This is a genomic window from Brachybacterium sp. AOP3-A1-3 (assembly GCF_052378285.1).
GTDB lineage: Bacteria > Actinomycetota > Actinomycetes > Actinomycetales > Dermabacteraceae > Brachybacterium.
Genome location: NZ_JBQSXM010000001.1, coordinates 398624 through 513966 on the forward strand (window position 1 = coordinate 398624; position 115343 = coordinate 513966).

Here is a 115343-nt window from a genome sequence, read left to right on the forward strand (position 1 = left end):
GGGCCATGTCGATCGCGCGAAGACCCTCGGCGATCTCCAGGTGATCCTTGACCGGGTGGTCGAAACGGGGGTTCTCGCCAACGGTCTCGCGCAGCTCGAAGTCCTCCTCGAGGCCCTCGGGGGCACCTTCGGCGAGGTTCGGGATGGCGCGCAGGGCGCTGTCGCGGGCGGCGATGGCCTCTCCGGCCTCGCCCTCGAGGCGCTTGACGTCGGCCGCGAGCTGCTTGACCTCGGCCAGCAGAGCCTGCTTCTCCTCGCCCGTGGCCTGGGCGACCTTCTTGCCGAAGGCCTTCTGCTCTGCCCGTGCGGATTCGAAGGACCCGGTCGCCTCGCGCCAGCGCGAATCGGCCGCCAGCACGGTGTCGACGGTGGCGGGGTCTCGTCGGCGCGCCCTCTGGGCATCGCGGACGGCATCGGGATTCTCTCGCAGGAGCCGCAGATCGATCATTGCACCAGGGTACCCGCGCAGGAGGCGGCGCCAGTCGGCACTCGCCGTCAGTACTCTGTGACCATGGATCAGACCCTGCTCTACCTCAGCATCGCCTCGATCGTGGTCACGGTCGTCACCGTCGTGCTGCTCGTCGTGGTGCTGCGGCACCTGGGACGCCACCGCCGTGAGATCGCGGCGCTGCGGGCGGCGACCGAGGGCTCCGGCGCACGTGCGGGAGCCGGCGCTGCCGGGGACGGCACGCCTGCAGGCGCGGCCCGCGCCGACGGGGTCGCGGAGGCCGACGCGGACCCGCACGACGCCTCGCCCGCGGACAGCATCCACCGGGTCGCGGTGGTCCTGAACCCCTCGAAGTTCCACGACGCCGAGATGTTCCGCACCCGCGTGCGCGAGGTCGTCGAGAAGCTCGGCGACGCCGAGGTCGAGTTCTACGAGACGACGGTGGAGGATCCGGGCCGCGGCCAGACCCGTCGGGCGCTCCAGGAGGGTGCCGATCTTGTGGTCGCCGCCGGTGGCGACGGCACCGTGCGCCTGGTGTCCTCCGTGCTCGCCGGTACCGAGACCCGGATGGCGATCATCCCCGCCGGCACCGGCAACCTGCTGGCCCGCAACCTCGACATCCCGCTCGAGGATCCCACCGCGGCGATCACCGCGGCGCTGAGCGGCAAGGACCGACGGATCGACGTGGGCTGGCTGCGCAGTGGCGGCTCCGTCTCCGAGGCGGCCGCCTCCGCCGAACAGATCTTCCTGGTCATCGCCGGCTTCGGAGCGGATGCCGAGATGATCGGCCACACGGACGACACCCTGAAGAAGCGTCTGGGATGGATCGCGTACGTGGTCGGCGGCGTGCGCACGATCCTGGGCCGCTCGGTCGACGTCATGCTGGACTTCCCCGACGGCACCCGCCACGCCCACAAGGCGCGCACCGTGCTGCTGGGCAACGTGGGCAGGCTGCCCGGCGGCTTCGTGCTGATGCCGGATGCCACGGCGGACAACGGCCGCCTCGAGATCGTGGTCGCCGGCTGGAAGGGCGCCGCCGGGTTCAGCCAGGTGCTCACCGAGGTCGTGACCCCGAAGCTGGTCCCGAAGGGCAGGTTCGCCGAGCGCACCCGGCTGTCCACCATGAACCGCTACCAGGCCACCGAGGTGCGCGTCGCGACCACGAAGGCCCAGCCCGTGCAGCTCGACGGCGACACCGATGCCGAGGCGACCCATCTGATCGCCCGGATCGACCCGGGCGTGCTGCGCCTGCGCGTTCCCGCGGGAACGGAGCGGGATCAGCCCTGAGGATGCTGTCGGTCGGTGCTCGATGACCCCGGCGCGGGCGGGGTGACCATGCCGGTCAGTGATTCGATCCAGGCGTGGGCCTCGTCGTAGGTGTCGTCGGCGAACTCCTCGCGCGTCTCGGGGCTGATCCCGTCGATGCGCGGGTAGGAGCCGAGGTAGTGCACGACGGGGCAGATCCGGTGCAGCGCCCGCAGGGAGGCGGCGACGCGACGGTCCTCGATGTGCCCCTCGACGTCGAGGGAGAAGGAGTACCGGCCCAGGAAGTCGCCGATGGGTCGGGACTCGATGCGGGAGAGGTTCACCCCGTTGGCGCTGAACATCTCGAGGGTCTCGAGCAGAGCGCCGGAGCGGTTGTGGGGCAGCTGCACCACGAGGGTGGTCTTGTCGGCGCCGGTGCGGGCGGGGATCCGGCCCTCGCGGGTGACGAGCACGAACCGGGTCTGGGCGCCGGCGTTGTCCTCGATCTGCTCGGCGAGCACCGTGAGGCCGAAGTGCTCGGCGGCCAGGGGCGAGCAGACGGCGGCGCGGCCGCGGGCCTCCTCGGGGCTCATCGCGGCGAGGTCGCGGGCGGCCGCGGCGGTCGACGACGCGGTGGCGACGTTCGCCGAGGGGACGTTCCCGCGCAGCCAGCCCTGGACCTGGGCCTGGGCGTGCGGGTGGGAGGAGACGACGTGGAGGTCCTCGAACGGCGTCTCCTCGCGAGCGGCGAGCACGAAGGTCACCTGCACGATCTGCTCGGCGACGATGGTGATGGAGTCCGTCGCGGCGAGCACGTCCAGCGTGCCGGAGACACCGCCCTCGACGGAGTTCTCTATCGGCGCGATCAGCGCGTCGATGTCCCCGGCGAGCAGGTCGGTGGTAGCGGTCGCGACCGCTGTGAAGGGCACCTGCTCCACCGTGTCCGTGAACTCACGGGGCATGACCGCCAGAGCCTGCAGGAGCGCCTGGTGGGTGAAGGTGGTCTCGGGGCCGAGGTATCCGTACCGCATGGGAGCAAACACTACTGCTCAGGGGCGTGGTGCCGTGGTGCGGCCCAGAACGGGCGGCCCGTCGACCGGCCCGGGCGCGTCCTACGGGCGCGGCGGCATCGCCCCGTCACCTATCCAGTAGCGCCGCTTCCCCTGGAGAGTGTTCTCGTACTGGCCACCGGCCTTCTCGATCGTGCGGCGGGAGGCGACGTTGCCCTCGTCGCAGGTGATCAGGACGGGGTCGATGCCGAGGTCGCGCGCCTCGATCAGACCGAGCTCGAGCGCGGCAGAGGCGATCCCCTGCCTGCGGGCCGACGGCCGCACCGAGTACCCGATGTGCCCGCCCTGATCGAACAGGTAGGTGGTCAGGCGATGGCGGATCGCGAGGAAGCCGAGGATCTCGGCTCCGGCCCGGTGCTCGTCTGCGGAGCTTCCCTCGCCCTCCCCGTCGGCCGCGACGATCCAGCGGCTGGTGCAGTGCACCCAGGGCTCGTCGAGCTCGGTGCTCGGGTCCTCCTCGGCCAGACGCGCGGTCACGAAGTCGATGAACTCGCCGTCGCCCACTGGCGGGGCGGTCGGATCGGCGATGCTCGATCCGTCCATCGCCGTGCCCGCGTAGTCCGCGAGGCAGTCGACGAAGGCCGCATGACGGGAGACGGAGGGTGGGACGAGGCGGAGGGCTGGGCTCATCGGCCCAGGATGCCAGGCCGGCGGAGGACCGGACGCCGAAGTCCGGTCCGGTCCGGTGCAGTGCGGCGCGACCGGTGCGGGGATCCATCGGTCCCTGGGCCCGGAGTCGAGCTCAGCGCAGGTCGAGCACCCAGCGGTCGACAACCCGCTCCGGATCGGCGGGATGACGCTCGGGAGGCCCGGACGGTGACGCCCCGATCCCTCGCGCCACGGCCTGCGACGGGGCGTTGTGCGGCGCGATGAACAGCACGAGCTGCGAGATCCGCTGGTCGCCACGGGCGCAGTCGACGAGCGCTGAGGCGATCTTCTGCCCCAGGCCTCTCCCCCGATGAGCCGGGAGCACCCAGTAGGTCATCGCGGCGTGGCCCCGCTCGACTCCGGGCGCCAACCGATTCAGACCCCCGCCGCCGAGCAGGCGCCCGCCCCCGTCCCCGTCTTCGGCCCCGTCCTTGTCCCCGCCCGAGGCCGTCCCGTCGACTGCGGCGAATTCGCGGATCGGGCCGTCGCCGCTCCACCGCGAGCACCGGCTCAGGAACGCTTCGAGCGCCGCGCGATCCCAGGGGCCCCCACTGATCTCCCGCGCCAGCGCGTCGTCCTGGCCGGCCAGCAGGGCATCGGCATCCCGTGGGTCGAGTGCTCGGAGACGGATCATGCTCCGAACCGGGGCGGGATCGGGGCCCTTCCCGCTCGTCGGCTCCGCGTCGACCGGCGTCTGCGACTGACGTGCCATCACTCGTTGGTCGCGGAAGCCTGTCCCGCCAGCGCCGCCCTCACCGACGCCATGATCTCGACGTCGCCGTGGCCCTTGGCACGTGCGTCGGCGACGGGTCCCGTGAACAGCGCGACGAGGTCCGGATCGGCGACTCCCCCGGATTCCCGGCCGGTCGCCGCAGCGGACCTCTCGCTGGCAGCCACGGCTCCCGGCGCCACGGTGGTGCCCGCACCACGCCGAGTCACGATGATCTGCGCCTCCTCGAGGAGCTTGTAGGCGCGGGCCACGGTGCCGGGGGCGAGGCCGAGGTCGCCGGAGAGCACGCGGATGGCAGGAAGCTTGTCACCGGGGGTCAGCTCGCCGGAGCGGACCTGCTCGACGATCTCGCGGCGGACCTGCTCATAGGGCGGGGTCGGGGTGTTCATGAGGACCACGATAGGGGTCACCTGGGGACCCCGTGGAGTCAGCGGAACCCGAGGAATCGGTGGGAGAAGCGTGGAGGCCCTGCGCAGGCGCCCCCGCGCGCGAGGGAGCGCCCCGTAGCATCGTCCTGTGCTTCCCCACCTGCCCGTCTCCTCCCCCGCCCGTCGGCTCCGTGCCCTGCCGGGGGTGCTGCTCGCCCTGGTGCTGAGCGCGCTCGTGCTGGGCCTGGCCCCGACCGCGCAGGCCGACGGCCCGCAGGACGCCGACGCCCCGGTGCGCCTGGTCCTCACCACCGCCGGCCTGACCTGGGAGGACCTCTCCGCGGAGCAGACGCCGAACCTGCAGTGCCTCGCGGATCATTCCGGGGCGGGCGCCATGAACACCACCTCCACCTCCGTGGTCTCCACCGAACGCCAGGGCCTGGAGACCCTGCACACCGGCTATCGCGGTCTCGCCGCGAAGGCCCCCCGCTCGGCAGGGATCCCCGATCCCCCGGTCGATCAGTGGCAGCAGCTGCCCGTGGGCACCACCGAGATCGATGCCTCCGCGGAGGTGGACCCCGAGCGAGCCGGTTCCGGGCAGTCCGATCCGGAGCAGATCTCCGCGGAGACCGCCGACGCCCTCGCCGGCGAGGACATCGTGCAGGTCGATCTCGGCTCCGTGCCCGACCACGATGATCCCGCCCGCGACCATGCCCTCACCGAGCTCGACGACCGGGTCGGCGTCGTGCTGGACGCCGCCGGCGGCTGCGAGTCGGCCGATCTCCCGCGCACCCTTCTGGTCTCCGTCGCCGCGACCGATCCGTCGGACCCGGACGAGATGGAGCGCACCGGCGCGGTCGCCTCCCGCACCGTGGGTCTGCAGGTCGCGCTCGACTCCGCGTTCCCGGGTCAGGCCCTGACCAGCGGCGCCACGAAGCAGAACGGCGTCGTGATGATGACCGATGTGGTCGCGACGATCCTCGCCTCGTACGACGTCACCGCCGACGGGCTGATCCCCGGTCAGCCCTTCCGCGGCACGGACCACGACGACCCTCAGCTGCTCGCCCTGGACCGCTCGCAGGCCGCCGCGATCGTCGACTCCGCGACCGTACCGGCCCTGGGCTCCTGGCTCGCGCTCGGCGTGATCGGCCTCGTGATCTGCCTGGTCCCGGCCCTCGCGCGGCGCCGGCGGCTCGCTGCCGTGGGCCGCGCCCTCGCCACGATCGCCCCGCTCACCCTGCCCGTCGGTCTGTGCGCCTCCATCGTGCCGTGGTGGCGCGGAGAGCACGACGCCCTGGCGCTGACCGCCGTGGTCTGGGGCGGGTGCGCGGTGCTCTCCGCGATCGTGCTCGGCGGGCCCTGGCGACGCCACCGGTTCGGTCCGCTCGGAGTCTCTGCCGCCCTGGTCGCCGTCATGATCCTCGGGGAGTCCGCGCTCGGCTCGAGGTTCCAGCTGGGGTCCCCGCTTGGAGCGCAGCCGATCTCCGGCGGCCGCTTCTACGGCTTGTCCAACCACCTGTACGGGATGGTGTTCGCCGGCGCGATGATGGCGCTGCTGTGCCTGTTCACCGTGCTGCGCACGCCCCGCGCCCGGGTGGTGTGGACCCTTGTGGTGGGCGCCGCCGTGGCGATCGTGTGCGTGGCGCCGTCGATGGGCGCGGACTTCGGCTCGATGCTGGCCACCGTCCCCACGTTCGGACTGCTCGCCCTCCTGGTCTCGGGGATCCGGCCGAAGGTGTGGCACATCATCGCGCTCCTGGCGGGCGGTGCGGTCGCCGTGCTCGGGGTGTCCTTCCTGGACTGGCTGCGACCGCCCGAGGACCGCACCCACCTGGGGCGCTTCATCGACGAGCTCCTCAGCGGCGAGCTGGTCTCCGTGATCGTGCGGAAGCTGTCGCAGAACATCGCGATGACCACCGGCTACTGGGCGCTCGCGCTCATCATGGTGCTGGCCGTGCTCGCCTCGATCGCGATCCTCGCCCCGCGCCGGTTCCATCTCGCACGGCTCGCGGCGCTCGATGCCGAGCATCCTGCGGCCTACCGGGTGCGGGTCGCCCTCGTGGCCGGCACCTGGCTGGGCTACGCGGTCAACGACACCGGGCCGGTGCTGGTCGCCGCGGTCTTCGGGATCTGGCTCGCCTTCCTGCCCGTCGCGCTGCCTGCGCCCCGGCCGACGGGCTCTGCGGACACGGAGCAGACCCCCGCGGTGCAGCAGAGGCAGTAGACAGGGTCGCGAGCTGTCGTTCGCCGAAGGCCGGCGAGCCCGGGCTCAGGAGTCCGAGGCGTTCTCGGCGTCGACGGCGGCATGGACCACGAGCGAGGCGTACTCGTCACCGCTCAGCGGTGGACGGATCGAGCTGGGCAGCTCGGGCTCGGGCACGGTCAGGTGCGACGCGATGATCACGGCGTGCTCGGGGCTGAAGCGCTCCTGGACCGGGGCGGCCTCGAGCCGGGCCGCGAGGGCCTCGAGATCGATGCCCGCGAGATACACGACGTCATCCGGGGCGAAGTCCCCTGCGACAGGCAGCGCCCGCAGCCGACGCTCCAGCGCCTCGAGGTCGAGATCGCCGAGGGCTCGGGTCTCCTCATCGGAGAAAGTACCGCTGACCGGGAGCGCTGCAAGGCGCGCGCGACGGCGATCTGCCAGGTCGGCGGGCTCCCGATCCGTCGACGGTGTCGACGCCGGAGGTGCGGTCGGGACCGGTGCCGTATTCGACGCTGCGGTCGGGGCCGGGGCCGACGGTGAGACTGGGGCCGACGGTGAGATCGTGGCCGACGAGGACGGTGAGTTCGGGGCCGACGAGGAGGACACGAAGGGAGCCTGTTCGGCCTCCGGCTCCGGCTCGGCCTCCGAGGCCGGAGCGCTCGGCTCGTCGGGGGCGGCGCCCGGTACCGGACCGAGGTCCCAGGCGTTGACCTCTTCGGCAGATTCCGGTTCCGGTCCCCGCTTCGCCCCCGGCCAGACAGCCCGCACAGACGTCGGGCGCGGCTGGACGGTGCCGCTGTCCCGCTCGGTTGCGGCGCGCCGCTCCCAGGCGGGCTCCGCAGCGATGTCGGGCTCCGGGTCGGTGGTCGGATCGACGTCGTCGGCGCCTGCGGGATCGACCTCGGGCGTCTCACCCGTCGACGTCTCATCCAGCGGCGAATCGACCGCAGCCGGCTCGGCGGGATCGACGCTCGGCTCATCAGCGAGATCGACGGCAGGGTCGACGCTCGACTCAAGAGCGGTGTCGACGGCGGGGTCGGCAGCCGACTCATCGGCCGGATCGTCCGGCAGGACATGACGGCGGCGGGCCAGCGCCCGCACCACGTCGCGCAGCTGGGCGGCGCGGTGCAGCTGACCGCGCAGATCCTTGCCGGTGGCGCGGTGCGCCAGGGACGTCTCGATCTCCTTGACCCAGAACCCGCCGGTCAGCGCGTCGATCGTCAAGGACGTCTCCACGCCCCACCCCGGTGCGAGCGGCTGGCAGGCGTCCCAGGTCTCCCGGGTGATGCAGCGGGTCCCGGACAGCGGCTGTGTGGCCTCCCAGCCGGTGGCGCGCAGGATGCCGCGGCGGGCGGTGCCCACCACGATGCCCATGCCGCCGGCGCCGGCCTGGGGCGGCAGCAGAGCGATCGCCATGTCGACGCCCTCACCGAGGACCGCATCCACCAGGGGCTGCGCGGTGGTGACGGAGGATTCCATGTCAGCATCCAGGAACAGCAGGGCGCGCGGCGTCATGGCCTGGCCGTCGATCACAGGCAGCGGCCCGGTGTGCCCCGGCGAGCGCGGCTCGGCGTGAAGCTCCTCGGAGAAGCCCGCGCCTCCGTCGGCGCGTTCGGCATCCTCCCGGAGCGCGACCACCTGCGCACCGGTCGCCATCGCCGCCGCCTTGCCGCGGTTGGTCTTGTGGCGCACCACGAGGGCGTCGGCCCCCATGGCGACCGCGGAGGTGGCGTCGGTCGAGCCGTCGTCGACGACCACGACCAGGTCCACACCCTGGATCTCGTGAGCGGCCCGGATGGTCGCCTCGATCCGCTCCGCCTCGTTCTTGGCGGGGATCACCACGGCCACCCGCTCCGGGCGGTGGGCCGTCAGCGGCCCCGCCGCACTCATCGCAGGGTCACCTGTCGGGCCACGATCCCGCCCCGGGCGCGACGCTCGAGCGCGGTGAGCGGTTCTTCGGTGTGCAGCGCCTCCTCGAAGCGGGTGCGGAACGCCTCCGCCTCCGCCTCGACGCCTTCGGCGCCGAAGCCCTTGGGCAGATCCCACACGGGGATCGCGAGACCCTCGGCGCGGAAGGAGCCGACGTACTTGGTGCCCTCGCCGACCCCCGACTCACGGCGCGCGTGCAGGCGGGTCACCGCGTCGATGACCTTCTCCTCGTCGGCGTCGAGCACCCAGCGCAGGTGCTCCTTGGGGCCGGCATCGACCCAGTAGGCGTGCTCGAGGCCGGCGACGGCGCGGGTGGGCATGATCGACTGGTTCGCCTCCTGGATCGAGGACTCGATCTCGGGGGTGCGCTCGGCGCTCGGGTCCAGCCAGAACTCGAAGGTGTCGTGCACGGTGATCGTGAAATCACCGGTCAGGTCGAGGATCTCCTGCAGACGCGGGGCATCGTCGTCCAGGGTCACCGAGGTGATCGGGTTGCCGGGCTCGAGGGCGAGGGCCTGCTTGATGGCCTGCCCGATCCCACGGGAGAGGTCCCCGCCGGGGTAGGCGGCCTGGATGCCCACGGTGATGCTGCCGTCGGTGCGGCGCACAGCGGGCCACGCCATCGGCAGGATCGTCGCGATCTCGACATCGACCGCGCCGTGCTCGGCGGTGGTCTTCGCGGCCATGGTCGCCGCGGGGATCAGCTGGCGCATCGCCACCAGATCCTGTTCGTTCGGCAGCCCCTCAAAGGGGCGAAGGACCAGGGCGTCTCGAGAGGTGGAACTCATGACCACAAGTCTACCGATCCGCAGGCGTGCCTCGTCGGATGCTCACGCCACGATTCCTGTGCCGCGCCCCGCACGATCGGGATCGAGCACGGACGAGGAGGCGAGTGCGGCCTCGAGCACGCGCAGATCCGCGGGGTCCAGGTCCCGTCCGTGACCGGGGCGGGGGTGCTCGGGGCGACGGGTGAGGTGGACCGGCACCGTCGCCAGTCCCAGCCTCCGGGCCACGGCGATGCGGTGATTGCCGTCGATGGTCGCGAACTGCTCGTTGAAGGCCAGATCGATCGGGGTGCGCATGCCCTCGCGACCGATCAGCTCGGTCAGACGGTCCAGGTGGGCGGGGGTGTCCAGAGTAGGGGTGCCCACGCGCTCCCGGTCCACGGCCCGGTACCGGGCCACGAGCTCGGTGGGTAGCTCGACGCTCTGTTGGTCCATCGGGGCGGCGCGGCGCTCCATGAGCAGCTCGGTGTCGTCGTCCGGATTGCGGCCGATCACCCCGAAACCGCAGCTCTCATAGAGCCGACGGGCGGGCAGGTTGGTCTCGACGACCGCGAGGCGCAGCCGGGTCATCGGGTGGTGCGCGGCGAGGTGGTCGACGCAGGCGGCGATGAGGGCGCGGGAAGCCCCTGTCCGGCGGGCCTCCGGCGCCACCCATACCGAGATCAGCTCCGGCAGCGAGCTGGCCCGCTCAGGAAACATGAGCCGGGCCATTCCGACGGGCCCATCGTCGGTCTCGACGACGAACGAGACCATGGGCGCGGAGACCCCGGCGCGCCAATGCTCCTCCGTGTCACGGGTGAGAACCTCGGCCAGGGTGCTGCCAAAAGCCCAGGGGGAATCGGCGAGCGCACGCAGGCGCAGCTCCCGCCACACGGGCCAGTCATCGGGTGCCAGCACCTTCGCGGAGATCATGCCGCAAGGTTCGCATCCGACCGAGCAGGCCACAAGCGAGCACGTCGCGAGCAGGCCTCCAGCGGAGTTCAGCACCCCCGACACGGCTTCTGCGGCCGGCTCCGTCCTGCTTCTGCACAGACCTGCGTACCCCTGCCCACCCCAGCACGCCGCATCGATCCGCAACTGCGTCGAGTGGCGCCAGGTGTGCAGGCTGCCCGTATATGGGCGAGCCTGCATGCCTCGCGCCACTGGATACGTCAGCGGGAACAGGATGCCGGTTCACGGGGACGGGGCGAGGCAGGCCAGGCGAGGCGAGGCGAGGCGACGCGAGGCAGGCCTGGCCAGGCCAGGCCAGGCCAGGCCAGCTGGCCTAGCGGGCCACAACGGGGTTCAGCCCGGCAGCTCCCGGCCCCTCGCCTCTTTCCCCCACCTCACGGATGAGTGCCGACCTCCATCAGCTCCTGGGCGCACTCCTCGAGGTCACGCGGCACCACCCCGTCGAGCATGTGCAGGGCGAAGTCGGCGCTGAGCCGCTCGAAGAAGTAGGTGCCGCGCACGGAGTTGCCGTGCAGGTCGAGCTGCGGGGCGTAGCTGGCGATGCCGAAGCGGGAGGGCAGCGCGGCGATGATCCCGCCGCCCACGCCGGACTTCGCGGGCAGTCCCACGTCGCTGACCCAGTCGCCCGCGTTGTCGTACATCCCGCAGGTGAGCATCACGGAGAGCACCTGTCGGGCGGCGACACGGGAGAACACCTTCTCTCCGGTGAGCGGATTGGTGCCGCCCGAGGCGAGGGTCGCGGCCATCACGGCGAGATCGGTGACGGTGGTGAGCACTGCGCAACCCTCGATGTATCCGCCGACCACTTCGGTGGCGTCCTCGGTCATCGAACCGGCCGCTCGCAGCATGTACGCGAGGGCGAGGTTGCGGTCGGCGATCGTCAGTTCCTCGTCCCTGGTCTCGCGATGCAGCTCGAGGGGGCGCCCGGCGGCGGCATCGAGCACGTCGCGCAGGCGCTGGGTGCGCTCGGCCTGGGTGGGGCCCAGCATCGCGTGGGTGCGGATCGCCCCGATGTTGACCAGCGGGTTCTTGGGCTTCTTGGAGTGCCGGTCGATGCTGAGGGCGTTGAACTCCTCCCCCGTCGGCTCCTCGTCGACCACGGAGTCGACGTAGTCCATCCCGTGGAGATCGATCGCGGCTCCGTAGGCGAAGGCCTTGGAGATCGACTGCACCGGGAAGGCGTGGTCGGTGCCGGCGGAGGTGATCTCCCCGTCGATCGTGCAGACCGCGACGCCGAGGTGGTCCTCTCGGGCGCCGGAGAGGTAGGAGAGGTCCGGGATGTCGCCGACGGATTCGGCGCTGCCGGAGATCCCGCGATCGGGGAGGACCTCGTCGTCGGTGGTCTCGGGCGCTGTCGCGGTGGACAGCGCGATCGAGAGGCGGCTCAGGTAGGTGTTCAGTGCGCTCGTCACGGATCCGACCGTACAGGCCGCCTCCACCGGCGACCTCATGCGGCGAGAAGCCGCCTCGCGCCCCCGACCACCCGCGATACCGTGAGGCATGACCGTCGCACCCCTGTTGGACACCGATGTCGTGGCCCGTCACGCGCTCGCGCACGACGCCTCGCACTACCTGCTGCTGCCCGAGGCCGTGACCTCCCCCACCGACGAGGACTCCGTCGTGGCGCTGCTGCGGGAGGCGATGCGCGCGCGTCGGCCCCTGACCTTCCGCTCCGGCGGGACCAGCCTGTCCGGACAGGCGCAGTCCGAGGCGGTCCTGGCCGATGTGCGCACCCACTTCCGCACCGTCGAGGTGCTCGATCACGGCGAGCGCGTGCGCGTGGGCCCCGGGGCGACGCTGCGCCAGGTCAACGCGCATCTGCTGCGGCACATGCGGCGTCTGGGCCCGGATCCGGCCTCCGAGGTCGCCTGCACGATCGGCGGCGTCATCGCCAACAATTCCTCCGGCATGGCCGCCGGGACCGCCGAGAACTCGTACCGCACGCTCGAGTCGCTGCGCTTCGTGCTGTCCTCGGGCACGATCGTGGACACCGGGCTCGAGGGGGCCGACGCCCGCCTGCGGCGCGAGGAGCCGGAGCTGCATGAGGGCCTGGTGCGCCTCATGCGCCGTGTGCGGGACAGCGCCGAGTTCACCCGCGTGATCCGTGAGCGCTTCGCGCTGAAGAACACGATGGGCTACGGGATCAACGCCCTGCTGGACTTCGAGACCCCGGCCGACGTGCTCGCCCATCTCGTGGTCGGCTCCGAGGGCACCCTCGCCTTCGTCTCCTCCGCCGTGTTCCGCACCGTGCCGATCCAGAAGCACATCACCACCGGGCTGCTGGTGCTGCCGTCGCTCGAGGCCGCGACCGCCGCGCTGCCCGAGGTGGTCGGCGCCGGGTTCGCGACCGCGGAGCTGATGGACGCCCGCTCGCTGATCGTGGCGCAGGGCCTGGCCGGGGCGCCCCAGGAGATCCTCGGCCTGGACGTCGAGCGCCATGCCGCCCTGCTCGTCGAGCACCGCAGCGACGACCCCGCCGAGCTCGCGCAGCGCGCGGCCGATGCGGTGGGGATGTCCGAGGGTCTCGGGCTGTCGGTGCCGCTGGAGATGACCACCGACGCCGCCCGTCGGGCCGCGATGTGGACCACCCGCAAGGGCCTCTATGCCGCGATCGCCGGTGCCCGACCGGCGGGATCGACCGCCCTGCTCGAGGACGTGGTGGTGCCGGTGCCGGAGCTCGAGGCCACCTGCCGCGGCCTGCAGGATCTGTTCGACCGTCATGACTACGACGAGTCGGTGATCTTCGGGCACGCGAAGGACGGCAACATCCACTTCCTGCTCAACGAGCAGCTCGGTGAGGGGTCCACGCGCCTGGAGGCCTTCACGCAGGACATGGTCGAGCTGGTGCTGGACCACGGCGGGAACCTCAAGGCCGAGCACGGCACCGGTCGCGTCATGGCCCCGTTCGTGGAGCGCCAGTACGGGCCGGAGCTGTACGGCGTGATGCGGGAGCTCAAGGCGTTGGTGGACCCGGCCGGGATCCTCAACCCGGGCGTGGTGCTCACCGACGATGCCTCCGCCCATATGCAGAATCTGAAGCCGGTGATCGAGATCGAGGAGGAGGCCGACCGCTGCGTGGAGTGCGGCTACTGCGAGCCGGTGTGCCCCTCCAAGGACCTCACCCTCACACCGCGCCAGCGGATCGTGCTGCGCCGCGACGCGAACCTCGCCGAGCAGCGCGGGGACGTGGAGACCGCGGCGGCGATCCGCACGGCGTACGAGTACGAGGGGCTGGAGACCTGCGCGGTCGACGGGATGTGCGTGACCGCCTGCCCCGTCGGCATCAACACCGGTGACCTGGTGCGACGCCTGCGGGCGGAGGACGCGAGCACGGCGCCGAACGCGGCCTGGAAGGCGGCGGCGGGGAACTGGGACCTGCTGACCCGCGGGGCCTCGGCCGCGATGAGCGTGGCCGGGACCCTCCCCCAGGTGCTGCCGCGGGCGGCGACCGACGTGGGCCGCGCCGTGCTGGGCACGGACGTGGTGCCGCAGTACCGCAGCGAGCTGCCCCGCCGGGGCGGGGCGGTGCGCCGCGCGGGCGGCCGCGGCCGGGCGTCGGCCGACGTCGGCGCGGTGTACCTCCCCGCCTGCGTGCACACCATGTTCGGCGCCGCCGAGGAGTCGCGCAGCAGTGACGGTGGGTCGTCCGGTGGCTGTGGGGGCGACTGCGCGTGCGGGAGCGGAGGCGGGAAGGGTGGTGCGACGTCGTCGGGCTCCACGTCGTCGGGCTCGACGTCGTCCCCGACGACCGCCGCCGGGGTCCCCGCGGCGCTCGACCTCCTCGCCCAGCGCGCCGGCATGCGCCTGGCCGTCCCGGACGACGCCGCCTCCCTGTGCTGCGGCACCCCCTTCTCCTCCAAGGGCATGACCGGTGCCAAGGAGCGGATGCGCGACCAGGTGCGCACCGCCCTGCTCGCCGCGAGCCATGACGGCGAGCTGCCCGTGATCGTGGACGCCTCCAGCTGCACCGAGGGGATCCTCCAGGCGATGGAGGGCACCGGGGTCGAGGTGCTCGACGCGATCACCTATGTGCGTCGGCACCTGCTGTCGGAGCTGAGCGTGCGCGAGCCCGCCGGGTCGGTGACCGTGCACCCCACCTGCTCGACCACCCACTTGGGGGCGACCGACGACCTGATCGCGATCGCCGAGGCCGCCGCCCGCGATGTGGTGGTGCCGGTGGACTGGGGCTGCTGCGGCTACGCCGGAGACCGCGGCATGCTGCACCCCGAGCTCACGGCCTCCGCCACCCGGGCCGAGGCCGCCGAGGTCGCCCAGCGCGGGACGGATTGGTACGTCAGCTCCAACCGCACCTGCGAGCTCGGCATGCAGGCCGCAACCGGGAAGTCGTACCGGCACGTGCTCGAGCTGCTGGAGGCCGTGACGCGATGACGGGACGGCGCCGCCCGCTCGTCGGTCGTCGTCGCTGAACTGTCATGACCCGCCGGTAGTCTTCCCGGCGGCCCTCCTCCCCCGGTGACGTCCTGCGTCCCACCAGCGGTTCCGCCCGCACCCTTCCCCTGGTGAGGCCACGTCGACGATCTCCCGAGGAGGACGATGCCCATGATGGGCGGACACCACGCGATCAGCGGCACCGCCGCCTGGATGGCCCTGGCAGGCTCGGCCCCCGTGCTCGAGCACGTCGTCGGCCTGGATCTGTGGGACCTCGATCCCGCGCAGGTGACCGCCGGCGCCGTGGTCGCGACCGGCGCGGCCCTGCTGCCGGACATCGACCATCCCTCCGCCACGATCTCCCGCTCCGGCGGAGGCCTCACCAAGGCACTGACCCGCGCGGTCAGCACCGTGGCCGGTCATCGCGGCGCGACCCACACACTCCTGGCCGCGGCGCTCTTCACCGCGCTCGCGATCCTCGTGAACCGGCTCGACTGGCAGGTCGTCGTACCCGTGGTGGGCGAGGTCCAGGCCGGCGCCGCCCTGCTGGTCACCGCGATGTGCGCGCTGGGCACCCGGGCTCTGAAGATGGTCGAGGGTCGGCTGCTGCCCTGGATCGTGGGCGTGGCCTCCGGTCTGTTGGTCGCGGTCGTCGCGCCGGACACCTCGATCTGGCTCCCCGCCGCCGTGGCCGTGGGCGTGCTGGTCCATCTGATCGGGGACCTGCTCACCACCGACGGGATCCCCTTCCCCACCTGGCCGCTCGTGATCAAGCCCCCGAAGCGTCTCGCCTCCGGCATCTGGCAGCGCAGCGGCGACGTCGCCGTGCCGCTGCTGGGCGATGCGGGCAGCGCCCGGGAGTGGCTGGTGTGCACGGTGCTGACCGGATACGCCGTCGTCGCCACGGTCGCGACCGTGGCCGCGGCACCTTGGGTCCTCGCCATCTGAGGACGGAGACGAGGCACGACGCCACCCTTCGACATTCCTGCAACTTCTTGCAGATTCCGCCGAAGCGGTTGAGTCCGACGTTGGTGAACCGTAAGGTCGACGGGGACATCCGGGGCATAGACGCCCACGAGATGACTGCAAGTCTTGCAGAGCCGTCCTCCGCACGGCCTGCTGACGCACGAAGTCGCCGGTCCCCACCCGGCGCCTGCTCGAACAGAGGAGTCCCCGCATGCTCTCGCAGCGACACCACCCCGCACTCGCCGCTTCCCCCACAGCCGCCGCATCTCCCGCTCTCCGCCTGTTCGCCGTCGTTGTCGCCGCCCTGCTGGCGGGCGCGACGATGCTCGGCGCCGCGCCGGCGGTCCAAGCCGTGGGCCCGGCCGAGCCGGCCCCGTCGGTCGACGCTCCTCTGGTCACGCTGCCCGGTTCGCACAACCTGGCGATGGGCTGCGAGAGCGACTGGGCCCCCGACTGCACCGCGGCGGCGCTGACGCTGGACGAAGACTCCGGCATGTTCATCGGGACCTTCGATCTGCCCGTCGGCGACTACGAGTACAAGGTCGCGATCGGCGGCTCCTGGGACGAGAGCTACGGCGCTGGCGGCGTTCCCGGCGGGGAGAACATCGCCTACTCCACCGAGGGCGGCGAGGTCACCTTCTGGTACGACCCGAGAACGCACCTCGTGAGCTCGAGCGCCGAGGGCCCCATGATCACCCTCCCGGGATCCTTCAACGCGGCGCTCGGCTGCCCCGAGGACTGGATGCCGGACTGCCTGCGCACCTGGATGCAGGATGGGGATGGCGACGGGATCTACACCTTCACCACCTCCGCGCTGCCCACCGGTTCCTATGCGACGAAGGTCGCCCACGGCCTCTCCTGGGACGAGAACTACGGGGCCGGAGGAGCAGCAGGCGGCGACGACTACACGTTCTCGACTCAGGAAGGAAAGGTCGTGACCTTCTCCTACGACATCACCTCCCACGAGCTGAGCATCGAGGCCGAGGATCCGCTCACGGCGGGCAGCGGCAAGCAGCTCGCCCACTTCGTGGATGCTGACACGATCGCGTGGCCGTCCTCCCTGGCCCCGGACGATCCGGCCACGGCGAGCTTCGAGCTGTGGTCTGCGCCGGAGGGCGGGATCGCGGTGGCCGGCGGCGAGGTCACCGGCGGCGTCGCGCTCGGTGAGCTGACTCTGCGCGAGAGCGGCCTCACCGACGAGGAGCTCGCTGATCGCGGGCACCTGGCGGGCTTCCTCGCCCTCGATCTCACCGGCGTGGACCGGGCCGCTCTCGAAGAGGCCCTGACCGGCGAGCTGATGGTCGCCCAGCGCGGGGCCGACGGACTCGACGTGCTCACCGGGGTGCAGATCCCCGGCGTGCTCGATGCACTGTTCGCCGACGCAGCGGATGACGCGACCCTCGGCTCGGTGTTCGAAGGCGGCGCACCGACCCTGTCCCTCTGGGCTCCGACGGCCAAGAACGTGACTCTCGAGCTGGTCGAGGACACTGCGGCGTCGGACGATCTCTCGCAGGCACAGCCCACCGAAATCCCGATGGAGCGCACCGACGGCGGGGTGTGGACCGTGACCGGGGACGCCGACTGGGAGGACCTCGCCTATCGCTTCGCGGTCGAGGTGTTCGTCCCGTCGACAGGACAGGTGGAGACCAACGTCGTCACCGATCCGTACTCCACCGGCCTCACGCTGAACTCCACCCATTCGGTACTGCTGGACCTCTCGGACCCGCGCTGGGCACCGGAGGTGTGGTCGCAGATCGCCGCCCCGGTGGTCGAGCAGTTCGCGGACCAGACCATCTACGAGCTGCACCTGCGGGACTTCTCCGCCGCGGACGAGGCGCTCCCGGAGGAGCTGCGCGGCACCTACGCGGCCGTCGGCCACGAGGACTCCGCCGGCACGTCCCGTCTGCAGGAGCTCGCAGACGCCGGCATGACCACGGTGCACCTGCTGCCCACCTTCGACATCGCCACGATCGAGGAGGACCGGGCGAAGCAGGCCGTGCCCGAGATCCCCGCCGGTGCGGGGCCTGCCTCGACCGAGCAGCAGGCCGCTGTCTCCGCCGTCGCGGACCAGGACGCCTACAACTGGGGCTACGACCCGCTGCACTACATGGCTCCCGAGGGCTCGTACGCGACCGCGGGCCACCAGGTGGGCGGCGAGCGCACCGGCGAGTTCCGCTCCATGGTCGGGAACCTCCATGGCATGGGCCTCCAGGTCGTGCTGGACCAGGTGTACAACCACAGCGCCGCCTCCGGCCAGGACGACAAGTCCGTGCTCGACCAGGTGGTGCCCGGCTACTACCAGCGGTTGACCCTCGACGGCGGGGTGGAGAACTCCACCTGCTGCTCGAACGTCGCGACCGAGCACGTCATGGCGCAGAAGCTCATGGTCGACTCCACCGTGCTCTGGGCCCGCCAGTACCACGTGGACGGCTTCCGCTTCGACCTCATGGGTCACCACTCAGCCGAGAACATGCAGGCGGTGCGCGACGCCCTGGACGAGCTGACCCTCGACGAGGACGGCATCGACGGGGAGAGCATCTACCTCTATGGCGAAGGCTGGAACTTCGGGGAGGTCGAGGACAACGCCCGCTTCACCCAGGCCACGCAAGGGCAGCTCGGAGGCACCTCGATCGGCACCTTCAACGACCGGATGCGCGACGCGGTGCACGGCGGCAGCCCCTTCGACGCCGACAAGCGCACCTCGCAGGGCTTCGGCAACGGCCTGGTCACGATGCCCAACGGCTTCGCGGAGGTGAGCGAGGACGAGCAGCACGCGGATCTCCTGCGCCGCACCGACCTGATCCGCCTGGGGATGGCCGGGAACCTCGCGGACTACGAGCTGCTGGCCTCGACGGGCGAGACGGTGCGCGGCGACCAGCTGGACTACAACGGTGCCCCGGCGGGCTATGCGACCCGGCCCGAGGAGAGCGTCAACTACGTCGATGCGCACGACAACGAGGCGCTGTACGACATGAACGTCTGGAAGCTCCCGCAGGACGCCTCCCTGGACACCAGGGTGCGGATGAACACGCTCTCGCTGGCCACCGTGACGCTCGGGCAGTCGCCGTCGTTCTGGGCCGGCGGCACCGACCTGCTGCGCTCGAAGTCGCTGGACCGCGACAGCTACAACTCCGGCGACCATTACAACGCGATCGACTGGACCGGCGAGACGAACGGCTACGGCAACGGTCTCCCGGGCGAGGAGAAGAACGGCGAGGCCTGGGACCTCATGGTCCCGATGCTCGAGGATCCGTCCAAGACGCCGACGCCGACGGAGATCGCGCAGAGCAGCGACGTCACGCTCGATCTGCTGCGACTGCGCACGTCCTCGCCGCTGTTCACGCTCGGCGACGCGGACCTGATCCGCGAGAAGGTCACCTTCCCCAACGCCGGGGCCGACGCCACGGCGGGTCTGATGGTGATGCGCATCGACGACACCGTGGGCGCCGACGTGGATTCCTCGCTCGACGGGGTGGTCGTGGTCTTCAACGCCTCCGGCGAACCGATCACCGAGGCGATCGACGACATGGCCGGGCTCGGCTACGAACTCTCCTCCGTGCAGGCCGACGGCGCCGACGAGGTCGTCAAGCAGTCCACCTGGGATGCCACGACCGGCACCGTCATGGTGCCCGCGGCGACGGTGGCCGTGTTCGTCGCCCCGCAGGCCGGCGGAGAACCAGGCGACGGCAGCGACCCGGGCGACGGTGAAGAACCAGGCGACGGCGGAGAACCTGGCGACGGTGGAGAACCAGGCGACGGCAGCGACCCGGGCGACGGCGGTGAGCCGGCGGATCCTGCGGAGCCTTCCGTGCCGGTCGAACCGTCCGAGCCGACAGAGCCCTCCGCCGGCCCCGGCGACCAGGGCGATTCCGTCGAAGCACCCGACTCCTCACTGCCGACGGACTCCTCCGGCAACGCGGGGTCTGGTGACGGCCCCGAGAATGACGTCGCGAAGGAGACGGAGAACGGGGCCGACGAGGCTGCCGAGGCCGAGGACTCCGCACCACGCGGGCCGCTCGCTCGCACCGGCATCGAGCTGCTGCCTCTGGCCGCGGCGCTCGCAGTGACCATCGGCCTCGGAATCACGATGGTCGTCCGAGCCCGGCGCAGCTGAGACGCCGGGCCCGGCGACGCTCATACGCCGGGCTCGGCGCAGGCCGCACCCGACGCGCCGATCCATTCCCTCGATCCATACCGCCAACGGGACGTTTCAGTGGACTGGGTGGGCGTGCCGTGTGAGGTACGACGCGCGCAGCACCCCACCGCCCAACACGCCGAACCATTCCCTCGATCCATACCGCCAGCGGGACGTTTCAGTGGACTGGGTGGGCGTGTCGTGTGAGGTACGACGTGCGCAGATGGCGATGGCGGTTCGTTCTGGCCAGGACCCTGCTCGTCAGCGCAGCACCGAGCTGAGCAGCAAACTGGTCTCGCTGTTGACGACGCCGTCGATCGAGCGGATCCGGCGCAGCACGTCGTCGAAGGCGGGGAGGTCGGGGCAGGCGATCTCGGCGACCAGGTCCCACCCGCCGTTCGTGGTGTGCAGGTTCTGGATCTCGGGGAAGCCTCGCAGCAGCGTGATCACGCGGTTCGTGGAACGCCCCTCCACCTCGATGAAGGACGTGGCGCGCACGGTCGCGGTCTCGGCGTAGTCGCGCACCCGCACCGTGAAGCCCACGATCACGCCGCGTGCGGTGAGCTTCTCGATCCGGCTGGAGACGGTGGCGCGGGAGACCCCGAGCTGGGTGGCGAGGGTGGCGATCGGGGCGCGGCCGTCCTTCCGCAGCGCGGACAGCAGCCGTTCGTCGAGATCCGAGATGCGCTCCATGGACACAATGGTAGATCTGCTCGCGCAGTCTGCGCATCGACTAGGCAGATTTCGAGCGATCAGTCTCTACCGCCTGCCATCTGCGAAATCTACGCTGGAATCCACCACACCGGCGTGCGCCGAGTCTTCGGGAGCCCCGGAGCCCGGAACGTCGGCCCAGCTCACGACTCAATACACGACCTATCTCACGACCCAGCTCTCAGGAGGCGAGTGCGATGACCCAGCTGCTCGACGTCGCCGGCATGGCGCGATGGATCCGGCGCGATGGCGCCGAAGCGATCCTCGTGCGCATGACCGATTATCTCGAGGCGGACTACCGACGGTGGGAGCGCTTCGACAAGACCCCGCGAATCGCGAGCCACACCCCGCTGGGCGTGATCGAGCTGATGCCCACGTCCGACGGGGAGACCTACTCCTTCAAGTACGTCAACGGCCACCCGTCCAATCCGTCGCGCGGCTTCCAGACGGTCACCGCCTTCGGGGTCCTGGCCGACGTCGACACCGGCTATCCCACCTTCCTCGCGGAGATGACGCTGCTGACCGCGCTGCGCACCGCCGCGACGTCGGCCCTTGCGGCGAAGGCCCTCGCCCGGCCGGACTCGCGCACCCTCGCCCTGATCGGTGCCGGTTCGCAGTCCGAGTTCCAGGCCCTCGCCTGCCGCGGCGTGCTGGGCATCGAGGATCTGCGGGTGTTCGACATCGATGCGGCGGCGATCGAGAAGGTGCGACGCAACCTCGAGCCGCTCGGCTTCCGGGTGCATGCGGCGACCTCGGTCGATGAGGCGGTCCGCGGCGCCGACATCATCACCACCTGCACGGCGGACAAGGCCCGCAACACGATCCTGCGCGCGGACCAGGTGGCCCCGGGTGTGCACCTGAACGCCATCGGCGGGGACTGCCCCGGCAAGACGGAGCTCGACGCCGCGATCCTCGAAGGCGCCCGGGTGGTCGTGGAGTTCACCCCGCAGACCCGCATCGAGGGCGAGATCCAGCAGATGCTTGCGGACTTCCCGGTGACCGAGCTGTGGCAGGTTCTCACCGGCGCCGCAGTCGGCCGGTCGTCGGCCGAGGAGGTCACGGTGTTCGACTCCGTGGGCTTCGCGATCTCCGACTTCTCGGCGCTACGCTGCGCCCGCGACGCCACCGACGGCACCGACCTGCAGTCCGCGCTGGACCTGGTGGCCGATCCGGACGACCCCAAGGACCTCTTCTCCCTGGTGGACGTCCTCGCCCCGGTGAGCTGACGATGAGCGGGCAGGCACCCTCGCACGTCGTCCTCGTGCGCCCTCACCACTTCCATCCCAACGCGCAGACGGAGGCCGACAACGCCTTCCAGCGCCGCCTCGTCGCGCCCGACGCAGACACCGCCCGACGAGCGCGCGAGGAGGTCGAGGGCCTGGCCGCGGCTCTTGAGCGGGCCGGGGTGGCGGTGAGCGTCTTCGAGGACGAGGGCACCTCCACGCCCGACAGCGTGTTCCCCAACAACTGGCTGTCCACCCACGCCGACGGCACCCTCGGGCTGTACCCGATGTATGCCGCGAACCGTCGGGCGGAGCGCCGCGACGACATCGTGCAGCACCTGCGCACGCACTTCACGGTGCGCCGGGTGGCGGACTGGTCGGCCGCGGAGCGCGAGAACCGCTTCCTCGAGGGGACCGGAGCGATGGTGCTGGACCACCTCGCCCGCGTCGCCTATGCCTGCCGTTCCCGCCGGCTGGATGGCGGCCTGTTCGCGGAGGTCTGCGGCGACCTCGGGTACGACGCCGTCCTGTTCGACGCGACGGACTCTCGAGGGGTGCCGGTCTATCACACGAACGTGCTGATGAGCGTGGGGACCGAGGTGGCGCTGGTGGGCACCGGGATGATCCGGGACCGCTCCCAGCGGTCACAGGTCCGCGACCGGTTGCGGGCGTCGGGCCGCGAGGTCGTGGAGCTCTCCGAGTCCCAGGTGCAGGGCTTCCTCGGCAACTGCCTCGAGGTCACCGGATACGCCGGGACGGCCGATGAGGAACGGCTGCTGGTGCTGTCCACCCGTGCGGCCGGGCACCTCTCCCCCGCCCAGCGGAGCCGGATCGAACTCTCATGCCGGATCCTCGCCGTGCCGGTCCCGACGATCGAGGCCGCCGGCGGCTCGGTGCGGTGCATGATCGCGGGGATCCACCTGCCTCCACCTCAGGAAGTGTCCCCGATGAGGAAACCGGTCCTGCAGGCCGAGGCGGTCAGTGCTCCGCAGCCGTTGTGAGGTCCGCGAGCACGCGGGCGACCATGTCGTCCTCCGACAGATCCTCGCCGAGCACCTGCTCCCCGACGACACCGAGCACGTCGTGCTCCCGGGACCAGGAGGCGACCTCGCTGGCCGGGACCTCACCTCCGATCGTCTTGCCCGTGTGGCGGCGCAGGGTCTCCGCGAGGCTCACGTCGAGGTAGTAGACGAGGCACGGACCCTCATCGTCGGCGAGCATCTCCTCGAACATGTCTCCGTAGCGCTCGCTGCCGAAGATCCCCTCGACCACCGTGATTCGTCCGATCCCGAGGCAGTGCCGGGCCGTGGCCAGGATCAGCCCGGCGGTGTCACTGTTGGCGACATCGTGCTCCCACAGCAGCTCCCGGCGCAGATGGTCCTGGCCGATCACGGCGACCCTGCCACGCGGCAAGGACCGCTGCACACGACGCGCCACGGTGGACTTCCCCGAGGCGGAGTTGCCGCGCAATATCATGAGCGCCGGCACCGGGTGGGAGCCTGCGGGCGACTCGGCAGGCATCTCAGCAGGCACTGCGGCGGGCGGTGCGTCAGGCAGGGAAGCGGGCGCGGCGTCGGGCATGGGCACCATCCTCACACGGGCGCCCACCACAGCCGCTCACACGGGCACCTACCACGGCCTCTCACGCGCGCGAACGCCAGAGCAGCCACACGAAGTAGGGCGCGCCGATCAGCGAGACCAGCAGCCCGGCGGGCACCTGCGCGGGCGCGATGAGGGAGCGTCCCAGGGCGTCGGCCAGTCCCACGAGCACCCCGCCCAGCAGCATCGCGACCGGGATCGAGCGCAGGTGGCGGCCGCCCACGAGCGACCGTGCGAGGTGCGGGGCGACCAGGCCCACGAAGCCCACCACGCCGACGGCGACCACGCTGATCGCGGCGAGCACGGCGGCCAGGCCCAGCACCAGCACGCGGGTGCGCTGGAGCCGCACGCCGAGCAGCCGCGGCGAGTCCTCGTCGATCGCGAGCAGGTCCAGCTCGCGGTGCAGCGAGAGCATCACGGGCACCGCGATCGCGAGCACCACCAGCACAGGGGCCACGTCGCTCAGGGTGCGGCCGTAGGTGGTCCCCGACAGCCAGGTGAGGATCCGCGGGGTGTCCCAGGCGTTCGCCTGCAGCAGCAGGAAGGTGGTCAGCGAGCTCATCGCGTAGCCCACGCCGATGCCCACCAGCACGAAGCGCTCCGGGGCGAGGCCGCCGCGCCAGGCCAGCAGCGCGATGACGCCGAAGGTGGCGATACCGGCGGCCACCGCGACCCCGATCATCAGCGGGCGGCTGCCGCCGAGCGCGGTCACCACGATCACGGCGCCGAGGCCGGCCCCGGAGGTGATGCCCAGCAGGCCCGGCTCCGCGAGCGGGTTGCGCACGGTGGACTGGACCACGCAGCCGGCCAGGGCGAGGGCCGCGCCGGCGAGCACGGCCGCGCTCATCCGCGGCACCCGTTCGCCGAGAGCGCGCGCCACGAGCGTCGGCGCATCACCCTGGATCCACAGCGCGAGATCCCCGGTGCGCAGCCACAGGCTGCCGGCGAGCAGTCCCAGCAGTGCGATGCCGAGCAGCGCCGCGCCACTCGCCGCGAGCACGATCACGACCTGTCGGCGGGAACGCAGAGAGGTGCGCGCCTGCGGGGGCGGAACGCGCGAGCCGGAGTCCGGAAGCCGCCGGGCCAGCAGGATGATGATGATCGCGCCGAGCAGCGCGGTGGGGATCCCGGTCGGGACGGCGGTCGCACCCTGGGGGCCGAGGATCGCACGCACGACGGCGTCGGCCAGCAGCACCACGAGGGCGCCGATCAGGCCGCTGGCGGGGATCAGCAGGAGGTGCCGGTTCAGAGAGCGCACCACGCCGCCGAGCAGGCGGGCGAGCACGGGGGCGCCGAGGCCGACGAAGGCGATCGGGCCGGCGACCGTGACGGCGGTGCTGCTGAGCAGCACGGCGGCGAGCACGGCGATCACGCGGGTGGAGCGCACCGGCACGCCCAGGCCGGAGGCGGCGTCGTCCCCCAGCCCCAGCACGTCCAGGCGCCGGGAGAGCAGCAGTGCCAGGAGCAGCACCACCGCGATCACGGGCAGCGCCCGCAGCGAGGCGGTGAGGTTCAGCTGGGACAGCGAGCCGCTGCCCCAGGCATACAGGCCGGTGGTCTCGGCCTGGAAGAGGATCAGCAGCATCGAGGTGCCGGACTGCAGCGCCATCGCGACCGCGGAGCCGGCGAGGATCAGGCGCGTCGTGGAGGACGCCGCTCCCCCGGCGAGCGCCAGCACCACGGCGGCCGCGAGCAGCCCGCCGACGAAGGCGACCCCGCTCGAGGCCCACAGGGGAACGGCCAGTCCCAGCGCCGCCACCAGGGACAGGGCGAAGTAGGAGCCCGCGGTGACGGCGAGGGTGTCCGGCGAGGCCAGGGCGTTGCGGGAGACGGACTGCAGCAGGGCGCCGGCGCTGCCCAGGGCCACACCCACGGCCACCCCGGCGAGCAGGCGCGGCAGCCGTGAGGCGGTGAGCAGGTCGGCGATCGCGACCCCGCCCACGGTGTCCGCCCCGCCGGTGAGGTACGCCAGCAGGTCGCCGAGCCCGATCCCGGAGGTGCCCTGGGTCAGGTGCCAGGCACCGACCACGATCACGCCGAGCGCCAGCAGCACCAGAGTGGCGATCCCGCCGAGGATCCCGCCGGCCCCGACCCGCAGCGCCTCGCGGGGGCTGCGGGACGGGATCGATGCCGACGTCGGCGCCTGATCCGGGGCCGGCGGGTGCTCCGGCGCCGACGACGGGCTCGTCGCCGTCCGGCTCACGAGGCGGTCAGGATCTCGACGTAGGCATCGATGGCCTGCTCGGAGGAGCGAGGGCCGCCGAAGGTCCAGATCCCGGCGGGGAAGGCGAAGGCGCGGCCGTCCTGCACGGCGGGCAGGTTCGTCCACAGGTCGTTCTTCTCGAGCTCGTCGACGTAGTTCCCGGCGGGATCGTCGGTCGAGGTGTAGATGAGGTTGGCGTCCCCCACGGCGGTCAGGCCCTCGATGTCAGTCTGGCCCAGGCCGTAGGCGGGGTCGGTCTCGCCGGTCCACACGTTGGTCAGGCCCAGCTCCTCGCCCAGCGCTGTGAACAGGGCGCCCTCGCCGAAGGGACGGATCGTGACGTTGCCGCCGTCGACCCAGCCGTCGAAGTACACGAAATCGGTGTTGCTCAGGCCGGCGTCGGCCACCTCCTGCGTCGCCGCGGCGACGTGCTCGTCGAACTCGCTGAGCACCGCGTCGGCGCGCTCGGTGCGGCCGGTGGCCTCCGCGATCAGGGTGAACAGGCCCTTCATGGTGCCGATCGGATCGGAGGCGTCGGCCCCGACGGTCGCGAGAACGGGCACACCGAGGCTCTCGAGCTGGGCGACGACGGGGTCGTCCTTGCCGGTGGCCTCGACGATGATCAGGTCGGGATCGGCGGCGGCGAGGGCATCGAGGTTCGGCTCCCCGCGGGTGCCGACGTCCGCCGTGCCCTCGGGCAGCGTCTCGGCGGTGTCCCAGGTGCCGAAGCCTTCGGCGTCGGCGACGGCGACCGGGGCGACGCACAGGGTCAGTGCGTCCTCGACCTGCTGCCACTCCAGGACGGCGATCCGCTCGGCGGGCTTGTCGAGCTCCACGGGGCGGCCCAGGTCATCGGTGACGGAGACCGGCGCGGTCGAGGTCGTGGTGGAGTCCTCGGCGCAGGAGTCGCTGAGCGCGGCGGCATCCGAGGGTGCCCCGGCGTCCGCCTCGGGCACCTCGGTGGTGCCGCAGGCGGCCAGGGCCACGGCGGCTGCGCCGGCGGTGAGGGCGGCGAGGGCGCGGCGGACGGATCGGTTCATGGGGGCTCCTGGTGGATGGGCGGGCAGGCCGCAGGGGTCGCCCGACGACGGATGCGCGTCGGGCGCGGGACGGGCGGTGTGGCGGTGGGGCTGTGGGGCGGAAAGACGCAGAGAGAAGCGGAGGGGAGAGAAAGGCGCGGAGAGGAGGGAAAGGCGCGGTGGGGTGGAGGGCCCCTCAGACGGGGGTGGGGACCCTCGCACCGCGCCGACCCAGCGCGTCGATGCGCAGGCGACCGCTGCCGGGATCGGCGGTGACGTCGATGGGGATGTCGTAGACGTCGCTGAGGTGCTCGGAGGTGAGCACGTCCTCGGCCGCGCCGGTGGCGTGGATGCGGCCGGCGCTGAGCAGGATGACCTGGTCGGCGATGCGTGCGGCATGGTCGAGGTCGTGCAGCACGATGCCCACGGCAGTGCCGTGGATCTCGGCGAGATCGCGCACCAGGTCGAGAGTCTCGATCTGGTAGCGCAGATCGAGATGGTTCGTGGGCTCGTCCAGCAGCACGATGCCGGTGTCCTGGGCGAGGCAGGAAGCAAGCCAGACGCGCTGCATCTCTCCCCCGGAGAGCTCGCCGACCCCACGGGCGGAGAAGGCGGACACGCCGGTCAGCTCCATCGCGTGGTCGATCGCAGCACGGTCCGCATCGGTGAGGCCGGCGAAGCGCCGACGGTGCGGGTGCCTCCCGAAGGCGACCACGTCGCGCACCGACAGCCCCTGCGGGCTGGTGCGGGACTGGGAGAACAGGGTGAGCGCCTTCGCGAGCTCCTTCGCGCTGAGGAGGGACGTGCTGCGGGGCCCCTCGAGGCCGTCGAGCAGGATCTCGCCCTCGCCCAGGGGGTGCAGTCCCGCGAGCGAGCGCAGCACGGTCGACTTCCCGCTCCCGTTGGGGCCCAGCAGCGCGGTCACGGTGCCGGGGGTCAGCGCGATCGAGACGCCGTGGACCACGGGATGGCGGCCGTAGCGCAGATGCAGCTCCTGCCCGGTGAGGGCGGGGCGGAGAGCGGAGGGCGCGTGAGATGCGGCGGGCTCAGGAGCAGCGGAAGCTGGGACGGCGGAAGCAGGGGGCACGAAGGGAAGCGTAGCCTTACCTCAATACGCACGTCGACCCTTGTTCAATTCCGTGAACACTTCGTGACGTGCGGGCGCCTCGACCGTCAGGAGGTCAGTCCGTCGGGCGGTCAGCCGGCGCGTCTCCTCAGCCGTGCGGCGTCGGCTCCACGACCGCTGCCGGCTCGGTCTCCACCTCGGTGCCGGTGACCCGACCCAGCTGGTTCATGACGTGGAAGATGACCAGCGCGGCGATCGTGCCCAGCGCGATGCCGGTGAGCTGGATGCCCCCGAAGGTCCAGGTGACGTTGGCGATGCCGATCACGAGGGCGACGCCCGCGGTGAACTGGTTCTTCGGGCGGGAGAAGTCGACCTTGCCGTCGACCCACATGCGCACGCCCACGATGCCGATCAGGCCGTAGAGCACGAAGGTCACCCCGCCCAGCACGCCGGCGGGGATGGTGAAGATCGCGGCGCCCACCTTCGGCGAGAGCGAGAGCAGGATCGCGACGATCCCGGCCACCCAGTAGGCGGCGGTCGAGTACACGCGCGTGGCGCTCATGACGCCGATGTTCTCACCGTAGGTGGTGGTCGGCGAGCCGCCGAAGCCGGCCGAGAGCGCGGTGGCCAGGCCGTCGGAGGCGAGCGTGCGCCCCACCATGTGGTCGAGATTGCGGTTCGTCATCAGGCCCACGCTGGTCACATGGCCGACGTTCTCTGCCAGCAGCACCACGACCACGGGAAGGAACATCGGCAGCAGGCCGAGGTTGAACTCGGGATGGTGGAACTCGGGCAGGCCCAGCCAGGCGGCATCGGCCACCGGCGTGAAGTCGACCTCGCCGCGCAGCACGGCCACCACGTAGCCCACCAGCACGCCCAGCAGCACGGAGACCCGGCCCAGCATCCCCTTGAACAGCGCGGTGCACAGCACCACGGCGAGCAGGGTGACGGTCGCGGTGAGCGCGGACTGCTTGAAGTTGTCGTACGCCGTGGGGGCGAGGTTGAAGCCGATCAGCGCCACGATCGAGCCCATCACCACCGGCGGCATGAGCACCGTGATCCAGCGCGTGCCCACGCGGGCCACGATCAGGCCCAGCACCGCGAGCAGCAGCCCGGTGACCATCACACCTCCGAGCGCGGCGCCCATCGAGTCCGCCTGGGTGGAGGCGGTGATGGGGGCGATGAACGCGAAGGAGGAGCCGAGGTAGCTGGGCACCTTGTTGCGGGTGATGGCCAGGAACAGCAGGGTGCCGATGCCGGAGAACAGCAGCGTGGTGGAGGGCGGGAAGCCGGTCAGCAGCGGCACCAGGAACGTGGCGCCGAACATGGCGATGACGTGCTGTGCCCCGATCCCGATGGTCAACGGCCAGGCCAGCCGCTCCTCGGGCAGGACGATCGCGGTGGGGGCGATGGTGCGGCCATCTCCGTGCAGGCTCCAGCGGAACATGGGTCTCCCAGGGGTGTGGAGGAATGGACGGCCTGATGGCCTGGGTGCATGCGGCCGACGGTCAGCGGCCGGGGAAGACCTTCTTGCGCGCCGTCTCCTCGGTGACGTCCGGGACCTGGCTCAGCAGCGAGACGTTGCCCGCGTCGCGGGAGCGGAAGTCGGCGAACATCTGGGCGATGTCCGGGGCGCCGAACTCGTCGCGCACCGGGGCGGGCACGGTGAGCATGAGAGCGGCGGCGATACCGACCGCGAGGGCGGTGCCACCGGTGACCAGGCCCGCGCCGGCGCCCGTGGCGAGCGAGTTCACGATGACGTCGAGGAAGCCGACGACCACGAGGATGAGTCCCGAGACCACCCCATTGGCGCGCGCGGTCATCGCGGGACGCGACAGCAGCGAGGTGCGGGCGAACAGGGAGACTGCCACGAAGCACAGGCAGACGGCGGCGTCGATGAGGTGCAGGACGGTGCCGCCCGGGGCGAGCCCCGTGGTCGCGACGAGCGCGGCCAGCAGGTGCCAGAGGACCGCGGCCACGTGCAGGACGGCGCTGAACTCGAAGGCCCGCACGGTGAACACGAGCCAGTCGGTGCGGCGGAAGGAGATCGGCATCGTGCGCACGAAGGACCGGGAGATCATCAGTCCGAGCGCGGCGAACAGGAACGGCAGGTACACGAAGTCGGTCGCGAAGCTGAGCGGCGCGGCGAACTGCAGCTGCAGGGTGTTGTCCGCGAGGGCGGCCAGCGCCAGACCGCCCACGGCGGCCGTGGAGAACACGTACCAGGAGCGCTCGCGCAGCAGCGCCGAGGCGAGCACGATCCCCAGCAGGAGCACGGAGATCACCGTGTCGCCGATGGTCAGCAGAGAATAGGCCCACCCGGTGGTGAACATCCGGCCCACGATCATCACGAGCGCCAGGAGCAGGGCCACGCCGGCGCCGATCCCCACACAGACCAGCCCGATGCGGGCCACGCGCCGGGCACGGGCCTGGGGCAGGTATCCCTCATGGGCGCGGGGTTCGATCCCGATGATCGCGCCGAGCAGCAGCAGCGGGACGCCGATGCCCAGGCCCACGGGCGGCCCGTCCGGCAGGGAGGCGAAGAGCATCGGGAGCGAGAGGACCAGATCGGACACCACGGTGCCGACCGCCACCAGCAGCGCCGGCAGCAGACCGATCACGCGGACCGCTCGGATCGCGGTCAGCGGCGGGGCCTTGGGGATCCAGCGCAGCAGGTGCACGGCCAGGAGGGCGACCAGGCCCACGCCGATGGCGGCCTTGCCGACACCGTCGATGAGCAGGCTGTGGGCGACGGTGAACGTCGTGGTCAGCGCGGTGACCATGCAGATCAGGGCGAAGACGTCCCGCAGGGCGTCGAAGATGCCGAGTTCCTTGAAGCGTTCCGGGAGCACGAGGCCGTCGACCCCGCGACCGGGATCCTCGGAGTCCTCCGCGTTCGGCGTGGTGCCGGAGCGGGCGTAGGACGGGTCCCGCGGGGCCCGCAGCGGAGACGTCGCGCTCGGCACCTCGGAATCGTGCGTCGGCCCCAGGGACCCCGTCGATCGCCTCGAGCTGTCCCGACCGGTCGAATCCGTGCCGTCCCCGGAGGCCCCGGACGCCTCAGCACCCTCAGCACCGGCGGAGTCGTCCTCGTCGAGCTCGATCATCGGGATCGCGCCGGTGCGCGCCTCGGGCTCGGAGCCTGCCCGCAGCGCCTCGCCGTCGAGGTCGCTGAGATCGGTGGTCATCTGCTCATTGGGCGGCAGGACCGCCTCGGCGCGGCGACGTGCGAGCAGAGGGGCCGCATAGCGGTCGAACTCGGCGCGGTCCGGGAGCCGTTCGGTCGGGAGCGTCTGCGGATCGTCGGTCGCGAAGATCCAGTCCGCATCCTGGTTCTCATCGCGCCGGCGATCGCTGTCCATCAACCTTCTCTTCCGTGGTTCCGCGTGCGCCGGCCGACGGAGTCCTCCCCGTCCGGCTGCGCACTTGCGCTCCCGATCATAATTTGGCGAGCGCCCCCTCCCCCAGCGGCGCGCCGCACGGGGCAGGCGCAGGCCGCGCAGATGTCGGCGCGGGGCTCACAGATGCAGGCGCTTGGCGAGCTCATGGCGCACCTCCGCGCCGCGCGCCAGCTGCAGCAGTCCCAGCGCCACCACGCAGAGTGCGCCGCACAGAGCGGACGGCAGGGCGACGCTGACCCACCCCAGTGCGAGGAAGACGATCGGGGTCAGCCCGAGCACCACGATCAGGCCGCTGTAGATGATGTGCTCGGCCAGGTCGATCCGCATCAGACGCACGACGAGGATCAGGGCGAGCAGGGAGGAGGCGCACAGGATCGGCACCACGAACGTCAACGACCAGGCACTCCATCCCAGCAGGTAGTCCCAGTACACGCTGACCAGGCTCACGATCACCACGAGGTACACGGTGCTCTTGGCGATGTTGCGGCGCTTGTGCACGGCCATCAGCGCGACGATCCAGAGGGCGGCGATAGCGAGCCAGATCGACCGCAGCACTCCCAGCCCGGAGACACCCGGGGTGATCAGCAGCTGCACGGCGAAGGAGGCGAGCACGACGCCGAGGGAGGCCAGCACGAGCGCCCGCAGCAGCCGGCGGCGGGAGAATCGCAGCGGGACGTCCGGCAGCGGGCTCGGTGTGCGCTCCCCCACCACCGGGGTCCCGCACAGCGGGCAGCGCGTCCAGTCGCCCTCGACATCGACCAGGCAGCTCGGGCACAGGCTCATGGGGTCATCTCCCCGGCGTCCGCCAGCTCCTGCTCCGTCACCCGTGCGGCGGCCACGGTGACGTCGACCCCGGACGCGGTGAGGATCCGCGCGAACTCGCGCACATGGTCGGTCTCCAGGAACGGGGACGTGAAGCTGACCGTGAGCACGCCGGCATGCGAGATCGCGCAGAACTGGGGTCGGACCGCGGAGACCTGGAAGATCAGCCGTTCCACGTGCGCTGCGACCGGTTCGGGCAGGACCACCCGACCCAGGTTGGACACGGCGAGGGTGAGACCGCGGTTGCTGGCCCGGTTGACCTGGTCGAGGATCACGTCCTTCACGGGGCGGGGTATGACGCGCAGCGCGGGCATCCGCTCGAAGCGCAGGAAGCGGCGCAGCTTCCCCTCGAGCGCCTCCGCTGTGGCACGGGCCCGGAAGGCCCGCTCGAGGCTGCGGCTGACGGCGCCCAGGGTGTCGTCCCCCTCGCCGAAGGTGTGCTCGACCCGCGTGGTCGCGAAGAAGTTGCGCGCCGAGGTGGAGGGGAAGAACTGGCGCAGGTTCACCGGCACCGAGGCGGCGAGGGTGGGGGCCCGCCCCAGATCCCCGGTGGCGCGCCGCACCGCCTCGAAGAACACGGCGGTCAGGTACATCGTCAGCGCGACGCGCTCCGCGCGCGCGAGGTCGAGCACCTGCTTCGCGGGCATGGTGAGCTCGACGACCCGGGTGCGGCTGTCCGGGGTCCGGGTTCCGCGCACCCGGTGCACGGTGCGCGCGGGGGAGTGCGGCGCCGCGCTGTGCTCCGGGACATCGGCCGTGGCGAGCGCCCCGTCGGGGATCCCCGTCGGCTCCGCCTCGGCCTCGCGGCTGAAGGCCGCCCGCGCCTCCCAGACGTCGGCGCGCCGTCGACGTCGTCGGCGGAAGTAGTGCACGAAGGAGTCGGTGGTCAGATCATGGCCGGGCTCCGCACCGGCTGTCGTCTCACCCGTTGTCGCCCCGTCGGCCCTCGCCACGGGCTCGCGCGGCGAGGCCTCCAGCGTCGGATCGATGAGCGAGGCCGCAGGCTCGTCCGACGCAGCAGGGCCGTCGGACGGGGCAAGGCCGTCCGACGCCGCAGGCTCCGGCGGGAATCTCAGCCGGGTATAGGCGGTGACCAGATCGGTGAGGAACCACAGGGCGCCGGTGCCGTCGGAGAGGGCGTGGAACACCTCGAGGGAGATGCGGCGTCGGTGATGCATGGCCCGGAACAGCAGCGAGCGTCGATCCGCCTGATAGATCGGGGCGCACGGCGCCGTGCGCTCCTCGGTGACCGTCGGCCTCAGCTCGCTGTCCTGGAGGTAGTACCAGAACACGCCCCGTCGCAGCACCGCATGGTAGAGCGGGTACTTCTCGTAGGTCTCCTCGAGCGCCTCCTGCAGCAGCTGCGGATCGACCTCGTGATCCATCTCGGCACCCAGCCGGAACACCTTCGGATCGACCTCGTTGCGTGCCGCGAGGAACATGTTCGAGGCGTTGTCCAGCCGCACCCAGCGACGGCGGCTCATGGCACGGTCCCCGAGCGGGTGCTGTCGGCGTCGGCGTCGGGAAGCTCCTCGTCGAGGAAGTCGTTGATCACCTCGTACGCGTCACGCAGCGAGCGGGAGAAGCGGGGCAGCGTGATGAAGCCGTGCAGCGCGCCGTCGACCCGGTGGGTCCGCACGCTGTTCCCGGCCTCGGCGAGCGCCTGCGCGTACGCCTCGCCCTCATCGCGCAGCAGATCCAGCTCCGCGGTGATCATGAGGGTCCTGGGCTGCCCGGAGAGGTCCTGCGCCATCAGCGGCGAGACCCGCGGATCGCGGCGCGCCTCGGGGTCGGGGACGTACATCTGCATGTAGTCCTGCACCTCGGTGCTGGTGAGCCGGTAGTCCTCACCGTGATGGCGCACCGACTCGTACGGGGAGGTCTCCGGATCGTGGTCCCAGTGGGTCACGGGATACAGGAGGATCTGGCGGCGCACCCCGCGATGCCCGAGCTCGTGCAGCCGCAGGGAGACCGCCGCGGCGAGGTTGCCTCCGGCGGAGTCGCCCATGAGCACGATCCGGTCCGAGCCGTCGAGCCCGGCGAGGCCCGGATCCTCGAGCAGCCGCTGCACCATCTCGTAGCAGTCCTCGAAGCCCGCCGGGAAGGGGTGCTCCGGGGCGAGCCGGTAGTCGACCGAGACCACGGTCGCGCCGGTCAGCTCGGCCATCGTCGCGCAGGCCGGCGTGTAGCTCTCGATGTCCCCGGTCACCCAGCCGCCTCCGTGGAAGAACAGCAGCAGCTCCTCGCGCCGCTTCTCGTGCGGGGCGAACACACGCACCGGGATGCTGCTGTCGCTGCCGCCGGTGATGGTGCGCCAGGAGGCGGAGCGATAGAGGGGCCGCGGCAACGAGGCCAGCTGGCGCTGGAGGTGGCGGACCTTCTCGTAGTCCTCGCGCATGTTCACGCGCGGGGCGGCGAACAGCCGCAGCACGGCCTTCAGCAGCGGGTTCACGCGCGGAGGGCCAGAACGGAGGTGCAGCGTTCCATCGGCCCAGCATAGACGTCAGAAGGCAGCGTCCAGCCTGCCGGCGCCGGGGAGGTGGAGTTTCGGTGCCGTCCGCTCAGGGTGTCAGCGCAGCTCGTGCTTCTCCCCGGCGAAGCGCACTGCCGGCCCTCCCACGGGGCGACCCTCCCCCAGCTCCACGACGGGCCCGATCAGCAGCCGGTGGGTGGCGGCGTCGACGGCCTGCTCGACCCGGATCGCGAAGTGGGCGAGCACACCGCCCAGCACCGCGTCCCCGTCGGCCGTGCGGCCCACCTCCAGCCCGCTGAGCAGACCGATCAGCGGGGAGGCGGGCGTCCCGAAGCGGTCGGCGAGGTGCTGCTGGTCCGCGGCCAGGACGTTCAGGCAGAAGTGGCCGCTCTCCTCGACCGCCTCGGCGATGCGGGACATGCCGTACAGGGCCACGAGCATCGTGGGCGGGTCGTAGGAGACGTCGAGATAGGAGTCGACGGTGACGGCGACGTCATGCCCGCCCTGGCGCGTCGTGATGATCGCCAGGCCGGCCGCGATCAGGTCGCTGAGCTGCCGGTAGTCGTCCTCCTCGACGGCAGGGGTGCCGGCCACCGGTCAGCGGGCCGTGGGGAACATGCGGGCACGGGCGGAGTCGGAATCCATGACGACCTTGCCGAAGGGGAAGCAGGTGACGGGGATCAGCTTGATGTTCGCCCAGGCCAGCGGGATGCCGATGATCGTGACCGCCTGCGCGAGCGCCGTCGCCACATGGCCCAGCGCGAGCCACCAGCCTGCGATGACGAACCAGACGACGTTGCCGACCGCACTCGCCGCGCCCCCGCGGTGGGTGTCGACGACCTCGCGCCCGAAGGGCCAGATCACGAAGCCGGCGATCCGGAAGGAGGCCAGCCCGAAGGGGATCGTGACGATGAAGATGCAGGCGAGGATCCCGGCGACCAGGTACCCCAGGAACAGGGCCCAGCCGGCCGTGAGCAACCAGATGATGTTCAGGATCAGGGTCAGTACGGTGCGCATGCCCCCACCCTAGGCACTGCCGCGCGGTGCGGCCAGGGGGCGATCCCCCGGCCCCACCGGCAGGAACCCGTCATCGATGTCGCCGCGGATCCGGGCGAGCATCACGTCCACGGCGCGGGATCCGGTGCGTCACCCCGACTACGCTGGAGGCATGCCTGCACCTGAGATCGCGCTGACCGAGCGTTTCCAGTCCGCCTTCGCCGCCGCCTTCGGGCCCGAGTACGCCGACGCGGACCCGATCATCCGACCGTCCCAGTTCGCGGACTTCCAGTGCAACGCCGCGATGGGTCTCGCGAAGCGCCTGGGGAAGAAGCCCCGCGACATCGCCGCCGAGATCCTCGCCGCCGTGGAGCTGGACGACATCGCCGAGACCCCCGAGATCGCCGGGCCCGGCTTCCTGAACATCCGCCTGCGCACCGAGTGGATCGCCGCCCGGACCGCAGAGCTGACCACGGACCCGCGCCTCGGCATCCCGGTGCCCGAGAAGGTCGACACCGTGGTCGTGGACTACTCGGCGCCGAACGTCGCCAAGGAGATGCACGTCGGCCACCTGCGCACGACGGTCGTGGGCGACTCCATCGTCCGCACGCAGGAGAAGCTCGGCCATCGTGTCGTGCGCCAGAACCACATCGGCGACTGGGGCACCCCCTTCGGCATGCTCATCGAGCACCTCCTGGACGTGGGCGAGGACAGCGACGAGGCGAAGCTCCTGGAGACGGACCCCAACGCCTTCTACCAGGCGGCGAACGCGAAGTTCTCGGGCCCCGACGGCGCCAAGGACAACGAGTTCGCCGACCGCGCCCGGCGGCGCGTGCCGACCCTCCAGTCGGGCGATCCCGAGACCCTCGAGATCTGGAGGCGCCTGGTGGAGCTGTCCAAGCAGTACTTCCACCGTGTGTACGACATGCTCGACGTGACGCTCACCGACGACGATCTCGCCGGTGAGTCCAGCTACAACGACCAGCTCGAGATCGTGTGCAAGATCCTCGAGGCCGACGGTCTGGCACGGATCTCCGACGGCGCCCTGTGCGTGTTCCCCGAGGGCTTCATCGGCCGGGACGAGCAGCCGCTGCCGCTGATCATCCGCAAGACCGGCGGCGGCTACGGCTACGCCACCACCGACCTCGCCGCGATCCGCCACCGCGTGGACGCGCTCGGCGCCGATCGCATCGCCTATGTCATCGGCACCGCGCAGGAGCTGCACCTCAAGATGGTGTTCACCGCCGCCCGCGAGGCCGGCTGGCTGAGCGACGAGGTCGACGTCCAGCACGTGAAGATCGGCTCGGTGCTCGGCGAGGACGGCAAGATCCTGCGCACCCGCTCCGGCTCCTCCGTGCGCCTGATGGCGCTCCTCGAGGAGGCCGTGACCACGGCGCGCACCGTCATCGACGAGATGCGCCCCGACCTGCCGGAGGCGGAGCGGGAGCAGATCGCCCACGACATCGGCATCGGCGGCGTGAAGTACGCGGACCTCTCCACCTCGCACGACGCGGACTACACCTTCGACCTGGACCAGATGCTCGCCCTGACCGGCAACACCGCCCCGTACCTCCAGTACGCGGTGGCCCGCATCCGCTCGATCAGCCGCAAGGCCGAGACGCAGGGCCTGGTCGCGGCCGACGCCCCCCGGGTGGAGAACGACGCCGAACGCGCTCTCGCACTCCACCTGCTGGACTTCGGGACGACGCTCACCGCGGTGGGCGCCGCCTACGAGCCGCACCGCCTGTGCGCCTACCTGTTCTCCCTCGCGCAGGCCTTCACCTCGTTCTACGAGGCCTCGCCCATCCTCAAGGAGTCCGACGAGCAGGTGCGGGCCGGACGCCTCGCCCTCGCCCAGCTCGCCGAGAAGGTGCTCGTCGAGGGGCTCGACGCCCTCGGTGTGCACGCCCCCCAGCAGATGTGATCGTCCTTCACGGGCGATGGAGGGGCAACCGGCGGCAACCCGCGCCGGTCGCCCCCTCGGGAACGGCAGGACACGTCACCGTGACCAAAACGTGGCTGGTTGTTACGCAACCGTGCCCCAGGGCGTGAGAAAACCCCTGGTCCACCGCCCGAATGCTTCCTAACCTGGACCGGTGCCGCCGATCAGATCACTCCACATCGCCCTGTGGGTGGTGTACGCCCTCGTGCTGGCGGTCCACATCTGGGCACTGCTCACGGGCGCGGAGATGCTCCAGCGCTCCACCCAGCCGCTGTTCGCCCCGCTGCTCATCGCGGTGCTGGTGACCGCTCTCCCCCGGCGCACGCGCACCAGCACGCTGACCCTGCTCGGCCTGGTGTTCGCCTGGGGCGGGGACAGCCTCGCCCAGCTGGCCCCCGAGAACGTCCAGCTGATCTCGGTGCTCTGCTTCCTGCTGGCCCTGGTCTGCTATGCGCTGGCGCTGGCTCCGCTGTGGAACCGCACCCGTGATCCGATGCGCATCGCCCTCGCGATCCCGTACGGCGGCGTCGTGATCGGCCTGTTCGTGGCCTGTGCGGACGGCTCCGGCCCCCTGCTGCCAGCCGTAGCCGCCTATGCGGTGGCCCTGGCGACGATGGCCTTCCTGTCCGCGGGCGGGAACAGCCTGACCTGGACCGGCGGGACGCTGTTCCTGCTGTCCAGCTCGATGCTCGCGATGAACTGGTTCCTGCCCGGGGCGGCGATCGCCTACAGCTCCGTGTGGGTGATGGCCTTCTACGCGGTGGGCCACGCCCTGCTGATCGCCGGGCTGGTGCGCACGATACCGGCTCGCCGCTGGGCCCCGGCATGCCGCGCCGGTGCCGCGCTGGTCATCGTCGAGAACTGACAGACACCCCGCGGCCGTCAGTGCTCCGCGACCCTCAGTGCTCCGCGAACACCCGGGCGATGAGATCGGCCTGCTCGCGGTGCACGCGCTCGATGTCCTCGCCCTTGCGGGCGACCAGCTGCAGCCCGAGCCGCCCGCTGATCTCCCGATAGGCCACGTCCTGGCCGCTCTCCTCGAGCTGCAGCTTCGCCACCCGCACCTCGGAGAGGAACAGGTCCCGTGTCCCCACGCTCAGATGCACCGGCGGCAGCCCCTCGAGGGCCGCGTTGATCGGCGACAGATCGGGGTCGTCCAGGGACGTGCGACCCGCGTACCTCCGAGCAGCATCGCGCAGCAGCCGACGCTCGTGGACCGGATCGACCTGATCGGTCTCGGTGATCCCGGCGTTGGAGAGCTCGAGGTCCAGCCAGGGGGACATCGCGATCAGGGCGTCCGGGGCGGGGATGTCGGAACGGTCGCGCAGATGGCGGGCCACGGCGAAGGCGAGCCCGCCGCCGGAGTGCTGGCCGGCCAGGATCCACGGCTGGTCCGCGAGGCGCCCGTCGGCCGCCAGAGCGGTGATCGCCGCCTCGGCATCATCGAGCGCGACGGGGTGCTGATGGTCCGGGGCGTTGCGGTAATCGATCATCAGCCCGGCGCAGCCCCGGGCCTCGACCTGGCGGGACAGCCAGGCCCAGTCGCTCGCGAACGGTCCGGAGACATACGCGCCGCCATGCAGGAAGATGATGATCCCGCGGTCGGCGCGATGCTCGTCGAGCCAGACGGAGCGAGTGCGGCCGATCATCTCGTTCTCGACCGCATGAGCCTTCAGCACATGGCTGGGCGGGTGCGGGCTGCGCGCCTCACGCAGCGCCTGGTGGGTCAGGGCCGACGGGATGGGGATCCGGCGGACCGCCCGTGCCCCGGTGACCACTGCATCTCGGACGCGACCCATGACTGCCTCCTACCTGCGACCCGGGGGTCGCCTCGCTGCGGATGGCTCCACCCTAACGAACGTGGCTGGGACCCGGTCACCTCCGCCACGTCACGCGCTCCGCCGCCGGTAGCCTTCAGGCATGACGTCCTCCCCCGCCTCCCCTGGTTCGCCCGCGACCACTGCGCCCACTGCACCCTCTGCGTCCTCTGCCGCGACCGGCCCGCTCGTGGTGCTCGCCGCCATGCCCGAGGAGGCGGCGCCGCTGACCTCCCGGATGGAGGATCCGACCGCCGTACCGACTCCCTTCGTGGACGGCGTCACGGCGGTGCGCGGCGCGCTCGGCGGCCTGGACACCGTGGTCGTCACCACCGGGATCGGGATCGCCGCGGCCGCTGCGGCCGCGACCTGGGGAATCCTCGCCCACGCCCCGCGCGCGGTGGTCGCCGCCGGATCCTGCGGCGGTCTCGCGGCAGACGTCGAGGTGGGCACACTGATCGTCGGCGACTCCTTCACCTATTCGATCGCCGACGCCACGGCCTTCGGCTACGCCCCCGGGCAGGTCCCCGGCGGCCCCGAGCGCTACGAGGCCGACTCCGCCTGGGCGGACCGCGCGGAGCAGGCGGCCGCCGCACAGGCCGGACCGGCCGGCCACCGGCGAGGTCTGATGCTCTCCGGGGACGCCTTCGTGACCGCGCCTCTGGCCGCCCCCATGCGGGAGCGGTTCCCGCGCGCCGTGAGCGCCGATATGGAGACCACGGCGAGCGCTCGGACGGCGGCGCAGCTCGGCGTGCCCTTCGTGGCTCTGCGCGCCGTCTCGGATCTGTGCGGCCCGGCCGCCGGTCAGCAGTTCCACCTCGAGATCGACCTGGTCGCGGAGATCTCGGCTCGGGCCGTCCAGGAGCTCGCCAGCAACCTCGTCGGATGACATGGGGGCCGCTCGTCGGCCGAACCTCGCTGTGCCTCACAGCACCGCACTGCCCGGCGTCTCACGGCACCTCACCGCACGGTGCCGCGAGACTGCTGCAAAGTCGTGACCTGGTACACCTCGGGGTCGACTACGGTGTGTGGAGGACCACGGTGCAGCGATCGCGGGGTCCTCTGCGGGCACCGTCGCTTATGCCGAATCCAGTGCCGCCGTTACAGTGCTATGTGCCCGTCCTCCCCTGAAGTGCCCACGTAGGCACGTCGTATTCCTCGCGGTGGGACGCGGGCTCCCTGTCCCAATCCCCCATCGGAACGAGAAAACATGTCGACCCCCCCGACAGAGACCTCTCCACCCCACACCGAGGCCGCGAGCCCGCAGGCAGGCTATTCCCTGTCCAAGCCCGTCTTCTTCGTCTCGGCCGGGATCATCCTCATCGCCGTGGTCTTCGCCCTGGCTCTGCCAGACGTCTTCAACAACTTCATCTCCACGCTGAACTCCACCGTCGTGGAGTCGATCGGCTGGTACTACGTCCTGATCGTCACCGGCTTCGTCGGTTTCGCGATCGTCCTGGCGGTCAGCCGCATGGGAAACATCAAGCTCGGGAAGGACGATGACAAGCCCGAGTTCGGCCTGTTCTCCTGGTTCGCGATGCTGTTCGCCGCCGGTATGGGCATCGGCCTGGTGTTCTGGGGCGCGGCAGAGCCGCTGACCTTCTTCGCGGATACCGCGGGCCCCGGCATCCCGCCGAACGCCGCCGGATTCGATGACCCTGTCCGCGCCGAGCGCGCCCTGGGCCAGACCTTCCTGCACTGGGGCCTTCACGCCTGGGCCATCTACGTCGTGGTCGGCCTCGCCGTCGCCTACGCCGTGCATCGCAAGGGCCGCCCGGTGTCGATCCGGTGGGCTCTCGAGCCCGTCCTCGGCAAGCGCACCGACACCTGGGTCGGTGACGTCATCGACATCATCGCGCTGGTGGGCACCCTCTTCGGCATCGCCACCTCGCTCGGCTTCGGCGTGAACCAGATCGCCGCCGGGCTCGACCATCTCGGCGTGCTCCCGAACTCCACCGGGGTCCAGGTCGTGATCATCCTCGTGGTGACCGCGCTGGCCACCCTGTCCGCCGCGAGCGGCGTCGACAAGGGCATCAAGATCCTGTCGAACCTCAACATGGGCCTGGCCGCGCTCCTGCTGGTCGCGGTGCTGGTCCTCGGGCCGACGCTGTTCCTGCTGCGAGACGTCGTCTCGAACATCGGGTACTACCTGCAGAACTTCCTGCAGCTCTCGTTCCAGACCATGCCCTTCCTCGGAGACGAGGGTGCCGGCTGGATCAACGGCTGGACCACGTTCTACTGGGGCTGGTGGATCTCCTGGTCGCCCTTCGTGGGCGTGTTCATCGCCCGCATCTCCAAGGGTCGCACCGTGCGCGAGTTCATCACCGGCGTGCTGCTGGTGCCTACCGCTCTGACCTTCCTGTGGTTCACGATCATGGGTGGCACTGCGCTGTACGAGGCGGTCTTCAACAAGGTCGACTTCACCGGGGGCACCGGGGCGATCGACCCGAACACCGCGCTGTTCGACACCTTCAGCCATCTGCCCGCCGGCGCCCTGCTCTCCGGCGTCGCGGTGATCCTGGTGTCGATCTTCTTCATCACCAGCGCCGATTCCGGCGCGTTCGTGATGGACATGATCGCCCACAAGGGCGACCCGAACCCGCCTCGCATCACGCGCATCTTCTGGGCTGCGACCTCCGGCGTCATCGCGGCGTCGCTGATCTGGGTGAGCTCGCTGTCCGGTGGCGAGGGGTCCGGCATGTCTGCGCTGCAGGCGCTCGCACTGCTGTCCGCCCTGCCGTTCTCCGTGGTGATGATCGGCATGGCCATCTCCCTGTGGCGCTCGCTCAGCCACGAGGTCAAGGTCATCGAGCGCCTCGAGCTCCGCATCCGCCAGCGCGAGTTCATGGAGCGCTACTCCGAAGAGCTCACGGACCAGGTCAGCGACCGGGTCGAAGAGAAGTTCTCCGATGGCATCGGGGACCGGGTCGAGTCGCATCTGGAGGGTGAGTACGGCCAGCAGTTCCAGGCCCAGCTCAACCACCAGGTGGAGGCCCAGGTCTCCGAACAAGTCGAAGCCCAGGTCGCCGAGCACCTGTCGACCTACACCGCCGAGCACCCGATCGTGTCTCCGGAGGACAGTGCGCCCCCGGAGACCGGTCCCACCCGACGCGGTCCGCGGAACCCGTTCCGGCGCGACCAGTGAGCGCGGCGGCATCCCCGATGCCGCGCCGCACCGTCTGACATGACGAGGCCCGGTGGCTGTTGCCACCGGGCCTCGTCATGTCTCGGGCGATCGCCCACCCGCGGCCTCAGCGGGCGGCGGCGTGCAGGATCTCCCCGCCGTCGGCGAGCGCCTCCACGTTGGTGCTGATCCGCTCGTCGGCTCCGACGGGGCGGCCCCCCGCGCCATGCGGCGTGATGAGCAGGCGCGGCGCGTCCCACAGCGGATCCTCGACGGGCAGCGGCTCGGGGTCGGTGACGTCGATCCCCGCACTGCCCAGCGTGCCGGCCTCGAGGGCCTCCCGCAGGGCTGTCTGGTCGACGGTCGCGCCGCGGCCCACGTTCACGAAGATCGCATGGTCGGGCAGCGCGGCGAGCGCCTCGCGCCCCACAGCCCCGGCGGTCTGCTCGGAGGCGGGAAGGATGTCGATGAGCACGTCGACCTCGGGCAGTGCTGCGAGCACGTCCGCCTCGGCGATCACCTCGTAGCCGCTGCGGGTCCCGGCGCTGCGGGCGGCTCCACGCACCTCGGCGCCCAGTGCTGTGAGCATCGGGGCGAGGGTCTGCCCGATCTCCCCGAAGCCCCAGATCAGCACCTTCGCGCCGATCAGGGTGGTCACGCGGCCCTCAGGATGCAGCGGCTGCAGGCCGCCGATCTCGGTGGACCATTCATGACGCTGCTGCGCCTCGCGGGCCTCTGGCAGGCGCCGCAGCAGACTCAGCAGCAGAGCCAGGGCGTGCTCGCTGACGGTCCGGGAGTGCAGGCCCGCGCCCGCGGCGATGACGACGTCCTCGCGGAAACCGGCGGCCAGGATCCCGTCGATCCCTGCGGAGAGCGACTGCACCAGGCGGAGGTCCGCGAGGTTGTCCACCGCGGACTCCAGGTGGCGGCCGGACGGACCCCACAGCACCAGGACCTGGGCATCGTAGTGCTCGGCGGGGATCTCGGCGCGGGCGTCGATGGTGACGGCCTCGCAGCCCTCGGGCAGGGTGGGGGCCAGCGGCATGGTGTCGGGGAGAAGGATCTTCATGTGCCCAGGCTACGGCGAGCGCGCGGCCCGTGCCGGGGATGCCCACGACCCGTCTCCGGCTGCCCCGGATCTTCGCGGAACTCCCCGGATCATCTCCGGTTCGGCTCCAGATCGTCTCCGGATCGTCGGCCGATGACTCCGGATCGGGCCACGGGACGAGCTGCGCCGTTCCGATAGCCTTCCCCCATGCTCTTCGGCTCCGGTTCGTCCTTGTCCAGCCTCGTGACAGCCCTCGGCAGCACTGCGAGATTCGTCCGCAGCGCGACGAAGAGGACGGAGCACCGGGTGCGCCGCACCGCGATCGCGAGGCCGCTGTCCACCGGAGGGTTCCTCGGCGCCTCGATGACCACGTGGATCTCCACCTCCCCGAGCATGCTGCCGCGCACCTGGTGGATGTGGACCCTCAACTTCGGGGCCTCGCAGATCTACGGGTACGCCGGCGGGGTCCTCGCCACGCAGGTCGTCCGGCGCGTCAGCGGGGCGCTCGGGCTGCGGCTGGAGATCGCGGAGGACCACCGGGAGCGGGCCCGCTGGCTCGGCGCGGCCGCCCTGATCAGCATCTCCGCCTACTCGTGGGTGCGTGGCGTGCTGCGTCAGCGGGAGATCAGCCATCTCGTCCAGGAGCAGCCCAAGAATCTCGCCACCCATGTGGTCGGCACCGCCGGCGGTCTGCTCGCCTCCCTCGGCGTGCTGGTGAGCGTGCGCGGAGTCATCGCCACCGCGCACATGTACCGCGCCCTGCTGCGGCCCTACCTCCCGGCCCGGGTGGTCGCCGTGCTCTCCCTCCTGCTCACCACGGCGACCGTGGCCGTGCTCGCCGAGCGAATCCTGCGCGGGCGGGTGCTCGAGCAGATGATCGAGCGCGCGGAGGCGGCCAACCGGCTCATCTCGCCCGACGTGCCCAGGCCCACCTCGCCGCTGCGCTCGGGCAGCCCCGAGTCGTCGGAGACCTGGGAGTCCCTCGGGGCACCGGGGCGCAAGATCGTCTCCGCCGGGCCCACCCGTGAGGCGATCGCCGCGACCATCGGGGCGGAGGCAGCGGGCTCTGGGACGGCCGACTCCGGGACAGCCGGCACCGAGGCGATCGAACCGATCCGGGTGTACGCCGGGAAATCCTCGTCGCGCTCGTTGGAGGAGACGGTGCAGGCCGTGCTCGCCGAGCTGGATCGCACCGGCGCGTGGGACCGGGACGTGCTGGTGCTGTTCACCGGGACCGGGACCGGGTGGCTGCAGGAATGGTCGCTCTCCGCGATCGAGTTCCTCACCGGCGGGAACTGCGCCACCGCGTCCCTGCAGTACTCCGTGTACCCCAGCGGCCTCAGCTATCTCCTGGACCGCCGCAGCCCGCCGCGCGCCGGGAACCAGCTGTTCGGTGCGGTGCGTCGGCGCCTGGACGCGATGCCCGAAGGGTCCCGGCCACGCCTGTTCGTGGCCGGGGAGTCCCTGGGGTCCTTCGGCGGCAACGCGGCCTTCCGGGACATCCCGGACCTGCTGTCCTCGGTGGACGGGGCGGTGTGGACGGGCACTCCGAGCTTCACCCCCCTGTGGAGGGAGATCGTCTCCCGCAGCCGCCCCGGAGCCCCTGCCATCGCCCCGATCATCGATCACGGACGCCATATCCGCGTCGTCACCCGTCCCCGTGACCTGCACCGGAACTACTTCGGCGGGCTGTACGAGACGTGGCAGCACCCGCGGGTCGTCTATGCCCAGCATCCCTCGGACCCGGTGGTCTGGTGGCGTCCCTCGCTGCTGTGGGAGGAGCCTGCCTGGCTGCGCCAGCGCTTCGGGCACGACGTCACGACCGCGATGCGCTGGTTCCCCTGGATCACGTTCTGGCAGATCGCGGCGGACATGCCGCTGTCGATCAAGGTCACCGGCGGGCACGGGCACTCGTACCACGAGGAGATGGTGCCGATCTGGGCCGCCGTGCTCGGACAGGATGCCCCTGAGGCCGACAGTGCGGCCCAGCGCAGCCGGCACCTCGCGATCGTGAAAGCCATCCGGCAGATCAACCCTCGGGTCTGAGCTGCCCCTCGGCAGTCACCACCGGCCAGTCACCACGGGGCGATCACCGCGGGATGACCACCACCGGCCAGTCACCGCCGAGAAGTCTCGCGCGCCGTCCCCGCGAGCACGGCTCTCGCGGTGCGCTCAGGGGTTCGGGCCGGTGGCGATGGGCAGGGACGCATCGGCGCTCCACTGCGACCAGGACCCCGGGAACAGCCGCACCTTCGTGTACCCGGCCTGCTGCAGCGCGAGAACGTCGTGGGTGGCGGTCACTCCCGAACCGCAGTAGACGATGGTGTCCTGATCAGGGCGCACCCCGGCGGCCTCGAAGCGCTCGCGCAGCTCCTCGGGGCCGAGGAAGCGGGCGCCCTCGGAGAGGTTCCCGGTGAAGGGCAGGTTCACCGCCCCGGGGATGTGCCCTGCGCGGGGGTCGATCGGTTCGATCTCGCCCCGGTAGCGCTCCGGCGCACGGGCATCGATGATCAGGGCCTCGCCGGCGGCGACCTCGTCGGCCGTGGCGATCTGCGCGGCGGGCCAGGCCCGGGCGGGCACGTCACCCGGCTCGGCACGGATCTCACCGGTCTCCAGCGGGCCGTCCCAGGCGTCCACGCCGCCGTCGAGCACTGCGGCGTCATGACCCAGCGCCCGCAGCATCCAGACCAGGCGTCCGGCGGGCGACCCGTTGGTGTCGTCATAGGCGACCACGATCGAGCCGTCCTGCACCCCGGCGCGGCGCAGGGAGGCGGCGAATGCCTCGGGGTCGGGCAGGGGGTGGCGGCCGGCTTCCGCACTGGCGGGCGCGGCGAGCTCCGTGTCGAGATCGATGTAGACCGCCCCGGGCAGATGCCCCTCGAGATAGGCGTGACGACCGGTGGAGCCGTCGAGCGCCCACCGCACGTCCAGGAGGTGCACGGGGCGGGTCCCGGCGGTCTCGAGGACCTCGTGGAGATCGGCGACGTCGATGATCGGGGCGAGCGCTGCGGAAGTCATGGCGCGAGCCTACGCGGCGGCGCACCCCATGCCCACACAGCCACACAGCCGCACAGCCGCCCTGTCAGCCGGGCAGGCGGGGGATCGGTCAGGCGCGAACCTGGAGGTCCACCCGCACCAGGCGATGATCCGAGGTGGGGAACGGATGTGTGCCGGTCAGCTCGCTGCCGGGCTGTCCGGACTCCGGCCAGTACACGGCCGAGGAGACGATCTGGAGCGACTTCGCCGGCAGCACGTAGTCCACGCGCAGGTTCCCGGGTCCCGGGGTGTCCCCGAAGTCCGCCGTGTCGTACTGGGGATCGGTGCCGTGATCGGCGTTCGCGCCGCCCTGCTCCGCCGCTTCGACGGCGCCCGCGCTGTGAGGCTTCGTATCGCGCACGCGGGGGTGCGTGAGGAGCTGGTCGATCGCCCCCGGCCAGGAGTCACCGTCGACCGGATCGGAGTTGTAGTCGCCGAGGATCACGAAGTTCTCGCGAGCGGCGAGGCCGCCGTAGGTGCCGGCGTCATCGACGATCCACTGCGAGCGACGACCGGGGCTGAGGTAGTCCGCCCACAGGCGGATCTCATCGTTGTTGCGTCGCTGATTGCGCTTCTCCGGCCCGTCGAAGCTCGGCGGGGTGGGATGCGCGGCGAGCACATGCACGGTGGAGGAGCCGACCTGCACGGGCACGTCCCAATGGGACTTCGAGCTCAGCCGCAGATCGGCGGCGTGCTCCCCGTAGTACTCGGTGGGCAGCAGGTTGCTCGGCATGTCGGCCCAGCGCAGCTTCTGGAAGGTGCGCACCTGCTCGGTGAGGATCGGATGACGGGAGAGGATGACCATCCCGTACTGGCCCGGGAACTCGCCGTACCCCCAGGCGTCGTCCGGGCCGTCGGCGATGCCGTCACCGTTGAGGTCGAGCCCGCTGGGCACGCCGGTGTTCACCGGGGCCGTGAAGGAATAGGGATAGAAGACCGGGGTGCGGCCGTTCTGCCCGACCTCGAGGTACTTGCTGCGGAAGAGATCGGCGCCCGCGCCGTCCTCGTCGGCGTCGAACTCGTTCAGCAGCAGGATGTCGGGGTTGTTGATCTGGATGACCTCGGCGACCGCGCGGATCTGCGCATCCTTGCCGGTCTGGAGATCGCGCAGGAGCTCACCGGCCTTCGCACGGTTCAGCGACGCGTTGTAGGTCGCCACGCGCACCTGGTCGAACTGGCCACCGCGGCGACCGGGCTGAGGGGCTGCGTGGGACGCTGCTGCCGGCAGGCCGAGGCCCGCTGCGGCAGCGGCGGCAAGTGCACGGCGGCGGCTGATGCTCGGTGACATGCCTTCCATTGTGCAGTAATTGCATCGCAGACCACAACGTCGGTGTGGACGACGGGTCCTCCCCACCGTTTTCCCGACGATCGTCCACACCGCTCCCGCCCCGCATGACCCGGCACGGCCCGGCCCGGCCGACACGGATCCCGATATGGATCGGACATGGATCGGCGATCGATGCGAAACTGACGGACATGAGAATCGCGTTCCTGGGCACCGGCCGCATGGGCACGGAACTGGCCCTCCACCTGCTCCCCGACCATCAGCTGACCGTCTGGAACCGCACCGCGGCCCGGACCTCGACGCTCGCCGAGGCGGGCGCCGCCGTCACGGACTCCCCGGCCGACGCTGTCGCCGACGCCGACCTCGTGATCACCTCGCTGTTCGGTCCGGAGGCCGTGCGCGAGACCGTCATCGCCGCCGGCCTGATCCCGGCCGGCATCCCCTGGATCGACACCACGACCGTCTCGCCCGAGGACGCCGACGAGTTCGCCGAGGCCGTCCCCACCTATGTGGGGGTGCCGGTGATCGGGACGCTCGGCCCGGCCCGCAAGGGATCGCTCGGGGTGTACGTCGGCACGCCCGACGCCTCCCTGCGCGAGCAGGTCCTGGAGGTCGTGGCGCCCTGGGCCGATCCGGCGCGGCTGACGGGCGTCGACTCCGGCCGGAAGGCCGCCACCGGCAAGCTGCTGGCGAACCTTGCGCTGGCGATCAGCGCCCAGGGGCTGCGCGAGGCGCTGGCTCTCGGTGAGGCCGCCGGCGCCTCCGCCGAGGAGACGCTGGACATGCTCGGCTCGACCGGCCTCGCCTTCATCGCCGGCATGAAGGGGGCCTTCGTCCGCGGCGAGCGCACCACGGAGGGCGGCGACTTCACGGCCGACGCGATCGCCAAGGACGCACGGCTGATGATCGGCACGGTCACCGCCGCCGACGACAGCACCCGCCCCGGCGGCGACCTGCCCGCCCTGCGCGGAGCCCTCGCCTCCCTCGACGCGGAGATCGCCGCCGGTCACGGCGACGACGACTTCTCCACCATCCTGCTGCCGGGGGCAGAACCCACCGGGGAGTGAGGCCGGGCGACAGCCCCGGGGCCCTGGCGCCCCGGGGCCCCGCCGTCGCGCGCCCCGCCGTCGAACCGAATAGTGTCGTTCCACTATTGACGCTCTCCCCGAGGGGTCATAGATTCATTCGTGGTGATGCGGGCCACATCAGTGCCCGTCCGAACGAAGGAGTTCCCCATGAGCAGTCCCTTCCCCCGTCGTGCCGTCCTCACCGCCGGCGCCGCCACTGCTGCCGCTGCCGCCGCGACCGTCGGCCTCGCCCCCGCGGCTCTCGCGAAGGGCCCGGAGCGCTCCGCACCGTTCTCACTCGACGCCGAGGTCCTCGACGGCGGAGAGCAGATCGTCTCGGTGACGATCGACGCCACCCGCCGGGGCGGCCTGCCCACCGGCGAGCTCCCGACCTCGACCTTCACCGTCCACGCCCGCGGGACGGACAGGCTCCGGGGCTCGGTGGCCTACGACCTGGACCGGACCGTCACCGCCGTGACCGCTGATCATCACGGGCGCATCACGGTCGATCTCGAGCACGGCTTCGGCGTGGACGGCGCGAGCACCCTGGCCTACATCGGGTCCGTCGGCCGCAACGTGCAGCTCGACCTCGAGTACACGATCACGCAGAACGAGCCGCTCCCCCTGCACGGCAAGGGCGTCCCGCAGATCTCCTCCTTCATCCAGGGCGACCTCGTCTCCCCCGAGGTCGACGCCTTCACCTCCCGCGTCTCCGCCTCCGGCACCAACTACCGCCTCTTCAGCCCCGCTCAGCGCGGGAAGAAGGCCGAGCTGCCCCTGGTGGTCTGGCTGCACGGCGGCGGTGAGGGCGGCGTCGGGAAGGGCGGGGCCGACTACTACGACAACGAGACCCAGCTGCGGGCGAACCGCGGGGCGCTGGGCCCGGCCACGAAAGAGGCGCAGGAGCTCTTCGGCGGCGCCTACGTCGTCGCGCCCCAGTGCACGTCGGCGTGGATGGCGGACGGCGATGCCTTCGAGCCGCTGATCGACGAGATCATCGAGGAGGTCGCCGCCTCCCACCGCATCGACCGCGATCGGGTCCATGTGACCGGGTGCAGCAACGGCGGCTACATGACGCTCAAGATGATCGTGGAGAACCCCGGGGCGTTCGCCTCCGCCGTGCCGATCTGCTGCGCGGTCGAAGGTCGTCCCACGCCGCTGGTCAGCGATGAGCAGCTCGAGGCGGTCACCACGCCGACCTGGCTGATCGCCGCGGCGAACGACGACACGATCAACCCGCAGGCAAACTCCGTGCACGCCCACGAGCTGATCGATGAGTCGATCCTCAGCCTGTACGACACGGTGACCTGGGAGGGCGTGGACTATCCCGGTCACTGGTCGTGGATCTACGCGGCCCGCAACGATCCCTCCCACGACGGCGTGAGCCTGTGGGAGTGGATGGCCGAGCAGCAGCTCTGAGAGCGGACGGCTCAGATCCCGACTGCGCGCAGCACCGCCTGAGCGGTGCTGCGCGGGTCGGGGCCGACGGGCACCGTGACGTCCTCGACCTCGGCGGCGTCGAGGATCACGGTGAGCTCGTCGAAGCGGTCCAGGTGCCAGGCGAGGCCGTCCGGATCGTCCTCGTGCCGGCGGTGCAGGCGCGCACGGACGACACCCCGCGGCGCGGTCAGCCGCACCACGGTGAGCGGGCAGCCGAACGCCGCCTCGTAGTCGGCGCGGGCGTCGCGCTCCTCGATCACCCCGGCGGCGACCAGCACCCGGGCCCCGGCCTCCCGGTGCACCGCGCTCACGGCGCGGAGCGCGGCCCGCTCGAGCCGGCTGTGGAAGCGGTCGTCCGAGGGGGCGGGCCAGGCCCGGCGCAGCCAGTCCAGGTCGAAAGCGGAGCCGGGGATCGAGCGTGCCTCGAGCTCCTCGGCGATCGCGTCGGTCATGGTCGTCTTCCCGACCCCGACGGCGCCGATGAGCAGCAGCGCCCGCGGGATCGCCGCGCCCGCCGCAAGGGCGGGCGCACCGCTCATCGCAGGTCCTCGAGCACGCCCTTGGCGGCTTGGCGCCCGCTGAAGAGGCAGCCACCGAGGAAGGTGCCCTCCAGGGCGTTGTGCCCGTGCACGCCCCCGCCGCCGAAGCCGCTCGCCTCTCCTGCGGCGTAGAGGCCCGGCAGCCGACGATCGACGGCGTAGGCGTCCTGCTCGGCAGTGCCCGGAACCGCGGCCGCAGGTGCCCGCTGTACCCGTCCGCCGAGGTCCGTCTCGAGTCCGCCGAGCGTCTTGCGCAGCAGCACGTGCAGCCGCACGGCGATCAGCCCGCCGGCCGACGGGTCCAGCAGACGGTGCGGGGCCGCCGTGCGGATCAGGCGATCCCCGAGATAGTGACGGGCCCCGCGCAGCGCGGTGATCTGGGTGTCCTTCGAGAAGCGGTTCGTGATCTCGGCGTCCCGGGCCCGGATCACCCGCTCCAGCTCGCCGGCCTCGACGAGGTCCTCGCCGGTGAGAGCGTTCATACGGCCCACCAGCTCGGGCACGTCCCCGGCCTGCAGGAAGTCCTCGCCGTGGTCGAGGAACGCCTGCACCGGGGCGGGCGCGCCGGGCTTCACGCGCGAGAGCACCTGCCTCACGTCCTTGCCGGTGAGGTCCGGGTTCTGCTCGCTGCCGGAGAGCGCGAACTCCTTCGCGATGATCTTCGGCGTGAGCACGAACCAGGAGTGGTCATGGCCGGTGGTGCGCAGGTGCCGCAGTGTGGAGGTGGTGTCGAAGCCGGGGAAGGCCGGGGCGGGCAGCCGGTGCCCGCGGGCGTCCACCCAGAGCGAGGACGGGCCGGGCAGGATGCGGATGCCGTGGCCGCGCCACACCGGGTCCCAGTTCCGGATCCCCTCGGTGTAGTGCCACATCCGGTCGCGGTTGATCCAGCTCCCTCCAGCCCGCTCCGCGGCGAGCATCCCGGTGCCGTCGACGCTCGCGGGGACCCCGTGCACGAAGTCCTCGGGCATGGTGCCGAGATCCGCGGGCCACAGCTCGCGCACGAGCTCCTCGTTGCCGCCGATGCCGCCCGTCGCGACGAGGACGGCCGCCGCTCGATGCTCGAACTCGTCGCGCACCTCGCGGGTCGATCCGACGCCGCGCCCGGTGGCATCCGGGACGAGCACCTGCCCGCGCACCCCCACGGCCCGGCCGCCCTCGACGAGGACCTCCTCGACGGCATGGCGGGTGGCCAGTGTGATCCGGCCTGTCGCGCGGTGGGCGGCGAGCGACCGGGCGAAGGGCTCGACGACGCCGGGTCCCGTGCCCCAGGTGATGTGGAAGCGGGGCACCGAGTTGCCATGCCCCTCGGCGCGGCCGTCGCCCCGCTCGGCCCAGCCGACGACGGGGAAGAGCCGCAGGCCCACGCTGTGCAGCCAGGACCGCTTCTCCCCCGCGGCGAACTGCAGGTAGGCCTCGGCCCAGCGGCGCGGCCAGTGATCCTCCGGCCGGTCGAAGGCGGCGGAGCCGTACCAGTCCTGCCGGGCCAGCTCGAGGCTGTCGCGGATGCCGAGGCGCCGCTGCTCCGGGGAGTCGATGAGGAAGAGCCCGCCGAAGCTCCACCAGGCCTGCCCGCCGAGGTCCTGCTCGCCCTCGCGCTCCAGGAGGAGCACCCGTCGGCCGCCGTCGGCGATCTGCGTCGCGGCGACCAGCCCCGACAGACCGGCACCGACCACGATCACGTCGAACCCGGCGCCAGGGCCGGCGCCGTCTGCGACGGTACGGTCGCCGGTCATGTCACCGAGATGCGGTGGACCCGCTCGAGATGATCGGTGGAGTTGTCGCCGCTCATGGTGCGGGACTTCTGGCGGTTGTTCGTGCCGACCTTGCGGTCCCCGCGCTCGAGGTTGCCGACGGCGACCTCCGTCTCCCGTTCGAAGTGGTGACGCTTGTCGGTGTTGCGGTAGTAACGGTAGATGCCGCCGTAGATCGCGATGAACACCGCAGGCCCCGCGACGAAGGGGAAGGCGATGCCGATCGCGCCGTCTCCGGAATCGGCCAGCAGCATCGGCGTCATCGGATCCGCCGCCAGCTCAGCGAGCAGTGGGAACATCGCGTCCATCCTCTCCGTCATCGGCCGACGGCTCCACCGTCGTCGTCCGGTTCATCCTCGTCATCGTCGTCCTCATCCCGCCAGGAACCAACCGAACCCGACCACGGCCCCGATCACCGCTGCGACCGTGCCTCCCGCACACGCCACGGCGAAGATCTTCGGGTGCGAGACCGGGACCGAGCCCATGGTGTTGCCGTTGCGGGCGTTGACCGCGATGTAGTGGACCAGCGATCCCTCGCCCTTGGCGGAGTCGGCGTAGCTGTACAGCCACACGGGCACGTAGACGGAGACCCAGCGGGTTCCGCGCACGGCCACGCCCTCCTGCTCCCATCGCACCCCGCGGTCGTACCGGCCCACGGTCGGCGTGGCCTTCGCCCGAGCGATCGACAGGAACTTCTCCTCGACCTCGTCGTCGACATCGCGGACGTTGAGGTCGCGGCGCTCGGAGGTGAAGTTCTTGAGGTAGTTCGAGTTGTAGGCGACGGCGTTCTCGGTGTCGTACGGCTGGACGGCGTTGAGGATGTTGTTCGTCGCGTGCTCGTTGTCCTGGGCGTCGAAACGCTGCGCGGACTCGACCGTGAGATCGTCCACGAGCAGGTCGAAGGCCCGCTTCACCTGGAAGACGTCCGCGTCGTAGTAGGTCTCGGTGCGCTTGTGGTCGCCGCTCCCGGTGGTCACCGTGTACCGACGCGTGGTGACCTCGCCGGTGCCGCCGAGCACGGCGTGCATGTTGCCGTCCACGACCAGGTACGGGATGTACACGCCCATGACGTTGTCCGGGACGAACTCCGCCTTGAAGCGTCCCAGCGCGAACGCCTTCCGCTTCCCGGCGAAGGCGTCGATGCGTTCGACGGCCTCCTCACGGGTGAGCTGGAACGGCAGCACCGCGTCCGGCACCGCGCCGTTGGGGATCTGGGTGTTCACCGACAGGGTCTGCCGGCACCAGTGGCAGCGCGCCTGCAGCTCCTGGTCGACGTTGACGACCACCTCGGCGCCGCAGCCCTGGCACTTCAGGGTCATCACCGTGAAGTCCTCGCGGACGTCCGCGGTGCCGGAGGCCAGCGTGTGGCCGCGCAGGTCCGCGATCGACGAGTCCAGGCCGAAGGCCTCCTCCGCGTTCACCTCGTTCCACTGGTGCCGGCAGTACGCGCACACCAGGGCCTTCACGGAGAGCGAGTAGGAGATGTCCGTGCCGCCGCACTTCGGGCACTTGTTCAGCCCGTCGCCGTGGCTCGAGCTGGTGTCGATGATGCGGTTGCTGGCGTGCTGGCGCGCCGCCTCGGCGGCGCCGGCCACGGACTCGTCCCCGAGCATCTCGGCGGGGCGCTGGTTCTGCTGGTTCTGCGGAGGCTGGCTGTGCTGCGGGGATGGCCCCGTCGGCGCGCCGCCCTGCCCTGCCTGCCCGCTCTGCCCCGCGGGCCACTGGGGCGCGGAGCGGGGGTCGGAGCTCTGGGCTCCCGGCGCGGAGAAACGACCGTCACCGGAGGCCGAGGGCACGCCGCGATCGAGATCGGGCCGTGCCCCCGGGCTGCGAGGGTCGTGCTGCGGTCCGGTGTGCGCACCCGCGCCCATGCCGTCGTCGGCCGGGGGCCGGGAGGGCTGGTCGGGATGCGCCCATCGCGGATCCTGAGGAGGAACGGTCATGACAGGTCAGAGGCCGAGAGCGGCCTTCTTCGCCGCCTCGTAGTCCTCTTCCGAGATCAGACCCTGCTCCAGCATCTGCTTGTACTGGGCGAGCTTGGCGACCGGATCCTCTTGCGCGGGCGCGGCCTGCTGGGGCGCGGCCTGCTGCTGACCCTCCCCCTGCTGTGGAGCCTGCTGCTGCCCACCCTGCTGGGGCGCACCCTGCTGCTGACCACCCTGCTGGCCGGGAGGCGACCACGGCTGGGCCGGGTTGACCATGCCGCCCGCCGCGCCCATGCCGGCACCGAACATCGCCAGTCCCGCGCCGCCGCCGGTCTCCCCGGCGGACTGCACGCCGCGCGCGGCGGCCTGGTTCATGAACGACTGCGAGCGGGCGCCGGAGAGGGCGTCGGCCTTCTGGACGTCGTTGAGCAGCTCGCGGGTGTTCTGGTCGTACTCGATCGAGACGATCGCGGTCTTCACGATCGCGAGGCCGCGGTCGCTGGACCAGCGATAGCCCTCCTCGACGGCCGCCGACAGCGACTGCGCAAAGCCCACCGAGTCACCCTGGATCCTGGAGATCCGGTTGCCCTTGTCGGGATCGTTCGTGTAGCGGGAGAACGCCTGGGCGAGCGAGCCGACGACCTCGCGGAACAGCTGGTTGCCGGCGTCGTTGTTCTCGTCGGAGAAGTCGAACACGGGTGCACCCGCGGAGATGAACGTGGCCGGCACGAAGTTGTGCACGAACAGCAGCGGGTCGATGATCCGCAGCGTGTAGGAGCCGCGGCACACGGCACCGACCTGGGCGTTGAGATAGGCGTCGTCCCAGTAGATCTCGGACTGCGTGCCGAAGCGGTTGTTCGGGATCTCCTTGAGGCTCACGTAGAAGGCGAGCTGCTGCGAGGAGGGTCGGCCGCCGAACTTGAAGCGCTCCCAGGAGGTGCCGACGGTCGAGGCCAGCATCTCGTCGCCGGCGAAGACCGAGCGGGCGTCCGGCGAGTCGTCGGTGAACTCGTAGCCGCCGGCCTCGGTGATCAGGCCTGTCGCGCGGCCGTCGACCACCGTGATCAGCCCGTAGCCCTGGGGCACGAGGATCTTGGAGCCGTTGGAGATGACGTTCTCGGACCCGCGGGTGTTCGAGCCGCGACCGGCGTTGGTGCCCTGCGGAACCGCCGGGAACAGGGCCGCCGTCTGCGACAGACCGTTCGGAACGGTGAGGAAGTCCTTCCACTGATCGGCGAGCATGCCGCCGACAGCGCCCTTGAATGCCTGGATGAATCCCATGTGAGCTCCTTCGTCGCCCCCGAGCGTGTGATCGGGGCCATGCTATCGCGCAGCACCCGAACGCTCGCTGGATCCGCGCACTACTGTCGCTGAGCATGGAGCCGACGCGTGGTGAGGACCCCCGGACGCATCCGGGCCCTCGAGCACGCGAGAGCCTCCCCGAGCTGCTCGAGCGCCATCAGGTCGCGATCTCTCTGAGCGCCCTCGTCGGTGGTCTCGCGCTGGGCGCCCTGCTGCCCGGGGCCACCCCTGCGCTCGAGGTCGCCGTGGAGCCCGCGATCGCCGCTCTGCTGCTGGTCACCTTCCTCGGGGTGCCGCTGCGCGACCTCGGTGCCGGGCTGCTGGACGGACGGTTCCTGCTGACCCTGCTCGCGGTGAACTTCCTGGTGGCGCCGTTGATCGTCGCGCTGATCACGCTGCCGCTCGCGGGCTCCCCGGAGCTGCTCGTCGGCGCCCTGCTGGTGCTGCTGGCCCCGTGCATCGACTACGTCGTGGTGTTCACGGCGCTCGCGGGCGGGGCGAAGGACCGGCTGCTCGCGGCGACCCCGCTGCTGATGCTCGCGCAGCTGGTGGCTCTGCCCGTGCTGGTGCCGCTGCTCAGCGGTGGCGCCGCCGCGGGCCTGATCGAGGCGGGCCCGTTCGTGCGCGCCCTGGTGCTGCTGGTGCTGCTCCCCCTGCTCATGGCCGCCCTGATCCAGCGTGTCGCCCCGCGCTGGGATCTCTCGCCGGCGATGGTGCCGCTGATGGTGGTCGTGCTGGTCTCCGTGGTCGCCTCGCAGACGCCGCGCGTGCTCGGAGCGGGAACGGCGCTGCTCTCGCTCGTGCCGATCTACGCTGGCTTCCTGGTGCTGGCCACGGGTGCCGGGATCCTCGTGAGCCGCCTGGCACGACTGGACGCCCCCGCGGCCCGCGCCGTGACGTTCTCCGGCGCGACCCGCAACTCCCTCGTGGTGCTGCCGCTGGCCCTGGCGATGCCGTCTCCCCTGGTCCCGGCGGCGGTGGTCACCCAGACCCTCGTCGAGCTGCTCGGGATGGTGCTGCTGGTGCGGATCCTGCCGCGGCTGCTCAGGGATGGGATGCAACCACCAGCACGGCGGTGACCGGGAAAGAGAGCATGCCGTCGGCCGTCTCGAACGGAGCCCACAGCTTCCGCACCCGCTCCTCGATCTCCGCACGCACCGCGCCCGTCTGCGCCTGGTGGAGCCGGCCCGCGCCCCCGACGCCGCCCGCGATCCCGGCCATCAGGTCGTCGGCGGCGATGCGCCAGGTCCAGTGCAGCTCCTTGGCGCGCACGACCTCCAGGCCCGCCTCCTGCGCGATGCTGGCGAGCCCGTCGGCCGAGCGCGGGAAGTCGAGCTCCGGCGCGAGGTGCGTGCTGGGCACGGGGACGGCGCCGGCGGCTCGGCTCGCCTCTCCGAAGGCCGCCAGATGCGGTCCGGGAGCGGCGGGCCAGATCGTCATCGCGATCGGGGCCGACGGCGCCGCGACCCGCGCGAGGTCGCGCACCGTGGCGCGCGGATCGGGGACGTGGTTGACGACGAAGTTCGCGGTGACCGCACCGGCGGAGCGGTCGGGCAGCGGGAGCAGCGGCGCGCCGGCCTCTTCGACGCTGAGCGCGCTCCCGGCCGACGCCGCGACCTCAAGGGTCGCGGCCTCGCGCGTCGCGGCCACCATGTCCGCGTCCGGATCCACGGCGAGGACCCGTCGGCCCTCCCTCGCGGCGGCGAGTGCGAGGTCGCCGGTCCCGCAGCCCACATCGAGATGGAGCTCTCCGGGCGCGGTCACCTCCAGCAGGGTCGGCACGGTGCCCGCGCAGAGGGTCGCAAAGGATCGGCGATAGGCGCCGGCCACTCCGTCGAAGCTGCTCACGCGCCGACCTCCGGCAGCAGCACCGTCGCGAGCGTGAGCCGTGGCTTCCCGGTGCCGCTCTCCTCCTGGTACGGAGCGAGGAGCTCGGCGAGCCCCTGCTGGATATGGGCCAGATCCTCAGCGTCGGCATAGAGCGGTCCGCGCCCGAAGCCGAGCAGGTCCCGCAGGTCCGGCGCGCCCCGCTCGAGCAGGCGGTCGAAGTCCGCGGCGAGCTCCCCGAGGAAGACCACGAACGACTCCCGCAGCTGGGCGTCGCTCATCGCGCGCAGGCCGTCGTGGTCGACGTGCGCCATCCGCTCCCCGAGCGCGAGGGTGCGTTCGACCGCCCCGCGCACCTTGCGCTCCTCGACCACGGCCAGCAGCCCGGCATCCAGCAGGGCGCTGATGTGCCGATAGAGCGTCGCCTGCTTGACCTCGGGCAGCGCCGCCTTCAGCTGCGTGGTGGTGAGGCTGCGCCCGCCGAGCTGCTGGATGATCCGCAGCCGGACGGGGTGGGTGATCGTCTCGGAGATCGTCGAGCGTCCGAGGTCGCCGGGATCAGGCATCTGCACTTCCCCTACCGTTCTCATGCTGATAATGTTCGCACTACGAGATCATCCTACGAGCGACGGAGCCCGACATGACGCACATCAGCATCGAACCTCACCAGATCCGCCTCGAGTTCCCAGGATGGGAGTCGCTGATGACCCGGCGCGGCACCGTCACGGTCCCCCTCACGGCCCTGCGAGGCGTCCAAGTCGAACCGGGGTGGAGCTCGGAGGTCCTGGGCCTCCGCTCCGGACTCGTCATCTCGGGATATCGCACGGTGGGCACCTTCCGGCACCCCTCGGGCACCCGCCGCCTGGTGTCCATGAAGCGAGGGCTCCCCCTCCTGCGGCTCGTGGTGGACCGCACGGCGACCGGTTTCGACGAGATGTTGCTCAGCACTCGCGATGCCGCGGCGATCGCCGACAGCCTCCACGCCGGAGCACGGTCATGACGGCCATGACGGCTCTGCCGTTCGAGGTGACAGGGCTGAACAGGAGCTTCGGTCCCGTGCACGCCGTGGACGACGTGACCTTCGGCGTACGGCGCGGGCGGGTCACCGGCTTCCTCGGGCCCAACGGGGCGGGGAAGTCGACGACCCTGCGGATCCTGCTTGGGCTGATGCGCTCAGACAGCGGGAGCGCTCTCGTGAACGGTCGGGCCTATCGCGATCTCGTGCAGCCGAGCCGCACCATCGGTGCCGTGCTGGACCTGTCCTCCGCGCATCCGGGCATGACCGCCCGCGGCCATCTGCGCACCTACGCCGCACTGGGAGGGATCCCTGCCACCCGTATCGACGAGGTCCTGCACGAGGCCGGGGCGCAGGAGTACGCCGATCGCCGGATCGGGACGTTCTCCACCGGGATGAGGCAGCGCCTCGCCCTCGCGACCGCGCTGCTCGGCGAGCCGGAGATGCTGATCCTGGACGAGCCCACCAACGGCCTCGATCCGGCAGGGATCGCCTGGCTGCGCACCTTCGTGCGGACCTACGCCGAGCGCGGCGGCACGGTGCTGCTCTCCAGCCACGCCCTGGGCGAGGTGCAGCGGGCGATCGACGATGTGGTGCTCATCGACCGAGGCAGGGTCGCCCGTTCGGGCCCGCTGGGCGACCTTCTCGCCACGGCTGATTCCCTCGAATCCGCCTTCCTGCAGGCGACGCGCGCGGGGGTGGCGGCATGACGGCCTTCTCCGGTGAGCTGACCCGTCTGCGCTCCACCCGCCTCCCCCTGTGGACGCTGTTCGCCGCGATGCTGTGCGGAGGCGGACTGACCGGTCTCCTGGCCCTGATCGGCCCCGAGAACGCGACACCCCCGATGCCCGGTCTGGACACGGCCGAGGGTGCCGGCATCATGCTCGGGATCGGCGGGCTGCTGCTGTTCGTCCCCGCTCTGATCGGCACGACGGCGATCACGAGCGAGTACCGCCACCGGACCATCGGTGCCACCTTCCTGGCCGTACCCCGGCGCGGCGCCGTGCTGCGCGCCAAGCTCGGGCTCTTCGCGCTCCTGGGACTCGGCTACGGCCTGGTCAGCTCCCTCGCCTCCGGTCTCGCCCTGCTCCTCGGCACGGCGATCCACGGCGAGGAGCTCGGCCTCCCCGCCGGCCAGCTGGTCACGATGCTCGTGCAGCTCACGCTGGCCTCCGCGGTCTACATGGTGCTGGGAGTCGGGATCGGGGCTCTCGCCCGCCACCAGCTGCTCGCCGTCGGCATCGTGCTGGGGTACTTCTACTTCCTGGAGTACGTGCTGATGCTGATCCCCGGGATCAACCGTCTGTACCCGATCCTGCCCGGCGGTGCCACGGCCTCGCTGACCCGGTTCACCGTCCTCACCGACGCGATCGAGCAGCAGACCGGCAGCGCCGCAGCCCTGGGCACCCCCGTGCTGGGGGCCCTGATCCTGCTGGGCTACGCCGCGCTCGCCGCCGTGGTCGCCGTCCTCGTCCCGCTGCGCCGGGACCTCGGCTGACGCTCAGCCGGTGATGTCGAACTTCGCCAGCCGGCGGCTGTCCCCGGAGCTCTGCAGCGCGAGCAGCTGCGCGTAGATGCCGCCCGAGGTCGCGAGCTCGGCGGGCGAGCCGATCTCGTCGATGTGGCCGTCGCGCAGGGTGACGATGCGGTCCACCTCGGCGATGGTGGAGAGGCGGTGGGCGATGATCAGCGAGGTGCGCCCGGCCATCAGCTGATCCAGGCCCTTCTGTACCTGGATCTCGGCCTTGGTGTCCAGCGCCGAGGTGGCCTCGTCGAGCACGAGCACCGGGGCGTCCTTGAGGATCGCGCGGGCCACCGCGATGCGCTGGCGCTGGCCGCCGGAGAGTTTCAGCCCGCGCTCTCCGATGACCTGCTCGTAGCCCTCGGGGAAGCGGAGGATGAAGGCATCGGCGTTGGCACGCCGGGCGGCCTCGACGACCTCCTCGTCGCTCGCCTCGGGGCGGCCGTAGGCGATGTTCTCGCGGATCGTGCCGGAGAACAGCGAGGCGTCCTGGAAGACGACGCCGATGCGGGAGCGCAGCTGGTCCAGCGGCAGGTCCGAGCTGGGATGACCCGCCACCTCGACGCTGCCGTTGCGCGGCTCGTAGAGGCCCAGCAGCAGGTTCACGATGGTCGACTTGCCGCCACCGGACTCCCCCACCAGGGCGATCTTCTCGCCACGGTCCACTTGGAAGTCGATCCCGTGCAGCACGTCGTCGCCGTCCTCATAGGCGAAGTCCACGCTGCGGAAGGCGACCACGGGAGCGTCCGGGACGGGCTCGATCCACGGGCGCTCGGCGAGCGCGACCGCGGTCCCGGACGCAGCCGAAGCAGTTGCCTCGCCCTGCTCGCCGAACGAGCTCGTCGTCCCCGTCGGCCGCGACTCATCGGCCGAGACCGTGCCGCTCGCGTGGCCGGCGTCGGCCGCATCGACGGGACGGGCGGCCATCACGGCGGCGGTGCGCGGATCGACGGGGGTCTCCATCACGCGGAAGTAGTCCTTGGAGCCGGCGATCGCGCGCTGGGCGGCGTCGATCACCCAGCTCATCGACTCCACCGGAGCCTTGGCCATGGTCATCAGCTGGACCAGCAGCACCATCTCGCCGAGCGTGAACTGGCCCTGCACGGTGCGCACGAAGATGATCGCGTAGATGCCGAAGAAGATGAGGTTCAGGAACGCCCGACGGATCACGTCCATCCGGTGCCAGTGCGAGGACTGCGCCCGGGTGGTGGCGTCGGTGGAGCGGAAGCGGCGCGAGAAGTCCTCGAGCTCGCCGCGCTCGCGCACGAAGGACTTCACCACGCGGATCTGGCCGACGACCTCGGCGAAGCGTCCCGAGGCGATGTCGACCTGCTCGTTCTTCTCGCCCTCCAGGCGCTGCCACTTCACGGAGGTCAGCGAGGTCAGCCACACGTAGACCGGGAACACGATGAGCAGCAGCACGGTGAGCGGCCAGGCGTACCAGGCGCTGATCGCGAGCACCGCGACGGTGGTGATGAGCATCGACGCGAAGGAGTTCGACATCATCTTCGTGAAGTTGGTGATCTCGGTGATCGACCTGTTCAGCCGCGCGACGATGGTGCCGGTGATCTCGCCGTCGAACCAGCGCTGGGGCAGGTGCAGCAGCTTGTCGTAGTAGCGCACCGAGAGGATCGTGCGCATCCGGTTGCTCATGACGTCGCCGAACCAGCCGCCGACGTTCGAGATCACGGTGTTGAGCAGCTCCGCCAGCAGCACGGCCGCGGCGATCAGCAGCACGGTGCGCACAGCAGTACCCGTGGCGGTCTGCCCGCCCACGGCGCCCGCGACGGTGTCGGTGGCGTGGCCGATGAGGAAGGGGACCGTCAATCCGGCGACGGCGGTGAGCACCGAGCAGACGATGACTGCGGTGTAGAGAGGAGCGAGGGACCGGGTGAAGCGGACGATGCGCAGCAGGGACGACACCGGGACAGCGTAGGCGCGATTCCAGGCACGTGGAACGGCTGGGTGAGTCGATCCACGCACAGCAGAATTCCCGTCGCGGGTCCCTGTCGCGGGTCCCCGTCGCGGGTCAGTCGGTCTTCGGGCCGACGACGCCCAGCAGCACCCCGAGCGAGCCCTTCTCGCCGGCGCGGCGCCGGCGCACCACACCGGTGGCCAGGGCGTAGGGCACGAGCATCACGAAGCCGACGGCGCTGAGCAGCAGGATCGCCACCACGATCGAGCCGTCACCGCTGCCGGTGCGGGCCACCAGCAGGGCGGCCGCGATGTTGCGCTGGCTGGTGAGGATCGCGGGGCCGTCGACCACGGTGAGGGTGTCGCCGGCGAGGTCCCCGGAGAGGCGACCGGCCACGAAGGCGAGGGCCACCAGGCCCACCGCGACGAGCATCACCGGCGAGAGGAGCAGCTGCAGCACGATCCCGGAGTTCGAGCCGAAACCGGAGAGGAACATGAGCACCGCGGAGATCGCCGCGACGGCGCCGGCGATGCGCGCGAACCGGTCGGCGCGACGGGGGAACACCCAGGCGATGACGATCCCCGCGATCATCGGGGACAGCATCGTGCCCAGCAGCAGGCGGGCCACGGCCCAGCCGTCGACCTGGATGTCCTGCAGCAGGAAGGGCACCACGATCGGCATGAACACGATCGAGCCCAGCAGCAGCACCGCCATCGGCCCGGCCGTCTCGCCGTAGGGGATGCGGGCCATCGCGCCCAGCTGCAGCACGAACGGCGCCCCGGCCGCGCACAGCGCGATGATGAACCCGGCACCGGTCTGGTGCGGGAGCAGCCCCTCGAGGAGCCAGATGACCAGGGTGCCCACGGCCGGGACCACCACGAAGTTCGCCCCGAGCACGGCGAGCACCGTGCGGCGGTCCCGCAGCTGGTTGCGGAAGGCGCGCAACGGGGTGCGCAGGCCCATGGAGAGCATCGATGCGATCGCGAAGACCGGGACGCTGACATGGATCAGCAGGCCCAGCAAGGATTCGATCGTCTGCACCCCCGCAGGCTACGTGCTGCGCCGAGGCCGGGTCACGGGGGTTGTCCTCCGTGGTCGGGCCGGGGTCAGATCCACCCGTTGTCCGAGGCCGCCCGCACCGCGTCGACCCGGTTGGTGACCCCGATCTTGCCGATCGCGGAGGAGATGTGGTTGCGCACCGTGCCCTCGGACAGGAACAGGGTGGCGGCGATCTGCGCGGTGGTGCCGCCGGCGGCCGCGCTCTGCAGCACCTCGGTCTCCTTCGCGGTGAGCGGGCTGGAGCCGACGGACAGCGACTGCGCGGCGAGCTCGGGGTCCACCACCCGCAGTCCCTGGTCCACCCTGCGGATCGCGTCGACCAGCCGCTCGACGGGAGTGTCCTTGACCATGAAGCCGTGGGCCCCGGCCTCCATCGTGCGGCGCAGGTAGCCGGCGCGCCCGAAGGTGGTCAGCACGATGATCCGCGGCCGGGCCCCGGGCCCACCTGCCGCCTGCAGAGCCTCGGCGACCTCGATGCCGTCGGCCGGGCCGGGGGTCCCGTCGGCCCGGGTCCCGGCCGGCATCTGCACGTCCAGCAGCAGCAGGTCCGGGGTGTGCTCGGCGACGGCGTCGAGGGTGCTTGCCCCGTCGGCCGCCTCCCCCACCACCTCGAGATCGGATTCCAGGCGCAGCAGGGCCACCAGGCCCGAGCGCAGGATCGACTGGTCATCGGCCACCACAAGACGGATCATCGCTGCTCCCCCGTCGCCGCGATCTCGTCGGCCCTGAACCGGTCGCCGCGCGAGTCCTCCATCCGCACGTGCAGCGTCGTCCCGCCGCTCGCTGAGATGACCTCGAGGTGCCCACCGGCCACGGCCACCCGCGCCTGCAGCCCGCGCAGACCCGAGCAGGGGGCGTCCTCGGGAATGCCCACGCCGTCGTCGGTGAGGCGCACGGAGCTCTCGTCCACGGCGATCGTGGCGTGCTCGGCGCGGGAGTGACGCACGATATTGGTGACGCCCTCGCGGATCACGAAGCCGAACAGCTCGGCGCGGTCATCCGGCAGCGGCGGCAGGGCGGTGGGCACCTGGGCCCGGATGCCGACGGTCGCGAGCACGGTGCGAGCCGACGCGATCTCGGTGGCCGCGCGCACGTGCTGCATGCCGCTGGCGGTGGCGCGCACGTCCGACAGCGCCTGGCGCACGGTGCTCTCGATGTGCACGAGCTGCTCACGGGCCGCGTCCGGGTCGGAGTCCAGGAGCCGGCGCGCGAGCTGCGCGGAGATGGTCAGCGAGGTCAGGGAATGGCCGAGAAGGTCGTGGAGGTCGCGGCCGATGCGTTCGCGCTCGGCCGCGACGGCGAGCACGGCGTTGCGCTCCTGGGCGGCCTCGAGTTGGTTCTGGAGCTTCTCCTGGCGGATCCCGTAGCCGATGCCCCAGGACATCACCATGCCCATCACGGCGAGCGCGGTGGCCACGAACTGGAAGGTGATCACCGAGAGCACCACCACGGCCAGGCTCATCGCGACCATCGTGGGAACTGCCCACTTCCACGGCAGCAGCAGAACATGGGTCATGGCCTGGAACATCACCATGAACAGCACGTTCGCACCGATCAGGGGGAACATCGACAGCAGCAGGAGGGTGCACAGCGCGAACCAGGCCAGCCGCACCGGCAGCGAGTACAGCGCGATCCCGCAGCAGGCGACGAAGGCCAGCGCATAGACCAGCAGGATCCCGGTGGCGACGACGGCCCTCCACCCGGGTGCTTCGATCCACGCGTAGATGATCGGGATCGAGACGAACAGGATCGGGGCGACGGAGAAGGCGAGGCCACCGGATTCCACCGCCGCCCGGTACAGGCCGCGCGGGGTGAGCGGTCGGGTGTCGGTCTTGAGGGACCCGTCGCCGTCGCGCAGCCGGGCCCCGAGACCTGGCGTTGTGAGGTCGGCGGCTCTGAGTTCTCCCATGGGACGCATTGTCTCAGTGCCGGGTCTCAGCGCCGGCTCAGGCCCACGGCGCGGGACATGCTCACGGCGCACAGCAGCCCGAGCGCCACGCTCCAGGCCCCGATCACCAGCAGACCCATCACGGGCAGCTCACCGCCGTACAGCGACCATTCGCCCAGGCTCGAGATCCAGTAGGTGGGGAGCGCGTGGCCCACGGACTGCATCCAGCCTGGGAACATCTCCAGCGGCATCCACAGCCCGCCGAAGATCGCCATCGCCATCATCGTCACCACACCGCCGGCCATCGCGGCGCCGCCCTTGAGCACCATGCCGAGCACGAGGCCGATGAGGATCGTGGGCAGCAGCCCGAGCCACAGCACCACGAGGGTCAGGAGGAACGCCCCCATGCTCGCCTCGACCCCGGTGAGCAGGCCCGCGATCCCCACGGCGAGCAGCGCCGGGACGATCACGGCGCTCGCGGCCATCACGGAACCGGCCAGGAACGAGCGCGGCGACAGGCCCGCCACGATCAGCTGGCGCAGGAACCCGTTGCGCTGATCCTCCTGGATCTGGGTGCCGGCGGTGACTGCGGCGCCGAGCCCGCCGTAGGCGGCCATGTTCACCATGATCAGTCCGCCGGCCTCTCCGCCGGCCTCGTTGCCGAACATCATCGAGAACAGCAGGTACATGCCCACCGGCATGAGGATCGTGAACACCATGAACATGACGTTGGTGACCGTCATGCGGGTGGTGTGCAGGGCGTAGTGCAGGGTGCGTCGGGCGGCCGACGGGGCGGCGTCCGCACGAGCGGCAGGTGCCGCGGTCACGGCGGCTCCCGTGCCGGAGCTGAGGACGGTGGATTCTGCGGGTGCGGTCATGGCGGCGCTCCGGAGTGCGGCGGTGGGTCCAGGGGTGGCGGGAACTGCTGCGCGGCTCATCGATCTGCTCCGTCCGGGGCTGTAGATCCTGTGTGGTCAGAGTGGTCGGTGATGCGCAGGAAGGCCTCCTCGAGGCCGGGGGCGGAGACCAGCACCTCGTGGACCTCGCCCGCGAGGCCCCCGGTGAACAGGGCGGCGAGCGCGGCATCGGAATCCGAGCACAGGGCGCGCACGCGCTCGGGGTCGGTCTCGTCGGCCCCGGCGCTCTCCACTCCGGGCAGGGCCGCGACGGCGACGGCGTCGGCCCCGCGCAGCGTGATCACGCGCCCGCCCACGACGGCGCTGATCTCGGGCCCGGTGCCGTCGGCGACCACGCGGCCGCGGTCCATGACGATCACGCGGCGCGCCTCGCGCTCGGCCTCATCGAGGTGGTGGGTGGCGAAGACGATGGTGCGGCCGGTCGCGGCGACGTCGCGCATCTGGTTCCAGAAGGCGCGGCGGGCACCGATGTCCATGCCGACCGTCGGCTCGTCCAGCAGCAGCACCTGCGGATCGCCGAGCAGGGCGATCGCGAAGCGCACCCGCTGGGCCTGCCCGCCGGAGAGGGCGCCGATGCGCCGGGTCAGGAGGTCGGTGATGTCGGCCTGCGCCGCGACCTGCGGCAGCGGCATCGGGTGGGCCTGGAGGGAGTGCAGCATCCGCAGCATCGAGCGCACGCTCTGGTCCGGGAGCAGCGCCCCGCTCTGGAGCATGGTGCCGATCAGCCCGGTGCGGGTGGCGGTGACGGGGTCGGTGCCGAGGATCTGCACCTGTCCGGTGTCCGCGGTGGCCAGGCCCACCATCATCTCCATGGCGGTGGATTTGCCGGCGCCGTTGGGGCCCAGCAGGGCCACGATCTCGCCGGAGCCGATCTCGAGGTCGAGACCGGCCAGGGCGCGGATCTGCCCATAGGACTTCGTCACGCCGCGCAGGCTGATCGCGGCGTGCGGATCGAGGGTCGGGGTCCTGGGTGCGGAGGTGCCGGTGGCGGTCGAGGTGCTCATGGCCATCAGCCTTCCGCGCACGGCCCGCACGTCCCAGCCCCTCAGGTCACCCTCCACCCATGACAGCAGTCACGGGCGTGCGGGTCCGGGCGAGGCAGGGCGGGGCGGACCAGGGCTGCGCGGGCTACGCTGGATCGGTGCTGATCAGACAGGTGCGGCCCCTCGACGCCGTGAGCGGACGGACGCCGGCCCGACCAGTGGACCTCCGCCTCCACGACGGCGCGATCAGCGAGATCGCCCCGCGCCTCTCCCCTGCGACCGGCGAGGAGATCCTCGACGCCGGGGGCGCGATCGCGATCCCCGGGCTCTGGGACCAGCACGTGCACACCGGGCAGCTCGCCCAGGCCCATGCCCGGCTCGACACCGGCGGCGCCGAGAGCGTGGGCGTGATCCTCGAGCTGGTGCGGGCCGAGCTCGCGCTGCGTCGGGACACCGGCACGCCGGGCGACCGGGCCCTGATCGGCTTCGGGCACCGTCTGGTGGATCTCGCGATCCGGCCCACGGTCCCCGCGCTCGACGAGGTCACCGGCCCGGCGCCGACGGTGCTGATCGGCGGCGACGCCCACCACGCCTGGCTGAACTCGTCGGCCCTGGCGCTGCTGGGCCTTCCCCCGCGCGACGGCATCCTCGCGGAGGAGGACTGGTTCGCCCTCGCCCCGCGGCTGCTGGAGCTGCCGGGCGTCGCCGAGTCGTTCACGACCGGCGCGGCGATGATGCAGCGCCAGGCCCTGCAGCGCGGCGTCGTGGGCCTGGTGGACATGGAGTGGGGCCGCCCTTGGGAGACCTGGCCGGACCGGTCGCCGCGGATGCGGATCCGCACGGCCGTCTATCCCGCGGAGCTCGCGCACGCCCCCGGGCCGACGGGCACCGTCCTGGATTCGACGGGGCTCGTGACCATGGGCCCGTTGAAGGTGATCGTCGACGGGGCCCTGGGCTCCCATTCCGCGTACACGCGGGAGGCCTACTCCGACGGGCACGGCTATGCGGGCCGCGGGGTGCTGAGCTTCGGCACGGACGAGCTGACCGCCGCGCTGGAGCAGGCGAAGTCCCAGGGCCTCACCGCCGCGGTGCACGCGATCGGCGATGCCGCCGCCCAGCTGGCCCTGGACGCGATCGCCCAGGTGGGGATCCCCTCGCGCATCGAGCATGCCCAGATGCTCACCGACGCCGACGTGGCCCGCATGGCGGAGCTCGGCGTGACCGCGTCGGTGCAGCCCGCCCATCTGCTGGATGACCGCGATGCCACCGAGAGCGTGTGGCCCGGGCACGGTGCGCAGGCGTTCCGGCTGCGGGATCTGCTCACCGCCGGGGTTCCGCTGGCCCTCGGCTCCGATGCCCCCGTCGCCCCGCTGGACCCGTGGCTGGCCATGGCGGCTGCGGTGCACCGCAGCGCCGACGACCGTCCCGGCTGGCACCCCGAGCAGCAGCTGCAGCCCCGCGAGGCTTTCGCCGCATCGACCGACGGCATCACGTCCCTGCAGGTCGGCGGCCCCGCGGACCTCGTGCTGCTCGGAAGCGACCCCTTCGCCGACGTGCCGCTCGGAGCCGACGGCCTCATGGTCGACACCGCCGCCCGCGAGGCCGCGCACCGCCTGCAGGAGACGGCCGTGCTCGAGACGATCGTCGCCGGGCAGGCCTCCAGCGGGCGCTGACGAGCTCGCGTCGTCAGCGGGTATCGCCACCGTCCTGAGCGATTGTGGTGAGCGACGGGAACGCCCTGGCGAGGCGGCGATCGAAAGTCAGCACCCTCACCTCGTGCCCCGGGACGGACAGGGTCTCGGCGAGCGCGAGGTAGATGGCGTCGTACGCCGAGGCGTTGTCCCGCTTCCCCCAGGCCACCCGGAGCAGAGGTCGATCGGAGTACCAGGCGATCCCCAGGTCCTCCATGTCGACCAGGGCTTCCTGGGCACGGGTTGCGTCCAGTCCTCTGCCGCGCGTCCACGCCCGCAGAATGCTGAGAATCTCCACCCCCAGCAGTTCCGGCGCAGCGAGCTCGTGCCCGTCGAGGGTTGCGGCGATGGCAGGGGCCGACGGTTGGTCCAGCAGGAGTTCCGCAGCGACCGAGGCGTCGAGGACGATCACTCCCCGGACCGCTCGGCCCGGGCGCGGGCGAGCTCGTCGATCGCGAGGGTCAGCTCCGGCGTCGACCGGGCAGAGATCCGCGCCAGCACCTCTGAGCGCGAAGGCACGGACGCCAGCCGGTCGAGCTCGGCGCGGAGGTACTCGCTCAGCGAGACCCCGCGGGACGCGGCGCGCCGCTTGAGGACCTCGGCCGTCTCGGGCCGGACGTCACGTACCTGGAGGGTGCTCATGGTCTGACCGTAGTCGTGCATGCACAGCGCATGCAAGGGTGTCCGCAACTGATGCCGGGCCCACGATCACCCAAGGAACCTCACCCGCGCAGAGCGCTCTCCCGCTCCTGCTTGCGGGCGTAGGCCCTTGATGCCCGTACCCGGTCGCCGCAGCGCGTGGAGCACCAGTGGCGACGGGCGTGGGTCCGGAGCAAGAAACGATCGCAGGAGGGTGCGCTGCACTTCGCCACCGACCCTGCCTCCTCGCTCGTCAGCAGCACGGCGGCCTCCTCGGCGATCTGCGCCATGGCGTGCTCGACCTGCCGCGTCACGGGATGGGAGGTCACCCGATGGAGGCCCCGATCCTCGCTGAACTGCACCAGCTGCGCACTGGGCGCGCGGGTGAGCGCACGATTGACGCCGTCCAGGGTCTCGGGCGTGGGGGCGGCGCCCTCCACCTGTGCGGCGAACAGTGCGCGCAGCGTCTCGCGCAGCCCGGCGAGCTGGTTCTGGCAGTACTCCATGACCTCACCGGCGCCGACGAGATCATGCTGGTGACGATGGGGCACTCCCGCGAGGTCCAGGCCCGCACCCTGGAGCTGATCGCAGACCACTACGGCCTCCCGCAGGACGTCGACGCCTGAGTCGCGCTGGTCGCGCTCGGGAACCGGCGCTCAGCGGTCCCGGAACTGGCGCCGGTACTGCGTCGGCGAGATCCCGAGGGATCGGGTGAACGCCTGGCGCATGGTCACGACGCTCCCCCATCCGGCGTCCCCGGCGATCTGCTCGACACTGCGGTCCGTGGTCTCCAGGAGCCGACGCGCCTCGTCGAGCCTCTGCGCCTTCACCCAGACCGCGGCCGTCGTGCCCGTCGCTGCCGGGAACGCACGCGCAAAAGTCCGTGGGCTCATGTGGGCGGCGCGCGCGAGCCGCGAGGCGGGCAGCGGCGCGCCCAGGTGCTCGAGCGCCCAGGCCATGGCACGGGAGAGCTGGTCCTGCTCGTCCTGCTCGGGGACGGGACGCTCGATGTACTGGGCCTGCCCGCCCTCGCGGTGCGGGGCGATCACCAGGGAGCGGGCCACTTTGTTCGCCGCGTCCGTGCCGAGCCGGGCACGCACCAGATGCAGGCACGCGTCGAGTCCGGAGGCGGTCCCTGCCGAGGTCAGCACGTCACCATGGTCGACGTACAGCACTGTCTCATCGAGCTCCAGGTCCGGATGGCGTGCGCTGAGCAGTCCGAAGGCCTGCCAGTGCGTCACGGCGGCTCGACCCGCCAGCAGACCGGCATCGGCCACGGGAATCGTCCCCAGGCACAAGCCGACGATGGTGGCCCCGCGAGCATGCGCGGCGACCAGGCGTTCCAGCATCTCGTGGCCCGCGAGCCGACCGTCCGCATGCCAGGTGGGCACCACGAGCACCTCCGCCCCTGCGGCCTCGCCCCAGTCCTGCACCCCGGTGACGGCATATCCCTCGGCCGTCCCGACGGACCCCCCGTTCTCGTTGACCAGGAACGTCTCCCAGGGCGCGATCCCCAGTCGAGCCACCTCGTCGAACACCATCTGGGGGACCGAGAGATGGAACAGCGTCGTGCCCTCGACAGCGTAGATCCCGATGCGCATGCAGAACCTCCCGGGGAACCGATCTCGGTCTGGCTGAATCTCATCGTATATCGGCAATCATGCCACTGGGCCGTGAGGGGGACCCGTAGGAGGCTCGAGAGGTGCCACACCCGGCGGCACCCTCGACAGACCCAGGAGATCCTCCATGACCACCCCTCGTCGCGCCCTCATCGTCATCGACGTGCAGCAGGACTACTTCAGCGGACCGCTGGAGATCCAGCACCCCGCCCACACCGACTCGCTGCCCACCATCACGCGCACGATCGACGCCGCGGAGGAGGCAGGCATGCCGATCGCCGTCTTCCAGCACACCGGGGGCGAGGGCTCCCCCGTCTTCGACCCGAGCCAGCCCGGTTTCTCACTGCATCCCGACGTCGAGGGTCGCCGCACCAGCAGCTGGAAGAGCATCGTGAAGCGCTTCGGCTCGGTCTACGCCGACACCGACCTCGCCGCCTGGCTCCGCGAGCAGGACGTCGACACCGTCACCCTGGTCGGCTACATGACCAACAACTGCGTCCTCGCCTCCGCGGTGGAGGGTGAGGCCCTCGGGTTCACCACCGAGGTGCTCAGCGACGCGACCGGCGCCATCAACATCGCCAACGAGGCCGGTTTCGCCACCGCGCAGACCGTCCACGAGACGATCATGGCGGTGCTGAACTCGAACCTCGCCGCCGTCGCGACCTGCGCCGCCTGGACCGAAGCGGTCTCCGCCGGCGAGTCCCTGCCCGCGAGCGACCTGGGCACCTCCGCCATGATGGGAGCCCAGCAGGCGGCCGACGCCTGAGCCCCGTTCGGGGACGACGAGGCACCGACGTCAGGATCTCCCGGCGATGCTCCGGAAGCCGCGCAGCCGCAGGCTGTTGCCCACGACGAACACGCTGGAGAAGGCCATCGCAGCGCCGGCGAGCATGGGGTTGAGCATGCCCAGGGCGGCGATCGGGATCGCGGCGACGTTGTAGGCGAAGGCCCAGAAGAGGTTCACCTTGATCGTGGACAGGGTGCGGCGGGAGAGGCGGATCGCGTCGACTGCGCTGCGGAGGTCGCCGCGCACGAGCGTGATGTCCGAGGCCTCGATCGCGACGTCGGTGCCGGTGCCCATCGCGAGGCCGAGATCGGCCTGGGCGAGGGCCGGGGCGTCGTTGACGCCATCGCCGACCATCGCGACGATGCGCCCTTCCGCCTGGAGCCGCGTGACGACGTCGACCTTCTGCGCGGGCAGCACCTCGGCGATGACCTCGTCGATCCCGACCTCGGCAGCGATCTGCCGGGCGACGGTCTCGTTGTCCCCGGTCAGGAGCACCGGGCGCAGGCCCAGCTCCTTCATCTGCGCGATGGCCTGCGCGCTGGTGGGTTTGACCGCGTCGGCCACGACGAGGATCCCTCGGGCCGCGCCGTCCCAGCCGACGGCGACGACCGTCCGCCCCTTCCCCTCGGCCTCCGCCTTCGCGGCGGCGACCTCCGGGGAGAGCGCCATCTGCTCCTCGGCCAGGAGCGCCTCTCGACCCACGAGCACCGCGCGACCCTCGACCGTCCCTCGCACCCCCGTGCCGGGAATGTTGAGGAACTCGGACGGAGCAGGAAGCACCCCGACCTCCTGGGTCGCGCCCCGCGCGATGGCCTGCGCGATCGGGTGCTCCGAGGAGTCCTCCACCGCCCCGGCCATCCGCAGCACCTCGGCGCGATCCGTGCCGTGATCCGTCACGACATCCACCAGGGTCATCTTCCCGGTGGTCACGGTGCCGGTCTTGTCGAGCACGACGGTGTCGACGGTGCGTGTGGACTCCAGGACCTCCGGGCCCTTGATGAGCACGCCCATCTGCGCTCCGCGACCGGTTCCGACGAGCAGGGCGGTGGGAGTCGCGAGACCCAGGGCGCACGGGCAGGCGATGACGAGCACGGCGACGGCGGCCGTGAATCCCGCGGTGACGGGGAAGCCCAGAAGGAGCCAGGCCGCCAGGGTGAGAACGGCGATCACGAGGACGATCGGCACGAAGATGCCGGAGATCCGATCGGCCAGGCGCTGCACCTCGGCCTTGCCGGTCTGTGCCTCCTCGACGAGCTTCGCCATCTGGGCGAGCTGGGTGTCGCCGCCGACGCGGGTCGCCCGCACCACCAGGCGACCACCCGCGTTGACGGTCGCCCCGGTGACGGCGTCACCCTCGGCGACCTCGGCCGGCACGGACTCGCCGGTGAGCATCGAGACGTCGACCGCGGAGGTCCCGGCGATGATGACGCCGTCGGTCGCGATCTTCTCGCCGGGCCGGACGATGAACTCATCGCCCACCACGAGGTCGCGGGCGGGGATCGTCCGCTCCTGACCGTCGCGGAGCACGGAGACCTCCTTGGCGCCCATCTCGAGCAGGGCACGCAGGGCGGCTCCGGCCTGCCGCTTGGACCGCTTCTCGACGTAGCGGCCGGCGAGGAGGAACATCGTGACGCCGGCTCCGACCTCGAGGTAGATGGTGGCCGCGCCGTCCGACGGGGAGATCGTCAGCTCGAAGGGGTGGGTCATGCCGGGCATCCCGGCGGTGCCGAGGAACAGGGCGTAGAGCGACCACAGGAGCGCGGCGGAGGTGCCCATCGAGATGAGCGTGTCCATCGTGGCCGCGCCCTGCTTGAGGTTCGCCCAGGCCGCCTTGTGGAACGGCCAGGCACCCCAGACGATCACCGGGGCGGCGAGCGCGAGGGAGAGCCACTGCCAGTAGGTGAACTGCAGCGCCGGGATCATCGCCATCGCGATGACGGGCACGCTCAGCACGATCGAGCCGATCAGGCGCTGGCGCAGGGCGATCAGCTCGAGATCCGGCGCCGGCTCCTCGGCGCCATCGCTCTGCGCGCCGCGGGCCGACGGGGGCGTCGGGAGCGCGGCGGTATAACCGGACTTCTCGACCTCGGCGACGAGCAGCTGCGGGTCATACCCCTCCGGGGCGGTGACCTTGGCCTTCTCGGTGGCGTAGTTGACGCTCGCCGAGACGCCGTCGAGCTTGTTGAGCTTGCGCTCGATCCGGTTCGCGCAGGAAGCACAGGTCATCCCGCCGATCTCCAGCTCGATACCCGACTCCGCGACGTGCATGCTCATCGCCACCCCCTTTTATTCGATACCCCCTAGGGGTATGTAACTGTTGCTCGAAGCATACCCCCTCCCCGTATGAATCGCCACCCCGACGGCGCGAGAACGAGAGCAGGTACGCCATACAGCCCCGGTCAGCCCCGATCCACCGCCGTCACCACGTGCCTGGCCTGGGCGATGAGCACGCCCTGCAGCGGCAGGCGCCCCAGGGCGATGGCCCGCTTCCGCGGCCGGGCACCGCGCCAGTCGTACGCCATCTGGAGGTTCGCGGGGAACACCGCCACGAACAGGGCCGCTGCCGCGATCCCGCCCAGGCGACGGGTGCTCGGCACGGCGAGCAGCCCGGCCACGCCGAGCTCCGCCGCCCCGGAGGCGTAGGTGTAGACCCGGGCCCGTCCGGGCAGCGCCCTCGGCACGATGCCGTCGAAGGTCTCCGGTCGCGCGAGGTGCAGAATTCCCGCCCCGCCGAGCAGCACGGCCAGGAAGCCTGCTGTCCTCCGCCCGCCGCTCATGCCGCCGCCCCGGGAACCGGCAGCACGCAGAACTCGTTGCCGGAGGGATCCTGGAACACCCGCCAGGGCAGGTCGCCCCAGTTGTGGCGGAGCTCCCACCCGCCCCGCTCGGCGATCTGCGCGGCGATCTCGTCGGCGTCGTCCCCCGGCTCGAGACGCACGTCCAGGTGGATCGGGTTCTTGGCCCCGGGCACCTTGGGCGCGGGCTCCGGATACAGCGACAGCAGCGGACCGCTCAGCGACGGGTGCCGCAGGGCCCGCGGTGCCTGGCCGTCCACATCGACCCAGCCGGTCAGCCACGCCCAGAAGTCGGCGTCCCGCTCCGGATCGGACGAGTCCAGCGGCAGGGCGGCGATCGGCCCGGTGGCGACGAACTCCTCCCGCTCCTCCATCACGCAGAACGCGCCGCCCTCGGGGTCGGCGAGCACGATCCAGGGCACGTCCCCCTGCCCGATGTCGAGGTCGCTCGCCCCGAGCTCCCGCAGACGCGCCGCAACGTCCTGCTGCTGCTCACCACCGCGCAGGTCCAGGTGCAGGCGCTGCGGCGACGTGGGCGGCTCGGGAACCCGGGCGAAGCACAGGTCGAGGTACGCGCCGCCGCCGATATCGAGCCGGGTCTCGAGGATGTCGAGCTCCGCGGTCAGAGTGGTGGTGCCCAGCGCCGCCTCCCAGAAGCGGCCGACGCGGACAGGGTCGATGGCATCGATGCCGAGGTTCTCCAGGAACATCGAGCCAGTCTCCCGGCCGACGGCACCGGGCGTCCAGCCCTATCTCCCGGGTGTCCCCGATCGCCGCACCCACGGCGTGGTCGTGGAGACGGCCACCAGTCCCGAGCGCTCGAGGATGGGGCGGGAGAACCGGGAGGAGTCGCTGTGCAGGTACCGATAGCCCGACTCGAGCGCCGCTCGGGCCCTCGCTGCGGTGAGCGCCCGGTAGATCCCGCGATGCCGGAACTCCGGCAGCGTCGCCCCGCCCCAGATCCCGACGAACTCCGTGCCCACAACGGGGATCAGACGGCCGGCGCTCACCGGCCGACCGTCGACCTCGGCGACCCACTGCTGCGCCCCGTCGTCCCGGGCGAGCAGTGCGACCAGGGCGTCGGCGCGGGATCCGTCGACCTCCTTCCCGAAGGCACGATCGGTCATCGCGCTCACGGCCCGCACGTCGGCCTCCTCCGTCGCGCGCCGCACGCGCACCCCCTCGGGCACCCGGCCGTCGCCGACGAGCCCCTCGAGGGGCCCGATCATGATCGACTCCGTCTCCTCGGCCTGGAAGCCGTGCGCGACAAGAGCCTCCTCGAGCCCCGGTGCGGCATCGTGCCCGCGGCTCTTCCACTCGATCTCCCGCACCGACCCGTCCGTGTCGAAGTGCGCCACCGCCACCGCGACCAGCTCGCGGACCTCGCTGGCCCCCGCCGGTTCGAGGCGGCGATAGGTCACGAACCCGCGGCCGCCCGTGAGCCGGACGAGCCACAGGGGCCCGTGCCGCGTCACGTCGAGCGCTCCGTCGAAGTCCGCCTCCTCGCGCAGCTGCTCGTCGTAGGCGGCGAGCAGCTGCGTGTCCGTGGGGTCAGCGCTCATGCGGTCTGTGCGAACAGGTCGAAGAACTCATCGGCGAGGAGCACCTCGACGTCCTCGGGGAGGCCCTGCACGAGGGCGACCACATCGCTCGGCGTCCAGTTCCAGGCGTTGATGAGGCCGGCCAGGAACAGCGGGCCGTCCCCGTCGTGCTCCTGGATCCGCGCGAGCAGCTCGGAGCGGAACTCCTCGACCCCGCCGGGCGGGTAGAAGGTGCCGATCAGCGGCACTGCCGCGCCGGCGTCGGTGATCCGGCCCGATTCGTCGGTCTGGATGATGCCGCGCAGCTCGACGTCCTCGGCGTAGGACTCCAGCACCCAGTCCGGCAGGACGGGCGAGACCCCGCCGGGCACGGGCGTGGAATAGGCGTAGACGACGTCGAGCCCGGTGCGCTTCTGATACCGCCCGGAGAGCTGCGTGAACACGGCGAGCTCGTCCTCCGGCCAGGAGTCGCCGTAGGTGTAGCCGGCTCCGGAGGGCCCGCACACGAGCAGGTCGTTCTCGGTCGAGGTGACCTGGAAGTGATGGAGCAGCGCGGGGCCGATGTCCTCCAGCAGCGGGGAGACGGTCCAGTTCATCGGCACGGCGCCGCGGCCGGGGTCGTCCCACAGCTCGCGCATGTGCCGCTGGCAGTACTGGATGTTGTCACCCTCGCCGATGGTGAGGGTCAGGTAGGTGCGGTTCTCCGGGGCGGCCGTGGATCGCGCCGAGGGGGTCGCACTGACGTGCGCGCGGATCGCGGAGAGCACGCTCCCGTTCGCGTAGAAGTCCGCCGCCACGACGATCACCCCGGCCCGGCTGCACAGCTCGACGCCGGACCACTCCCCCGAGACGTCGTTGGAGAACCAGCCCGCGTACGCGGTGCCGGGCTCGACCTGCTCCAGCAGGTCCTCGAACTGGCTCCCGCTGGCTCCCGAGGGCGGCAGCCAGCTGACCAGCGCTCCGGTCGCGACCGCGAAGTCCCGGAAGGAGGCGAACGGCTCGACGCGGGTGGGCGCCTGGTCGGTCGCGGAGATGACGAACTGGTTCTCCACCTCGATCGCGGCGCTCACGGCCGACGTCCCCGCAGGGACCTCGACGCGGTAGATGAACGACCCGCCGCCGTCGGCGAAGCGCAGGCCTTCTTTGGTCGAGGAGCCGCTGCCGTCGAACAGGAACGGGGTCTCCTCGTCGGTGCCGGGCACGAACGACGCGATCACCGCGCCGTCCGCGGTCACCTCGACGGCGTGCACGGCGGGGCCCCAGCCGTCCTGGGGGAAGGCGTCGCTCAGGCGCAGGAAGATCGCGTCGGCCCCGAGCGAGCCCGAGAGGTCGACGGTGTACGTGTCGAGGTTCGAGGAGTCGGTGACCCGGTCCTCCTCGCGCAGCAGCTCGGTCCACGTGATCCCCTCGACGGTGACCGTGTGCGTGGGCGGCAGGCCCACCAGCACCTCGCGGGTGCACTCCGGCCAGAGGGTCGACATCGCCCAGTCGTGCACCGCGGCGGGATCGTCCTCGAAGCGGCCGGTGAGGTCCTCGAGCACGCTCAGGCCGTGCGCCTGCACCTGCTCGGCGTTCGCGACGAGCCCTCCGCGCAGGCCGGCGATCGTGGTGGCGAGGTTGATCGTGTGCGGGGAGTCCATGTCGTAGACGACGGCCCCGGCGACGCGGTCGCGGTAGGTCTCGAGCAGGATGAACGGGTCCTCGACCCGGGTCGCCCGCACGGGCAGGTCGGGGATCCAGGTCTCGTCGACAGGGTCGAGGATCAGGTAGATCTCGGGACGGTCGCGGTTCACGAGCCCCTGCAGGGTGATCAGCAGCAGACGGTCGAAGCCGTCGAGCTCCCGGGCGTCCGCGACCACGATCTTCCCGGCCGCACTGAACATCGGGAACACGTGCCCGCGCTTCCAGTGCACGGCTCGGGCATCCGGGGGCCCGCCGGCCAGGGCCGGAGCACCCATGCCGACGCCGAGCGCCGCGGCGCCCACGGATCCCGCGAGCACCGCGCGGCGCGAGAACGGGTGGGCGGGCTGGGCATGATGCAGGTCGGACGTCATCGTCGACTCCTGATCGGGGGAGAGGGATCTTGAGGCTAACCGTCCGAAGTGCAACGTGGGAAGAGTTTCCCTGAACCGGTTAATGACCAGCGGCGAGGAACGGTCGATCGGCACTCGGTAAATAGGTGGACCCCGGCATCGCGCCCCTCTAGGGTGGACCCATCGCCGCCCCGGACGGGCCGGCCCTGAGGGAAGGAGGACCTGATGGTTGTCACCGCGCTGACCCCTGCAGTCCTCCGTTCCACCCCGACCTGCTGAGCTTCTCGCAGGTCCTCCCTCAGGAGACCCCATGACACCGTCCTTCGATCAGGACGCCTTCTTCGCCCGTTCCTTTCTCACCGCCACCGTCGCCGAGCTCGACGACGACCAGCGCTGGTCCACCTGGCCCGAGACCGCCCGCACCATCGACCGCGGCCCGCAGCCCTTCCCCGCCTGGATCGTCCAGCACGACGGCGCGATCGACACCGAGCTCGGCATCCTCAAGACCGGCAAGGAGGCCGACGCCTTCCTGCTCGATCGCGCCCTGCCCGAGGAGCTGCTCACCGGCTCTCCGGGTGAGGCCACCCTGATGGTCGCCAAGCGCTACCGCGCCCCGGAGCACTCCTCGTTCCACCGCTCCCACGAGTACTCCGAGGGCCGCCGCGGGAAGGACACCCGCGAAGCCCGCGCCATGGCCAAGGGCACCGCCTTCGGCAAGCAGGTCGCGGCCGCCCAGTGGGCCCGCACCGAGTTCGACGTGCTCAAGCGTCTGTGGGAGGCGGGCCTGCCGGTCCCCTACCCGATCCAGATCGTCGGCACCGAGGTGTGCATGGAGTTCATCGGCACCGACGACGAGCGCGGGGCGGTCGCCGCGCCGCGCCTGCAGGAGACCAGCCCCGACGCGGCCACAACCACGCGCTGGGCGGCGCGGCTGCGCGACGTGGTCATCGACCTCGCCGGTCTCGGCCTGGTCCACGGCGACCTCTCGCCGTACAACATCCTGATCGACTCCCGCGCCGAGGTACCGGATCCGGTGGTCATCGACGTCCCCCAGGTCATCGACCTGATCGCGAACCCCAAGGGACCAGATTTCCTGCGCCGCGACTGCACGAACGTGTGCGCCTGGCTGCTCGCGCACGGGGCGTCACCGTCGGCCGCGGACCCCGAGGAGTGGTTCGCGGAGTCCATGCGCCGCTGGGAGACCCCATGATCACCGATGCCCGCCTGCAGGAGATCGCCGAGCAGGTGGTGGCCGTGCAGGGGATCCGCGCTGTCACTCTCGGGGCAGTCGCGCCCGGGGGACCCATCACGCCGATTCCGATGTGGACCTCGGCCTCTACTACGAGGCGTCCGCGCTCGACCGGCCCGCCCTGCGGGAGGCAGCCAGCACGATCGTCGGCTCCCCGGTCGACGTCGCCGGGCCGGGCGGCTGGGGCCCCTGGGTCGACGGCGGCGCCTGGCTCACGGTCGACGGCACGCCCGTGGACCTGATCCTGCGGGACGTGGACCGGGTGCGCGAACAGTGCCGTCGTGCCCGGCGCGGCGAGTTCGCCGTCCACCACCAGACCGGGCATCCCCTCGGATACGTCGACATCGCCTATGCGGGCGAGGTCGCCACCTGCCGACCTCTGGTCGATCCCCGAGGCGTCCTCGAGGAGCTCCGCCACGGCCTGGACCCGTATCCCGCTCCCCTGCGCGATGCCCTGGTCGAGCAGCTCCGGACGGCGGAATTCCTCGTCGGCGGTGCCGCGAAGGTGACGGGCCGCGGCGATGTCGCCTACCTCCAGCTGTGCTGCGCGACGGCCCTGATGTGGTGCGCGCACGCCTGGCACGCCGATGCCGGGGCGTGGGTGACGACCGAGAAGGGCCTCGTGCCCGCGGTCGCCCGCCTCCCCCTCGAGACCCAGGATTTCGCGAGTCGAGCGACAGCCGCGCTGTCCACGATCGGTCAGGACCTCTCGGAGCCCGCGCTCACCGCGGCGGTGCGCACCGTGCGTGCGCTGATCACCACGGCGCAGGAGTCGCTGGCCGACGGGCGCTGAGCCCTCCGACCCCTCCGAGCTCCCGGCTCATCCCCGTCGGCCGAAGAGCCACCAGCGCCGACGGGGCCGTCGGCCCTCGACCGCGGTCTCGGCCCGAGCCGGTTCGCGGTCGGCCGTCGCGGCGCGCAGCTCCCGCCAGCGCTCCACGGCGTCCTCGGGATCCATCTCGGGGGCCATCATGCGGGCCAGCGGGTTCGCGCGGCGGTCCTCGTGCACCCGCTGGGTGAACTCGGCGGCGAACTCGCGAACCGCCTGCTCGCTCCGCAGCTCGACCAGGGTGTCGTCGCGCCGCTCGTACTCGCGACGCAGCAGCATCACCACAGGCAGCAGGGCGTCGCGGTCCACATCGTCCTCGGCGAGGCGCTGCCGGATCCACCAGTCCGGGTCCGGGGAAGCCGGAAGGTCCAGCGGCTTGCCGGCGCCGGACAGGTCATCGAAGTCGCCGCGGGCGATGGCCTGCTCGAGCTCGCTCTGGACCCGGGCGTCGTCCCGCGAGCTCATGGCCCGTCCGCGCCCTCGGCGAGACGGGCGAGCCGGTCGATCGAGGCGCGCAGGTTCTCGGCGGTGTATCCGGCGGCCTTGGCCAGTCGCTTCTCGTCGGTCAGCCGTGACCAGTCATAGGTGTGGGTGACGAGGGTGCGCCGGGAGTCGAGCTCCTCGAGCTCCCAGCCCCACCGGTGCCCGGGCGTCTCCTCGCCCTCCGGGGCCGGCATCCAGGCGATCTCACGTCCCTCGATGAAGGCGACGACATGGTTCTCGCGCACGCCCCCGTTGCGGTTGGTCATGACGAACACATCCCCCACCGCCATCACCCGCTGACCGGGGGCGGCCTCGGCGAGATTGTCGTTCCCGTCCCAGCGCGGCTGCTCCGCCGGATCGGCGATCAGGGCGAAGATCGCTCCGGCCGGGGCCGCGATCTCCCGGGATGCGCTGATCACGCGGCTGCTCGGGTCATCCTGAACCATGCTCACATCATCTCCTCGGCGCGGGTGGTGTCGTCGAAGACGTCGATCGACCCCGCATAGTTGGCGACCCAGATGCGTCGCTGGGTCGGCTCGTAGGTGACACCGATCGGGTTCTGCCCGACCTCCACCGTCTGGATCTCCTCCAGGGTCTCCGTGTCGAACTTGGAGACCGTGTTGGCGTAGTAGTTCACCACGTACAGCGCGAGACCGTCGGGCGAGATCGCCATCGAGCGCGGCTCGCGGCCGGTCTCCGCCTCCCGCAGCACCTCGCCGGTCGCCGGATCCAGCTCCAGCAGCCGGTCGGAGCCGGACTCGGTGAGGTACATGCGGCTCGCATCCGGCGAGAGGACCAGGTGGCGGGGCTTGCGGCCGGTCTCCAGCACCAGCTCGCTCTCCCCGGTCACCAGGTCGACCCGGTACAGCTCGTCGGCGTACATCGCGGTCACATAGGCGGTGCGGTTGTCCGGCAGCACCACACTGCCGCGCGGGGCGGAGTCCACGGGGATCTGGCGGGTCTCGACGCCCTCGGCCAGGTCCACGACGGAGACGCTCGAGTCGCACCAGTTCGAGACCAGGGCGAGGCTGCCGTCGGGCGAGAGGGAGATGAACTTCGGGACCCTCCCGACCTCGATGACTTGGTCCCACCGGCCGCTCGCGAGATTCAGTCGGTACACGGCGGACTTCCCGATCGCGTCGCCGTTCGCGCAGTCGTCGGTCGCCTTCGCTCCTGCGCCGGGGCCCTGGAGCCGGTACTGGGACACGTACGCATAGGCGCCGTCGGGCGAGAACACCGCCTCCACCGGAGCGCCCTGTGTGACGCCGGCGCGGTCCTCGATCCCGAAGTCGGACAGGTCCACCTCGTCGGAGACGGTCGCGGTCAGCTCGAGGGTCTCCGCGTCATACAGCGTCGAGCTGTGGCTGTACATCATGTTGTTCGCGATGACTGTGCCGCCCGGGCCGGCGACCACGGACTTCGGGGTGATGTCCCCGGTGATCCGCGTGCGGTGGTCCATCCGGGTGGAGTTGGAGGGGTCCCCCGGCGGCAGCACAGCCTGCGGAGCCCTCTCCTGGGCGGGCGCGGACGCGTCGGTGAGCAGGCCCGTGAGCATCCCGCCGGACATGATGACGGCCATGATCGCGATCATCAGGGTGAACTGCTCGTGCGGCCGCCCGGGCCGCAATGATCTCCTGAGATGCCGTGCCTGCACGCTGATCCCCCTCGGCCGGTGGTCACGAACCTAGGCCGAGCGGTGCCCGTCGGCGGGGAGCCGAGGAGCGCCGGGCGTGTCGCGGGATCCCGCCTCAGAGCTGCGGGCGGCCCTGCAGCGCGAGCTCGCGATACGCGATCCGGTACCCGAGCGCCTCGTTGATCGCGATCATCCACGGGTTCACGTGCGAGTTCCAGGTGGCGATCGAGCGCACCTGCGGCGCCTGCTCCGTGAGCAGCCGATGCGTGGCGACCTTCAGCCCGAGACCCAGCCGGTGTCCCCGATGATCGGGCATCACCAGCGTGTTCTCCTGCCAGGCTATCGTCGTCCCCTCCTCCTGCTGGAGGTGCACCTCGCAGTTGCCCACGAAGCAGCCGTCGGGCGCGACGGCGACGGCGACGATCGCGCGCGTGCCGGCGTCCTGGAGCCTCTGCATCACCAGGCGGATCCGCTCGGGCGTGTACTCGGTCGCCTCGTGCTCGACCTCCTCGTCGGGCTCATCCAGCTCGAGCTGGCGCAGGAGCACTCCGTAGGCCTCCAGATGCTCCTCGGGGATCTCGCCGTCCCACAGCTCGATGCGGTAGTCGCCGATCTTCTCGTCGACCTGGGCCTGCAGCTGATCCAGCAGCGAGTCCTCGAGCGGGAGCGGCAGGATGCGGCACACCGCGAGGTTCTTGCGGGAGATGCCCAGTCGCGCGGCGAGACGGTTCGTCGGCGCCGACGGGTCATCGGGGTCGCCGTCGGCCGGGATCGCGCCGTAGCACTCCACCAGGGAGCGCCCGGACTCCCGGATCGCCGGGATCAGCGCCTCCTCCACGAGGGCGGTGGCGATTCCGTGACCGCGGTAGGCCGGATGCACCGAGGCCCCCACCGAGATGGTGTCGAGGTTGTCCTGCTGCGGGAGGTGCACCGAGGCGATCCCGGCGAGGACCTCCCCGCCCTCCACCGGCTCGGCGACCGCCACCCAGCGCTGGGTGCTGGAGTAGGGGGTGTCGGTGAGCAGCACCCGTCGCTGGGCGAGCGTGAACACCTCGCTGCCCCCGTGCGCCGCCTCGTCCAGCGCGACGTCGAGGGCGCCGTACTGGGTGAGCTCGAGATCGGACGCGGGGTCCAGAGGACGGATCGAGAAGTGCATGTTCGCAGTGCATCACAGAGAATCACCGGAGGTCGACAGAATATTCGGAGGCTCCGGGCCGGGCCCGCTTGACTCTGCCCCGGGGACAGTCCGGAGCGTGGTCCGTGCCGGGAACGCCCCGGTGCCCGAGGACCTCGGGCGAGGCACGACGGAGGAACGCATGGCGCAGGGAGATCCGGAGGCAGCGCTGCTGAGCATCGGCGAGCTGGCCACGGCCAGCGGGCTCAGCCCGAAGGCGCTGCGGATGTACGCCGAGTCGGGACTGCTCCCGCCGCGACGCATCGATCCCTTCACCGGCTACCGCTCCTACGGCGCCGACCAGGTGGGGCGGGCGCAGCTGATCGCGTCCCTGCGGGGACTCGGGATGGGGCTCGCCCGCATCCAGGTGCTCTGCGACCTCGAGGCGGCCGCCGCCGTCACCGAACTGCGCTCCTGGTGGCGGCAGGAGGAGGCCGACGCCTTCTCCCGCGGCGCCGCCGTCCGTGCTCTCGCCCATGACCTCGGGCAACGTCCCCAGGAGGACAGGACCATGACCGCATCCACCACGAACCACCCCACCGCGCCCCTGCAGGTCGCGACCGCCGCCGAGCGCGGACCCGTGCGCACCGCCCAGCAGGACGCCGTGGCCACCCGCGAGCTCCCCGGCGGCGCCGTGCTGCTCGCCCTGGCCGACGGCTTCGGCGGAGACGACGACCTCGCCGCACGGATCCTCTCTGCGTTTGTCGGGGCTGTCGGGCAGGACCCGTCGGCCGATCCGCTCGCCGCCCTCGACGCCGCCTGGTCCGCCGCCGAGGCGCTGATCCCGCCGGACGGGCCCGACGGAACCACCCTGACGGCGGCGCTGATCCATGCCGGCCGCCTGCATGTCGCGCATATCGGTGACACGCGTGCGACGCTCGTGCGCGGCACCCGGATCGAGGCGGTCACCCAGGACCACACCCACCTGCGCTCGCTCGTCGCAGCCGGCCGCATCGCCCCGGAGGAGGTCGCCGCGCATCCTGATCGTGCCGTGCTCAACCGTGCACTGGCCGCCGGCGCTCCGACCGCCCCGGACCTGCTGATCCGTCAGCTCGAGCCGGGCGACCTCGTGCTGCTCTCCTCGGACGGGCTGCACGCGGTGGTCGAGCCGTCGGCCCTCGCCGATGCCCTCACCGTGCCGGCAGCCGACGTCGACCAGCTGGCCGACGATCTGGTCGCCCTGGCCCTCGAGGCCGGCGGGCCGGACAACGTCGCGGTCGCCCTCGCCCGGATCTGACGGCGGGTCGCGCGGGGCGGGTGGAGCGGGCAGGGCAGGCAGGCAGGACAGGGCCGCGTAGCCATCAGCTGATCACTTCCCTGCCCGTCCGCGCCGCGAGCGATGGGACCGCGTCAGTCCCTTGCCGGGCTCCGTCGCCGCCCCCTCCGCCTGCTCATGGAGCAGCGCCGCCCCGAGATAGGGCAGGGCGAACTCCACGAGGCCGCGTCCGGCGGGGCGGATCAGCTCGTCGTCGATCAGCCGCTCCCGGTACGTGGACTGGTTGCGCGGGTCCACGCCCATCCGCTCGGCGATGTCCCCGACCTTCGAGGGCCCGTCGTCCGCGAGCATCGCGTGGAGGTACTCGCGCTTGCGGGCGCTGAGGCCGCGCAGGGCCGGACCGTGCACGTTCTTGATCATCGCCGCGACCACGCCGTCGCGCCCGCCGCGCACGTCCTCGATCTCGATCGTGTCGGCGTCACCGCTGTTCTGCCAGGCCTTCGAGCCGATGAGCTGGATCAGGTACGGGTAGCCCTGCGAGATCTCCCCGGCGAGCACCGCCGCCTCGGGGGTGATGGTCTTCGCGGTGTCGGCGATGGTCATCCGGATCGCCTCGGCCGCAGTGCCCACGTCGACGCTGCCCACCTCGATGCGGTGCGCACGACGCAGGAAGGTGGTGCGCTCGTGGTCGAGCAGGGCGTCGACCCCGGGCCGCACCCCGGCGGCGAGGAACGCGACGGCGTGCCCGGACCCGATGAGGTCCTGCACGTGCTGGGTGATCGCATGCAGCTGATCGCGGTCCACGGACTGCAGCTCGTCGAGGGTGACGAGGAGACCGCCGCCGTCCTCGTCGGTGAGCGCCGCGAGCCGGTCGAGCACCGTGGTGAGCGGTTCCCCCTCCCCCTCGTAGCGCTGATGGATCTCCCGGGAGGCGCCGGCTCCCGAGATCCGCGCGGACGTGAGCCGCGAGGTCTCCGCCTCGGGGTCCAGCTCGCGCAGGCGGGCGATCGCCGTGCCCCGCAGCTCGTCCACCAGGGAGCTCGAGGAGGTGTGCACGCGCAGGTCGGTCCATCCCGCGTCGAGCGCGAGCTCCTTGAACTCGGTCAGCAGCACCGTCTTCCCGGAACCGCGCGCGCCGGAGATGAGGATCGCCCGCGCCTCGGGGACGTTGCCGGCCAGGGCCGCCGTGAAGTCCTCGATGGCTTCGGCGCGGCCCGCGAGGATGAACGGAGTGAGGCCGAATCCGGGGGTGAAGGGATTGCCGGTCCTGCGATCCATGGAGGTCCTGTCTGGAGTGAGGTGTCGGGTCGTGCTGTCGGGCAGCGGCGTCGGGCAGCGGCGTGGAACAGTGCCATGCCACGACGACTCTCTCGTGTGGGTGACTGTATGTAAAGGGGCCGACGGTCCACCAGGACGGCCCGACGGATCCAGCCGACGGGGCCCGGGCCGTCGACCGCCGTCACGACTCCGTCGGACCGAGGTTCAGCACCCCAGGTGGACCGTCAAGAATGCAGTCCGTACACCACGCGCCGTGTCATCTCCATACGCACTTCCGGGCATTCACGTCCCATTCTTTCCTCCACAGTGACAGGTTATCCACAACACGCTGGTCGCATCGCTCGTCCACTGAACCTACTCCCCACTCACCTCCCCGCAGAGTTCTCGCGGACCAACTCGACAGCGCCAGCTCGAAAACCTTGACAACCCCCATGTGACGCTGCGTGAACTGCATCGATGTGCACAACGCTGACCACGTGACCAGCTCGACGACGGCCGCGCAGGCAGCCCTCCCCCATGGCACCACTCTCACCGAACGCCACCTTTCCTCCACAGTGGGCGGTTATCCACAATTTCATACACATTGCTCGTGAGGTCTTTCGTAACGGTGTTCGATCACGTAAAATGAAGTGAAGTCGTCGGCAGTGAGGCCGACGTTTTCCAGGGGTGGGAAGGAGGGGTTGTCGTGGGTGAGGAGTTCGAGCAGGATTCGCTGTCCGGCCGTGGGCAGGATGGGCCTGCGAGCAGCGTTTCGGGCGAGCGCTCCGGCGGCCCTTCCGGTACCGCCTCCGATCCCGGTGTTGTGCCTCCGGTGCCGGTGTGGCCGGTGCGGGCTCGGCGGGCGTTGACTGCGCAGCGGGTGATCGAGGCGTGTGAGGCGGAGCCCGAGAGTGAGCAGGCGGTACGGGCATTAGCGATCCACGCAAACATGCGCGAACGCACGAAGCTCTATGCCCGCGAGCAGGAGCTGCTGACCTCGTTCCTGACCCGGGATCCGGAGTCCGACGGGTGCATCGACTCAGCGGATATCTCGGCGTTGAAGGTCGCGACCGGCCTGCGGGCGTCCTTGCACCGTGCGGAGTGTCTGATCCGGGATGCTCACCGGTCCGCGGTCCTGATGCCCGGCACGTTCGAGGTCCTGTCCGCGGGTGACCTGCCCGAGGACTTCCACCAGATGCTGCTGCGCAAAGTACGGGCACTGCCCGATGACCAGGTCCGCGTTGTGGATGAGCATGTGGCGGGGTGGGATCTGGCGTCGATCTCGAGGGACCAGTTCGCCCGCCACCTCGCTTCCCTGATCACTCTGGTCACTGCGGGCACGATTCCCGTCACCCCGGAGTCGGAGCGGCGTGTGGATCTTGAGATCACCGACCCCGCGCGGGGTATCGCGACGTTGTCGGTGACGGGGCCGACGCTGGAGATCAAAGCCCTCGCCCACCGTCTCGACGTCGCCGCGCAGGCGATCCAGAAAGCCCAGCGCCACGCCCTGAACGACTCAGACAGCGACGCACCGATCCCGTTCGATATCGACGAGGTGCTGCGTCAACGCGGCCGCGCGATGTCTCTGGCGGCGCTGCGATATGCGGTGCTGATCCAGTCGATGCTCGACACCGACCCGGTGCCCGAGCCTGCCTCCCCGTACAAGCTGCTGGTCACGGTGCCGGCGATGACGCTGCTGGGTGAGAGTGACGCTCCCGGGGTGATCAACGGCCTGATCCCGGTCCCCGCGGAGCAAGCCCGAGCCCTGGCCGCAGGCCAGAGCGTGTGGCAGAGGATCCTCACCGATCCCACCACCGGCGCGTATCTCCCGGTCACCGCCGACACCTACACGCCGACTGCGCAGATGCGGCTCCAGCTCCGCCTGCGCCACCCGGTCTGCGCCGCACCCGGCTGCACCCGAGCGACGGTGCTCGCGTCGGAGGACGACCACATCGAGGAGTACGACCACACCGACCCCGCCGCCGGCGGCCCGACCTCCCTGGCCAACCTTCACCGGTTGTGCTGGCTCCACCACAAGATCAAGACCGCCGGCCTCATCGACCCCGAACGGGGCACGGACCCCGTACGAGAACAGGCGCAAGAACGGGGCCAGGACCAGGACCAGGACCAGGACCAGGACCAGCAAGATCGCGATCGTGACCAGGGACCGGGCACTGTGGGAGGGACGGATCTCGATCCGCGGAAGCCAGCAGATCCAGATTCCGGTCCCGACCAAGACCGGTACAGGCGGATTCCCGAAGACCCGCCCCGATTCCCACCTGCCACGTTGCCTCCCCGCTCGGTTCCGCGCCGGCCGGTTGTCGAGCCCACCCAGACTCGGTGGACGATCGATGGTGAGCTGCGCACCGCGACCTACGAGGAGCACGACCTGCTGACCCCAGTGCTGGCTGCTGCGCTGGACCGGGCCTGGGACACGCACCTGCGCGCCCACGCCGACGCGACCCGGATCGCCGAGATCGAAGCCGCCCGCCCCGCCCGCGACCGGATCACCGAACAACGCCGTATCGAGAACCAGCGCATGGCCGGGAAGCGCGGACTACGGGGCCAGTACTACGCACTGGGCGGGGGTGAGGGCGAGGACTCGAGCGGTGACGACACCGCCAGCCTCGAAGAGTTCGTCAAGAACAATCCTCCACCACCCCCGAAACCACGCCCACCCTCACCCGACAACCCCGACGACCCCGACGACAGCCCCTTCTGACTCGGTCGTGAACCGGATACCGGGGTGAGGAGGCGACGAGGTCAGCAAGCCCCGTCGCACCTCGCCGGCGACGCTCCCTGGTACCGCGTTCTCCCGCAGACCCTGACACAATCGCGGCATGGCAACGCCGCTTCCCCACCCCACCGCACCCCGCTCGTACCCGACCCTGCTCTCCCCCCTGGACCTGGGCCGCTTCGAGGTACGAAACCGGATCGTCATGGGGTCGATGCACGTGGGCCTCGAGGACCGCACGTCCGACGTCAAGAAGCTCGCCGCCTACCTCGGCGAGCGCGCCCGCGGCGGGGCCGGGCTGATCGTCACCGGCGGATTCTCCCCCGACCGCACCGGGCGGCTCACTCCCCGCGGAGCCCAGGCGACCGAGCGCACCCTGCACGGCCACCAGCTCGTCACCCGCGAGGTCCACGAGGCCGACGGCCGCATCATCCTCCAGCTCCTCCATGCCGGCCGCTACGCCTTCCACCCGCTCGCCGCGTCCGCAGGCCGGGGCCGCTCCCCGCTCTCCCCGTTCCGAGTGCGCCGCCTCACCCGCCGCGGAGTCGGACGCACGATCGACCACTTCGCCGAGGCCGCCGGCCGCGCGGTCGCCGCCGGATACGACGGCGTCGAGATCATGGGCTCCGAGGGCTACCTCCTCAACCAGTTCCTCGCCCCGGCCACGAACCGTCGCCGGGACCGCTGGGGCCGCAGCTCCGAGGGCAGGCGCGCGATGCCGTTCGCGATCACCTCCGCGGTGCGCGAGGCGATCGGACCGGACGCCCTGCTCAGCTACCGCATCTCCCTGCTGGACCTCGTGCCCGGCGGGCAGAGCTGGACAGAGACCACAGCCCTCGCCCAGGGCCTCACCGCGCGCGGAGTGGACGTGCTGTCCACGGGCATCGGCTGGCACGAGGCCCGAGTGCCCACCATCGTCACCTCCGTGCCGCGTGCCGCCTTCACCGAGCAGACCAGCATGCTGCGCGAGCTGGTCGACGTGCCGGTCGTCGCCTCGAACCGGATCCACGACCCGGCGGTCGCCGAGCAGGTGCTCGCCGACGGCCAGGCCGACCTGATCTCCATGGCTCGCCCGCTGCTGGCCGACCCGAACCTGCCGGCCAAGCTCGCCGACGGCCGCGCCTCCCAGGTGGTCGCCTGCATCTCCTGCAACCAGGCCTGCCTGGACAAGGTGTTCGACGGCAAGCGCGCCAGCTGCCTGGTCAACCCGCGCGCCGGCCACGAGACCGAGCTGGTGCTGCGCCCCGTCACGCAGCGCCGGGCCCGCAAGGTGGCCGTCGTCGGCGCCGGCCCGGCCGGACTGGAGGCCGCACTCGCCGCCGCCGAGCGCGGCCACATCGTCACCCTGTTCGAGGCCACCGGCGAGATCGGTGGCCAGCTGCGCCTGGCCGCCCGCATCCCCGGCAAGGAGGACTACGCGCAGGCGCTGCAGTCCTGGCGGATGCGGCTCGCCGCGGCCGGGGTCGGGATGCGCCTGGACTTCCGGCCCGGCGCGGAGGACCTGCTCGGCTTCCATGACGTCATCGTCGCCACCGGGGTCACCCCGCGCGAGCTCGACCTGCCGGGCGCCGACTCTCCTGCCGACGACGGCCCCGCAGTGATCAGCTACGCCGACCTGCTCGAGGGCCGCGCCGAGGCGGGCGAGCGGGTCGCGATCATCGGTGCCGGCGGCATCGGCGTGGACGTCGCGGAGTTCCTCACCTCCCCCCGTCCCTCGCCGACCCTCGATGTCGCGGCCTGGCGCACGCACTGGGGCGTCGTCGATGCCGATGCCCACCGCGGCGGCGTGGTCCCGCGGCCGGACGGAGACCCGGACGACGGCCGGCTCGCCCGCGAGGTCCATCTGCTGCAGCGCAAGGAGACCCGGATCGGCGCCGGACTGGGCCGCACCACCGGCTGGGTGCACCGCGCCGAGCTGCGCCACGCCGGGATCATCCAGCACAAGGGCGTCACCTACCAGCGGATCGACGCCGAGGGTCTGCACGTCCTGGAGGACGACGCCGAGCGCGTGCTCGAGGTCGACACGGTCGTGGTCTGCGCCGGTCAGGTCAGCGTGAACACCCTGGCCGACGAGGTGCGCGAGAGCCGCGCGGGCCGCACGCCCCGGGTGCACGTGATCGGCGGCGCCGATGTGGCCGCGGAGCTCGACGCCGAGCGTGCGATCCGCCAGGCCGTGGAGGTCGCGGCGGGGCTGTGAGCCCGCGGCGGCTCACCCCGCGGGCAGGCGCCGCCGCCCGTGCGAGTTCGACCTGCCGCCCCTCTCGACCTGCTGCCCTTCTCGACCTACTGGCCCTCGAGCACCTCGCGGGCAATGGGTCCTGCCGTGGTCGAGCCGTAGCTGCCGTCCTCGACGAAGGCGACGACGACCAGATCGCCCTGGGCGACGATCACCCAGGAGTGGAGCTTGAGCTCGTCGTCCTCGTTCGTCCACTCCGCGGTGCCGGTCTTGCCGATCACCGGCTCGCCCGGGAGGTCCGCGAACTCGTCGAGGCTGCCGTAGGTGACGACTCCGCGCAGCATCTCCTGCATCTGCGCGGTCTCGTCGGCCGTCAGCGGGTTCGGCACCTCGGGCGCCGCCGTCTCGTCGTCGGCGAGGATCCGGGGATGGACGGTGCTGCCCTGCTGCACGCTCGCGAGGACCACGGCCATCGACAGCGGCGAGGTCAGCACGCGGCCCTGGCCCATCATCGCCGCGGCGTGCTCGGTGCCCGTGTCCTCGGGATCGACGGACCCCATGAACGCCTCGAGACCCTTCGGGGCCTCCTGGCCGATGCCGAGCGTGGTCGCGGCGTCGGCGAGAGCGGGCTGGTCGACGGTGTCGTACTGCAGCAGCAGGGCCGTGTTGCAGGAATGCGCGATCACGTCCCGCAGCGGCATCGGCCCGAACAGGCCCGGGTCCATCGAATCGGCGTTCTTGAAGCTGCGCCCCTCGACGGTCGCGGTCTTCGGGCACTGCAGCTCGGTGTCCGGGGTGACGCCCTCGCGCAGCAGGGACAGCGCGGTCACCGCCTTGAAGGTCGACCCGGGGGCGTACTGGCCGACCAGGCCGATGGGATAGCTCTGCCCCGTCGGCCCGAGCGCCGAGGCGAGCACATCGCCGGTCGACGGCTTCAGCGCGATCACGGCGGCCGGGGCGTCCTGCTCGGCGATCGACTCCGTGGCGAGTCGCTGGAGGTCGTCGTCGAGGGTGGTGCGCACCTCGGTGCCCTCGCTCGCCTCGACCTTGTGCAGGGATCGCGCGGCCTCCGCATCGGGGTCCACGGCGACCACGTTCACCCCGGCGGTGCCCACCAGGGCGTCGTGCTCGGCGGCGACGACCCCGCCGGTGGCGACGAGGTCCCCGGCGAGGATCTCGCCGTCGGAGCCGTCGACGTCCTCCTTCGTGGCCTCCCGCAGGGAGCCGAGCACGCCCGGGGCATAGTCGCGCTCGACGGCCAGCGGCTGGCTCTTCTCGAGCGCCCGGTAGCCGGGGACCTCCTCCGCCGTCGCCAGCGGGTAGTCCCCGAGGTCCTCGACGCGGATCGTGAGCGCGGGGACGAACGCCTCGGGCCCGTTGCCGGCGACAGCGCTCGCGTAGTTGTCCTCGTCGATCCCGAGCTGCCCGGCGAGCGCCCGCGCGGAGTCGTCCAGCTCGGACTCCTCGAGCTGCGCCTTGTCCAGGCCGATCACCTGCACGTCATGGGGACCGTAGAGAACCGCCCCGTCGCGGTCGGTGACCGTTCCCATCTCCGGGTCGAGGCGCTTGAGGTCCAGGTGCTCGCGGGCGCTGAGGTCGGGGGCGAACACGGTGGGGGCGAGCTGCGCGGCCCAGCCGTCCTCGCCGCGCCGCAGCACCGCCTCGGTGGTGTACTCCCAGGTCCCGGCGTCCTGCGGGAGGGTCCAGGTCCACTGCAGGGTCGCGGTGCGGGTGCCGTTCTCGGCGTCCCCGGCGTCGACCAGCTCGACCTGCGGGGGCGCCTCGACCGCCTCGAGCAGCGGCCCGAGGACCCGCTCGTGCTCCTCGGCGGCGGCGGAGGCCGAGAGGTCCTCGAGCGCGACCTCGGCGAAGTCCCCCTCCGGAAGCGCATCGGCCAGGGCCTGCGCCTCCTCGGCCCCGTCGCCGAAGCGATCCCGCCACAGGAGCACACCGACCACGAGGGCCACGATCACGACGGCCACGAGGGCGATGAGCAGAGGCCCGCGGCGACGCGGACGGGCGGGAGCGGAGTCCATGGAGCCATGGTCGCACCTAGACTCGGGCCATGTCCCGCGTGCTGCACACCGCCCAGGCCCTCGTCGACATCGTCATCGAGGTCGAGGACCTCCCCCCGCGCGGCGGCAACGCCAATGCGCTGAGCGAGCAGTGGTACGCCGGCGGAGCAGTGACGACGCTGGTCGCGGCCGCCCGCACCGGCGCCGAGGCGGTGCACGGCGGCGCGCACGGCGCCGGCGCCCACGGGGACCTGATCCGGGAGGCGCTCGCGGCCGACGGCGTCGGCCTCTCCGACGAGGTGCGTCCCGGCTCCGACACCGGATACTGCGTGGTCATGCTCGAGCCGTCGGCCGAACGCACCTTCCTGACCGTCTACGGCGCGGAGCGCGAGATCACCGCGGCCTCCCTCGCGACCCTCGACCCGCAGCCCGGCGACCTGCTGTGCCTGTCCGGGTACAGCCTGTTCGAGCCGACGCGCGACCCGCTGCTGGAGTTCCTCGAGACCGTGCCCGAGGGCGTCGAGGTGGTGCTGGATCCGGGCGCGCCCTTCGCGACGTTCCCCCGCGAGGTGCAGGAGCGGGTGCTCGCGCGCACCACCGTGTGGACCTCGAACGCCGACGAGGCCCGCGCGCTGACCGGCCTCGACGCGCTCGAGGACACGCCCGAGGCGCTGCGCCGACGGATCGGCGGGCACGCCGTGGTGATCGTGCGCGACGGCAACAAGGGCTGCATCGTGTTCCATCACGGCCGCGGCACCGAGATCCCCGCCTTCCCGCAGGAGGCGGTGGACACCAACGGGGCCGGCGACACCCATACCGGGGTGCTGCTGGCCGAGCGTGCCCTCGGGGCCGACTGGGAGTCCGCGGCCACCCGGGCGAATGCCGCCGCCGGGATCGCCGTGACCCGGAGGGGGCCGCAGAGCGCACCCACCCGCGCGGAGGTCGACGCGTTCCTGGCGTGAGCCCGCGGCAGTCCCGCACACTGGTGGCATGAGCACCCCGCGGCCCCGGGTCCACCTGAGCGCACCGTCGACCTGGATGAACGACCCCAACGGACTGATCCTGCACGAGGGCATCTGGCACGCCTTCTACCAGAACAACCCGTTCGGTTCGGACCACGGTCACATGACCTGGGCGCATGCGACGAGCCGGGACCTCCTCCGGTGGGAGGACCATGGCCCGGCGATCCGCGAGGAGGACGGGGTACAGATCTACTCCGGCAGCGTAGTGCGGATCGACGACCGGCTCGTCGCCCTGTACACGGGGCACAGCGGGCCGGAGCACCCCCTGCGCGGCGCACTGCAGGACCAGCGGCTCGCGATCTCGACCGACGACGGGGCGTCCTGGACCAAGCGTGCCGAGGCGGTCGTCGATCGCGGATCCGCGGACTTCCGCGATCCCAAGGTGCTGTGGCACGGGCCGAGCGGGCAGTGGGTGATGGTCGCGGTCGAGGCCCAGGACAGGGAGCTGCTCGTGCACACCTCGCACGACCTGATCACCTGGGAGCACACCTCCACCTATCGCGACGAGAGGCTGACCGGGATCTGGGAGTGCCCTGATCTGGTGCAGCTCGCCACGACGGAGGATCATCCCTGGCTGCTGATCCTCTCGACGAACCCCGGCGGCCCCGTGGGCACCTCGGGGACCTGGGGGATCCGGGGTGACTTCGACGGTGCCGCCTTCACGGCCCAGGCCGATCCGGTTCCCCTGGACCACGGTCCGGACCTGTACGCGGCGGTGACCTTCTCCGGCGTCGAGGGTCCTCCCCTGCTGATGGGCTGGGCAGTGGACGTCGAGTATGCCGGGCGCACCCCGACCGCCCCGTGGCGGGGAGTCATGAGCCTTCCGCGGACCCTGCATCCGCGGGGCGACGCGATCGTGGCCGAGCCGGTGCTGCCGTCGGCCCCGCGCAGCACGGAACCGGACCAGGCGCTCGATCCCGCGACCGCGCACGTGCTGCGGATCCCCCTTCCCCGTCCCGGTGGAGAAGTGGAGCTGGTCGGTCCCGACCGCGTCGAGCTGCGGCTCGTGCGGGACATCGGAGGGACCACGGTGCGGCTGCATCGCGCGCAGGCACTGGGCGCCGACGGGCGACCCCTGTTCTCCCCGCGGCAGCTCGCGACCGGTCCGCTGCCGGTCACTGCCGAGGACGAGCTGGTGCTCGTGCTGGATGGCACGATCGCCGAGCTCGTGGTGACGCGGGCGGGCGTGGACCCGGTCGTCGGCCCGATGGCGACCCTGCTGTTCTTCCCGCACCCAGGCAGCTGGAGGCTGAAGACCCTACGATGACGGGGAACAGCGAGAGGACAGGGAGCATGGGTCGGACTGCAGGGACCAGCGAGAGCGCCACCTTCCACGATTTCCACGCCGTCACCATCGACGGAGAGACGCGCTCGATGCGCGAGTACGCGGGCCGCCTCGTCCTGGTGGTCAACATCGCGACCGAGTGCGCCTTCACCCCGCAGCTCCGCGGCCTGCAGGCCCTCCAGGAGCAGTACGGCGAGCACGGCTTCACGGTGCTCGGCTTCCCGTCGGACCAGTTCCACCAGGATCCCGGGACGGACCAGGACACCCACGACGTGTGCACCTCGACCTACGACGTCACCTTCCCGCTGTTCTCCAAGATCGACGTCAACGGGCCCCTCGCGCACCCGCTGTGGCAGTGGATGTGCGCCCAGAAGGGCGGGGTGATGGGCGGTCGCATCGCCTGGAACTTCACGAAGTTCCTGATCGACGGCGACGGCCAGGTGCTGCGGCGCTACGCACCGCCGGTGCCCCCGGTGCGGATCGCCCGACGGATAGAAACCGACTTAGGTCTGCGGTGACCACACCGGTGGACCCTGTAGCGTGGAACACAATCGTGTCCCACTGGAAAGGGGTCCCCCATGGAAGGCGCAGTCATCTTCCTCGTCGTCGCCGTCGTCGTGATCGTCGTCGTGATCATCCTGGCAGCTCTGCTGTTCGGTGGTCTGCGCACGTCGATCATGTTCACCGTGCACTCGCGTGAAGCCGTGATCGTCGAGCGCTTCGGCAAGTTCAAGCGCGTCGCGCACGCCGGTCTGAACTTCAAGGCACCGTTCGTCGACAACACCACCAAGCCGATCTCGTTGCGCGTCCAGCAGCTCGAGGTCAACATCGAGTCCAAGACCAAGGACAACGTGTTCGTCAACGTGCCGGTCGCGGTGCAGTACGTGATCAAGGAAGAACAGGTCGTCGACGCGTACTACAAGCTCTCCAACGCCGAGGCGCAGATCCGCTCGTACGTGTTCGACACCGTGCGCTCCGCCCTGTCGAGCCTCGACCTGGACGCGGCCTTCGAGTCCAAGGACGACATCGCCCACAGCGTCGAGCAGACCCTGTCGGCCCGCATGCACGAGTTCGGCTTCAACATCATCAACACCCTGGTCCAGGACATCTCGCCGGATCAGCGTGTGCGCGACTCGATGAACTCCATCAATGCCGCCCAGCGCGACCGCGTCGCCGCGCAGTCGCTCGCCGAGGCGGACAAGATCAAGCGCGTCACCCAGGCCGAGGCCGAGGCCGAGTCCAAGCGCCTGCAGGGTGAGGGTGTCGCCGCTCAGCGCAAGGCGATCGCCCTGGGCATCGCCGAGCAGTACGAGATGCTCCGCAAGGTGGGCATCGAGAACTCCGCCGAGCAGCTGCTGCTGATGACGCAGTACTTCGACACCATGCAGGACGTGGCGCGCAACGCCCGCTCCAACGTGCTGTACCTGCCCTCGAACCCGGGCGCCGTGGGCTCCATGGGCGACGAGATCCGCACCGCCATGCTGCAGTCGCAGGCCGCAGCGGAGGCGAGCAAGGACGCGGACGTCGCCGATGCCGACAACCGTCAGCGGATCTCCGCGCAGGAGCTGCGCGACCAGGAGCAGGTCCGCGCGGAGCGTGCCCGGTCCGCGGCCGAGCAGAGGGCCCGCGAGGCCCAGCAGCAGGCCCAGAACGGTGGGCAGCACCGCGGCGGGCAGCAGGGCACCCCGCCGTGGGCGCACCCCGGTTCCGCGAACCAGGGCTGAGATGCCGTCGAGGGCCCGGGGTGCTGTGTGCACTCCGGGCCTTCTGCGTTCCCACCCGACAGCAGAGAGAAGGACTCCGATGGACCGCCCCAACATCGTCCTGGTGTGCGTCGACGAGATGCGGGCCGACGCCATGGGCGCGGCCGGCAACGAGCACATCGACACCCCGAACCTCGATGACCTCGCACGCGGCGGCTACCGCTTCACGCGGGCCTATTCGGCGACGCCCACGTGCGTACCGGCCCGGGTCGCGATGTTCACCGGGAAGTCTCCTGACCTGCACGGCCGCTACGGTTATCGGGAGGGGGTCTCCTTCCCCGACGCGTACCCGGTCACGCTGCAGTCGACGCTGCGGGAGGCGGGGTACCAGGCCTTCGGGGTGGGCAAGATGCACGTCTTCCCCGACCGGGCCCGCTGCGGCTTCGACGACGTCCTGCTGCACGACGGGTTCCTGCACACCTCGCGGAGGCTGAGCGGCGGGCCATCGGCGGCGATCGACGACTACGTCGACTTCCTGCGCCGTGAGACCGGGGACCCCCGCGCCGATTACCAGGAGACCGGGGTCGGCTGCAATGCGATGACCGCGCGGCCCTGGGAGCGCGAGGAGCGGCTGCATCCCACGCGCTGGGTGGCCGACGAGTCGTTCCGCGTGCTCGAACGGCGCGACCCCACCCGCCCCTTCTTCCTGTACATGTCGTTCCATCGGCCGCATGCGCCCTTCGACCCGCCGGCCTGGCTGTGGGACAAGTACCGCGGCCGCGAGTTCCCGCCGAGGCCGCTGGGCGACTGGGTGGAGCGGTTCGACGAGCACCGCCGCGACTTCGCCTCCGAGGCGGAGTTCGGGGCGCAGAAGGAGACCACCCATCAGCAGGTGCGCGCGGGCTACTACGGCTCGATCGAGTTCATCGACCTGCAGCTGAACCGGCTGCGGGAGAAGCTCTCGGACCATGCGCTGGCCGAGGACACGATCATCGTGTTCGTCTCCGATCACGGCGACATGATGGGTGACCACGACATGTACCGGAAGTCCGTGGGCTACGAGGGCTCCGCACGGGTGCCGCTCGTGGTGCACGTGCCGCCGAGATGGCGCGGTGGATGGGGCGAACCCGGCGAGGTGGAGACGATCGCCGAGCTGCGTGATCTGATGCCCACGCTGCTGGGGCTCGCGGACGTCGAGGTGCCGGGCGGCGTCGACGGGATGAGCCTGCGCCCCGGTGAGCCGGTGCGCGAGCACCTGCACGGGGAGCATCTGATCGGCTCGCTGGGCCGGCACTCGATGCAGTGGATCCGCTCGCAGCGGCACAAGTATGTGTGGTTCTCCGGGGATGGGCACGAGCAGCTGTTCGATCTGGTCGAGGACCCGCAGGAGCTGCGGGACCTCGCTGGGGAGGCCGAAGCGGCCGACGAGCTCGCCCGGCATCGGGAGATCCTGGTGCGGGAGCTCACCGGACGCGAGGAGGGGTTCGTCGCGGACGGTGAGCTGGTGGCGGGGCGGCCGGTGCAGTCCGAGGCGTCGTGGGTGCAGGAGTTCGCGCGGATCTGAGACGGCGCACGCACCTGACCCGCTCGGAGGCGTACGTCGAAAGTCGTGAGCTCGCCGCCGAGGGTTCGACGGTCGATGACCTGCGCCTCGCCCAACGACCGATGCAACCTGCGCGCAGATCCACTGGACTGGGGTCATGAGTGATCCCTCCTCCTCCCCTGAGGTTCCTTCCTCCCCCGCCCCTCCCTCCGACGACTACTCCACCGAGAAGCGCATCGGACGCCTCGTCGCGGTGACGCTGGGCTGGTGGGCGCACGGCGGCGTGCGCCTGCTGCTCGCGATCGCGCTGCTGTACTACGGCGTCGCGAAGATCGTGCTCGGACAGTTCGGGGTCACGGACATGGGCGACGCCTTGGTGACCCAGGGCGAGATGAGCCCGATGGGGATGCTGTGGCGCATGGTCGCCTTCTCCCCGCTGTTCCAGGTGCTCGGCGGGGTCGCGGAGGCCGGCGCCGCGCTCGCCCTGCTGTGGCGGCGGTCCGTGCCGCTGGGCGCTCTGATCGCCGCCGCGGACATGTCCCTCGTGCTCGTGCTGAACATCGGTTACGACGTCCCGGTCAAGCTGATCGCCACCATCCTGCTGGTCATGTCGATCCTGGTGCTGATCCCGTGGATGCCCCGCCTGGCCAGGGCGTTCATCGACCAGGGCGAGATCCGGCGCGGACCGTTGCCCACCCTGATGCCGTGGCCGCCTCTGGCGCGGATCATGAGCATCCTGGGGCCGATCGCCGCCCTCGTGCTGGTGGGGCTGGTGGGCTGGGGAGTCAGCTCGATGTACCCCGAGCGCACCACGGACGAGTCCGCTCCCGCCGGGGTGTGGGAGGTGCAGGAGGACGCCGCCGAGCCTGCCGCGCAGCTGAGCGAGGACACACGATGGAGCGCGATCGCGTTCGGCGAGGTCGCCTACGACGGGCGGGCCGCCGTGCAGCTCCGCCTGGCGGACGGGGAGCTGCTGACCGGCAGCTACGAGCGCACCGGGGAGGACACGGTCGAGCTGTCGCTGCGGCCGCTGCGTGCACAGGGGCAGACCCTTGCGCAGTACACCGAGATCACCCCGACGACGCTCGCGCTCGAGGTGGCCGAGCAGGACGACGGCACGCTGCACGTGAGCGGAGAGGGCCAGGAGCTGCTCCTCGCCCCGGACACCTCCGGCTCCGTGTACTACGAGCGCGGGTTCAGCTGGGGAGTACGGGCGGACGATCCGTTCAACCGCTGACCCGTCGGCCGGACCTGATCCCCGCTGTCGGCCCCCTCCCCTAGTCTGGGGCGGGACGCGACGACGGAGGAGCCCAGATGCAGATCGAGTTCGGCTGGTCGCTGGACGGCACCGCCTGGACGGACGGCGCCGGCGCGACCGGGACGGTGCGCGTGGGGCCCCGCGGTCTCGTGCAGCTGCTGCAGACGAGGCTCGCGCTGACCCGCCCGTCGGTCGATCCGGCGGTGCGGACCGCGCAGTACGCCCGCGCGATCGCCGCCGCGGACCACGAGTGGGCACGGGCCTCGTTCGACGTCGATCCGTGGGCGACCGCGAGCACGATGCTGGCGTGGCGGGATGCGGCGGTGGCTGCCGGGGCCTCGCTGCGTCGGGCGCCGGGGCTGCCGGCGCGGATCGAGGCGCTGTGCGCGATCGAGGCGGCCGCTGATCTCTCCGCCGGCGCCGCCGATGACCTGCGGGAGATCGTCGACCTGCTCGCGGAGCTCTCCGCGTCCCCCTGGCCGCTGGGGATCGACCGGGTCCTCTGCCAGGAGGAGCCGGCGACGCTCCCCGGGCTGTGGCCGCAGCTGCTGGAGCTGCTGGCAGGAGCCGGAGTCGCCGTCGTGCCCGTCCCCGCCGCACCAGCCGGGCAGCCGGAGCTGATGCTGCTGGAGACCGACGACGAATGGACCGCCGCGGAGACCGCCGCGCGGTTCCTCGCCGGGCGCGACGGGGATCCTGTCCACGTCCTCGCCACGGAGGACACGATCCTCCTGGACCAGGAGCTGCACCGTCGCGGTCTGGCGGCGATCGGGGTGGCGGGGGCCTCGGCGGACCGGACGAGCCTGCAGATCCTTCCCCTGTACCTCTCGATCGCGATCGCCCCGGTGGACGTGCAGCAGCTCGGCGCCTTCCTCGACCTGCGCGTGCTCGATGCGCCGGACTCCGACCGTGAACCCATCGGCCTGGTGCCCTCGCGGGTGCGTCGCCGGTTCCTCGATGCGCTGGCCGCCGAGCCCGGCACCGGTGGCCCGGTCTGGGAGGCGGTGCTCACCGACCTCGCCCGGCTCGCCGCCGATCCCGAGGAGGCCGCCGCCCTCGAGATCGCCCGGGCGGTCTCCACGCTGGTCACGCATCCGCTGGACCCGGAGCAGCTGACGCCGCCGCGGCTGCGCTCGGCGACCTCCTGGCTCGGCGAGCGCCTGCAGGCGCTCGGTCAGGGCGATCCGGGTCTGGTGCGGGCGAGCGCGCACCTGCAGACGTTCCTGGCGGTGCTCGACACCCTCGGCGAGGACCACGTGCTCGGCGCGCGCGAGCTCTCCCAGATCGTCGAGGCCTCCGGCGGCCGCGCCGCCTCCCCCGTCGCCCGGCCCGAGGCGACCGACGCCTGGACCGCCTGCACCCGCCCGGCGCAGCTGCGCCCGCGCGGTGGGGACGTGCTGTGGTGGGGCGCGGACCGCCAGGATCCCCAGACCGGCGTGACCTGGGATGCGATCGAGATCGCGGCGCTCGAGGAGCTCGGTGCGAGAGTCATCGACCCCGCCGCCCTCGCCGCTCTCGAGACCGATGCGGGACTGCGCGGGCTGCTCGGAGCCGGGCGGCTGGTCGTGGTGCGCACCCGCAGCCGCTCCGAGAAGGCCACGGCGCCACACTCCCTGCTCGCGCACCTCGCGGCGCAGCGGGCCGCCGCCGGGGAGGACGTCGCGGAGGTGCTCGAGCAGTATCGGGTGGATCCGCGCACGGCGATCGGGGGCGGGGTCTGGGAGCTCGCCGGGTCGCGTCGGCCGCTGAGCGTCCCGGCGCTGGTCCGGCCGGCGGAGCCTGCGCAGGATCTCACCAAGCGCACCGTCCCGGCGCCGCATCTGGTGCCGACCGCACTGAGCTACTCCCAGGCGGAGAACCTGATCGGCTGCCGGCAGAAGTGGACGTACCGCACCGGGCTGGGGATCCGTCCTGCCTCGGTCGCGAGCGTGCCCAGCGGCAACCAGATGATCGGCACCCTCGTGCACACCGTGGTCGAGGAGCTGGTGAACACCGGGCGGGAGCGGGGGCGCAGCGGTCCGCCGTCGGCCGCCCAGATCGCTCAGACGCTCGAGCGGCTCGTCCCGCAGCTCGCCTCGGAGCTGCTGCTGCCCGGCCGGGAGGTCGAGCTGACCACCATGCGCGAGACCGCCGTGCGCTCCCTGGTCGAGTTCTTCGGCCGCCTCGCGGAGGCCGGGCTCGTGATCACCTCCGTGGAATCGCGCTTCGAGGAGCCGCTGACCCTGCGCCTGAAGCGCGGGGATCTCGAGGTGCCGTTCCTGGGCTTCCGGGACGTGCTCGCCGAGGACGCCGCCGGGAAGCCCACCGTGATCGACCTGAAGTGGACCTCGGCCGCCAAGAAGTACCCCGAGCTGTTCGACGCCGGCGAGGCGCTGCAGCTCGCCTCCTACGCCTGGTCGCTGCATGACGACTCGGCCGACGTCGGGTACTTCCTGCTCAAGCAGGGCGAGTTCGTCTCCGCGAACCCGGCGCTGGATCCCCACGGCCGGCCCACCCTCGACATCTCCGCCGCCTGGTCGACGACGACCGCGGAGATCACCGAGGCGCTCGACGCGATCGGCGAGGGCACCGTCACCGCGCAGTCCGGGCAGATCCTGCGCGATGCCGGGCAGGGGCTCGGCACCCCCCGCCCGGACGCGAAGAAGACCTACGCCGCGGCGCAGGAGGAGGCGCGGGCCGGCGGCGGGATCGTGGTCGATGCCCGCTGCGACTACTGCGATTTCTCCCTGCTGTGCGGCCTGAGAGGCGATGCATCATGAGCTTCACCCTGATCAACGCCTCGGCCGGGTCCGGCAAGACGTACACCCTGACCCGGCTGCTCGCCGAGCGTCTTGGGGCCGGGCTGGACCCCTCGCAGGTCATCGCCACCACGTTCACCGTCAAGGCGGCCGACGAGCTCTCCCAGCGGGTTCGCTCCACGCTCCTGGACCGCCAGCAGGTCGAGGCGGCGCGCGGCATCGACAGCGCCCTGATCAGCACGGTGAACTCGGTCGCCGGGCGCCTGGTGACGGAGTACGCGCTGGACGCGGGCATCTCCCCGCAGGTGCAGGTGCTCGACGACACGACCCAGAGGGCGGCCTTCGCCGCGGCGATCGATCGCACCGCCGCCGCGGCCGGGGTGCGCTGGGCGGCGATGCTCGCCCGCACCGAGCACGACGGCGACGAGAAGGACACCGGCTTCGGCTTCGGGACCCGCAAGCAGGCCTGGCGGGGCCGGGTGAAGGACGTCGCGGACGCCGCCCGCACCAACCTGCTGGGGGCCGAGGAGCTGCGCGCCGCCGCGCCCGTGTCCTGGGAGGAGTTCCGGGAGGCGGCCCAGCTGCCCGAGCCCGGTGAGGACCTGCGGGGCCGCTGGCTGCACGAGCTGGGACAGCGGATCGACGGGTTCGCGGAGGATCTGGCCGCGTCCGTCGATGAGACCGGGGACGGGGTGAAGGGCGGGCCGATCGCGAAGGGCAGCATCAACAAGGCGCGGGGAGACCTCGAGGCGCTGCGTCGGCTGGAGCGGACCCTGCGTGACCGGGAGCGGGCGCCGTGGTCGAGCTGGCTGCGGCTGGCCGGGGGGAAGTTCGGGGCCCCGGCGAACCGGGCCCTCGAGCCCCTGGCCGTCGAGATCACCGAGGGCTTCGCGCAGAACCCTGCCTGGCAGCAGGACCTCCACGACCTCATCGCGCTCGTGCTCGACGTCGCCGCGGACTCGCTGGACGCCTACGAGACCTACAAGCGCGAGCTGGGCCTGATCGATTTCATCGACCAGGAGGTGCAGGCGCTGCGCCTGCTGCAGGGCTCGCCGCGGGTGCGGGAGTCGATCGCCTCGCGCTACCGCCTCCTCGCGGTCGACGAGTTCCAGGACACCTCCCCCGTGCAGCTGGCCCTGTTCCTCGAGCTCTCCCAGCTCATCGAGGAGAAGATCTGGGTGGGCGATCCCAAGCAGGCGATCTACGGCTTCCGCGACGCCGACCCGCGCCTGATGCAGGACATCATCCGCGCGCTCGAAGGTGGCGGCACGGTGTTCGGCACCGGCGAGGTCACGAACCTCTCCCACTCCTGGCGCTCGCGGAAGCTGCTCGTGGACTTCACCAACGCCCTGTTCACCCCGGTGTTCGCGCCCGACGGCGAGGGCCGGGAGAGGGTGCAGCTCCAGATCCCCGAGCAGCGGGAGGCTGTGGCGGGCGGCGGCGTGCTCGAGGTGTGGGAGGCGACGAAGAACGACCGCCGGGTGGTCTCCGCGCAGAAGCATGCCGCGATGATCGCCGAGCAGATCCGGTGCCGGATCGACGAGGGCGCCTTCACCCCGGGCTCGACCGCGGTGCTCGTGCGCAGCAACACCCAGCGGGCCTCCGTGGTCGCCGCCCTGCAGGAGCGCGGGGTGCCCACCGCCGGCGCCGCCCACCCGCTGCTCGCGTCGCGTGAGGCGCAGATGGTGCGCGCGGCGCTCGCGGTGACCCTGGACGGCTCCGACACCCTGGCGCTGACCGAGCTGGTGACGCTGCTGAGCGATCACGGCGCGCACGAGGACTGGTTCACGCAGCTGATGGCGGCGCCGGACCGGGAGGCGCGCAAGGCCGTGTACGCGAGCTGGTGGGAGGATCCCGTGCTGGCCGGGCTGCGCGAGGTGCGCCGCGCCTGCATCGGCTTCACCCCGGTGGAGATGATCAGCGCGCTGATCGACGCGCTGGACCTGCCGCAGCGGATCAAGCGCTGGACCGGGCAGGGCTCCCGCCGTCGCACCCTGGATGCGCTGCGCGCGATGGCGCAGGAGACGACGCAGCGGCGTCGGGCGGAGGGCTCCCCCATCACGCTGACCGGGCTGCGCGCCGAGCTCGACGCGTGGACGGAGGGACCGGACCTCTCCGCCCTGCCCGAGGCGGTCTGGGTCGGCACCATCCACGGCGCCAAGGGCCTGGAATGGGATCACGTCGTCGCCTACCTCGGCGCACCCCCGAAGGAGCGCGACCACTCCAGCGGCGTGCTCGTCGTCTCCCCCGGCGCGCTCGACGTGACCGCCCCGCTCGCCGGCCGCAGCCTGCGGTTCTGGCCCAAGATCGCCTCCCCGGCGGACACGGCGGAGAACCTCGCCGCGTCGGGGTTCGCACGTCGTCGGCGGGATGCCGAGGCGGAGGAGTCCGGGCGGCTGCACTATGTGGCGCTCACCCGCGCCGCCCGCACGTCGGTGCTCGCCGTGCCCGGCGCCGCGACCGTGCTGGACAGCCTGATCGCGACGCCGCCCATGGTGAGCTGGTCCGCCGACGCCCTCACCGTGCACGGCACCGACGGCACGCTGCCGGCGACGGTGACCGCGGTGAACGTGGACGATCTGATGGAGGACGTGCCCGCTCGGCTGACCCGCGACGCGGACCCGCTCGCGGCGACCGATGTGCCGCTGCGGCCGGACGACCCCGGGACGGGGCGCGCCTCGGCCCGGTTCCAGGCGTCCGGCGTCGGCTCGGACGAGGCGCTCGGGGAGGTCGACGAGCCGCGGAGCATCGGCCCGGTGCTGGTGCGCGGCGGCGGCCCGCAGTGGGAGCGTGTCGGCGAGGCGGTGCACGCCTACCTCGGCCTGCCGCTCGAGCATCTCTCGCCGGCGCAGCGGCTCGCAGCGGCGGAGCGGCTGCTGTCGCGCTGGGTGGTGACGCGGACCGTGGAGGCGCAGGTGCTGATGGATGCCGGGGAGGCCTGGGCGCGCTTCGTGGACGCGCAGTTCCCGGGGGCCGAGCAGCTCACCGAACAGCCGATCACCTGGTGGAACGAGGACTCGCAGGTCATGGAGGGGTGGATCGACACCCTGCTGCGCCTGCCCGACGGCTCCCTCGTGCTCGTGGACCACAAGTCGTACCCGGGTGATGACCCGGTGGGGCATGTGCGCCGGAACTATCTGGGCCAGATGAGCACGTACGCGCAGGCGCTGGCCGCAGCCGGCCGGGCGCCGGACCGGATCCTCCTGCACCTGCCGCTGCGCGGCGAGGTCGTGGAGGTGAGGCTGCATGGGCAGGAGCGCTGAGATGATCTCTCCCGATCAGGCCGTGTCCCGGGCTCTGCTGCTGGTCGACGAGGCACTGCGGTCAGGCACCCGGCGGCTGCTCGGGATCGCCGGGGCGCCCGGCGCCGGGAAGTCCACGCTGACGCAGCTGCTGGAGGAGCGGCTGCCGGAGAGCTCACGGGTGGTGGTGCCGATGGACGGGTTCCATCTGGCGGACGTCGCGCTGGAGCGGCTGGGCCGGATGGACCGCAAGGGAGCCCCGGACACCTTCGACGCCGCCGGCTACGTGTCGCTGCTGCAGCGGATCCGCTCCGCGATGCCCCAGGACCCGCCCGTGTGGGCACCGATGTTCGAGCGCGAGCTCGAGCAGCCCCTGGCCGGCGCCATCGAGGTGGATCCGCAGGTGCCGCTCGTGATCACCGAGGGCAACTACCTGCTCTCCGACGACGGCGCCTTCGCCCAGGTGGCAGCGCTGCTGGATGCCCGCTGGTTCATCGAGGTGCCCGACGCCCTGCGGCACGAGCGCCTGATCGCCCGCCACGAGCAGTTCGGGAAGTCCCCGCAGGCCGCCCACGAGTGGGCGCTGGGACCCGACGAGACCAATGCTCGCCGGGTCGCCGCGACCCGCGGCCGGGCCGACGTCGTCGTGGACCTCACGGCCACCTGACCCGTCCCGCCGGCCCGTCAGCTGCGCGCGAGGAGCGCCTTCACGAAGGCGGTCGAGCGCTCGCGCAGCCCCTCGATCCGCATCTCCTGGTGGTACGCGACCAGCGCCGGGTCCTGGGTGCGCAGCTCGTAGGCCTGCGGGAGACGGCGCACGTGACGCGAGCAGCTGAAGTCCGCGCACACGGAAGTGCCGATCGAGTTGCCGCGCCGGCCGGCGGCACCGGCGAGCGGCGCGACGAACGAGGCGGCGTGGATCCCGTCGACCACGTCCTCGCACCATGCGCACATCATCTTGCGGCTGGGAGGGGTCTCGGCGCCGCGCAGCAGCAGCACCGTCAGCTCGCCGTCCACCTCGAGGGCGACATAGTGCTGTTGGGGCCGCTTGGGATCCTGCCAGCCGAGATAGTCCAGCTCGGAGAAGTCGATCGAGTCGAGGTCGGGCAGGCCCGCGCGCTTGGCCTCACCCTTGCTGGCGTTGACGAAGGCGTTGCGGATCTGGGATTCGGTCAGGGTGTTCATGGGGTCGTCCTCACGACGGGCACGCCGACGCACCGGCCGATCTGCGGCCGAGCTGTCGAGGGCATGCGGGGATGGAGCGATGGCGGATGCGGCCGTGCCGCGTCACACCGAGAAGGCCCGGTGGGCCGCCTCGCTTCCTGCATGCTGGGTGCGCATGCTCATCTCCTCGCTGCATCGTGGTGCCGCGCCCCTGACGGGCGCCGACCGCGGACACGCTACGCCTGCACTCCCGCGGGGACAAGCGCAGTGTGCGCCGCGACGCTCACAGCAGCGGCGGCGCCGTCCCGATCGACCCGGTGCGGGCGAAGACCTGCTCCAGCTCGATCGACTCGGGACCGGCCCCGGCCTCCTTCGCCGCGACCCAGATCGCGAGGGTGTTCGGGCCGTGATGGTCCAGCAGCCCCGAGGGGATCGTGAAGTCGGACTGCGGGCCGATGTCCCCGATGTAGATCCCGATGTTCCAGCCGTTGACGTAGAGCACGGCCTGACTCGCATCGGTGCGGTCGTCCTCGAAACGGGGCGAGCGGACGGCGAGGCGCCAGGCGGCGTCCACCCCGTCGGCGGTGTCGAGCTCGAAGTCCGCGCGGTACCAGCGGATGCCGGGAGCCTCGGCGGTCAGGGAGTCCGTCGGCTCCCACGCGGAGTCGTCATGGCCGGGCAGATGCCAGCCGTGGCGCTCCCCGTGGAGCCCGCCGACGTTGTACATCGAGCGCAGCGGGTCCTCGCCGTCGGCGCCCTGGAGGCGCCAGACGATCTCGCCGTCCGCGGGCAGGACGGCGTCGAACAGGCCGCGGTTCTGCTTGGACAGGGCGTCGTCGCTCCAGTCGAGGTTCTGGCCGAGGGTGTGCACGAGCACGCTGAGCACGGCGCTCTCCCCCGCGGCGGCGACGGCATCCGGGAGGGTGAACACCTGGTCGGAACCGGTCGCCGGCGCCGCGCCGAGATAAGTCCCGTCGGCCCAGATCTGCAGGAAGGCCGGGGGCTTTCCCTGGGCGGGCTGACCGGTCCCGCCGTTGCCGCGCAGCACGACCTCGCGCCCCGTGGTCGCGGTGAAGGCGGCGCGGTACCAGACGCCGCCCTCGTAGAAGCCGTAGTGGTTGGAATCGAGCACCACACCGCCCCGGCCGGGGCCCTGGAACGGCGTGGAGCCCTCCGTGGAGTCCGCGACCCTCCAGCTCGAGTCGTCGAAGTCGGCGGCCGCTTCAGGGCCCTCCTCGGCGACGCGGAAGGCGAGGTCCGGGACGGCCGGGACCTCGGGGGCGGCGAGCGTCATCGTGGCGATCCCGTCCTTCGCCGGGCGGCTCGTGCCGTTCACCCGCACCCGACGGATGCTCTCCGGGACGTCGATGCGCACGTCGGCGCCGCTCGTGGAGCCGACGACGAGGTCCGCGTCGGCGCGGGAGAACGCGACCGTGCGGGCGATCTCCGCCCCCTCGACCACCACATGGGCGTCCTGGGAACCCGGTGTCGCGGGCATGCGGTCGGCGGGACGGCCGCCGAGGAACCAGGTGGTCGCGGCGGCGGCACGGCCGAGCAGGCGCAGAGCGAGCAGGCTCTCCTCCCCCGTGCCCTCGGAGGTGACCGGTGCGCCGGTGACGTCGACCTGGATCGGGGTGTCCCCGGGGGTGAGGTTCAGGCGCAGCTGCCCGGTCTCGGCATCCCAGGTGGTCGCCACCGCGTCGGGTGCCTCGACCTGCGGCTGCTCGGCGTAGCGCAGCACGATCTCGACCGGGTCGTCCTCCTGGCCGATGAGGTGCTGCAGGTGCCCGCCGCGACGCGGGAGCGTCGGCCCGAAGGGGGCGGCCGTGGAGTACAGGAGGCCATGACCACCGATCACCGTGTCGACCACGAGGGTGAGGGCGTCCCGCCCGTGCAGATGCAGGACGGCGTCCTCCTGCTGGGGGACGCGGGGCCAGCCCACCACGCCGTCCGGGATCTCGACCCCGTCGTCTCCGGAGGCGCCCGGCAGGTCGAGGGCGTCGAGGGTGACCACGGTGCCCTCCCCGCCCTCGGCAGGCTCCCCGAGCGCCTCGACCACGAGGGTGTGCTCGCCCTCGGCGAGCCCCGTCACCTGGTAGCTGATCTGCTGGGCCGGCTTGTTCTGCTCGGTGTCGACGTGGCTGGTGAAGGTGCCCTGCTCCGTGCCGTCCACGAGCACCCGCGCCCGGCCATGGTCGGTGCCCGTGGAGGTGATGACGTCCACCGCGGTGCCGGTGAAGGTCCAGGTCGCCGTGGCACCCGCCGCCTCGGTGCGCGACAGGGTGCCACCGGAGGCGGTGCCGTCCTCGACCTGGTCCCAGTCGCCGGTATAGGTGATCGCGGCGTCCCGGTCGTCGGCCGTCGGTGCGGCGTCCCCGGCATCATCGGGATCGCCGAGGACCAGCGCCGTCGCGAAGCGGGTGTCGGTCTCGTCGTTGGAATCGGCGAGACGGAAGGCCAGCAGGCGGGGAGCGCCGCCCTCGGTCGCCGACGCGACGTCGTCCGTCGCCACCCGCTGATAGGCCTGGATCTCGGCGCCCTCGACCTCGAGCAGCGGCTGCGGCGCCACCGGCGTCATCGACGCGATCTGCGGCATGGCCAGCTGGAGGTAGCCCAGCTCCTTCTGCACCGCGAGCTTCTCAGTGAGACCGCGATCCTCCGTGATCGCCGCGCCGTAGTCGTAGCTCGTGAACCCCGAGGACGGCGAGCCCGTGTAGCCCAGGTTCTTGCCGCCGAAGGCCATGTAGTAGTTGAACGCGGTGACCCCGTTGGCGAGGTTGCGCACGCCCCACTGCCGGGTGAAGGCAGGGTCGGTGAACTCATAGGCCTGATGGGAGTCGAAGGAGGCGCCCCACGGGGTGAACGCGCCGCCCTGGGATTCGGTGATGAACTGCGGGGTGTCCGGGCTGATCTGGCGGTATCCCTGCTCGGACTCCCCGATCCGGGACCGCGCGCCACCCGCGTTGAAGCCCAGCGGGTAATGATCGAAGGCGTAGAAATCGGTGCCGTGCTTCGCGGTGTCCGCGAAGCGGCCGCCCATGTTGTAGTCGTTGTGGAACAGCGGCACCGCGATGCCCGTGGAGCGCACGTGATCGGACAGGGCCCGCAGGAAGGCCGAGCGCTCCGCATCCTCGGTGATCAGCTCGTTCTCCACCTGGTAGAGGAACACGCTGCCCCCGCCGTCGCTGACCTGGTGCTTCGCGATGATCTGATTGATCGCGCTCAGCCAGGCGCAGGAGTCCGCGAAGTTCTCCGGGTCCGTCGAGCGCAGGGACGCGGCGCGGTTGGTCATATAGGCGGGCAGACCGCCCATCGAGATCTCGGCGTTCACGTACGGACCGGGCCGAGCGATGACATAGAGCCCCTCCTGCTCCGCCATGGTCAGCAGCAGGTCCAGGTCCCTGATCCCGGTGAAGTCGAAGTCGCCGCCCGGGGCGGACTGATGCAGGCCCCAGAAGAAGTAGAAGGACACGGCGTTGAATCCGGCCGCCTTGAGGACCTGCAGCAGGTCGCGCCACTGCGCCGGGGCCGGGACCCGCCAGGGGTGGATCTCCCCCGAGTAGATCAGCAGGCGCTCGTCGTCCACGAGGAACGAGTGCTCGTCCCAGGTGACGGTATGGGCCTCACCATCGTTGCCGGGGAAGGTCGAGGTGCCGCGCACCAGGTCCGCGGTGGCCTCCGACTGGTCGGGCACCGCGGGGCCCGCGGGGGTGGGGCCGACGGGCGCGGCGGGGCCGGCGGCGATGGTCGGGGCCGCACCCGCGGCGAGGGCGGGACCGGCAGCGGCGACGGCCACGGCGGCGCTGGTGGCACAGGCGCTCATGCGCAGGAAACCTTTCCGACTGAGATCGTTCCGGGGCAGATCGGGCAGGGTCGGGACGGTCCGGGACATGCAGCAGCTCCTCGTCGAGCGGTCGGGACTCGGACGCTAGCAGACTGCGGAACGATTTACAGGCCGAGAGTCTCCTAGCGGCGCGACGCCCGTGCCGCTGGCCCCTGGCTCCCGGCTCCCGGCTCCCGGCTCCCGGCTCCCGGCTCCCGGCTCCTGGCTCCTGGCTCCTGGCGGTGATCCCCGATCGTCGCCCCCGAGGCGGGGCATGGGCTCGAGCCTGCACCACGTGTCGGTGAGGGGCCGCTCACCGACACGTGGTGCAGGCTCGAACTGTTCCGCCGGGGTGCGCGCGACGGACGGCGGGGGGCGGGCGGCCCGCGGCGCGAGGGGGCGCGGCGGGTGGCGGGAGGCGGGTGCGCGCAGCGGGAGGAAGCTGCGCGCTGTCGCTCAGGCGATGATCTGGTTCAGCTGCTCGAGGTCCTCGGCGCCGAGCTCGAGGGTCATGGCGCCGGCAGAATCGGTGATCGACTCCGGACGGCTCGCGCCGGGGATCGGGACCACATGCTCGCCGAGAGAGAGCTCCCAGGCCAGGACGACCTGCTGCGGGCTCACGCCGTGGGCCTCGGCGATGGCCTGGATCTGCGGGAACCGCTCCCCCACTGCGCTCGCGCCACCGCCGGTGCCGCCCAGCGGCGACCACGGCACGAAGGCGATGCCATGCTCGCCGCAATGCTCGAGCTCGCGCTTGGAGGTGTGGAAGAAGGTGGGTGAGAACTGGTTCTGCACGGCGGCGAGGCCTCCCTCGCCGAGCACCTCCAGGGCCACGTCGATCTCCTCGACGTTCGCGTTGGAGATGCCGATCTCGCGGATCAGGCCCTCCTCCTTGAGCGCAGCGAGCGCCTCGACGCCCTCGGCGTAGCGGATGCTGCGGTCCGGGCGGTGCCAGTAGTAGAGATCCACGGAGTCGATGCCGAGGTTCGCGAGGGACTTCTCGAGGGCGGAGCGCAGGTAGTCGGCGGTGCCGTTGCGGCCGCCCACCTCGCCCTCGGAGCGAGTGATCCCGCCCTTGGTCGCCAGGACCACGGAGGAGCGGTCCCCGTCCCAGGTGCGCAGGCCCTCGGCGACGGCCTTCTCGTTGTGCCCCATGGTGTCCCAGGTGGGGGCGTAGATGTCAGCGGTGTCGAGGAAGGTGACGCCCGCGTCGAGCGAGGCATAGATCGTGGCGGTCGCGCGATCCTCCGGGGCGGGCTCGCCACGCCCCATCGACAGGGGCATGGCGCCGAGGCCGAGAGCGGAGACGGTCAGGGAGCCGATACGGCGAGTGGGTGCAGTCATAGGGAAAGCCTATGCCGACAGGGTGGTCCAGGTCACGGCATGTCCGCCGTCAGTCGAGGCGCTGCTGCATTCCGGGAGGCGGATGCTGATGAAAATGCTTAGGGGCGTCCCAGAACAGGTCATCCTCCGGCGAACCTGACGAGATCTCCACCCGCACCAGATCGCCCTCGGCCTTCGCCGCCACCACCCGGAGCAGCCCAGTCATCTCGTCACCCTTGGAGGACGCCTCGTCGAGCATCCTCGTCGCGACGACCTTCGCGTCGCCATGCACGCGCACAGCACCGCGCGTGGTGTACGCCTCGGCGGAATCGAAACGGGTTCCGAAGACGAACGCGGTGGGGCCGGGCGCGTCAGAGGCCTCCGAGAGGTCCGTATAGCTGGCACCCGTCACCAGGTGGGGGTCCTCGAGGTCCATCGCTGCGATGAGCTCGCCACGATCGGGGAAGAGGTCGGCGACGGACTCCTCGGCGTCGAACCCGTCCAGGGTCTCGTCGGTCGAGAAGGCCAGATCCTCTCCGAGAGGTGCCGCGATCCGCGTGTAGATGGACGTGGCCGGCTCGAAGCCCTCAGCGACCCGCAGCCGGTCCCCATCCCGCACGACATACTCCCCGAGCGCCTCCGCGAGGTCCTCGAGCATCCCGGCAGCGCCGGCCCACAGCACACCCTCGTGCCCGTCCCGGTTCACGCGGATGGTTTCCGTCGGCGTCATCAATCGTTCTGCGGAGGCCAGCGAGTCCGGATCTGTCACCATGGTCCGTCCGAGGATGGCATCGGTGACGATCTGCGGATCGGTGACCTCGAGAGCCTGCAACCACCTCACCGGCCCCGGGACGTGGGTATCGACGGAACCGTCGAGACCCAGCACCTCCGCCACCGCGGCCGGGCGAGCCCAGAGCACCGCGGTCGGATGGAGGCTCGTCCCGGTGATGCCGGATCCGCCGATCCGCTGCAGCAGCGTCTCCAACCCGCTGTCCTCAGCGCCGAACGGCACCTGCGGCAGGTTCGAGCACCCTGCCGTGCCGAGCAGTGCGACGAGACCGCCGGCTCCCAGCATCGTGCGTCGCGACAGTTCTGATCTCATCGTCGTCCCCCTTCCCGGTCCCCCGACCGGGTCGGAGCCAGAATAGCTGGCAGGGCAGAACGCTGAAAGGTGCTCCCGTGGGCTCAGAGGTCGGCCAGCTCGACGGAGGGGTCCGTCAGCCGCGCCGGGTCGACCGCGCGGCGCTCGGTGAGCAGCGGCTTGATCACGTCGATCACGTCCCAGATGTTCACGGCCATGACCGCGAGGATCACGCCGTCGCGGTCGCGCCAGAAGGCGAGGAACTCGCGGGCGGCGAGGTCGCCGCGCACGACCACCTCGGCCACCTGGTCCTGCGGGGCCGAGCCGAGGTACTCCATGCCCAGGTCGAACTGGTCGGTGTAGAAGTAGGGCAGCTCCGTGTACTCGGCGGCGTCCCCGAGGATCGTGCGCGCCACTGCCTTGGGCTGGTTCAGCGCGGTGGCCCAGTGCTCGACCCGCACGCGGCGACCCAGCAGCGGATGCTGATGGGCGGCGATGTCGCCCACGGCGAAGATGGCGGGATCCGAGCTGCGCAGGGTCGCGTCGACCGCGACGCCGCCTTCGGCGACGTCCAGGCCCGCGGCCTCGGCGAGCTCGAGGTGCGGGATCGCGCCGATCCCCACCACGACGGCGTCGGCCTCGAGGGCGCGACCGTCCTGCAGGCGCACGCCCGTGGCCCGACCGTCCTGCACGAGGATCTCGGCGGCCTCGGCGTCGGTCAGAAGCTCCACCCCCTTCTCACGGTGCAGGTCGGCGTAGACCTGGGCGATCTCATCGCCGAGGAGGCGGGCCAGGGGCAGGTGGCCGCGCTCGAGCACGGTGACCTCGGCGCCGCCGGAGCGGGTGACCGCGGCGACCTCGAGGCCGATCCAGCCGCCGCCGATCACCACGATCCGGGTGCCCTCGGCGGCCAGCGGACGGATCGCGTCGGAGTCCTCGCGGGTGCGCAGGTACAGCACCCCGTCGGCGTCGGCCCCCGGCAGCTCGGAGCGGCGCGAGGAGGAGCCGGTCGCGAGCACGAGGGCGTCGTAGGGCAGCGTCGTGCCGTCGTCGAGGGCGACCGTGCGAGCCGTGCGGTCGATCGCGGTGGCCCGCACGCCGCGGCGCAGGTCGATGTCCTGCTCGGCGTACCACTGCTCGGGCCGCACGAGGGCGTCCTCGAAGGAGACCTCCCCGGAGAGGTACTCCTTGGACAGCGGCGGCCGCTCGTACGGGAGGTGCGTTTCCTCGCCGACCAGCGTGATCGACCCGGTGTGGCCGTGCTTGCGCAGCGATTCGGCGGTCTTGGCTCCGGCGAGCCCGGCCCCGATGACGACGATGTTCTGGGGTACAGACATGATTCCTCCCGTGGTGCTGGATGGTGGCGTGGGGTCAGGCTCCGGCGCCGGCGAGGGCGAGGAACTCCTGACGCGAACGGGGGTCGCTCCGCAGACTACCCAGGAGCGAGGACGTGATGGTGCTCGATCCGGTGGCCTGCACGCCGCGCAGGGTCATGCAGGAGTGCTCCGCCCGCAGGACGACGCCGACGGCCTGCGGGTGCAGCTGCTCCTGGAGCCACAGGGCGACCTGGCGGGTGAGCCGTTCCTGGGTCTGCGGACGGCAGGCGAAATGCTCGACGATGCGGGCGAGCTTCGACAGCCCCAGGATCCGCTCGCCGGGGAGGTAGGCGACGCACGCGGTGCCGACGAAGGGCAGCAGGTGGTGCTCGCACACCGCGCGGAAGGGGATGTCGCGGGCCAGCACGAGCTCGTCGTATCCCTCGTCGTTGGGGAAGGTGGTCGCATCGAACGGGCGCGGGGTGAGCATCTCGGCCCAGGCGCGGGCCATGCGACCGGGCGTCGCCCGGAGGTGCTCGGAGTCCAGCGGGATGCCGAGCGCCCGGAGGAAGTCGGCGGCGGCGACCTCCGCGGCGGCCATGTCGCGCTGCGCCTCGAGGGCCATGTGCGCCGGGGCGTCCGGGAGGCTGACTGTGGAGGTCATCGGGCGTCGACCTCGCTGCGCGGGCGGTCGTACCGGGACGCCAGCAGACCGAGGGAGACGGCCGCGACCAGCAGGCCGACGTCCCGCAGGGCCACGTCGAAGAATCCGGGGTAGGTGAGGAGGTTCAGGATGATGCCGGCGAGCCAGGCGGCGACCACCCAGGCGGCCAGCCGCGGCCGCAGGGCGATGCCGATCGCGGCGACGATCTCGACGACGCCGATGAGGTGCATCGCGGCCTGCGCGGAGATCGGGAGGACGGCCACCATCCAGGGGGCGAGGTAGCCGGGCCAGTCGGTGAGCAGGTTCGTGAACTTGTCCAGGCCCATGAGCAGCGGGAGGGCGATGAAGCCCAGGCGCAGCACGCAGAAGGCGGCGAAGGCCGGGTCCTGACGGACTCTGACCAGCACGGAGGCTGAGGCCGGGGTGGGGTTGGAGGTGTGGACGGGGACGGGGAGCGTGGAGGCTGCCATGACGAACTCCTTCTAAAACCAATGATGGCGTTTTTTAGATTCCTCCTCCGACCCC

94 protein-coding genes (1 of these 94 cut by a window edge) are annotated in these 115343 nt (G+C 71.5%); 34 read left to right on the forward strand and 60 right to left on the reverse strand.

Annotation, left to right across the window (positions count from 1 at the left end):
• On the reverse strand, positions 1-448 hold the start of the coding sequence (gene serS / locus ACT3T5_RS01790) for a serine--tRNA ligase (protein WP_444593411.1). It extends 815 nt beyond the left edge of the window; the window shows 448 of its 1263 coding nt (coding positions 1-448); it begins with the start codon at positions 446-448; the stop codon falls past the left edge of the window.
• Positions 449-511: 63 nt separating this feature from the next.
• Between serS and ACT3T5_RS01795 the strand changes: the two genes are divergently transcribed.
• Positions 512-1735 (forward strand): diacylglycerol/lipid kinase family protein, encoded by a 1224-nt coding sequence (locus ACT3T5_RS01795; protein ID WP_444593412.1) that lies wholly within the window; start codon positions 512-514, stop codon positions 1733-1735.
• Here the strand turns inward: ACT3T5_RS01795 and pheA are convergent.
• From pheA to ACT3T5_RS01815, 4 genes are all read right to left on the reverse strand, one after another.
• Positions 1726-2724, reverse strand: a complete 999-nt coding sequence (pheA, locus tag ACT3T5_RS01800; RefSeq protein WP_444593413.1) for a prephenate dehydratase — start codon at positions 2722-2724, stop codon at positions 1726-1728. The two genes, ACT3T5_RS01795 and pheA, sit on opposite strands and share 10 nt — an antisense overlap.
• A gap of 81 nt (positions 2725-2805) precedes the next feature.
• Positions 2806-3393, reverse strand: a complete 588-nt coding sequence (locus ACT3T5_RS01805) for a GNAT family N-acetyltransferase (RefSeq protein ID WP_443350013.1) — start codon at positions 3391-3393, stop codon at positions 2806-2808.
• Between the two features lie 112 nt (positions 3394-3505).
• Positions 3506-4045: a GNAT family N-acetyltransferase gene (locus ACT3T5_RS01810; RefSeq protein ID WP_443397795.1), complete on the reverse strand. Its 540-nt coding sequence runs from the start codon at positions 4043-4045 to the stop codon at positions 3506-3508.
• 77 nt (positions 4046-4122) lie between these two features.
• Positions 4123-4530, reverse strand: a complete 408-nt coding sequence (locus ACT3T5_RS01815) for a GntR family transcriptional regulator (RefSeq protein WP_443350008.1) — start codon at positions 4528-4530, stop codon at positions 4123-4125.
• Positions 4531-4657: 127 nt separating this feature from the next.
• Here ACT3T5_RS01815 and ACT3T5_RS01820 point away from each other — a divergent pair, with 127 nt between their 5' ends.
• Complete coding sequence (locus tag ACT3T5_RS01820) at positions 4658-6733, forward strand: hypothetical protein (RefSeq protein WP_444593414.1); 2076 nt, start codon at positions 4658-4660, stop codon at positions 6731-6733.
• A 45-nt stretch (positions 6734-6778) separates the two neighbouring features.
• On the opposite strand, the gene ACT3T5_RS01825 is transcribed toward ACT3T5_RS01820, so the two are convergent.
• From ACT3T5_RS01825 to glsA, 4 genes are all read right to left on the reverse strand, one after another.
• Entirely contained in the window at positions 6779-8605 is a 1827-nt protein-coding gene (locus ACT3T5_RS01825; protein WP_444593415.1) for a glycosyltransferase, read from the reverse strand.
• Positions 8602-9432, reverse strand: a complete 831-nt coding sequence (locus ACT3T5_RS01830; RefSeq protein ID WP_443353707.1) for a DUF5926 family protein — start codon at positions 9430-9432, stop codon at positions 8602-8604. The genes ACT3T5_RS01825 and ACT3T5_RS01830 overlap by 4 nt, the downstream gene beginning before the upstream one ends.
• Before the next feature lie 42 nt (positions 9433-9474).
• On the reverse strand, positions 9475-10341 hold the full coding sequence (locus ACT3T5_RS01835) for a GNAT family N-acetyltransferase (RefSeq protein WP_444593416.1): 867 nt from the start codon (positions 10339-10341) through the stop codon (positions 9475-9477).
• A 413-nt stretch (positions 10342-10754) separates the two neighbouring features.
• Positions 10755-11792 (reverse strand): glutaminase A, encoded by a 1038-nt coding sequence (gene glsA, locus ACT3T5_RS01840; RefSeq protein WP_444593417.1) that lies wholly within the window; start codon positions 11790-11792, stop codon positions 10755-10757.
• Positions 11793-11880: 88 nt separating this feature from the next.
• On the opposite strand from glsA, the gene ACT3T5_RS01845 reads away from it, so the two are divergent.
• The 3 genes from ACT3T5_RS01845 to pulA all read left to right on the forward strand — a co-directional run bounded on the left by ACT3T5_RS01845 (position 11881) and on the right by pulA (position 19849).
• Complete coding sequence (locus tag ACT3T5_RS01845) at positions 11881-14769, forward strand: FAD-binding and (Fe-S)-binding domain-containing protein (protein ID WP_444593418.1); 2889 nt, start codon at positions 11881-11883, stop codon at positions 14767-14769.
• 165 nt (positions 14770-14934) lie between these two features.
• Positions 14935-15717, forward strand: coding sequence for a metal-dependent hydrolase (locus ACT3T5_RS01850; protein WP_444593419.1), 783 nt, complete (start codon positions 14935-14937; stop codon positions 15715-15717).
• A gap of 229 nt (positions 15718-15946) precedes the next feature.
• The gene (pulA, locus tag ACT3T5_RS01855; RefSeq protein WP_444593420.1) at positions 15947-19849 is read left to right on the forward strand and encodes a pullulanase-type alpha-1,6-glucosidase; all 3903 of its coding nucleotides are present in this window, start codon (positions 15947-15949) and stop codon (positions 19847-19849) included.
• A gap of 282 nt (positions 19850-20131) precedes the next feature.
• Here pulA and ACT3T5_RS01860 read toward each other — a convergent pair whose 3' ends face one another.
• On the reverse strand, positions 20132-20563 hold the full coding sequence (locus ACT3T5_RS01860) for an Lrp/AsnC family transcriptional regulator (RefSeq protein ID WP_444576493.1): 432 nt from the start codon (positions 20561-20563) through the stop codon (positions 20132-20134).
• A 215-nt stretch (positions 20564-20778) separates the two neighbouring features.
• On the opposite strand from ACT3T5_RS01860, the gene ACT3T5_RS01865 reads away from it, so the two are divergent.
• Entirely contained in the window at positions 20779-21807 is a 1029-nt protein-coding gene (locus tag ACT3T5_RS01865) for an ornithine cyclodeaminase (RefSeq protein WP_444593421.1), read from the forward strand.
• 2 nt (positions 21808-21809) lie between these two features.
• Positions 21810-22805, forward strand: a complete 996-nt coding sequence (ctlX, locus tag ACT3T5_RS01870) for a citrulline utilization hydrolase CtlX (RefSeq protein ID WP_444593422.1) — start codon at positions 21810-21812, stop codon at positions 22803-22805.
• Here the strand turns inward: ctlX and ACT3T5_RS01875 are convergent.
• From ACT3T5_RS01875 to ACT3T5_RS01925, 11 genes are all read right to left on the reverse strand, one after another.
• Entirely contained in the window at positions 22783-23385 is a 603-nt protein-coding gene (locus ACT3T5_RS01875) for an AAA family ATPase (RefSeq protein ID WP_444593423.1), read from the reverse strand. The genes ctlX and ACT3T5_RS01875 overlap by 23 nt on opposite strands.
• Positions 23386-23446: 61 nt before the next feature.
• The gene (locus ACT3T5_RS01880; protein WP_444593424.1) at positions 23447-25606 is read right to left on the reverse strand and encodes an iron ABC transporter permease; all 2160 of its coding nucleotides are present in this window, start codon (positions 25604-25606) and stop codon (positions 23447-23449) included.
• Positions 25603-26646 carry an iron-siderophore ABC transporter substrate-binding protein gene (locus ACT3T5_RS01885; protein WP_444593425.1) on the reverse strand — a complete coding sequence of 348 codons (1044 nt, stop codon included), beginning with the start codon at positions 26644-26646 and terminating at the stop codon, positions 25603-25605. Before ACT3T5_RS01885 ends, ACT3T5_RS01880 begins: the two co-directional genes overlap by 4 nt.
• A gap of 175 nt (positions 26647-26821) precedes the next feature.
• The gene (locus ACT3T5_RS01890) at positions 26822-27712 is read right to left on the reverse strand and encodes an ABC transporter ATP-binding protein (protein WP_444576499.1); all 891 of its coding nucleotides are present in this window, start codon (positions 27710-27712) and stop codon (positions 26822-26824) included.
• Between the two features lie 127 nt (positions 27713-27839).
• Positions 27840-29138 (reverse strand): uracil-xanthine permease family protein, encoded by a 1299-nt coding sequence (locus ACT3T5_RS01895; protein WP_444593426.1) that lies wholly within the window; start codon positions 29136-29138, stop codon positions 27840-27842.
• A gap of 61 nt (positions 29139-29199) precedes the next feature.
• Complete coding sequence (locus ACT3T5_RS01900) at positions 29200-31053, reverse strand: DUF7937 domain-containing protein (RefSeq protein WP_444593427.1); 1854 nt, start codon at positions 31051-31053, stop codon at positions 29200-29202.
• 156 nt (positions 31054-31209) lie between these two features.
• A complete protein-coding gene (locus tag ACT3T5_RS01905) occupies positions 31210-31875 on the reverse strand; it encodes a DUF6320 domain-containing protein (RefSeq protein WP_443335519.1) in 666 nt (221 codons plus the stop codon).
• A complete protein-coding gene (locus ACT3T5_RS01910; protein ID WP_444593428.1) occupies positions 31872-33398 on the reverse strand; it encodes an alcohol acetyltransferase in 1527 nt (508 codons plus the stop codon). The genes ACT3T5_RS01905 and ACT3T5_RS01910 overlap by 4 nt, the downstream gene beginning before the upstream one ends.
• Positions 33395-34366, reverse strand: coding sequence for an alpha/beta hydrolase (locus ACT3T5_RS01915; protein ID WP_444593429.1), 972 nt, complete (start codon positions 34364-34366; stop codon positions 33395-33397). The genes ACT3T5_RS01910 and ACT3T5_RS01915 overlap by 4 nt, the downstream gene beginning before the upstream one ends.
• 117 nt (positions 34367-34483) lie before the next feature.
• A complete protein-coding gene (locus ACT3T5_RS01920; RefSeq protein ID WP_444593430.1) occupies positions 34484-34981 on the reverse strand; it encodes a flavin reductase family protein in 498 nt (165 codons plus the stop codon).
• Between the two features lie 3 nt (positions 34982-34984).
• A complete protein-coding gene (locus ACT3T5_RS01925; RefSeq protein WP_444576505.1) occupies positions 34985-35404 on the reverse strand; it encodes a YccF domain-containing protein in 420 nt (139 codons plus the stop codon).
• Positions 35405-35555: 151 nt separating this feature from the next.
• On the opposite strand from ACT3T5_RS01925, the gene argS reads away from it, so the two are divergent.
• Together argS and ACT3T5_RS01935 are read left to right on the forward strand one after the other, a co-directional pair.
• On the forward strand, positions 35556-37307 hold the full coding sequence (gene argS, locus ACT3T5_RS01930) for an arginine--tRNA ligase (protein ID WP_444593431.1): 1752 nt from the start codon (positions 35556-35558) through the stop codon (positions 37305-37307).
• A 172-nt stretch (positions 37308-37479) separates the two neighbouring features.
• Positions 37480-38190 carry a lysoplasmalogenase family protein gene (locus ACT3T5_RS01935; protein WP_444576507.1) on the forward strand — a complete coding sequence of 237 codons (711 nt, stop codon included), beginning with the start codon at positions 37480-37482 and terminating at the stop codon, positions 38188-38190.
• A 34-nt stretch (positions 38191-38224) separates the two neighbouring features.
• Here ACT3T5_RS01935 and ACT3T5_RS01940 read toward each other — a convergent pair whose 3' ends face one another.
• Entirely contained in the window at positions 38225-39124 is a 900-nt protein-coding gene (locus ACT3T5_RS01940; RefSeq protein ID WP_343923685.1) for an alpha/beta hydrolase fold domain-containing protein, read from the reverse strand.
• Positions 39125-39245: 121 nt separating this feature from the next.
• Here ACT3T5_RS01940 and mtnN point away from each other — a divergent pair, with 121 nt between their 5' ends.
• A complete protein-coding gene (gene mtnN / locus ACT3T5_RS01945; protein WP_444593432.1) occupies positions 39246-40031 on the forward strand; it encodes a 5'-methylthioadenosine/S-adenosylhomocysteine nucleosidase in 786 nt (261 codons plus the stop codon).
• Between the two features lie 321 nt (positions 40032-40352).
• Positions 40353-42287, forward strand: a complete 1935-nt coding sequence (locus ACT3T5_RS01950; RefSeq protein ID WP_444593433.1) for a BCCT family transporter — start codon at positions 40353-40355, stop codon at positions 42285-42287.
• A 106-nt stretch (positions 42288-42393) separates the two neighbouring features.
• Here ACT3T5_RS01950 and ACT3T5_RS01955 read toward each other — a convergent pair whose 3' ends face one another.
• Positions 42394-43335, reverse strand: a complete 942-nt coding sequence (locus ACT3T5_RS01955) for an NAD(P)-dependent oxidoreductase (protein ID WP_444593434.1) — start codon at positions 43333-43335, stop codon at positions 42394-42396.
• 186 nt (positions 43336-43521) lie between these two features.
• On the opposite strand from ACT3T5_RS01955, the gene ACT3T5_RS01960 reads away from it, so the two are divergent.
• Complete coding sequence (locus ACT3T5_RS01960; protein ID WP_444593435.1) at positions 43522-45360, forward strand: alpha/beta hydrolase; 1839 nt, start codon at positions 43522-43524, stop codon at positions 45358-45360.
• Positions 45361-45486: 126 nt separating this feature from the next.
• Here ACT3T5_RS01960 and ACT3T5_RS01965 read toward each other — a convergent pair whose 3' ends face one another.
• Both ACT3T5_RS01965 and ACT3T5_RS01970 read right to left on the reverse strand, forming a co-directional pair.
• Positions 45487-46332, reverse strand: coding sequence for a sulfurtransferase (locus tag ACT3T5_RS01965; protein WP_444576512.1), 846 nt, complete (start codon positions 46330-46332; stop codon positions 45487-45489).
• An 88-nt stretch (positions 46333-46420) separates the two neighbouring features.
• Positions 46421-47638 carry an endonuclease/exonuclease/phosphatase family protein gene (locus ACT3T5_RS01970; RefSeq protein WP_444593436.1) on the reverse strand — a complete coding sequence of 406 codons (1218 nt, stop codon included), beginning with the start codon at positions 47636-47638 and terminating at the stop codon, positions 46421-46423.
• 188 nt (positions 47639-47826) lie between these two features.
• On the opposite strand from ACT3T5_RS01970, the gene ACT3T5_RS01975 reads away from it, so the two are divergent.
• Positions 47827-48702, forward strand: coding sequence for an NAD(P)-dependent oxidoreductase (locus ACT3T5_RS01975; RefSeq protein ID WP_444593437.1), 876 nt, complete (start codon positions 47827-47829; stop codon positions 48700-48702).
• Positions 48703-48870: 168 nt separating this feature from the next.
• Entirely contained in the window at positions 48871-50121 is a 1251-nt protein-coding gene (locus ACT3T5_RS01980; RefSeq protein WP_444576515.1) for a prolyl oligopeptidase family serine peptidase, read from the forward strand.
• Positions 50122-50132: 11 nt separating this feature from the next.
• On the opposite strand, the gene ACT3T5_RS01985 is transcribed toward ACT3T5_RS01980, so the two are convergent.
• From ACT3T5_RS01985 to ACT3T5_RS02005, 5 genes are all read right to left on the reverse strand, one after another.
• Positions 50133-50681 carry an AAA family ATPase gene (locus tag ACT3T5_RS01985; protein WP_444593438.1) on the reverse strand — a complete coding sequence of 183 codons (549 nt, stop codon included), beginning with the start codon at positions 50679-50681 and terminating at the stop codon, positions 50133-50135.
• Positions 50678-52414, reverse strand: a complete 1737-nt coding sequence (locus ACT3T5_RS01990) for an FAD-binding dehydrogenase (protein WP_444593439.1) — start codon at positions 52412-52414, stop codon at positions 50678-50680. The genes ACT3T5_RS01985 and ACT3T5_RS01990 overlap by 4 nt, the downstream gene beginning before the upstream one ends.
• Positions 52411-52731, reverse strand: coding sequence for a hypothetical protein (locus ACT3T5_RS01995; protein ID WP_444593440.1), 321 nt, complete (start codon positions 52729-52731; stop codon positions 52411-52413). Before ACT3T5_RS01995 ends, ACT3T5_RS01990 begins: the two co-directional genes overlap by 4 nt.
• 72 nt (positions 52732-52803) lie before the next feature.
• On the reverse strand, positions 52804-54375 hold the full coding sequence (locus ACT3T5_RS02000) for a TFIIB-type zinc ribbon-containing protein (RefSeq protein WP_444593441.1): 1572 nt from the start codon (positions 54373-54375) through the stop codon (positions 52804-52806).
• Positions 54376-54381: 6 nt separating this feature from the next.
• Complete coding sequence (locus ACT3T5_RS02005; RefSeq protein WP_444593442.1) at positions 54382-55638, reverse strand: SPFH domain-containing protein; 1257 nt, start codon at positions 55636-55638, stop codon at positions 54382-54384.
• Between the two features lie 95 nt (positions 55639-55733).
• Here ACT3T5_RS02005 and ACT3T5_RS02010 point away from each other — a divergent pair, with 95 nt between their 5' ends.
• A complete protein-coding gene (locus tag ACT3T5_RS02010) occupies positions 55734-56738 on the forward strand; it encodes an arsenic resistance protein (RefSeq protein WP_444593443.1) in 1005 nt (334 codons plus the stop codon).
• On the opposite strand, the gene ACT3T5_RS02015 is transcribed toward ACT3T5_RS02010, so the two are convergent.
• The gene (locus ACT3T5_RS02015; protein WP_444593444.1) at positions 56704-57507 is read right to left on the reverse strand and encodes a class I SAM-dependent methyltransferase; all 804 of its coding nucleotides are present in this window, start codon (positions 57505-57507) and stop codon (positions 56704-56706) included. The genes ACT3T5_RS02010 and ACT3T5_RS02015 overlap by 35 nt on opposite strands.
• A complete protein-coding gene (locus ACT3T5_RS02020; RefSeq protein ID WP_193116391.1) occupies positions 57504-58052 on the reverse strand; it encodes a helix-turn-helix domain-containing protein in 549 nt (182 codons plus the stop codon). Before ACT3T5_RS02020 ends, ACT3T5_RS02015 begins: the two co-directional genes overlap by 4 nt.
• A 74-nt stretch (positions 58053-58126) precedes the next feature.
• Between ACT3T5_RS02020 and ACT3T5_RS02025 the strand changes: the two genes are divergently transcribed.
• The 3 genes from ACT3T5_RS02025 to ACT3T5_RS02035 are packed head-to-tail and all read left to right on the forward strand — an operon-like array spanning position 58127 to position 59999.
• Complete coding sequence (locus tag ACT3T5_RS02025) at positions 58127-58486, forward strand: hypothetical protein (RefSeq protein ID WP_193116392.1); 360 nt, start codon at positions 58127-58129, stop codon at positions 58484-58486.
• Positions 58483-59211, forward strand: a complete 729-nt coding sequence (locus tag ACT3T5_RS02030) for an ABC transporter ATP-binding protein (RefSeq protein WP_444593445.1) — start codon at positions 58483-58485, stop codon at positions 59209-59211. The genes ACT3T5_RS02025 and ACT3T5_RS02030 overlap by 4 nt, the downstream gene beginning before the upstream one ends.
• Positions 59208-59999 (forward strand): ABC transporter permease, encoded by a 792-nt coding sequence (locus ACT3T5_RS02035; protein WP_444593446.1) that lies wholly within the window; start codon positions 59208-59210, stop codon positions 59997-59999. Before ACT3T5_RS02030 ends, ACT3T5_RS02035 begins: the two co-directional genes overlap by 4 nt.
• 3 nt (positions 60000-60002) lie before the next feature.
• Here ACT3T5_RS02035 and ACT3T5_RS02040 read toward each other — a convergent pair whose 3' ends face one another.
• From ACT3T5_RS02040 to ACT3T5_RS02065, 6 genes are all read right to left on the reverse strand, one after another.
• Complete coding sequence (locus tag ACT3T5_RS02040) at positions 60003-61946, reverse strand: ABC transporter ATP-binding protein (protein WP_444593447.1); 1944 nt, start codon at positions 61944-61946, stop codon at positions 60003-60005.
• A gap of 106 nt (positions 61947-62052) precedes the next feature.
• On the reverse strand, positions 62053-62979 hold the full coding sequence (locus ACT3T5_RS02045) for a bile acid:sodium symporter family protein (RefSeq protein WP_444593448.1): 927 nt from the start codon (positions 62977-62979) through the stop codon (positions 62053-62055).
• Positions 62980-63044: 65 nt separating this feature from the next.
• On the reverse strand, positions 63045-63689 hold the full coding sequence (locus ACT3T5_RS02050; protein WP_444593449.1) for a response regulator: 645 nt from the start codon (positions 63687-63689) through the stop codon (positions 63045-63047).
• Positions 63686-64906: a sensor histidine kinase gene (locus ACT3T5_RS02055; protein ID WP_444593450.1), complete on the reverse strand. Its 1221-nt coding sequence runs from the start codon at positions 64904-64906 to the stop codon at positions 63686-63688. Before ACT3T5_RS02055 ends, ACT3T5_RS02050 begins: the two co-directional genes overlap by 4 nt.
• 26 nt (positions 64907-64932) lie before the next feature.
• On the reverse strand, positions 64933-65763 hold the full coding sequence (locus tag ACT3T5_RS02060; RefSeq protein ID WP_444593451.1) for an ABC transporter permease: 831 nt from the start codon (positions 65761-65763) through the stop codon (positions 64933-64935).
• 56 nt (positions 65764-65819) lie between these two features.
• The gene (locus ACT3T5_RS02065; RefSeq protein ID WP_444593452.1) at positions 65820-66806 is read right to left on the reverse strand and encodes an ABC transporter ATP-binding protein; all 987 of its coding nucleotides are present in this window, start codon (positions 66804-66806) and stop codon (positions 65820-65822) included.
• 59 nt (positions 66807-66865) lie between these two features.
• Here ACT3T5_RS02065 and ACT3T5_RS02070 point away from each other — a divergent pair, with 59 nt between their 5' ends.
• The gene (locus ACT3T5_RS02070) at positions 66866-68458 is read left to right on the forward strand and encodes an amidohydrolase (protein ID WP_444593453.1); all 1593 of its coding nucleotides are present in this window, start codon (positions 66866-66868) and stop codon (positions 68456-68458) included.
• 13 nt (positions 68459-68471) lie between these two features.
• Here the strand turns inward: ACT3T5_RS02070 and ACT3T5_RS02075 are convergent, their stop codons facing one another.
• The 4 genes from ACT3T5_RS02075 to ACT3T5_RS02090 form a co-directional block, all read right to left on the reverse strand.
• Entirely contained in the window at positions 68472-68888 is a 417-nt protein-coding gene (locus ACT3T5_RS02075; protein ID WP_444593454.1) for a type II toxin-antitoxin system VapC family toxin, read from the reverse strand.
• A complete protein-coding gene (locus ACT3T5_RS02080) occupies positions 68885-69118 on the reverse strand; it encodes a FitA-like ribbon-helix-helix domain-containing protein (protein ID WP_444593455.1) in 234 nt (77 codons plus the stop codon). The genes ACT3T5_RS02075 and ACT3T5_RS02080 overlap by 4 nt, the downstream gene beginning before the upstream one ends.
• Before the next feature lie 80 nt (positions 69119-69198).
• Positions 69199-69711: a CGNR zinc finger domain-containing protein gene (locus tag ACT3T5_RS02085; protein WP_444593456.1), complete on the reverse strand. Its 513-nt coding sequence runs from the start codon at positions 69709-69711 to the stop codon at positions 69199-69201.
• Between the two features lie 60 nt (positions 69712-69771).
• Positions 69772-70716 carry a GlxA family transcriptional regulator gene (locus tag ACT3T5_RS02090; RefSeq protein WP_444593457.1) on the reverse strand — a complete coding sequence of 315 codons (945 nt, stop codon included), beginning with the start codon at positions 70714-70716 and terminating at the stop codon, positions 69772-69774.
• Between the two features lie 145 nt (positions 70717-70861).
• Here ACT3T5_RS02090 and ACT3T5_RS02095 point away from each other — a divergent pair, with 145 nt between their 5' ends.
• Positions 70862-71500 carry an isochorismatase family protein gene (locus ACT3T5_RS02095; RefSeq protein WP_444593458.1) on the forward strand — a complete coding sequence of 213 codons (639 nt, stop codon included), beginning with the start codon at positions 70862-70864 and terminating at the stop codon, positions 71498-71500.
• 30 nt (positions 71501-71530) lie between these two features.
• On the opposite strand, the gene ACT3T5_RS02100 is transcribed toward ACT3T5_RS02095, so the two are convergent.
• The 5 genes from ACT3T5_RS02100 to ACT3T5_RS02120 form a co-directional block, all read right to left on the reverse strand.
• Positions 71531-73795: a heavy metal translocating P-type ATPase gene (locus ACT3T5_RS02100; protein ID WP_444593459.1), complete on the reverse strand. Its 2265-nt coding sequence runs from the start codon at positions 73793-73795 to the stop codon at positions 71531-71533.
• Positions 73796-73920: 125 nt separating this feature from the next.
• Positions 73921-74298, reverse strand: a complete 378-nt coding sequence (locus ACT3T5_RS02105) for a DoxX family protein (RefSeq protein WP_343923737.1) — start codon at positions 74296-74298, stop codon at positions 73921-73923.
• Complete coding sequence (locus ACT3T5_RS02110) at positions 74295-75026, reverse strand: VOC family protein (RefSeq protein ID WP_444593460.1); 732 nt, start codon at positions 75024-75026, stop codon at positions 74295-74297. The genes ACT3T5_RS02105 and ACT3T5_RS02110 overlap by 4 nt, the downstream gene beginning before the upstream one ends.
• Before the next feature lie 39 nt (positions 75027-75065).
• The gene (locus tag ACT3T5_RS02115) at positions 75066-75878 is read right to left on the reverse strand and encodes a GNAT family N-acetyltransferase (protein ID WP_444593461.1); all 813 of its coding nucleotides are present in this window, start codon (positions 75876-75878) and stop codon (positions 75066-75068) included.
• The gene (locus tag ACT3T5_RS02120; RefSeq protein ID WP_444593462.1) at positions 75875-77911 is read right to left on the reverse strand and encodes a GxGYxYP domain-containing protein; all 2037 of its coding nucleotides are present in this window, start codon (positions 77909-77911) and stop codon (positions 75875-75877) included. The genes ACT3T5_RS02115 and ACT3T5_RS02120 overlap by 4 nt, the downstream gene beginning before the upstream one ends.
• Positions 77912-78200: 289 nt before the next feature.
• On the opposite strand from ACT3T5_RS02120, the gene ACT3T5_RS02125 reads away from it, so the two are divergent.
• Together ACT3T5_RS02125 and ACT3T5_RS02130 are read left to right on the forward strand one after the other, a co-directional pair.
• Positions 78201-79100 carry a serine protein kinase RIO gene (locus ACT3T5_RS02125; protein WP_444593463.1) on the forward strand — a complete coding sequence of 300 codons (900 nt, stop codon included), beginning with the start codon at positions 78201-78203 and terminating at the stop codon, positions 79098-79100.
• Positions 79101-79212: 112 nt separating this feature from the next.
• Entirely contained in the window at positions 79213-79932 is a 720-nt protein-coding gene (locus ACT3T5_RS02130) for a nucleotidyltransferase domain-containing protein (protein WP_444593464.1), read from the forward strand.
• A 27-nt stretch (positions 79933-79959) separates the two neighbouring features.
• Here ACT3T5_RS02130 and ACT3T5_RS02135 read toward each other — a convergent pair whose 3' ends face one another.
• The 4 genes from ACT3T5_RS02135 to ACT3T5_RS02150 form a co-directional block, all read right to left on the reverse strand.
• The gene (locus ACT3T5_RS02135) at positions 79960-80433 is read right to left on the reverse strand and encodes a J-domain-containing protein (protein ID WP_444593465.1); all 474 of its coding nucleotides are present in this window, start codon (positions 80431-80433) and stop codon (positions 79960-79962) included.
• Positions 80430-80897, reverse strand: coding sequence for an SRPBCC family protein (locus tag ACT3T5_RS02140; RefSeq protein ID WP_444593570.1), 468 nt, complete (start codon positions 80895-80897; stop codon positions 80430-80432). The genes ACT3T5_RS02135 and ACT3T5_RS02140 overlap by 4 nt, the downstream gene beginning before the upstream one ends.
• A gap of 2 nt (positions 80898-80899) precedes the next feature.
• Complete coding sequence (locus ACT3T5_RS02145; protein WP_444576537.1) at positions 80900-82030, reverse strand: beta-propeller fold lactonase family protein; 1131 nt, start codon at positions 82028-82030, stop codon at positions 80900-80902.
• Between the two features lie 169 nt (positions 82031-82199).
• Positions 82200-83240 (reverse strand): GNAT family N-acetyltransferase, encoded by a 1041-nt coding sequence (locus ACT3T5_RS02150; RefSeq protein ID WP_444593466.1) that lies wholly within the window; start codon positions 83238-83240, stop codon positions 82200-82202.
• 160 nt (positions 83241-83400) lie between these two features.
• Between ACT3T5_RS02150 and ACT3T5_RS02155 the strand changes: the two genes are divergently transcribed.
• Positions 83401-84495 (forward strand): MerR family transcriptional regulator, encoded by a 1095-nt coding sequence (locus tag ACT3T5_RS02155; protein ID WP_444593467.1) that lies wholly within the window; start codon positions 83401-83403, stop codon positions 84493-84495.
• Between the two features lie 72 nt (positions 84496-84567).
• Here the strand turns inward: ACT3T5_RS02155 and ACT3T5_RS02160 are convergent, their stop codons facing one another.
• Entirely contained in the window at positions 84568-85752 is a 1185-nt protein-coding gene (locus ACT3T5_RS02160) for an AAA family ATPase (protein ID WP_444593468.1), read from the reverse strand.
• Positions 85753-86680: 928 nt separating this feature from the next.
• Here ACT3T5_RS02160 and ACT3T5_RS02165 point away from each other — a divergent pair.
• Together ACT3T5_RS02165 and ACT3T5_RS02170 are read left to right on the forward strand one after the other, a co-directional pair.
• Entirely contained in the window at positions 86681-88453 is a 1773-nt protein-coding gene (locus ACT3T5_RS02165) for an HNH endonuclease signature motif containing protein (RefSeq protein ID WP_444593469.1), read from the forward strand.
• Between the two features lie 118 nt (positions 88454-88571).
• Positions 88572-90662, forward strand: coding sequence for an oxidoreductase (locus ACT3T5_RS02170; protein ID WP_444593470.1), 2091 nt, complete (start codon positions 88572-88574; stop codon positions 90660-90662).
• Between the two features lie 86 nt (positions 90663-90748).
• Here ACT3T5_RS02170 and ACT3T5_RS02175 read toward each other — a convergent pair whose 3' ends face one another.
• On the reverse strand, positions 90749-92677 hold the full coding sequence (locus tag ACT3T5_RS02175) for a penicillin-binding transpeptidase domain-containing protein (RefSeq protein ID WP_444593471.1): 1929 nt from the start codon (positions 92675-92677) through the stop codon (positions 90749-90751).
• A 29-nt stretch (positions 92678-92706) separates the two neighbouring features.
• Here ACT3T5_RS02175 and ACT3T5_RS02180 point away from each other — a divergent pair, with 29 nt between their 5' ends.
• The 9 genes from ACT3T5_RS02180 to ACT3T5_RS02220 all read left to right on the forward strand — a co-directional run bounded on the left by ACT3T5_RS02180 (position 92707) and on the right by ACT3T5_RS02220 (position 106114).
• Positions 92707-93618, forward strand: a complete 912-nt coding sequence (locus tag ACT3T5_RS02180) for a PfkB family carbohydrate kinase (protein ID WP_444593472.1) — start codon at positions 92707-92709, stop codon at positions 93616-93618.
• Between the two features lie 28 nt (positions 93619-93646).
• The gene (locus ACT3T5_RS02185; RefSeq protein ID WP_444593473.1) at positions 93647-94945 is read left to right on the forward strand and encodes a glycoside hydrolase family 32 protein; all 1299 of its coding nucleotides are present in this window, start codon (positions 93647-93649) and stop codon (positions 94943-94945) included.
• A gap of 26 nt (positions 94946-94971) precedes the next feature.
• Entirely contained in the window at positions 94972-95481 is a 510-nt protein-coding gene (locus ACT3T5_RS02190) for a glutathione peroxidase (protein ID WP_444593474.1), read from the forward strand.
• Positions 95482-95541: 60 nt separating this feature from the next.
• Entirely contained in the window at positions 95542-96687 is a 1146-nt protein-coding gene (locus tag ACT3T5_RS02195; protein WP_444593475.1) for an SPFH domain-containing protein, read from the forward strand.
• Positions 96688-96766: 79 nt separating this feature from the next.
• On the forward strand, positions 96767-98230 hold the full coding sequence (locus ACT3T5_RS02200) for an arylsulfatase (RefSeq protein ID WP_444593476.1): 1464 nt from the start codon (positions 96767-96769) through the stop codon (positions 98228-98230).
• Positions 98231-98366: 136 nt separating this feature from the next.
• Positions 98367-99446, forward strand: a complete 1080-nt coding sequence (locus ACT3T5_RS02205; protein WP_444593477.1) for a hypothetical protein — start codon at positions 98367-98369, stop codon at positions 99444-99446.
• Between the two features lie 77 nt (positions 99447-99523).
• Positions 99524-102226, forward strand: a complete 2703-nt coding sequence (locus ACT3T5_RS02210; RefSeq protein ID WP_444593478.1) for a PD-(D/E)XK nuclease family protein — start codon at positions 99524-99526, stop codon at positions 102224-102226.
• A complete protein-coding gene (locus ACT3T5_RS02215) occupies positions 102223-105468 on the forward strand; it encodes a UvrD-helicase domain-containing protein (RefSeq protein ID WP_444593479.1) in 3246 nt (1081 codons plus the stop codon). The genes ACT3T5_RS02210 and ACT3T5_RS02215 overlap by 4 nt, the downstream gene beginning before the upstream one ends.
• A gap of 1 nt (position 105469) precedes the next feature.
• Positions 105470-106114, forward strand: coding sequence for a nucleoside/nucleotide kinase family protein (locus ACT3T5_RS02220; protein WP_444593480.1), 645 nt, complete (start codon positions 105470-105472; stop codon positions 106112-106114).
• Between the two features lie 17 nt (positions 106115-106131).
• On the opposite strand, the gene ACT3T5_RS02225 is transcribed toward ACT3T5_RS02220, so the two are convergent.
• From ACT3T5_RS02225 to ACT3T5_RS02255, 7 genes are all read right to left on the reverse strand, one after another.
• Positions 106132-106632: an FBP domain-containing protein gene (locus ACT3T5_RS02225; protein WP_444578677.1), complete on the reverse strand. Its 501-nt coding sequence runs from the start codon at positions 106630-106632 to the stop codon at positions 106132-106134.
• Between the two features lie 262 nt (positions 106633-106894).
• Positions 106895-110434, reverse strand: coding sequence for a beta-galactosidase (locus ACT3T5_RS02230; protein ID WP_444593481.1), 3540 nt, complete (start codon positions 110432-110434; stop codon positions 106895-106897).
• Positions 110435-110890: 456 nt separating this feature from the next.
• Positions 110891-111778, reverse strand: a complete 888-nt coding sequence (locus tag ACT3T5_RS02235) for an aldo/keto reductase (protein WP_444578675.1) — start codon at positions 111776-111778, stop codon at positions 110891-110893.
• 49 nt (positions 111779-111827) lie between these two features.
• Positions 111828-112859, reverse strand: coding sequence for a hypothetical protein (locus ACT3T5_RS02240; RefSeq protein ID WP_444578674.1), 1032 nt, complete (start codon positions 112857-112859; stop codon positions 111828-111830).
• A gap of 83 nt (positions 112860-112942) precedes the next feature.
• Positions 112943-114175 (reverse strand): NAD(P)/FAD-dependent oxidoreductase, encoded by a 1233-nt coding sequence (locus ACT3T5_RS02245; protein WP_444593482.1) that lies wholly within the window; start codon positions 114173-114175, stop codon positions 112943-112945.
• Between the two features lie 34 nt (positions 114176-114209).
• Positions 114210-114818, reverse strand: coding sequence for a GTP cyclohydrolase I (folE, locus tag ACT3T5_RS02250; RefSeq protein ID WP_444593483.1), 609 nt, complete (start codon positions 114816-114818; stop codon positions 114210-114212).
• Entirely contained in the window at positions 114815-115288 is a 474-nt protein-coding gene (locus tag ACT3T5_RS02255; RefSeq protein ID WP_444593484.1) for a hypothetical protein, read from the reverse strand. The genes folE and ACT3T5_RS02255 overlap by 4 nt, the downstream gene beginning before the upstream one ends.
• Between the last annotated feature and the right edge of the window lie 55 nt (positions 115289-115343).

Bases quoted from the DNA above. Each gene is read 5' to 3' on its own strand.
- ACT3T5_RS01795 (WP_444593412.1), top strand. From the start codon at position 512: ATGGATCAGACCCTGCTCTACCTCAGCATCGCCTCGATCGTGGTCACG.
- pheA (WP_444593413.1), bottom strand. From the start codon at position 2,724: ATGCGGTACGGATACCTCGGCCCCGAGACCACCTTCACCCACCAGGCG.
- ACT3T5_RS01805 (WP_443350013.1), bottom strand. From the start codon at position 3,393: ATGAGCCCAGCCCTCCGCCTCGTCCCACCCTCCGTCTCCCGTCATGCG.
- ACT3T5_RS01810 (WP_443397795.1), bottom strand. From the start codon at position 4,045: ATGATCCGTCTCCGAGCACTCGACCCACGGGATGCCGATGCCCTGCTG.
- ACT3T5_RS01815 (WP_443350008.1), bottom strand. From the start codon at position 4,530: ATGAACACCCCGACCCCGCCCTATGAGCAGGTCCGCCGCGAGATCGTC.
- ACT3T5_RS01825 (WP_444593415.1), bottom strand. From the start codon at position 8,605: ATGAGTGCGGCGGGGCCGCTGACGGCCCACCGCCCGGAGCGGGTGGCC.
- ACT3T5_RS01830 (WP_443353707.1), bottom strand. From the start codon at position 9,432: ATGAGTTCCACCTCTCGAGACGCCCTGGTCCTTCGCCCCTTTGAGGGG.
- ACT3T5_RS01835 (WP_444593416.1), bottom strand. From the start codon at position 10,341: ATGATCTCCGCGAAGGTGCTGGCACCCGATGACTGGCCCGTGTGGCGG.
- ACT3T5_RS01845 (WP_444593418.1), top strand. From the start codon at position 11,881: ATGACCGTCGCACCCCTGTTGGACACCGATGTCGTGGCCCGTCACGCG.
- ACT3T5_RS01850 (WP_444593419.1), top strand. From the start codon at position 14,935: ATGCCCATGATGGGCGGACACCACGCGATCAGCGGCACCGCCGCCTGG.
- pulA (WP_444593420.1), top strand. From the start codon at position 15,947: ATGCTCTCGCAGCGACACCACCCCGCACTCGCCGCTTCCCCCACAGCC.
- ACT3T5_RS01860 (WP_444576493.1), bottom strand. From the start codon at position 20,563: ATGGAGCGCATCTCGGATCTCGACGAACGGCTGCTGTCCGCGCTGCGG.
- ACT3T5_RS01865 (WP_444593421.1), top strand. From the start codon at position 20,779: ATGACCCAGCTGCTCGACGTCGCCGGCATGGCGCGATGGATCCGGCGC.
- ctlX (WP_444593422.1), top strand. From the start codon at position 21,810: ATGAGCGGGCAGGCACCCTCGCACGTCGTCCTCGTGCGCCCTCACCAC.
- ACT3T5_RS01875 (WP_444593423.1), bottom strand. From the start codon at position 23,385: ATGCCCGACGCCGCGCCCGCTTCCCTGCCTGACGCACCGCCCGCCGCA.
- ACT3T5_RS01885 (WP_444593425.1), bottom strand. From the start codon at position 26,646: ATGAACCGATCCGTCCGCCGCGCCCTCGCCGCCCTCACCGCCGGCGCA.
- ACT3T5_RS01895 (WP_444593426.1), bottom strand. From the start codon at position 29,138: ATGTTCCGCTGGAGCCTGCACGGAGATGGCCGCACCATCGCCCCCACC.
- ACT3T5_RS01900 (WP_444593427.1), bottom strand. From the start codon at position 31,053: ATGGACAGCGATCGCCGGCGCGATGAGAACCAGGATGCGGACTGGATC.
- ACT3T5_RS01905 (WP_443335519.1), bottom strand. From the start codon at position 31,875: ATGAGCCTGTGCCCGAGCTGCCTGGTCGATGTCGAGGGCGACTGGACG.
- ACT3T5_RS01910 (WP_444593428.1), bottom strand. From the start codon at position 33,398: ATGAGCCGCCGTCGCTGGGTGCGGCTGGACAACGCCTCGAACATGTTC.
- ACT3T5_RS01925 (WP_444576505.1), bottom strand. From the start codon at position 35,404: ATGCGCACCGTACTGACCCTGATCCTGAACATCATCTGGTTGCTCACG.
- argS (WP_444593431.1), top strand. From the start codon at position 35,556: ATGCCTGCACCTGAGATCGCGCTGACCGAGCGTTTCCAGTCCGCCTTC.
- ACT3T5_RS01940 (WP_343923685.1), bottom strand. From the start codon at position 39,124: ATGGGTCGCGTCCGAGATGCAGTGGTCACCGGGGCACGGGCGGTCCGC.
- mtnN (WP_444593432.1), top strand. From the start codon at position 39,246: ATGACGTCCTCCCCCGCCTCCCCTGGTTCGCCCGCGACCACTGCGCCC.
- ACT3T5_RS01950 (WP_444593433.1), top strand. From the start codon at position 40,353: ATGTCGACCCCCCCGACAGAGACCTCTCCACCCCACACCGAGGCCGCG.
- ACT3T5_RS01955 (WP_444593434.1), bottom strand. From the start codon at position 43,335: ATGAAGATCCTTCTCCCCGACACCATGCCGCTGGCCCCCACCCTGCCC.
- ACT3T5_RS01960 (WP_444593435.1), top strand. From the start codon at position 43,522: ATGCTCTTCGGCTCCGGTTCGTCCTTGTCCAGCCTCGTGACAGCCCTC.
- ACT3T5_RS01965 (WP_444576512.1), bottom strand. From the start codon at position 46,332: ATGACTTCCGCAGCGCTCGCCCCGATCATCGACGTCGCCGATCTCCAC.
- ACT3T5_RS01970 (WP_444593436.1), bottom strand. From the start codon at position 47,638: ATGTCACCGAGCATCAGCCGCCGCCGTGCACTTGCCGCCGCTGCCGCA.
- ACT3T5_RS01975 (WP_444593437.1), top strand. From the start codon at position 47,827: ATGAGAATCGCGTTCCTGGGCACCGGCCGCATGGGCACGGAACTGGCC.
- ACT3T5_RS01980 (WP_444576515.1), top strand. From the start codon at position 48,871: ATGAGCAGTCCCTTCCCCCGTCGTGCCGTCCTCACCGCCGGCGCCGCC.
- ACT3T5_RS01985 (WP_444593438.1), bottom strand. From the start codon at position 50,681: ATGAGCGGTGCGCCCGCCCTTGCGGCGGGCGCGGCGATCCCGCGGGCG.
- ACT3T5_RS01990 (WP_444593439.1), bottom strand. From the start codon at position 52,414: ATGACCGGCGACCGTACCGTCGCAGACGGCGCCGGCCCTGGCGCCGGG.
- ACT3T5_RS01995 (WP_444593440.1), bottom strand. From the start codon at position 52,731: ATGTTCCCACTGCTCGCTGAGCTGGCGGCGGATCCGATGACGCCGATG.
- ACT3T5_RS02000 (WP_444593441.1), bottom strand. From the start codon at position 54,375: ATGACCGTTCCTCCTCAGGATCCGCGATGGGCGCATCCCGACCAGCCC.
- ACT3T5_RS02005 (WP_444593442.1), bottom strand. From the start codon at position 55,638: ATGGGATTCATCCAGGCATTCAAGGGCGCTGTCGGCGGCATGCTCGCC.
- ACT3T5_RS02010 (WP_444593443.1), top strand. From the start codon at position 55,734: ATGGAGCCGACGCGTGGTGAGGACCCCCGGACGCATCCGGGCCCTCGA.
- ACT3T5_RS02020 (WP_193116391.1), bottom strand. From the start codon at position 58,052: ATGCCTGATCCCGGCGACCTCGGACGCTCGACGATCTCCGAGACGATC.
- ACT3T5_RS02025 (WP_193116392.1), top strand. From the start codon at position 58,127: ATGACGCACATCAGCATCGAACCTCACCAGATCCGCCTCGAGTTCCCA.
- ACT3T5_RS02030 (WP_444593445.1), top strand. From the start codon at position 58,483: ATGACGGCCATGACGGCTCTGCCGTTCGAGGTGACAGGGCTGAACAGG.
- ACT3T5_RS02035 (WP_444593446.1), top strand. From the start codon at position 59,208: ATGACGGCCTTCTCCGGTGAGCTGACCCGTCTGCGCTCCACCCGCCTC.
- ACT3T5_RS02050 (WP_444593449.1), bottom strand. From the start codon at position 63,689: ATGATCCGTCTTGTGGTGGCCGATGACCAGTCGATCCTGCGCTCGGGC.
- ACT3T5_RS02055 (WP_444593450.1), bottom strand. From the start codon at position 64,906: ATGGGAGAACTCAGAGCCGCCGACCTCACAACGCCAGGTCTCGGGGCC.
- ACT3T5_RS02060 (WP_444593451.1), bottom strand. From the start codon at position 65,763: ATGACCGCACCCGCAGAATCCACCGTCCTCAGCTCCGGCACGGGAGCC.
- ACT3T5_RS02065 (WP_444593452.1), bottom strand. From the start codon at position 66,806: ATGAGCACCTCGACCGCCACCGGCACCTCCGCACCCAGGACCCCGACC.
- ACT3T5_RS02070 (WP_444593453.1), top strand. From the start codon at position 66,866: ATGACAGCAGTCACGGGCGTGCGGGTCCGGGCGAGGCAGGGCGGGGCG.
- ACT3T5_RS02080 (WP_444593455.1), bottom strand. From the start codon at position 69,118: ATGAGCACCCTCCAGGTACGTGACGTCCGGCCCGAGACGGCCGAGGTC.
- ACT3T5_RS02090 (WP_444593457.1), bottom strand. From the start codon at position 70,716: ATGCGCATCGGGATCTACGCTGTCGAGGGCACGACGCTGTTCCATCTC.
- ACT3T5_RS02095 (WP_444593458.1), top strand. From the start codon at position 70,862: ATGACCACCCCTCGTCGCGCCCTCATCGTCATCGACGTGCAGCAGGAC.
- ACT3T5_RS02100 (WP_444593459.1), bottom strand. From the start codon at position 73,795: ATGAGCATGCACGTCGCGGAGTCGGGTATCGAGCTGGAGATCGGCGGG.
- ACT3T5_RS02105 (WP_343923737.1), bottom strand. From the start codon at position 74,298: ATGAGCGGCGGGCGGAGGACAGCAGGCTTCCTGGCCGTGCTGCTCGGC.
- ACT3T5_RS02110 (WP_444593460.1), bottom strand. From the start codon at position 75,026: ATGTTCCTGGAGAACCTCGGCATCGATGCCATCGACCCTGTCCGCGTC.
- ACT3T5_RS02115 (WP_444593461.1), bottom strand. From the start codon at position 75,878: ATGAGCGCTGACCCCACGGACACGCAGCTGCTCGCCGCCTACGACGAG.
- ACT3T5_RS02120 (WP_444593462.1), bottom strand. From the start codon at position 77,911: ATGACGTCCGACCTGCATCATGCCCAGCCCGCCCACCCGTTCTCGCGC.
- ACT3T5_RS02125 (WP_444593463.1), top strand. From the start codon at position 78,201: ATGACACCGTCCTTCGATCAGGACGCCTTCTTCGCCCGTTCCTTTCTC.
- ACT3T5_RS02135 (WP_444593465.1), bottom strand. From the start codon at position 80,433: ATGAGCTCGCGGGACGACGCCCGGGTCCAGAGCGAGCTCGAGCAGGCC.
- ACT3T5_RS02140 (WP_444593570.1), bottom strand. From the start codon at position 80,897: ATGGTTCAGGATGACCCGAGCAGCCGCGTGATCAGCGCATCCCGGGAG.
- ACT3T5_RS02145 (WP_444576537.1), bottom strand. From the start codon at position 82,030: ATGGCCGTCATCATGTCCGGCGGGATGCTCACGGGCCTGCTCACCGAC.
- ACT3T5_RS02150 (WP_444593466.1), bottom strand. From the start codon at position 83,240: ATGCACTTCTCGATCCGTCCTCTGGACCCCGCGTCCGATCTCGAGCTC.
- ACT3T5_RS02155 (WP_444593467.1), top strand. From the start codon at position 83,401: ATGGCGCAGGGAGATCCGGAGGCAGCGCTGCTGAGCATCGGCGAGCTG.
- ACT3T5_RS02160 (WP_444593468.1), bottom strand. From the start codon at position 85,752: ATGGATCGCAGGACCGGCAATCCCTTCACCCCCGGATTCGGCCTCACT.
- ACT3T5_RS02165 (WP_444593469.1), top strand. From the start codon at position 86,681: ATGCGCGAACGCACGAAGCTCTATGCCCGCGAGCAGGAGCTGCTGACC.
- ACT3T5_RS02170 (WP_444593470.1), top strand. From the start codon at position 88,572: ATGGCAACGCCGCTTCCCCACCCCACCGCACCCCGCTCGTACCCGACC.
- ACT3T5_RS02175 (WP_444593471.1), bottom strand. From the start codon at position 92,677: ATGGACTCCGCTCCCGCCCGTCCGCGTCGCCGCGGGCCTCTGCTCATC.
- ACT3T5_RS02180 (WP_444593472.1), top strand. From the start codon at position 92,707: ATGTCCCGCGTGCTGCACACCGCCCAGGCCCTCGTCGACATCGTCATC.
- ACT3T5_RS02185 (WP_444593473.1), top strand. From the start codon at position 93,647: ATGAGCACCCCGCGGCCCCGGGTCCACCTGAGCGCACCGTCGACCTGG.
- ACT3T5_RS02190 (WP_444593474.1), top strand. From the start codon at position 94,972: ATGGGTCGGACTGCAGGGACCAGCGAGAGCGCCACCTTCCACGATTTC.
- ACT3T5_RS02195 (WP_444593475.1), top strand. From the start codon at position 95,542: ATGGAAGGCGCAGTCATCTTCCTCGTCGTCGCCGTCGTCGTGATCGTC.
- ACT3T5_RS02200 (WP_444593476.1), top strand. From the start codon at position 96,767: ATGGACCGCCCCAACATCGTCCTGGTGTGCGTCGACGAGATGCGGGCC.
- ACT3T5_RS02205 (WP_444593477.1), top strand. From the start codon at position 98,367: ATGAGTGATCCCTCCTCCTCCCCTGAGGTTCCTTCCTCCCCCGCCCCT.
- ACT3T5_RS02210 (WP_444593478.1), top strand. From the start codon at position 99,524: ATGCAGATCGAGTTCGGCTGGTCGCTGGACGGCACCGCCTGGACGGAC.
- ACT3T5_RS02215 (WP_444593479.1), top strand. From the start codon at position 102,223: ATGAGCTTCACCCTGATCAACGCCTCGGCCGGGTCCGGCAAGACGTAC.
- ACT3T5_RS02220 (WP_444593480.1), top strand. From the start codon at position 105,470: ATGATCTCTCCCGATCAGGCCGTGTCCCGGGCTCTGCTGCTGGTCGAC.
- ACT3T5_RS02225 (WP_444578677.1), bottom strand. From the start codon at position 106,632: ATGAACACCCTGACCGAATCCCAGATCCGCAACGCCTTCGTCAACGCC.
- ACT3T5_RS02230 (WP_444593481.1), bottom strand. From the start codon at position 110,434: ATGAGCGCCTGTGCCACCAGCGCCGCCGTGGCCGTCGCCGCTGCCGGT.
- ACT3T5_RS02235 (WP_444578675.1), bottom strand. From the start codon at position 111,778: ATGACTGCACCCACTCGCCGTATCGGCTCCCTGACCGTCTCCGCTCTC.
- ACT3T5_RS02240 (WP_444578674.1), bottom strand. From the start codon at position 112,859: ATGAGATCAGAACTGTCGCGACGCACGATGCTGGGAGCCGGCGGTCTC.
- ACT3T5_RS02245 (WP_444593482.1), bottom strand. From the start codon at position 114,175: ATGTCTGTACCCCAGAACATCGTCGTCATCGGGGCCGGGCTCGCCGGA.
- folE (WP_444593483.1), bottom strand. From the start codon at position 114,818: ATGACCTCCACAGTCAGCCTCCCGGACGCCCCGGCGCACATGGCCCTC.
- ACT3T5_RS02255 (WP_444593484.1), bottom strand. From the start codon at position 115,288: ATGGCAGCCTCCACGCTCCCCGTCCCCGTCCACACCTCCAACCCCACC.